The organism is Mycobacterium arosiense ATCC BAA-1401 = DSM 45069 (assembly GCF_002086125.1).
Taxonomy (GTDB): domain Bacteria; phylum Actinomycetota; class Actinomycetes; order Mycobacteriales; family Mycobacteriaceae; genus Mycobacterium; species Mycobacterium arosiense.
In genome coordinates this window covers 1-115,343 of the sequence record NZ_MVHG01000002.1, presented here as the reverse complement: position 1 = coordinate 115,343, position 115,343 = coordinate 1, and the positions used below count along the sequence as shown (strand labels likewise).

The 115,343-nt window shown below is 68.9% G+C and carries 85 protein-coding genes, 1 tRNA gene and 3 pseudogenes (1 of these 89 running past the window's edge); 51 read left to right on the top strand and 38 right to left on the bottom strand.

The window, feature by feature from the left end; all coding sequences use genetic code 11:
* The 5 genes from priA to BST14_RS01450 form a co-directional block, all read left to right on the top strand.
* On the top strand, positions 1-418 hold the 3' portion of the coding sequence (gene priA, locus BST14_RS01470; protein WP_083062819.1) for a bifunctional 1-(5-phosphoribosyl)-5-((5-phosphoribosylamino)methylideneamino)imidazole-4-carboxamide isomerase/phosphoribosylanthranilate isomerase PriA. Its footprint begins 314 nt before the window's first position; only the last 418 of its 732 coding nucleotides appear in the window; its start codon lies off the left edge, out of view; it ends in the stop codon at positions 416-418.
* A 4-nt stretch (positions 419-422) separates the two neighbouring features.
* Complete coding sequence (locus BST14_RS01465) at positions 423-1,223, top strand: inositol monophosphatase family protein (RefSeq protein WP_083062818.1); 801 nt, start codon at positions 423-425, stop codon at positions 1,221-1,223.
* 1 nt (position 1,224) lies between these two features.
* Positions 1,225-2,013 carry an imidazole glycerol phosphate synthase subunit HisF gene (gene hisF / locus BST14_RS01460; protein ID WP_083062817.1) on the top strand — a complete coding sequence of 263 codons (789 nt, stop codon included), beginning with the start codon at positions 1,225-1,227 and terminating at the stop codon, positions 2,011-2,013.
* Positions 2,010-2,357, top strand: coding sequence for a phosphoribosyl-AMP cyclohydrolase (gene hisI / locus BST14_RS01455; protein ID WP_083062816.1), 348 nt, complete (start codon positions 2,010-2,012; stop codon positions 2,355-2,357). The genes hisF and hisI overlap by 4 nt, the downstream gene beginning before the upstream one ends.
* A 99-nt stretch (positions 2,358-2,456) precedes the next feature.
* Positions 2,457-3,548 (top strand): calcium:cation antiporter, encoded by a 1,092-nt coding sequence (locus tag BST14_RS01450; protein ID WP_083062815.1) that lies wholly within the window; start codon positions 2,457-2,459, stop codon positions 3,546-3,548.
* Positions 3,549-3,552: 4 nt separating this feature from the next.
* Here BST14_RS01450 and BST14_RS01445 read toward each other — a convergent pair whose 3' ends face one another.
* Positions 3,553-4,011: a peroxiredoxin gene (locus BST14_RS01445; RefSeq protein ID WP_083062814.1), complete on the bottom strand. Its 459-nt coding sequence runs from the start codon at positions 4,009-4,011 to the stop codon at positions 3,553-3,555.
* Positions 4,012-4,076: 65 nt separating this feature from the next.
* On the opposite strand from BST14_RS01445, the gene BST14_RS01440 reads away from it, so the two are divergent.
* From BST14_RS01440 to BST14_RS30670, 10 genes are all read left to right on the top strand, one after another.
* Positions 4,077-5,609, top strand: coding sequence for an anthranilate synthase component I (locus tag BST14_RS01440; protein ID WP_083062813.1), 1,533 nt, complete (start codon positions 4,077-4,079; stop codon positions 5,607-5,609).
* 37 nt (positions 5,610-5,646) lie between these two features.
* Positions 5,647-6,288 (top strand): TIGR02234 family membrane protein, encoded by a 642-nt coding sequence (locus BST14_RS01435; protein WP_083062890.1) that lies wholly within the window; start codon positions 5,647-5,649, stop codon positions 6,286-6,288.
* A gap of 114 nt (positions 6,289-6,402) precedes the next feature.
* The gene (gene trpC, locus BST14_RS01430) at positions 6,403-7,221 is read left to right on the top strand and encodes an indole-3-glycerol phosphate synthase TrpC (RefSeq protein WP_083062812.1); all 819 of its coding nucleotides are present in this window, start codon (positions 6,403-6,405) and stop codon (positions 7,219-7,221) included.
* Positions 7,222-7,291: 70 nt separating this feature from the next.
* Entirely contained in the window at positions 7,292-8,554 is a 1,263-nt protein-coding gene (trpB, locus tag BST14_RS01425; RefSeq protein ID WP_211280633.1) for a tryptophan synthase subunit beta, read from the top strand.
* Positions 8,551-9,366 carry a tryptophan synthase subunit alpha gene (gene trpA / locus BST14_RS01420; RefSeq protein WP_083062810.1) on the top strand — a complete coding sequence of 272 codons (816 nt, stop codon included), beginning with the start codon at positions 8,551-8,553 and terminating at the stop codon, positions 9,364-9,366. The genes trpB and trpA overlap by 4 nt, the downstream gene beginning before the upstream one ends.
* Positions 9,363-10,832: a prolipoprotein diacylglyceryl transferase gene (locus BST14_RS01415; RefSeq protein WP_083062809.1), complete on the top strand. Its 1,470-nt coding sequence runs from the start codon at positions 9,363-9,365 to the stop codon at positions 10,830-10,832. The genes trpA and BST14_RS01415 overlap by 4 nt, the downstream gene beginning before the upstream one ends.
* A 165-nt stretch (positions 10,833-10,997) precedes the next feature.
* Positions 10,998-11,351 carry a DUF2752 domain-containing protein gene (locus tag BST14_RS01410; protein WP_306460711.1) on the top strand — a complete coding sequence of 118 codons (354 nt, stop codon included), beginning with the start codon at positions 10,998-11,000 and terminating at the stop codon, positions 11,349-11,351.
* Between the two features lie 65 nt (positions 11,352-11,416).
* Positions 11,417-12,835, top strand: coding sequence for a pyruvate kinase (gene pyk / locus BST14_RS01405; protein WP_083062807.1), 1,419 nt, complete (start codon positions 11,417-11,419; stop codon positions 12,833-12,835).
* 86 nt (positions 12,836-12,921) lie between these two features.
* Positions 12,922-13,776, top strand: a complete 855-nt coding sequence (locus BST14_RS01400; RefSeq protein WP_142279222.1) for an acyl-CoA thioesterase II — start codon at positions 12,922-12,924, stop codon at positions 13,774-13,776.
* A 144-nt stretch (positions 13,777-13,920) separates the two neighbouring features.
* Positions 13,921-15,321 (top strand): bifunctional lysylphosphatidylglycerol flippase/synthetase MprF, encoded by a 1,401-nt coding sequence (locus tag BST14_RS30670; protein ID WP_083062805.1) that lies wholly within the window; start codon positions 13,921-13,923, stop codon positions 15,319-15,321.
* Here BST14_RS30670 and cydC read toward each other — a convergent pair.
* The 7 genes and pseudogenes from cydC to BST14_RS01360 form a co-directional block, all read right to left on the bottom strand.
* A pseudogene (gene cydC, locus BST14_RS01390) lies at positions 15,267-16,968 on the bottom strand (thiol reductant ABC exporter subunit CydC); the annotation flags it as partial. The gene BST14_RS30670 and the pseudogene cydC sit on opposite strands and share 55 nt — an antisense overlap.
* Positions 16,955-18,568: a thiol reductant ABC exporter subunit CydD gene (cydD, locus tag BST14_RS01385; RefSeq protein ID WP_083062803.1), complete on the bottom strand. Its 1,614-nt coding sequence runs from the start codon at positions 18,566-18,568 to the stop codon at positions 16,955-16,957. The pseudogene cydC and the gene cydD, both read right to left, overlap by 14 nt.
* A gap of 62 nt (positions 18,569-18,630) precedes the next feature.
* The gene (gene cydB / locus BST14_RS01380; RefSeq protein ID WP_083062802.1) at positions 18,631-19,671 is read right to left on the bottom strand and encodes a cytochrome d ubiquinol oxidase subunit II; all 1,041 of its coding nucleotides are present in this window, start codon (positions 19,669-19,671) and stop codon (positions 18,631-18,633) included.
* A 34-nt stretch (positions 19,672-19,705) separates the two neighbouring features.
* Positions 19,706-21,178, bottom strand: a complete 1,473-nt coding sequence (locus BST14_RS01375; protein WP_083062801.1) for a cytochrome ubiquinol oxidase subunit I — start codon at positions 21,176-21,178, stop codon at positions 19,706-19,708.
* A gap of 90 nt (positions 21,179-21,268) precedes the next feature.
* Entirely contained in the window at positions 21,269-21,862 is a 594-nt protein-coding gene (locus tag BST14_RS01370; RefSeq protein ID WP_142279215.1) for an HdeD family acid-resistance protein, read from the bottom strand.
* A 45-nt stretch (positions 21,863-21,907) separates the two neighbouring features.
* Positions 21,908-23,239: an adenylate/guanylate cyclase domain-containing protein gene (locus BST14_RS01365; protein WP_083062799.1), complete on the bottom strand. Its 1,332-nt coding sequence runs from the start codon at positions 23,237-23,239 to the stop codon at positions 21,908-21,910.
* Positions 23,240-23,425: 186 nt separating this feature from the next.
* Positions 23,426-23,502, bottom strand: a tRNA-Leu gene (locus BST14_RS01360).
* A 113-nt stretch (positions 23,503-23,615) separates the two neighbouring features.
* On the opposite strand from BST14_RS01360, the gene BST14_RS01355 reads away from it, so the two are divergent.
* Entirely contained in the window at positions 23,616-24,239 is a 624-nt protein-coding gene (locus tag BST14_RS01355; RefSeq protein ID WP_083062798.1) for an ANTAR domain-containing response regulator, read from the top strand.
* A gap of 86 nt (positions 24,240-24,325) precedes the next feature.
* Here BST14_RS01355 and BST14_RS01350 read toward each other — a convergent pair whose 3' ends face one another.
* Both BST14_RS01350 and BST14_RS01345 read right to left on the bottom strand, forming a co-directional pair.
* Entirely contained in the window at positions 24,326-25,540 is a 1,215-nt protein-coding gene (locus BST14_RS01350; protein WP_211280632.1) for a lipid-transfer protein, read from the bottom strand.
* On the bottom strand, positions 25,537-26,019 hold the full coding sequence (locus BST14_RS01345) for a Zn-ribbon domain-containing OB-fold protein (protein ID WP_083062796.1): 483 nt from the start codon (positions 26,017-26,019) through the stop codon (positions 25,537-25,539). The genes BST14_RS01350 and BST14_RS01345 overlap by 4 nt, the downstream gene beginning before the upstream one ends.
* Positions 26,020-26,182: 163 nt before the next feature.
* Between BST14_RS01345 and polA the strand changes: the two genes are divergently transcribed.
* The 3 genes from polA to coaE all read left to right on the top strand — a co-directional run bounded on the left by polA (position 26,183) and on the right by coaE (position 31,771).
* Positions 26,183-28,843 carry a DNA polymerase I gene (gene polA, locus BST14_RS01340; protein WP_169926030.1) on the top strand — a complete coding sequence of 887 codons (2,661 nt, stop codon included), beginning with the start codon at positions 26,183-26,185 and terminating at the stop codon, positions 28,841-28,843.
* A 258-nt stretch (positions 28,844-29,101) separates the two neighbouring features.
* Complete coding sequence (rpsA, locus tag BST14_RS01335; RefSeq protein ID WP_066866923.1) at positions 29,102-30,538, top strand: 30S ribosomal protein S1; 1,437 nt, start codon at positions 29,102-29,104, stop codon at positions 30,536-30,538.
* Between the two features lie 18 nt (positions 30,539-30,556).
* Positions 30,557-31,771, top strand: a complete 1,215-nt coding sequence (gene coaE, locus BST14_RS01330) for a dephospho-CoA kinase (protein WP_083062794.1) — start codon at positions 30,557-30,559, stop codon at positions 31,769-31,771.
* Between the two features lie 7 nt (positions 31,772-31,778).
* Here coaE and BST14_RS01325 read toward each other — a convergent pair whose 3' ends face one another.
* The 6 genes from BST14_RS01325 to BST14_RS01300 form a co-directional block, all read right to left on the bottom strand.
* Positions 31,779-32,183 carry a hypothetical protein gene (locus BST14_RS01325; RefSeq protein WP_083062793.1) on the bottom strand — a complete coding sequence of 135 codons (405 nt, stop codon included), beginning with the start codon at positions 32,181-32,183 and terminating at the stop codon, positions 31,779-31,781.
* A gap of 48 nt (positions 32,184-32,231) precedes the next feature.
* Positions 32,232-33,017, bottom strand: a complete 786-nt coding sequence (locus BST14_RS01320) for an Fpg/Nei family DNA glycosylase (protein ID WP_083062792.1) — start codon at positions 33,015-33,017, stop codon at positions 32,232-32,234.
* On the bottom strand, positions 33,010-33,900 hold the full coding sequence (gene ligD / locus BST14_RS01315; protein ID WP_083062791.1) for a non-homologous end-joining DNA ligase: 891 nt from the start codon (positions 33,898-33,900) through the stop codon (positions 33,010-33,012). The genes BST14_RS01320 and ligD (BST14_RS01315) overlap by 8 nt, the downstream gene beginning before the upstream one ends.
* Complete coding sequence (ligD, locus tag BST14_RS01310; RefSeq protein WP_083062790.1) at positions 33,900-34,898, bottom strand: non-homologous end-joining DNA ligase; 999 nt, start codon at positions 34,896-34,898, stop codon at positions 33,900-33,902. Before ligD (BST14_RS01310) ends, ligD (BST14_RS01315) begins: the two co-directional genes overlap by 1 nt.
* A complete protein-coding gene (locus tag BST14_RS01305) occupies positions 34,895-35,359 on the bottom strand; it encodes a ribonuclease FAU-1 family protein (RefSeq protein ID WP_083062889.1) in 465 nt (154 codons plus the stop codon). The genes ligD (BST14_RS01310) and BST14_RS01305 overlap by 4 nt, the downstream gene beginning before the upstream one ends.
* 96 nt (positions 35,360-35,455) lie before the next feature.
* Positions 35,456-38,215, bottom strand: a complete 2,760-nt coding sequence (locus BST14_RS01300; RefSeq protein WP_211280631.1) for an FHA domain-containing protein — start codon at positions 38,213-38,215, stop codon at positions 35,456-35,458.
* 308 nt (positions 38,216-38,523) lie between these two features.
* Between BST14_RS01300 and BST14_RS01295 the strand changes: the two genes are divergently transcribed.
* From BST14_RS01295 to BST14_RS01285, 3 genes are all read left to right on the top strand, one after another.
* The gene (locus BST14_RS01295) at positions 38,524-40,593 is read left to right on the top strand and encodes a serine/threonine-protein kinase (protein ID WP_083062887.1); all 2,070 of its coding nucleotides are present in this window, start codon (positions 38,524-38,526) and stop codon (positions 40,591-40,593) included.
* A 70-nt stretch (positions 40,594-40,663) separates the two neighbouring features.
* On the top strand, positions 40,664-42,835 hold the full coding sequence (gene uvrB, locus BST14_RS01290) for an excinuclease ABC subunit UvrB (protein WP_083062789.1): 2,172 nt from the start codon (positions 40,664-40,666) through the stop codon (positions 42,833-42,835).
* 57 nt (positions 42,836-42,892) lie between these two features.
* A complete protein-coding gene (locus BST14_RS01285) occupies positions 42,893-44,311 on the top strand; it encodes an MFS transporter (protein ID WP_083062788.1) in 1,419 nt (472 codons plus the stop codon).
* Positions 44,312-44,346: 35 nt separating this feature from the next.
* Here BST14_RS01285 and BST14_RS01280 read toward each other — a convergent pair whose 3' ends face one another.
* The gene (locus BST14_RS01280) at positions 44,347-45,930 is read right to left on the bottom strand and encodes a mannosyltransferase (protein ID WP_083062787.1); all 1,584 of its coding nucleotides are present in this window, start codon (positions 45,928-45,930) and stop codon (positions 44,347-44,349) included.
* 282 nt (positions 45,931-46,212) lie between these two features.
* Here BST14_RS01280 and BST14_RS01270 point away from each other — a divergent pair, with 282 nt between their 5' ends.
* The gene (locus tag BST14_RS01270) at positions 46,213-46,656 is read left to right on the top strand and encodes a universal stress protein (protein ID WP_083062786.1); all 444 of its coding nucleotides are present in this window, start codon (positions 46,213-46,215) and stop codon (positions 46,654-46,656) included.
* Positions 46,657-46,675: 19 nt separating this feature from the next.
* On the opposite strand, the pseudogene BST14_RS01265 reads toward BST14_RS01270, so the two are convergent.
* The 3 genes and pseudogenes from BST14_RS01265 to BST14_RS01255 all read right to left on the bottom strand — a co-directional run.
* A pseudogene (locus BST14_RS01265) lies at positions 46,676-46,759 on the bottom strand (MBL fold metallo-hydrolase); the annotation flags it as partial.
* Positions 46,760-46,944: 185 nt separating this feature from the next.
* A complete protein-coding gene (locus BST14_RS01260) occupies positions 46,945-47,181 on the bottom strand; it encodes a hypothetical protein (protein WP_245845259.1) in 237 nt (78 codons plus the stop codon).
* 322 nt (positions 47,182-47,503) lie between these two features.
* Positions 47,504-48,181: an MBL fold metallo-hydrolase gene (locus BST14_RS01255; protein WP_083062785.1), complete on the bottom strand. Its 678-nt coding sequence runs from the start codon at positions 48,179-48,181 to the stop codon at positions 47,504-47,506.
* Between the two features lie 131 nt (positions 48,182-48,312).
* Between BST14_RS01255 and uvrA the strand changes: the two genes are divergently transcribed.
* Positions 48,313-51,225, top strand: coding sequence for an excinuclease ABC subunit UvrA (gene uvrA, locus BST14_RS01250; protein ID WP_083062784.1), 2,913 nt, complete (start codon positions 48,313-48,315; stop codon positions 51,223-51,225).
* A gap of 9 nt (positions 51,226-51,234) precedes the next feature.
* Here the strand turns inward: uvrA and BST14_RS01245 are convergent, their stop codons facing one another.
* Complete coding sequence (locus tag BST14_RS01245; protein ID WP_083062783.1) at positions 51,235-51,483, bottom strand: hypothetical protein; 249 nt, start codon at positions 51,481-51,483, stop codon at positions 51,235-51,237.
* Positions 51,484-51,760: 277 nt separating this feature from the next.
* Between BST14_RS01245 and BST14_RS01240 the strand changes: the two genes are divergently transcribed.
* The 3 genes from BST14_RS01240 to BST14_RS01230 are packed head-to-tail and all read left to right on the top strand — an operon-like array spanning position 51,761 to position 56,494.
* Positions 51,761-52,477 carry a hypothetical protein gene (locus tag BST14_RS01240; protein WP_083062782.1) on the top strand — a complete coding sequence of 239 codons (717 nt, stop codon included), beginning with the start codon at positions 51,761-51,763 and terminating at the stop codon, positions 52,475-52,477.
* 31 nt (positions 52,478-52,508) lie between these two features.
* Complete coding sequence (locus tag BST14_RS01235; RefSeq protein ID WP_083062781.1) at positions 52,509-54,626, top strand: Rv1355c family protein; 2,118 nt, start codon at positions 52,509-52,511, stop codon at positions 54,624-54,626.
* A gap of 8 nt (positions 54,627-54,634) precedes the next feature.
* Entirely contained in the window at positions 54,635-56,494 is a 1,860-nt protein-coding gene (locus BST14_RS01230) for a putative bifunctional diguanylate cyclase/phosphodiesterase (protein WP_438502118.1), read from the top strand.
* Between the two features lie 6 nt (positions 56,495-56,500).
* Here BST14_RS01230 and BST14_RS01225 read toward each other — a convergent pair whose 3' ends face one another.
* The 3 genes from BST14_RS01225 to lysX all read right to left on the bottom strand — a co-directional run bounded on the left by BST14_RS01225 (position 56,501) and on the right by lysX (position 61,838).
* Positions 56,501-56,920, bottom strand: coding sequence for a DUF6653 family protein (locus BST14_RS01225; RefSeq protein ID WP_245845258.1), 420 nt, complete (start codon positions 56,918-56,920; stop codon positions 56,501-56,503).
* A gap of 5 nt (positions 56,921-56,925) precedes the next feature.
* Positions 56,926-58,407, bottom strand: a complete 1,482-nt coding sequence (locus tag BST14_RS01220) for an alpha/beta hydrolase (RefSeq protein ID WP_211280630.1) — start codon at positions 58,405-58,407, stop codon at positions 56,926-56,928.
* Positions 58,408-58,484: 77 nt separating this feature from the next.
* Positions 58,485-61,838, bottom strand: coding sequence for a bifunctional lysylphosphatidylglycerol synthetase/lysine--tRNA ligase LysX (gene lysX / locus BST14_RS01215; RefSeq protein ID WP_083062779.1), 3,354 nt, complete (start codon positions 61,836-61,838; stop codon positions 58,485-58,487).
* A gap of 472 nt (positions 61,839-62,310) precedes the next feature.
* Between lysX and infC the strand changes: the two genes are divergently transcribed.
* The 4 genes from infC to BST14_RS01195 all read left to right on the top strand — a co-directional run bounded on the left by infC (position 62,311) and on the right by BST14_RS01195 (position 64,470).
* On the top strand, positions 62,311-62,919 hold the full coding sequence (gene infC / locus BST14_RS01210; RefSeq protein WP_083062884.1) for a translation initiation factor IF-3: 609 nt from the start codon (positions 62,311-62,313) through the stop codon (positions 62,917-62,919).
* 66 nt (positions 62,920-62,985) lie between these two features.
* Positions 62,986-63,180, top strand: coding sequence for a 50S ribosomal protein L35 (gene rpmI / locus BST14_RS01205; protein WP_066867152.1), 195 nt, complete (start codon positions 62,986-62,988; stop codon positions 63,178-63,180).
* 80 nt (positions 63,181-63,260) lie between these two features.
* A complete protein-coding gene (gene rplT, locus BST14_RS01200) occupies positions 63,261-63,656 on the top strand; it encodes a 50S ribosomal protein L20 (protein WP_007776071.1) in 396 nt (131 codons plus the stop codon).
* A 13-nt stretch (positions 63,657-63,669) separates the two neighbouring features.
* Complete coding sequence (locus tag BST14_RS01195) at positions 63,670-64,470, top strand: TrmH family RNA methyltransferase (protein ID WP_083062778.1); 801 nt, start codon at positions 63,670-63,672, stop codon at positions 64,468-64,470.
* On the opposite strand, the gene BST14_RS01190 is transcribed toward BST14_RS01195, so the two are convergent.
* A complete protein-coding gene (locus BST14_RS01190; RefSeq protein WP_083062777.1) occupies positions 64,457-65,536 on the bottom strand; it encodes an oxygenase MpaB family protein in 1,080 nt (359 codons plus the stop codon). The two genes, BST14_RS01195 and BST14_RS01190, sit on opposite strands and share 14 nt — an antisense overlap.
* A gap of 200 nt (positions 65,537-65,736) precedes the next feature.
* On the opposite strand from BST14_RS01190, the gene BST14_RS01185 reads away from it, so the two are divergent.
* The 17 genes and pseudogenes from BST14_RS01185 to BST14_RS01105 all read left to right on the top strand — a co-directional run bounded on the left by BST14_RS01185 (position 65,737) and on the right by BST14_RS01105 (position 98,131).
* The gene (locus BST14_RS01185; RefSeq protein ID WP_083062776.1) at positions 65,737-66,654 is read left to right on the top strand and encodes an adenylate/guanylate cyclase domain-containing protein; all 918 of its coding nucleotides are present in this window, start codon (positions 65,737-65,739) and stop codon (positions 66,652-66,654) included.
* Positions 66,655-66,663: 9 nt separating this feature from the next.
* Entirely contained in the window at positions 66,664-67,488 is an 825-nt protein-coding gene (locus BST14_RS01180; protein WP_083062775.1) for a rhomboid-like protein, read from the top strand.
* Between the two features lie 167 nt (positions 67,489-67,655).
* Entirely contained in the window at positions 67,656-68,699 is a 1,044-nt protein-coding gene (pheS, locus tag BST14_RS01175; RefSeq protein ID WP_083062774.1) for a phenylalanine--tRNA ligase subunit alpha, read from the top strand.
* Entirely contained in the window at positions 68,699-71,194 is a 2,496-nt protein-coding gene (gene pheT, locus BST14_RS01170; RefSeq protein ID WP_083062773.1) for a phenylalanine--tRNA ligase subunit beta, read from the top strand. Before pheS ends, pheT begins: the two co-directional genes overlap by 1 nt.
* A 30-nt stretch (positions 71,195-71,224) precedes the next feature.
* Positions 71,225-72,284, top strand: a pseudogene (gene argC, locus BST14_RS01165) (N-acetyl-gamma-glutamyl-phosphate reductase).
* A 53-nt stretch (positions 72,285-72,337) separates the two neighbouring features.
* On the top strand, positions 72,338-73,552 hold the full coding sequence (gene argJ / locus BST14_RS01160) for a bifunctional glutamate N-acetyltransferase/amino-acid acetyltransferase ArgJ (protein WP_083062883.1): 1,215 nt from the start codon (positions 72,338-72,340) through the stop codon (positions 73,550-73,552).
* A 49-nt stretch (positions 73,553-73,601) separates the two neighbouring features.
* Positions 73,602-74,489, top strand: coding sequence for an acetylglutamate kinase (gene argB, locus BST14_RS01155; RefSeq protein WP_083062771.1), 888 nt, complete (start codon positions 73,602-73,604; stop codon positions 74,487-74,489).
* 26 nt (positions 74,490-74,515) lie between these two features.
* Positions 74,516-75,658 carry an acetylornithine transaminase gene (locus tag BST14_RS01150; RefSeq protein WP_245845260.1) on the top strand — a complete coding sequence of 381 codons (1,143 nt, stop codon included), beginning with the start codon at positions 74,516-74,518 and terminating at the stop codon, positions 75,656-75,658.
* Positions 75,655-76,581: an ornithine carbamoyltransferase gene (gene argF, locus BST14_RS01145; RefSeq protein ID WP_083062770.1), complete on the top strand. Its 927-nt coding sequence runs from the start codon at positions 75,655-75,657 to the stop codon at positions 76,579-76,581. The genes BST14_RS01150 and argF overlap by 4 nt, the downstream gene beginning before the upstream one ends.
* Complete coding sequence (locus tag BST14_RS01140; protein WP_083062769.1) at positions 76,557-77,072, top strand: arginine repressor; 516 nt, start codon at positions 76,557-76,559, stop codon at positions 77,070-77,072. Before argF ends, BST14_RS01140 begins: the two co-directional genes overlap by 25 nt.
* 27 nt (positions 77,073-77,099) lie before the next feature.
* Entirely contained in the window at positions 77,100-78,296 is a 1,197-nt protein-coding gene (locus BST14_RS01135) for an argininosuccinate synthase (protein ID WP_083062768.1), read from the top strand.
* Between the two features lie 94 nt (positions 78,297-78,390).
* Positions 78,391-79,809 (top strand): argininosuccinate lyase, encoded by a 1,419-nt coding sequence (gene argH, locus BST14_RS01130; RefSeq protein WP_083062881.1) that lies wholly within the window; start codon positions 78,391-78,393, stop codon positions 79,807-79,809.
* Positions 79,810-79,920: 111 nt separating this feature from the next.
* Complete coding sequence (locus BST14_RS01125; protein WP_083062767.1) at positions 79,921-80,982, top strand: type III polyketide synthase; 1,062 nt, start codon at positions 79,921-79,923, stop codon at positions 80,980-80,982.
* Positions 80,983-81,052: 70 nt separating this feature from the next.
* A complete protein-coding gene (locus BST14_RS01120; RefSeq protein ID WP_083062766.1) occupies positions 81,053-87,433 on the top strand; it encodes a type I polyketide synthase in 6,381 nt (2,126 codons plus the stop codon).
* A gap of 19 nt (positions 87,434-87,452) precedes the next feature.
* Complete coding sequence (locus BST14_RS01115; protein WP_438502117.1) at positions 87,453-93,812, top strand: SDR family NAD(P)-dependent oxidoreductase; 6,360 nt, start codon at positions 87,453-87,455, stop codon at positions 93,810-93,812.
* A 1-nt stretch (position 93,813) separates the two neighbouring features.
* On the top strand, positions 93,814-96,909 hold the full coding sequence (locus BST14_RS01110; RefSeq protein ID WP_083062764.1) for a type I polyketide synthase: 3,096 nt from the start codon (positions 93,814-93,816) through the stop codon (positions 96,907-96,909).
* Positions 96,910-97,069: 160 nt separating this feature from the next.
* A complete protein-coding gene (locus BST14_RS01105) occupies positions 97,070-98,131 on the top strand; it encodes a type III polyketide synthase (protein WP_083062763.1) in 1,062 nt (353 codons plus the stop codon).
* Positions 98,132-98,136: 5 nt separating this feature from the next.
* Here the strand turns inward: BST14_RS01105 and BST14_RS01100 are convergent, their stop codons facing one another.
* The 10 genes from BST14_RS01100 to BST14_RS30005 form a co-directional block, all read right to left on the bottom strand.
* A complete protein-coding gene (locus tag BST14_RS01100) occupies positions 98,137-99,921 on the bottom strand; it encodes an ABC-F family ATP-binding cassette domain-containing protein (RefSeq protein WP_083062762.1) in 1,785 nt (594 codons plus the stop codon).
* A 24-nt stretch (positions 99,922-99,945) separates the two neighbouring features.
* Positions 99,946-100,626 (bottom strand): PAS and ANTAR domain-containing protein, encoded by a 681-nt coding sequence (locus BST14_RS01095; protein ID WP_083062761.1) that lies wholly within the window; start codon positions 100,624-100,626, stop codon positions 99,946-99,948.
* Positions 100,627-100,694: 68 nt separating this feature from the next.
* Entirely contained in the window at positions 100,695-101,810 is a 1,116-nt protein-coding gene (locus BST14_RS01090; RefSeq protein ID WP_211280634.1) for an enolase C-terminal domain-like protein, read from the bottom strand.
* Positions 101,798-102,814, bottom strand: coding sequence for an SDR family oxidoreductase (locus BST14_RS01085; protein WP_083062759.1), 1,017 nt, complete (start codon positions 102,812-102,814; stop codon positions 101,798-101,800). Before BST14_RS01085 ends, BST14_RS01090 begins: the two co-directional genes overlap by 13 nt.
* A 30-nt stretch (positions 102,815-102,844) precedes the next feature.
* Entirely contained in the window at positions 102,845-104,635 is a 1,791-nt protein-coding gene (locus tag BST14_RS01080) for a glycoside hydrolase family 15 protein (RefSeq protein WP_083062758.1), read from the bottom strand.
* Positions 104,628-106,325 carry a GMC family oxidoreductase gene (locus tag BST14_RS01075; protein ID WP_083062757.1) on the bottom strand — a complete coding sequence of 566 codons (1,698 nt, stop codon included), beginning with the start codon at positions 106,323-106,325 and terminating at the stop codon, positions 104,628-104,630. The genes BST14_RS01080 and BST14_RS01075 overlap by 8 nt, the downstream gene beginning before the upstream one ends.
* The gene (locus tag BST14_RS01070; RefSeq protein WP_083062756.1) at positions 106,325-107,071 is read right to left on the bottom strand and encodes a gluconate 2-dehydrogenase subunit 3 family protein; all 747 of its coding nucleotides are present in this window, start codon (positions 107,069-107,071) and stop codon (positions 106,325-106,327) included. Before BST14_RS01070 ends, BST14_RS01075 begins: the two co-directional genes overlap by 1 nt.
* Before the next feature lie 20 nt (positions 107,072-107,091).
* Positions 107,092-107,595, bottom strand: a complete 504-nt coding sequence (locus BST14_RS01065) for a hypothetical protein (protein WP_083062755.1) — start codon at positions 107,593-107,595, stop codon at positions 107,092-107,094.
* A gap of 39 nt (positions 107,596-107,634) precedes the next feature.
* A complete protein-coding gene (locus BST14_RS31345; RefSeq protein WP_281252788.1) occupies positions 107,635-107,769 on the bottom strand; it encodes a hypothetical protein in 135 nt (44 codons plus the stop codon).
* Between the two features lie 338 nt (positions 107,770-108,107).
* Complete coding sequence (locus tag BST14_RS30005; RefSeq protein ID WP_158085842.1) at positions 108,108-108,263, bottom strand: nuclear transport factor 2-like protein; 156 nt, start codon at positions 108,261-108,263, stop codon at positions 108,108-108,110.
* A 545-nt stretch (positions 108,264-108,808) separates the two neighbouring features.
* Between BST14_RS30005 and BST14_RS01055 the strand changes: the two genes are divergently transcribed.
* From BST14_RS01055 to BST14_RS01045, 3 genes are all read left to right on the top strand, one after another.
* On the top strand, positions 108,809-109,639 hold the full coding sequence (locus BST14_RS01055) for a hypothetical protein (RefSeq protein ID WP_142279214.1): 831 nt from the start codon (positions 108,809-108,811) through the stop codon (positions 109,637-109,639).
* A gap of 202 nt (positions 109,640-109,841) precedes the next feature.
* Positions 109,842-112,868, top strand: coding sequence for an acyl-CoA synthetase (locus BST14_RS01050; RefSeq protein WP_142279213.1), 3,027 nt, complete (start codon positions 109,842-109,844; stop codon positions 112,866-112,868).
* Positions 112,865-113,080 carry a Trm112 family protein gene (locus BST14_RS01045; protein WP_083062751.1) on the top strand — a complete coding sequence of 72 codons (216 nt, stop codon included), beginning with the start codon at positions 112,865-112,867 and terminating at the stop codon, positions 113,078-113,080. Before BST14_RS01050 ends, BST14_RS01045 begins: the two co-directional genes overlap by 4 nt.
* Here BST14_RS01045 and BST14_RS01040 read toward each other — a convergent pair.
* The 3 genes from BST14_RS01040 to BST14_RS01030 are packed head-to-tail and all read right to left on the bottom strand — an operon-like array spanning position 113,046 to position 115,185.
* Positions 113,046-113,669, bottom strand: coding sequence for a TetR/AcrR family transcriptional regulator (locus tag BST14_RS01040; protein ID WP_142279212.1), 624 nt, complete (start codon positions 113,667-113,669; stop codon positions 113,046-113,048). The genes BST14_RS01045 and BST14_RS01040 overlap by 35 nt on opposite strands.
* A complete protein-coding gene (locus BST14_RS01035) occupies positions 113,669-114,487 on the bottom strand; it encodes an ABC transporter permease (RefSeq protein WP_083062750.1) in 819 nt (272 codons plus the stop codon). The genes BST14_RS01040 and BST14_RS01035 overlap by 1 nt, the downstream gene beginning before the upstream one ends.
* Entirely contained in the window at positions 114,421-115,185 is a 765-nt protein-coding gene (locus BST14_RS01030) for an ABC transporter ATP-binding protein (RefSeq protein ID WP_083062749.1), read from the bottom strand. The genes BST14_RS01035 and BST14_RS01030 overlap by 67 nt, the downstream gene beginning before the upstream one ends.
* Positions 115,186-115,343 lie beyond the last annotated feature (158 nt).

Genomic DNA, 115,343 nt, shown 5'->3' with positions numbered 1-115,343 from the left:
GTGCGAGAACCCGCAGTGGTGTGCCCGCGCGATCGGCGAGCACGGCGACAAGGTGGCCGTCGGCCTAGACGTGCAGATCGTGGCGGGCGAGCACCGGCTGCGCGGGCGGGGCTGGGAGACCGACGGCGGTGACCTGTGGGAAGTGCTGGAACGCCTTGACGGGCAAGGCTGTTCGCGCTTCGTCGTTACCGATGTAACCAAGGACGGCACCCTGGGCGGGCCCAACCTGGACCTGCTGGCGTCCGTCGCCGAGCGCACCGACGCCCCGGTGATCGCCTCCGGCGGCGTGTCCAGCCTGGACGACCTGCGCGCGATCGCCACCCTCACCGGCCGCGGGGTCGAGGGCGCCATCGTGGGCAAGGCCCTCTATGCCGGGCGATTCACCCTGCCGCAGGCGCTGGCCGCGGTGGCGGAGTAGCCGCATGGACGTAGGCATGTTGGTGGCGCAGGCGTCGGCGATTCTCGACGACGCATCCGAGCCGTTTCTTTCCGGGCACCGCGCCGATTCCGCGGTCCGCAAGAAGGGCAACGACTTTGCCACCGACGTCGACCTCGCGATCGAGAAGCAGGTGGTGGCCGCGCTCGTCGAGGCCACCGGGATCGGGGTGCACGGCGAGGAATTCGGCGGCCCGGCCGTCGACTCGCCATGGGTGTGGGTGTTGGACCCCGTCGACGGCACCTTCAACTACGCGGCCGGATCACCGATGGCCGGGATCCTGCTGGGCCTGCTGCATCGCGGCGACCCGGTGGCCGGGCTGACCTGGTTGCCGTTCTTCGACCAGCGCTACACCGCGGTGGCGGGCGGCCCGCTGCGCAAGAACGGGGTGCCCCAGCCGCCGCTGAACTCCATCGACCTGGCCGACGCGCTGGTCGGGGCCGGGTCGTTCAGCGCGGACGCACGGGGCCGGTTCCCGGGACGCTACCGGATCGCGTTGCTGGAGAACCTCAGCCGCGTCTCGTCGCGGTTGCGCATGCACGGCTCCACCGGTCTGGACCTCGCGTTCGTCGCCGACGGAATATTAGGCGCGGCAATAAGTTTCGGTGGCCACGTGTGGGATCACGCCGCCGGGGTCGCGCTGGTGCGCGCCGCCGGCGGTGTCGTGACCGATCTTTCCGGTGAGCCGTGGACCCCCTCGTCGGATTCCGCGCTGGCGGCGGGTCCCGGCGCCCACGCCGAAATCCTCGAAATCCTGCGCGCCACGGGCCGACCGGAGGATTACTGAGATGCGCCCGACTCCCAACGGCCTCGCGGTGCGGGTGATCCCGTGCCTCGATGTCGACGGCGGCCGGGTGGTCAAAGGCGTCAACTTCGAAAACCTCCGGGACGCGGGCGATCCCGTCGAACTGGCGTCCGCCTATGACGCCGAAGGCGCCGACGAGCTCACCTTTCTCGACGTGACGGCGTCGTCGTCGGGACGGGCGACGATGCTCGATGTGGTGCGCTGCACGGCCGAGCAGGTCTTCATCCCGCTGACGGTCGGCGGTGGGGTGCGCACCGTGGCCGACGTCGACGTGTTGCTGCGCGCGGGCGCTGACAAGGTGTCCATCAACACCGCCGCGATCGCCCGGCCCGAGCTGCTGGCCGAGATGGCGCGGCAGTTCGGTTCCCAATGCATCGTGCTGTCCGTCGATGCCCGCACGGTGCCCCCGGGCGCCGTGCCGACGCCGTCGGGCTGGGAGGTCACCACCCATGGCGGGCGCCGGGGCACCGGACTCGATGCGGTCGAATGGGCTTCGCGCGGAGCCGATTTGGGGGTGGGGGAGATCCTGCTGAACTCCATGGACGCCGACGGCACCAAGGCGGGGTTCGACCTAAAGATGCTGCAGGCGGTGCGTTCGGCGGTCAGGGTGCCCGTCATCGCCAGCGGCGGCGCCGGGGCGGCCGAGCACTTCGCGCCGGCGATCGCGGCGGGCGCCGACGCGGTGTTGGCCGCCAGCGTGTTCCACTTCCGGGAGCTGACGATCGGTCAGGTGAAGGCGGCCATGGCCGCAGAAGGGATCACCGTGCGATGACCCTCGACCCGGAGATCGCGGCGCGGCTCAAGCGCAACGCCGACGGCCTGGTCGCCGCCGTCGTGCAGGAGCGCGGCAGCGGTGACGTGCTGATGGTCGCCTGGATGGACGACGCGGCGCTGGCCCGCACCCTACAAACCCGTGAGGCAACCTATTATTCGCGGTCCCGCGGCCAACAGTGGATCAAGGGAGCGACGTCCGGTCACACCCAGTACGTTCACTCGGTGCGGCTGGACTGCGACGGCGACACCGTGCTCCTGTCGGTCGACCAGGTCGGTGGGGCGTGCCACACCGGCGACCACAGCTGCTTCGACGCCGACGAGCTGCTGCCGCCGCAGCGCTGACCCGACGAAGTAGCCCGATGCCGGGCGGGCGGCGTGGCCGGACGTGTCTCGGGTCACCTTGCAGGCGCGGGGCCACGACATCGACAAGAATGGCAGCCAATGTCGAAATGGTTGTCCTGGAACATCGTTGTGCCGGTGCTTTCCGTCGTCGTGCTGGCACTGATCTGGGGCAAGACGCTCGGGCCGGTGCTGGTCGGGCTGGCGGCGCTGTTTCTCATCGGCGCGGTGGTCGCCGCCGTGCATCACGCGGAGGTGGTCGCGCACCGCGTCGGCGAGCCGTTCGGGTCGTTGGTGCTGGCGGCGGCGGTGACCGTCATCGAGGTGGCCCTGATCGTCGAGCTGATGGCCTCGGGCGGCAATGAGACGGCCACGCTGGCCCGCGACACCGCGTTCGCCGCGCTGATGATCACCACCAACGGAATCGCCGGGCTGTCGCTGCTGCTCGGTTCGCGGCGCTACGGCGTGACGTTGTTCAATGCCGAGGGCAGCGGCGCCGCGCTGGCCACGCTGACCACCCTGGCGACGCTGAGCCTCGTGTTGCCCGCGTTCACCACCACGACCGTGGGCAAGGAGTTCTCGCCCGGCCAGCTCGCCTTCGCCGCGGTCGCCTCGCTGCTGCTCTACCTGGTGTTCGTCTTCACGCAGACGGTTCGGCACCGCGACTTCTTCCTGCCGATCGCGCAGAAGGGCCAAAAGAGCCTGTTCGTCGACGAAAGCCACGCGGAACCGCCGACCACCCGCGCGGCGCTGACCAGCCTCGGGTTGATGCTCGGCGCCCTGGTGGCGGTGGTGGGCCTGGCCGAGGAGGAGTCACCGGCCGTCGAGAAAGCGGTGACCGCGGTCGGCTTCCCGCAGTCGTTCGTCGGGGTGATCATCGCGGCGCTGGTGCTGCTGCCCGAGACGCTGGCGGCGGTGCGCGCGGCGCGGCAGGGCCGCATCCAGATCAGCCTGAACCTGGCGTACGGCTCGGCGATGGCCAGCATCGGGCTCACCATCCCGGCGATCGCGCTGGCGTCGATATGGCTCAGAGGGCCGCTGGTGCTCGGCCTGGGCGCCATCCAGCTGGTGTTGCTCGCCCTGACCGTCGTGATCAGCGTGCTGACGGTGGTCCCCGGCCGGGCCACCCGACTGCAGGGCGAGGTGCATCTGGTGCTGCTGGCCGCCTACGTGTTCCTGGCGATCAGTCCCTGACCGGTCACGCCCGCGCGCGCAACGTCGCCAGCGCCTTGTCGGCGTGACTGTCCATGTTGAATTCGCTGGAGATCACCTCGAGCACCGTGCGATCGGTGTCGATGACGAACGTCGTGCGCTTGACCGGCATCAGCTTGCCGAGCAGGCCGCGCTTGACGCCGAACTGCGTGGCGACGGCGCCGTCGGTGTCCGACAGCAACGGGTAGTCGAACTTCTGCAGGTCGGCGAACTTGGCCTGCTTCTGCACCGCATCCGCGCTGATGCCCACCCGGTTGGCCCCGACCGCGGCGAACTCGGCGGCCAGGTCGCGGAAGTGGCACGCTTCCTTGGTGCAGCCGGGCGTCATCGCGGCCGGGTAGAAGAACAGCACGACGGGCCCGCCCGAGAGCAGTTCGCTGAGCTTGCGCGGCGTCCCGGTCTGATCGGGCAGTTCGAAGTCCGCGACGGTGTCACCAGGTTTCATGGCGGACACGCTACGCCCGAAGCTCTCCCGCCCGGGGGCTGCTCCGCGTCTGGGAGGATGGATCGGTGCACGCCCACCTCGCCGCGACGACCTCACGAGAGGACTTTCGCCAGCTGGCGGCCGAGCACCGCGTGGTCCCGGTGACCCGCAAGGTGCTCGCCGACAGCGAGACCCCGCTGTCGGCCTACCGCAAGCTCGCCGCCGACCGCCCGGGCACGTTTCTGCTGGAGTCGGCCGAGCACGGCCGCTCCTGGTCGCGGTGGTCGTTCATCGGCGCGGGATCGCCGTCGGCGCTGACCGTGCGCGACGGCGAAGCCGTATGGCTGGGCGTGGCGCCCCAGGACGCGCCGACCGGGGGCGACCCGCTGCAGGCCCTGCGCAGCACGCTGGAGCTCCTGGCCACCGGTCCGCTCGACGGGCTGCCGCCGCTGTCGGGCGGCATGGTCGGGTTCTTCGCCTACGACATGGTGCGGCGCCTGGAACGGCTGCCCGAACTGGCCGTCGACGACCTCAAGCTGCCCGACATGTTGCTGCTGCTGGCCACCGATGTCGCGGCGGTCGATCACCACGAGGGAACCATCACGCTGATCGCTAACGCCGTCAACTGGAACGGAACCGACGAGCGCGTCGACGAGGCCTACGACGACGCCATCGCCCGCCTGGACGTGATGACCGCGGCGCTGGGCCAGCCGTTGCGGTCCACGGTCGGCACGTTCACGCGGCCGCAGCCGCGCTACCGCGCGCAGCGCAGCGTCGAGGAGTACGGCAAGATCGTTGATTACCTCGTCGAACAGATCGCCGCGGGTGAAGCCTTCCAGGTGGTGCCCTCGCAACGGTTCGAAATGGACACCGATGTCGACCCGATCGACGTGTACCGGATGCTGCGGGTCACCAATCCCAGCCCCTACATGTACCTGATGCATGTGCCGAATAACACTGGGGGAGTTGACTTTTCGATCGTCGGCTCCAGCCCGGAGGCGCTCGTCACCGTCGCCGACGGCACCGCGACCACCCACCCGATCGCCGGAACCCGGTGGCGTGGGGACACCGACGAGGAGGATCAGCTGCTGGAAAAGGAGTTGTTGGCCGACGACAAGGAACGCGCCGAGCACCTGATGCTGGTCGACCTGGGCCGCAACGATCTGGGGCGGGTGTGCGCGCCGGGCACCGTGCGCGTGGAGGACTACAGCCACATCGAGCGCTACAGCCACGTCATGCACCTGGTGTCGACGGTGACCGGCACGCTCGACGAGGGCCGGACCGCGCTGGATGCGGTGACGGCCTGCTTCCCGGCCGGCACCCTGTCGGGCGCCCCGAAGGTCCGGGCCATGGAGCTGATCGAAGAGGTGGAGATGACGCGCCGCGGCCTGTACGGCGGCGTGGTGGGCTACCTGGACTTCGCCGGCGATGCCGACTTCGCGATCGCCATCCGGACCGCCCTGATGCGCAACGGCACCGCGTACGTGCAATCCGGCGGCGGGGTGGTGGCCGACTCCAACGGGCCCTACGAATACACCGAGGCGACCAATAAGGCGCGCGCGGTGCTCAACGCGATCGCCGCCGCCGAGACGCTCACCGAACCCGCGTGCGTTGAGTGAGGCCGGCGCGGACACCGGCCGGCCGGCCGGCCGCTGGCTGATCCGGATCGCCCAGATCGGCCTCGTGGTTGCCGCGGTGGCGTTGTGGGTGGCCTCGCGGTTGCCCTGGGTCGTCATCGGATCGTTCGACGGGCTCGGGCCGCCCAAGCGGGTGACCCTCGCCGGCGGCGCCTGGTCGACGGCGCTGTTGCCGCTGGCGCTGTTGCTGCTGGCCGGGGCCGTCGCCGCCATCGCCGTGCGGGGGTGGCTGCTGCGCGCGCTGGCGGGGCTGCTGGCGGTGATCAGCCTGGCGATCGGCTACCTCGGGATCAGCCTGTGGGCGCTGCCCGACGTGGCGGTTCGCGGCGCCGAGTTGGCCCACGTGTCGGTGATGTCGCTGGTCGGAAGCGAGCGGCGGTACTGGGGCGCGGGCGTCACGGTGGCGGCCGCGGCGTGCACGCTGATCGCGGCCGTCCTGCTCATGCGATCGGCGTCGGACTCGGGATCCACCCGCGCGAGCGCAAGAAAGTACGCGACACCGGCGACGCGCCGATCGATTGTGCAACGCGACGAGGCCGACGGGGCGATGCTGGAGCAGCCGGAAACGCCGGGAATGTCGGAGCGGATGATCTGGGACGCGCTTGACGAGGGGCGCGACCCGACCGATCGGGCGGGTGAGTCTGACACCGAGGGTCGGTGACGGACCATAAGCCGCGGGCCGCTACCCTTCATTCACAGTCGTCGCAATCGGCTGGGGACACCAGAGTGGTCGTGGGATGACAGCGGATGAACAGGGCGAAGGGAAACGACAGGCATGAGTCCGGCAACCGTGCTTGACTCCATCCTCGAGGGAGTCCGGGCCGACGTTGCCGCGCGCGAAGCGCTCATCAGCCTGTCCGAGATCAAAGCCGCCGCGGCGGCCGCGCCACAACCACGCGACGTGATGGCCGCGCTGCGCGAGCCCGGAATCGGCGTCATCGCGGAAGTCAAGCGTGCCAGCCCGTCGGCGGGCTCCCTGGCGACCATTGCCGATCCGGCCAAGCTGGCCCGCGCCTACGAAGACGGTGGCGCCCGCATCATCAGCGTCTTGACCGAGGAGCGACGTTTTCACGGCTCGCTCGACGATCTCGACGCGGTTCGCGCGGCGGTCTCGATACCGGTTCTGCGCAAAGACTTTGTCGTGCAGCCCTATCAGATTCACGAAGCGCGTGCGCACGGCGCCGACATGCTGCTGCTGATCGTCGCCGCGCTGGAGCAGTCGGCGCTGGTGTCGATGCTGGATCGCACCGAATCGCTGGGCATGACGGCGCTCGTCGAGGTGCACACCGAAGAAGAAGCCGACCGCGCGCTCAAGGCCGGCGCCACGGTAATCGGCGTCAATGCCCGCTTTCTGGCGACGCTGGAGGTGGACCGCGATTGCTTCGCGCGCATCGCTCCCGGCCTGCCCAGCAACGTGATCAGGATCGCCGAATCCGGCGTGCGTGGTACCGGAGACCTGCTGGCGTATGCCGGTGCGGGTGCCGACGCCGTGTTGGTCGGCGAAGGTCTGGTCAAAAGCGGTGATCCGCGCGCCGCGGTCGCCGACCTGGTCACCGCGGGCACCCATCCGTCCTGTCCAAAACCGGCTCGCTAGTCGCTACGTCACTGACAGAGCCCCGCGCTGATACGTTGAACCCCATGAGCCATCCCCGCGTAGAGCATTGGTGATGGTGGACCTGTCCCGCCCGGACCTTCCGCATCCGAGCGCAGCCATCGCCGAGCCCACCCGTCACGAACCCGATGCGGGTGGCCATTTCGGCGTCTATGGCGGCCGCTATGTCGCCGAGGCGTTGATGGCCGTGATCGAAGAGGTCACCGCCGCTTACGAGAAGGAGCGGGTCAACCAGGATTTTCTGGACACGCTCGATTACTTGCAGGCGCATTACGCCGGCCGGCCCTCGCCCCTCTACGAGGCGCCGCGGCTGTCCGAACAGGCCGGCGCGCGCATCTTCCTCAAGCGAGAAGACTTGAACCACACCGGTTCTCACAAGATCAACAACGTGCTCGGTCAGGCGTTGCTGGCGCAGCGCATGGGCAAGAAGCGGGTGATCGCCGAGACCGGGGCGGGGCAGCACGGCGTCGCGACCGCTACCGCGTGTGCCTTGCTGGGCCTGGAATGCGTGATCTACATGGGTGCCGTGGACACCGAGCGCCAGGCGCTCAACGTCGCGCGGATGCGCTTGCTGGGAGCAACGGTCGTCTCGGTCGAGAGCGGCTCGAAAACGCTCAAGGACGCCATCAATGAGGCGTTTCGGGATTGGGTTACCAATGCCGACAACACCTTCTACTGTTTCGGCACCGCGGCCGGCCCCCATCCCTTCCCCGCGATGGTGCGCGACTTTCAGCGAATCATCGGCCTCGAGGCGCGCGCGCAGATCCAGGCCCAGGCCGGACGCCTGCCCGACGCCGTGGTGGCCTGTATCGGCGGCGGATCCAACGCCATCGGCATCTTCCACCCGTTCATCGACGATCCGGGTGTGCGGCTGGTCGGATTCGAGGCGGCCGGCGACGGTGTCGAAACCGGTAGGCACGCCGCGACCTTCAGTGGCGGCTCGCCCGGCGCGTTTCAGGGCTCATTCTCGTATCTGCTGCAGGACTCCGACGGGCAGACCATCGAATCCCATTCCATCTCAGCGGGTCTCGACTATCCGGGGGTGGGTCCAGAACACGCGTACCTGCGCGAGATCGGGCGTGCCGAATACCGTCCGATCACCGACTCGGAGGCGATGGATGCGTTCCGCATCCTGTGCCGCACGGAAGGGATCATCCCGGCGATCGAATCCGCGCACGCCGTCGCCGGTGCGCTGAAGTTGGGCCCCGAAATGGGGCGGGGAGCGATCATCGTGGTGAACCTGTCCGGGCGCGGCGACAAGGACGTCGAGACGGCCGCGAAGTGGTTCGGGCTGTTGGGGTCCGGCGATCGATGACCGTCAAACAAAGCGAAGCGAGCAGGCTGCAGTCGATCTTCGACGGCTGCCGCAGCGACGATCGTGCGGCGCTGATCGGTTATCTGCCCACCGGTTACCCCGACGTGCCGACGTCCGTCAAGGGAATGACGACACTGGTCGAATCGGGTTGCGACATCGTCGAAGTCGGGATCCCGTATTCCGATCCCGGCATGGACGGCCCCACCATCGCGAAGGCGACCGAGGCCGCGCTGCACGCCGGCGTGCGCGTGCGCGACACCCTTGCCGCGGTCGAAGCGATCAGCGCGGCCGGTGGACATGCCGTGGTGATGACGTACTGGAATCCCGTGTTGCGCTACGGCGTTGACGCCTTCGCCCGGGACCTGGCATCGGCCGGCGGGTACGGGCTGATCACCCCCGACCTCATTCCCGACGAAGCAGCGCAGTGGCTGGCGGCATCGGACACGCACGGGCTGGACCGGATATTTCTGGTGGCGCCGTCCTCGACCCCGCAGCGGTTGGCGATGACGGTGGAGGCGTCGCGTGGATTCGTCTATGCCGCTTCGACGATGGGCGTGACGGGGGCGCGGGACGTCGTGTCCAACGCCGCGCCCGAGTTGGTGAGCAGGGTCAAAGAGCTATCCGACATACCCGTCGGTGTGGGCCTGGGGGTCCGGTCGGGAGAGCAAGCCGCCCAGATCGGCAGCTACGCCGACGGCGTCATCGTGGGGTCGGCGCTGGTGACGGCGTTGGGGGACGGGGGTTTGACTGCGTTGCTCACGCTGACCGAGGAACTCGCCGCCGGTGTTCGTCGGGGGGCGGCCGCCCCGTGACGAAGTTGCTGGCCTACTTCCCGAGCCCGCCGCAGGGTGTGTGGCACCTGGGGCCGGTGCCCATCCGGGCCTACGCGCTGTTCATCATCGCCGGCATCGTGGCCGCGCTGCTGATCGGTGACCGGCGCTGGGAGGCGCGCGGCGGCGAGCGCGGCGTGATCTATGACATCGCGCTGTGGACGGTGCCATTCGGATTGATCGGCGGTCGGCTCTACCACCTGGCCACCGACTGGCGAACCTATTGGGGCCCCGGCGGCGCGGGACTCGGGGCGGCCGTGCGCATCTGGGACGGCGGCCTGGGCATCTGGGGCGCGGTGGCGCTCGGCGGCGTCGGCGCCTGGATCGGCTGCCGCCGGCGCGGGATTCCCCTTCCGGCCTTCGCCGACGCGCTGGCCCCGGGAATCATTCTGGCGCAAGCGATCGGCCGGCTGGGTAATTACTTCAACCAGGAGCTCTACGGCCGTGAAACGACGCTGCCGTGGGGTCTGGAGGTCTTCTACCGGCGCGACCCCACGGGATACATCGACCCGCACTCGCTGGACGGCATCTCGACGGGCCAGATCGCTTTCGTGGTACAGCCGACGTTTCTCTACGAATTGCTCTGGAACCTCTTGATTTTCGTGGCCCTGATCTACGCCGACCGGCGCTTCACGCTGGGCCACGGCCGGTTGTTCGCGCTGTATGTGGCGGGTTATTGCGTCGGACGGTTCTGTGTCGAGCTGCTGCGCGACGACACCGCCACCCACATCGCGGGCATCCGGATCAACTCGTTCACATCGACTTTCGTGTTCATCGGGGCCGTGGTGTATCTGATGGCGGCGCCCAAGGGCCGCGAAGATCCCGAGAGCCTGCGCGGCAACGAATACCTCGAGGAGGAAGCGGCGGAGACCGAGTCCGACGCTGAGCCTGCGACCGTGGCGGCAGCGACGTCCGCGGCGGGCGGGGGAGCCGTCGCCGCCGCCGAGGCGCCGGCAGGCTTAGGGGAGACGGCGGACGACGACGAAACCCCCGCCGCCGAGCCGGAAGTCGAAGAACCGGCGGTCGACTCGGCGGAGGCGGTCACCGAGGAAAAACCCGCCGAGCCCGAGGCCGAAGAGCCGGAGGCCGAAGAGCCTGCGCCCGAGGCCGAAGAGCCCGAGGCCGAGCCGGAGGCCGAAGAGCCTGCGCCCGAGCCGAAACCCGAAGAGCCGGAGCCCGAGGCGGCGGCTGACGAGGAACCCGAAGGACTCGAAGCCGACGAGCCCGAAGCGAAAGACGAGGAGCCCGAAGGCGGAGCCGAGGAGCCCGAGGCCAAAACCGAGGAACCGGAACCCGAAGCCGAAACCGAGGAACCGGAACCCGAAGCCGAAACCGAGGAACCGGAGCCCGAGGCCGAAAAACCCGAACCGGCCACCGAAACGCCCCCGGGTCAACCGGAAACCCGCCGGCGGTGGGGCTCGCGGCTGCGGAACCGACTGCGCCGCTGACGCCGACGTCCCGCTCTTACGGACGGGGCGCAACGGATCTGGCATGCTGAAAAGCGTGACCATCGCAGGGTCAGCCGCCATATGACGCAAACCCCCGCACCCGCGGGCCAACCCCATCCGCACGGGTCGGGGCGTCATCGGCTCGCCATCGCGGCCGGAACCGGTGTGGCCCTGGGCGGCGCGCTCAGCTACGTCGCCCTGGCCGACCCGCACCGCCCGAGTTCGATCTATCCGCCGTGTCCGTTCCGGTTGCTCACCGGCTGGAATTGCCCGTTTTGCGGCGGGCTGCGCATGACGCATGACCTATTGCACGGTGACCTGCCCGCCGGCATCTACGACAACGTCTTCCTGCTGGTAGGCATCCCGCTGCTGGTCGTGTGGGCGCTGGTCCGCCGCGCCCGCGGCAGGGCTTTGTCGTCGCGGGCGGCGCTGCTGACGGTGGTGGTCGCGACGATCGCGTGGACGGTGCTGCGTAACCTGCCCGCTTTCCCGCTGATTCCCACCGTTATTGGTGGGTAAGAGCACACTGCGCGCGGCGGCTATCTGCGGGCCGTGGGGGTGTCACACGACTATGCTGGGTCGGCGTGAGTAGACGCGGAAAGATCGTCTGCACCCTTGGCCCTGCGACCAATTCGGATGAGTCGATCCAGGCCCTGGTTGAAGCCGGCATGGACGTCGCCCGGTTGAACTTCAGCCACGGCGACTATTCGGATCACAAAGCCGCCTATGAACGCGTCCGTTCGGCTTCGGACGCCACCGGCCGCGCCGTCGGCGTGCTCGCCGACCTGCAGGGCCCCAAGATCAGGCTGGGACGTTTCGCCACCGGGCCCACCTACTGGGCCGACGGTGAAACGGTGCGGATCACCGTCGCCGACTGCGAGGGCGACCACGACCGGGTGTCGACCACCTATAAGAAGCTGGCCGAGGACGCCGCCGTCGGCGACCGGATCCTGGTCGACGACGGCAAGGTCGGCCTGGTGATCGACGGCATCGAGGGCGACGACTTGATCTGCACCGTCGTCGAGGGCGGGCCGGTCAGCAACAACAAGGGCATCTCGCTGCCCGGCATGAACGTGTCCGCACCGGCCTTGTCGGAGAAGGACATCGAGGACCTCACCTTCGCGCTGGACCTCGGCGTCGACCTCGTCGCGCTCTCCTTTGTGCGTTCGCCATCCGACGTCGAGTTGGTGCACGAGGTGATGGACCGGGTGGGCCGGCGGGTACCGGTGATCGCGAAGCTGGAGAAGCCCGAGGCCGTCGACAACCTGGAGGCCATCGTTCTGGCCTTCGACGCGATCATGGTGGCCCGCGGCGACCTGGGCGTCGAGCTGCCCCTCGAAGAGGTTCCCCTGGTGCAGAAGCGGGCGATCCAGATGGCCCGGGAGAACGCCAAACCCGTCATCGTCGCCACCCAGATGCTCGATTCGATGATCGAGAACTCACGGCCGACCCGGGCCGAGGCCTCCGACGTCGCCAACGCCGTCCTCGACGGCGCCGACGCGGTGATGCTGTCCGGGGAAACGTCGGTGGGTAAGTACCCGCTTGCGGCGGTGCGGACCATGGCGCGCATCATCTGCGCGGTCGAGGACAATTCGACGGCCGCCCCGCCGCTGACGCACGTGCCCCGCACCAAACGCGGGGTGATCTCGTACGCGGCCCGCGACATCGGCGAGCGGCTCGACGCCAAGGCGCTCGTCGCGTTCACGCAGTCCGGCGACACGGTCAAGCGCCTCGCGCGCCTGCACACCCCGCTGCCGCTGCTGGCCTTCACCGCGTGGCCCGAAGTGCGCAGCCAACTGGCCATGACCTGGGGCACCGAAACGTTCATCGTCCCGATGATGACCTCGACCGACGGCATGATCCGCCAGGTCGACAAGTCGCTGCTGGAACTCGGTCGCTATAAGCGCGGCGACCTGGTGGTCATCGTCGCCGGCGCGCCACCTGGCACAGTAGGGTCAACCAACCTCATCCATGTGCACCGGATCGGGGAGGACGACGTCTAGCGCAAGGAGAGCGTGTGCCGGCAGGCTGTGAGCCCCAGGAGCCGAATGCGGCGGAAGCGGCCGCGACACCGACCCCTTCGGATTTCATCGAGCTGCTGGCGACGCTCGACCTCGAGCGCGTCGACGACGACCTGTTCATCGGCTCGCATCCGAGCAAGAACCCCATGCGGACCTTCGGCGGTCAGCTCATGTCGCAGTCGTACGTCGCGAGCAGCCGCAGCCTGGTTCGTGACGACCTGCCGCCGAGCGCGCTGTCGGTGCACTTCATCAACGGCGGGGACACCGCCAAGGACATCGAATTCCGCGTGACGAGGCTGCGTGACGAGCGCCGCTTCGCCAACCGCCGCGTCGATGCGGTGCAGGACGGCACGCTGCTGAGCTCGGCGCTGGTCTCCTACATGGCCGGGGGCCGCGGCCTCGAACACGGCATCGAGGCGCCACAGGTGGCCGAGCCGCACACGCAGCCGACGATCGGCGAACTGTTGCGTGGCTACGAAAAGACCGTTCCGCACTTCGTCAACGCCCTGCAGCCCATCGAATGGCGTTACACCAACGACCCGGCGTGGGTGATGCGCACGAAGGGCGAGCGGCTCGGCCACAATCGGGTCTGGGTCAAGGCCTTGGGGGAGATCCCCGACGACCCCGTATTGCACACGGCAACAATGGTGTATTCGTCGGACACCACCGTTTTGGACTCGGTTATCACCACGCACGGTCTTTCCTGGGGATTCGACCGCATATTCGCCGCGTCGGCCAATCATTCCATTTGGTTTCACCGGCAGGTCAACTTCAACGACTGGGTCTTGTACTCCACATCGTCGCCGGTGGCGGCCGATTCGCGGGGCCTGGGCAGCGGGCACTTCTTCGACCGGTCCGGGCTACCGCTGGCCACGGTGGTGCAAGAAGGCGTGCTGAAATACTTCCCTTCTTCCCGCCGCTAAACCGTGACCCAATAGCGGCGGAATCTCCGCGCGAATTCGGCCTTGTAGTGGCCGTGATGGGGCGTAGCTTTGACGTAGCCGGGTATTCGGTGCAGAGGCGGCGATCATGCCGCCCAGCTGTTGTCAGCGCATCGGGAGGTGAGGGTGAACGGGCCGGTAATGGACGTCGCGGTAGCAAGACCTCGCGCGCGCGAACGCGTTGTCGTCTCGGTCGATTCACTCGCGGCCCGTTTGCTGGGCGCTCTGGCGCTGTTCGGTGCGGCATGCTGGCTCATCGAGATCCTTGCGCGCCATCACAGCCAGCCGAATTGGCAGTACACCGACCGGTTGGCCTGGTCGCTGACGGTGCTGGTCGCGGTGGCCTGGATGGCCCGCGGCATCTTTTTGGGCCGGCCCGTGACCACTATGCACGCCGCCGCCGCGGCCTTGTTCTTGTTGGCGGGTTTGGGCCTGCATGTGTTGTCCTTCGACCTGCTCGGCGACGTGGTGATCGCCAGCTCGGGCATGGTGTTGATGTGGCCGACCACCTCCTATCCGCGGCCCAATGACCTGCCGCGGGTGTGGAAGTTGATCGACGCGACCAGCGGCGACGCGCTCGCGCCGTTCACCATGCAGACCGGCAAGAGCTACCACTTCACCGCCGATGGGACCGCCGCCCTGGCTTATCGGACGCGGATGGGAATCGCCGTGGTCGGCGGCGACCCGATCGGCGACGAGGCGCACTTCGGCGAACTGGTTGCCGATTTCGCCGCTTTCTGCCACGCCCACGGTTGGCGCATCGCCGTGGTGGGCTGCAGCGAGCGGCGGCTCGACCTGTGGAGCGATTCGGCGGTGCTGGGACAAACGTTGCGGCCCATACCGATTGGGCGCGATGTGGTCGTCGACGTGGCCGGCTTCGACATGGTGGGCCGCAAGTTCCGCAACCTGCGTCAGGCGGTGAAGCGCACCCACAATTGCGGCGTCACAACCGAAATCGTCTCCGAGCAGGAACTCGACGACCAGCTGCTGGCCGAGCTGACCGAGGTGGTGCGGGAGTCGTCGAAGGGCGCCCACGCGGATCGCGGATTCCACATGAACCTCGACGGGGTCCTGGAAGGCCGGTTCCCCGGAATACTCCTGATCATCGCCAGGGACAGGGCGGGCAAGGTGCAGGCGTTCCATCGGTACGCCACCGCCGGCGGCGGCAGCGACATCACCCTCGATGTGCCATGGCGCCGACGCGGCGCTCCGAACGGGCTCGACGAGCGGCTCAGCGTCGACATGATCATGGCAGGCAAACAGGCTGGGGCGCAGCGGGTTTCGCTCGCGTTCGCGGCATTCCCCGAAATTTTCGACGCCAAGAACCGGGGCTGGACCCAGGGCCTCTTCTACCGGTTGACCCACGTGCTCGACCCGCTGATCGCCCTCGAGTCGCTGTACCGGTATGTGCGTAAGTGGCATGCCCTCGACGTCCGGCGGTATGCGGTGATCTCCATGACGCAGATCGTCCCGTTACTGTTCGTGCTGCTGTCGCTGGAGTTCATGCCGCGCCGGCGACACCTCTGAGCGCGTCGCGTCACCGACGCACAGTTCGGGGCAACCAGAATCGCTGGGCAGGTGGTGAGTCGCCACCACCACCGTTCGCTGCGCGGACATCAGCCGCGAATCGGAGGCCAACAGGTCGTGCAGGACCCGTTCGGCGTCGACGGCATCGAGGTGTTCGGTGGGTTCGTCGAGCAGCACGATCCGCGCGGGGGAGATCACCGCGCGGGCCAGCAACAGCCTTCTGCGCTGGCCGGCCGAAAGCGCCTGCGCGCCGGCGGTGAGCACCGTGGACAAACCGTCGGGCAGAGCGGCGAGCCAGGGACCAAGGCCCACGACGTCCAGGGCCGCCGTCAGTTCGCCGTCGGGGCAGTCCCCGCGCGCGACCAACAGGTTGTCGCGGACGGTGGTGGCAAAAATGTGTGCGTCCTCGGCGAAAAATCCGACGGCGCCGCGCAAGTCGACCTCATCGAACTCGCCCAGGGCGGTGCCGTCCAGCGTGACCCGCCCGTCCAGCGGCGGCAACAGACCGGCGAGGGTCATCAACAAGGTCGTTTTCCCGCTACCGCTGGCGCCGGTGACGGCCAGCCTCGCACCGGGCGGCAGGTCGACCGCAATCCGGGCGGACCACGCCGCCCCGTTGTAACCGGAACGCACGTCGGCCGTCAACCGCCCGGTGCCGACCGGCGCCCGCGCGCCCGGCGTGGGGGTTGCGGGCGCCGAGGGGGTCAGATCGAGCAGGCGGCGCGCGGCGATCCGTGACCGCGTCAACTGGATCGCGGCGGCCGGCAGCGGCGTCATCGCCTCGAAGGCCGACAGCGGCAACAGCATCAAGACGGCCAGCGTGGTGGGTGCGACCGCATGCGCCAACCCGATCCCGCACACCACCGCGCCCAGCACGCTGGCTCCGATCGCCGCGGTGGACATCGCCTCGGCGATGGCGGCCGGTTTGGCGGCTGCGTCCCGGACGTCGCTCCACGCGCGTTGCCGGCGTTGCGATTCGGCGATGACCCCCGGAAGCAGGCCGGCGACCCGAAGCTCCGGGGCATGCTCCAGAGCCAGCATCGCCGACGTATCGCGCTGCGAATGATGCTGTCGCGCAACGTCTTCCTGACCCCTGGCGGCCCGGGCCGCGAGAAGGGGAGCGACAAGCCCGGCGATCAGCAGGCAGACGGCCAGCACGACGGCCGCCGCGGGTGAGATTGCGGCAATGACCGCCGTGGCCGCGAGGGCCAGCACCACCGCGACGCCGATCGGCACCAGGGCGCGCACCACGATGTTGGCCAGTTCGTCGACGTCAGCCCCGACACGGGCCACCAGTTCACCGCTGTGCAGCCGGACGGCGGCCGCCGCGGGCCCGCGCGCCAGCCGTCGATAGCTCTGCACCCGCGCGGCGCCGGCCGCACGCAGGGCCGTGTCGTGGGTGGCCAGTCGTTCGCAGTAGTGCAGCACGCCCCGGGAGATCGCGAACATGCGGACCGCCACCGCCGCGACGGACAGGTCCAGCACGGGCGGCATCTGCCAGGCGCGCGTGATCAGCCATGCCGAAACGCCGGCCAGCGCCAGTGCGCTGCCCAGCGAGAGCACCCCGAGCGTCATGGCCGCCAGGACGCGGGGCAGCCGCGGGCGCAGCAGTGTCGCGGCGTCGGCCAGCGGATCACGCCGGGGCATAACGCACCCCCCGCTCGGCGACCACCTCGACGATCCGGTCACCGATGGCCAGGACCGGCGCGCGGTGGCCGACGACGACCACGGTCGCACCGGCCCGGGCCCGTTCGACGATGGCCCGCAAGACGCGTTGCTCGGTGTGCGCGTCCAGGTGCGCGGTCGGCTCGTCGAGCAACAGCACGGCAGCCGTCGAGCCGAGCGCTCGGGCCAGACCCAGTCGTTGGCGCTGCCCCAGCGACAACCCGACACCACCCCGCCCGAGCACGGTGCCGCCCCCCTGGGGCAGCTCGGCCAGCACGGCATCGAATCCGGAATCGGAACAGGCCTTTTCGACGTCATCGAGCCCCCCGAGCAGCGCCAGGTTGTCGTCGACCGTGCCCGGGACGAGCACCGGCCGTTGCGGCAGCCAGGACAGCTGCGCCCACCAGTTCGCCGGCTCGAGATCGGCGACGTCGACGCCATCCACAATGACCCGGCCCGACGAGGGCACGCCGATGCCGGCGATCGCCTGCAGGGCGGTGCTCTTGCCGGCGCCGTTACGCCCGGTGAGTACGGTCACCGAGCCGGGCTCGATGACCGCGTTCAGATCGCGTGGCGCCTGGCCGTCGCGGCCGTCGACGCTCAGATGTTCGAGCCGAATCCGCGCGCCGCGTGCGGCGACCGTCCGGGTCCGGGCCGTCGACGCCGCGGGCTCGCCGATGAGGTCGAACGCCGCACCGGCGGCGGTCCTGCCGTCTTGCGCGGCATGGAATTCCACGCCGAGGCGGCGCAGCGGCCAGTACACGTCCGGCGCCAGCAACAGCACCGTCAGGCCGGTGGTCAGGGTCATCTCGCCGAACACCAGACGAAGGCCGATCCCGACCGCGATCAATGCCACCCCCAGCGTCGCCAGCAGCTCCAGCACCAGGGCCGACAGGAATGCGATCCGCAGGGTGGCCATGGCCGAGCGACGGTGTGCGGCGGCCAGTTCGGCGATCCGGTGTTCCGGCCCTCGGCTGCGCCCCAGTGCCCGCAGGGTCGGGATGCCCGCGATCAGATCGAGCAACCGGGCCTGCAGCGTCGTCATCGCGGCCAGCGCCGCGGCCGAGCGGTCGGCGGTTGCCAGCCCGATCAACACCATGAAGATCGGGATCAGGGGCAGTGTGATCGCCACGACGGCTGCCGATTTCAGGTCGTAGGCCGCGATCACGGCCACGGTGGCCGGGGTCAAGATGGCGGCGAGCAGCAACGTCGGCAGGTAACCGGTGAAGTAGGGGCGCAAACCATCGAGGCCGCGGGCGACCACGACGGCGGCGGCGTCGCGTTGCGTTGCGAGTTCCCGGGGTTGCCGCCCGGTGACCGCCGTGAGCACCTGGCCGGACAGGTCGGCGATGACCGCGCTGGCTCCCCGTTGTCCCAGGCGGGCCTGCAGCCAATGTGTCACCACACGGATTGCCCACAGTGTCAACAGGATTGACAACGGACCCAACCAGCCACGCAGGCTTCGGGCGGAGGTGCCGCCGATCACGCCGGCGACGATGGCCGCCAATACGATCGCCGAGCCGATCGCGCAGCCGGAGATCAGCACACCACAGCCCACCACCGCGACCAGGTAGCGGCGCAACGACGCCGACGCCCGCCACAGTCTCGGATCGAGCGGCGCCCGGCTGGTGCGGTCGGTACGGCTCAGGACGCGCGCCTTGCCAGACCGATGGGCGCCGGTATGCGGTCAGCCGAGATCCGTTGCCGGAAAATCCAATACGACCAGGCTTGGTACACCACCGTGAGGGGAGCCATGAAGGCCGTCACCCAGGTCATGACCTTGAGGGTGTAATGCGTGGAGGAGGCGTTGTAGATGGTCAAGCTCCACCGCGTGTCCAGTGTCGAGGGCACCAAATTCGGATACAACGAGCCGAAGAGCAGGATCACCACGGCCGCCACCACCACCGCGACGCAGGTGAACGCCCAGCCGTCGGACGCGCGTCTCCACACCAACAGCACCGCCGCCGATTGCGCGACCAGCGCCGCGGCGAGCGCCAACCAGGTCCAGTCCTTGCCGTGCGCCAGTTGAGTCCAAAGACCAAATGCCGCAACCAATCCCGTGGCAGGCAGCGACAACCAGACGCCGAACCGGTACGCGTCATCGCGGATGGCACCCGAGGTCTTCAAGGCGACGAATGTCGCCCCGTAGAACATGAACAACCCCGCGGTGGCCAACCCACCCAACAGCGTGTAGGCGTTCAGCACATCGGTGATCGACAGGTGGATGTGGCCGTCAGCGCCCACCGGCAGACCGCGCACCAGGATGGCGAACGCGACGCCCCACAAGACGGCCGGCAGCCACGACCCGGCCGCGATGCCGACGTCGGCCCAGCCGCGCCATTTCGTGTCGTCGATCTTGCCGCGCCATTCGATCGCCACGGCGCGCACGATCATGCCGAACAGGATCGCCAACAGCGGCAGGTACAGCGTGGAGAACACGGTGGCATACCAGCCGGGGAAGGCGGCGAACATCGCTGCGCCGCCGACGATCAGCCACACCTCGTTGCCGTCCCACACCGGCCCGATGGTATTGAGAGCCGTGCGGCGCAGCGGTTCCGGTTCACCGATGCCGACGCGCGCGAACGGCTCCATCAACATGCCGACGCCGAAGTCGAAGCCCTCCAGGACGAAGAAACCCAAAAACAGCATCCCGATGATGCCGAACCACACCTGCGGCAGTCCCATCGTCTCAACTCCTTTCGGCGCCGGGTAAGCCGCGTCAGTACGCGAAGGACAGAGGTGCGACCTCGTCGTCGGTGGGCGCCTGCGGGGGAGCGGGTTCCGCGTCGTGCTCCAGCGGCCCTTCCGCCACGTAGCGCTTGAGCAGGAAGAACCAGAGAACCGCGAGCACCGCGTAGACGAGGGTGAAAGTCACCAGCGAGGTGATGACCATGCCGGGCACGTGATTCGACACCCCCTGGCGGACCGTCATCCGAACCAATTGATCCCCAGTGGGATTGGGCGCCACCACCCATGGCTGGCGACCCATCTCGGTGAACACCCACCCCGAGATGTTGGCCAGAAACGGCGTGGGGATGGTGAGCAGGGCGAACCACGACATCCAGCGCGTGCGGGGCGTGCGCCCGCCGCGGGTGACCCATAACACGGCCAGGGCGAACAAGACCGGGATCGCCAGGAATCCGATCATCGCGCGGAAGGACCAGTAGGTGACGAACAGGTTCGGCCGGTAGTCGTCGGGTCCGAACCGCTGCTGATACTGCTGCTGCAGCTCGTCCACCCCGCGCAGCGTCACGCCGCTGAATTTGCCCTCGGCCAGAAACGGCAGGACATAATGCACCTTGATCACTTCGGCGACGCTGCCGCAGTTGTTGTGCGTTCCGATCGTCAACACCGAGAAGTCGGGGTCGGTCTGCGTGTGGCACAACGCTTCCGCAGACGCCATCTTCATCGGCTGCTGAACGAACATCAGCTTGCCCTGGCGGTCACCGGTGAAGAACAAGCCGAGCGTGGCGATCAGCACGACCCCACATCCGAGGATGGCCGCGGGGCGAAACATGGCGCGCGCGTCGATTTGTGCTTCGGTCGTGGTGGAACCCGGCTTGCGCGAACGGACCATCCACCATGCGCTCACCGCGGCGACGAACGTGCCCGCAACCAAGAGCGCCCCGGTCACGGTATGCGAAAACGCCGCCTGCGCAGTGTTGTTGGACAGCAAGGCAAAGATGTCGTCGAGTTCGGCGCGTCGCGTCGCCGGGTTGTAGTGCGCGCCGACCGGGTGCTGCATGAACGAATTGGCCGCGATGATGAAGAACGCGGACGCGTTGACGCCGAAGGCGACGATCCAGATGCAGGCTAGGTGGATCAGCTTGGGCAGCCGGCTCCAGCCGAAGATCCACAAGCCGATGAACGTGGACTCGAAGAAGAAGGCGAACAACCCCTCCATCGCCAGTGGCGCACCGAAGATGTCGCCGACGAACTTCGAGTACTCCGACCAGTTCATCCCGAACTGAAATTCTTGGACGATCCCGGTGGCCACGCCGATGGCGAAGTTGATCAGGAACAGCTTGCCGAAGAACTTGGTCAGCCGGTACCAGGCCGTGTTACCGGTGGCCACCCACGCCGTTTGCATGATGGCGATGAGCGGTGCCAGGCCGATGGTGAGCGGCACGAAGATGAAGTGGTAGACGGTGGTGATACCGAACTGCCACCGCGAAATATCGACGACATTCATCTGTCATCTCCCGAAACTGCGGAGGGCCGATCCGACGGCTACGACATAGTGTAGTAGACGAGTCGGCGCCTCCGCTACCGGCGGCCCTGCTCAGCTTGCGAGGGTCTTCGAGGCCTTGCGGATCCCGAACGACGAGACGATCTCGAACACGCCGATGACCACGAACCACGCGCCGACCACGTAGGCCAACGTGACGATCGACGCGAACGGCGACGCCAGGACCACGATGCCGGCGAGCAGGCTGATCACGCCCACGAAGATGTTCCAGCCCCGCCCCGGCAGGTGCGGGTCACTGACGGCCGAAACCGTCGTGCCGACCCCGCGGAAGATGAACCCGATGCCAATCCAGATGGCCAGCAACAGGATTGCGGTCAGCGGGTCCTTGCCGAAATGACGGAATGCCAACAACGCAAGGATCAACGACGCCGCGCCACTGATGAACAGCAGGATCCGGCTGCCCGCCGAGACATGAAGCGAGAACGCGAAGACGACCTGCGCGACACCGGTAATCAATAGATAAACACCGAAGGCGACGGCGGCAACGAGGATGGAAATTCCCGGCCACGCCAGCACCAGGACACCGAGGACAAGAGACAAAATTCCCGACAGCAGAGCGGATTTCCACAGATGCGGCAGCAAACTTGGAACGGGGTGGGTTCCAGGAGAGCCAGGGGCGATAGTCATGGCCGCAGTCTGGCATAAACGTGCGCCGCGGTACAGGGATTCGCCTCAGACGTGAACCGTGCGTGGATCCTCGGCGCGCAAGTCGGTGGGTTCTTCGCCCGCCTTGCGGCCGGTGAGATACCACGTGCGCATAACGCCCTTGCCCTTGATTTCGATTCGACCGCGCTCTTGCAGAACGAATTCATTTTTCAGGCGTTCGTACATCGCCTGGGGCACTTGGATGCGGCCCACCGAATCGGTGGATTCCATCCGCGACGCGACGTTGACGGCGTCGCCCCACACGTCGTAGAAGAATCGGCGCGCACCCACCACGCCGGCCACGACGGGCCCACAGGCCATGCCAATTCGCAGCGGTACGGCGTGGCCGTGTGGATCATGCAGTCCCGCAGCAGCATTGGCCATGTCGAGAGCGAAATCGGCCAGGGCGAAGGCGTGATCCGGCCGCGCCCTTGGGACCCCGCTGACCACCATGTAGGAGTCTCCGCTGACCTTGATCTTCTCCAGGCCGTGTTTGTCCACCAACTCGTCGAAGGCGCTGTAGAGCCGGTCCAAGAACTGCACCAGGTCCGCCGGGGCCGTGCTGCTGGCGCGTTCGGTGAAGCCGACGATGTCGGCGAACAGGACGGAGGCCTCGTCGTACTTGTCGGCGATGACGTTGCGGTCGGCGCTCTTGAGGCGCGCGGCGATGCTGCCCGGCAACATGTTGGCCAGCAGCGCTTCCGACCGCTGGTACTCGGATTCCATCACCGTCTCGGCGCGCTGCGTATCGCGCAGCGCGTACCACACGGTGATGAACACCATGACGCAGGCGGAGAGGATGGTGACGACGAACATCATCGACTGTGCCCAGGCCGGCACCAGACCGGTGTCGCGAGGAACGAGAAATTCCAGCCCGATGATCAGGCCGGCGGCGATCGCCGCCAGGAATGCGGCCAGCACGATGTGGTCCAACCCGAGCACCAGGACGACCAGGCAGGCGCCCACTACCAAGAAGAACTGGGCGCCCGAGGAGGTGCCCGAATCCCAACAGGTCACGGCGATTGTGACGTAGGCCGCGCCGATGAACGTCAGCGGCGCAACCAGGTCACCGAACCGGTGCAACCACGGCACGCCGCCGAAGATCAAGGCCGAGAGGACGTTGACGAGGACGATCTGCCAGATCCAGGCGCCGGTGACCATCTGCAGCACCACGAAAGTGGCGCAGACCGTGACGGCCAGCCAGGCCGCGATCGAGAGCACCCGGTATTCCCGGGCGGCGCTGTCGGCGTAGTGCTGATTGCGGGCGCGTGACTGGGCGCGCGCCGCGGCCACACAGTCCGGGCGCCCCGACGAGCCGTCTGGGCATGTTGGTGGGGCACCACACTTCTTGGCCGCCACGGTGCAAGCCTAACCGCTGAACAGCACCTTGGCGGGCCCGTCTCGCAGGAAAAATCGGCGCTTTCGCCCCCGTAAGTTTCTGAGGCTGACGACGGTTCGTGTTATCGGGTTGTGATCGGGTCCAAGGGGTCGGGGGCCGCAGAACTTCAAGTGGTACCGGAAAGCGGAAATTAGGGCGAACTCTCGTGGTGCCCTCGGTGAGATTCGAACTCACACTGTACGGGTTTTGAATCCGTTTCCTCTGCCAGTTGGGATACGAGGGCGTGCGGTCTCTTACCTTAGAGACAGCCTCCCACCATAGAGGATCGCCGAGTGCTCATCTGTCCCACCGCCCCCGAGGTCGTTGGTCTGAGGCGTTCACGCCACAATATTCGTCATGACAGGCCCCACGACCGACACCGACGCCGCTGTGCCGCGCCGGGTCCTGATCGCTGAAGACGAAGCGCTCATCCGCATGGATCTCGCCGAGATGCTCCGAGAGGAGGGTTACGAGATCGTCGGGGAGGCCGGCGACGGGCAGGAAGCCGTCGAGCTGGCCGAGCGCCACCATCCGGATCTGGTGATCATGGATGTGAAGATGCCGCGCCGCGACGGCATCGACGCCGCCTCGGAGATTGCCAGCAAGCGGATCGCCCCGATCGTCGTCTTGACCGCCTTCAGCCAGCGCGACCTGGTGGAGCGGGCGCGCGACGCGGGCGCGATGGCCTACCTGGTGAAGCCGTTCACCATCAGCGACCTCATCCCGGCCATCGAGCTGGCCGTCAGTCGCTTCGGTGAGATCGCCGAGCTCGAACGCGAGGTGGCCTCGCTGTCCGACCGGCTGGAGACCCGAAAGCTCGTCGAGCGCGCCAAGGGGCTCCTGCAGAGCGAACAGGGCATGACCGAGCCCGAGGCCTTCAAATGGATTCAACGCGCCGCCATGGACCGCAGGACCACGATGAAGCGGGTGGCCGAGGTCGTCCTGGAGACCCTCGACCCGCCCAAGGACGACTCGGCCTAGAGCCGCGAGCCTGCGTGTCGGTACGGCGACACGCCGCCGGACGCGTACAACTGTGCACGCTCGCGCGGAAAGGGCGCGGAAAGGGCTCAGCGCGCGACGATCACCGACGAGCCGTGGCCGAACAGCCCCTGATTCGCGGTCACCCCCACCTTGGCGTTCTCTACTTGCCGGCCGGTGGCCTGGCCACGCAGTTGCCAGGTCAACTCGCAGACTTGAGCGATCGCCTGGGCGGGAATCGCCTCACCGAAACACGCCAGCCCACCCGACGGGTTGACCGGGACCCTGCCGCCGATCGTGGTGGCGCCGCTGCGCAGCAGCTTCTCCGCCTCGCCCTTGGCGCACAGCCCCAGGTGCTCGTACCAATCGAGTTCTAAAGCCGTGGACAGGTCGTAGACCTCGGCCAGGCTCACGTCCTCGGGTCCGATGCCCGCCTCGGCGTAGGCCGCATCGAGAATCTGATCCTTGAACACCCGCTCCGGTGCGGCCACCGCGGCGGTGGAATCCGTTGCGATATCCGGCAATTCGGGAAGATGTTGGGGATACTGCGGGGTGACCGTGCTCACCGCGCGCACCGACGGCACGCCCTGCAGCGAGCCGAGGTGCTTGCGGGCGAACTCGGCGCTGGCCACGACCAGCGCCGCGGCACCGTCGGAGGTGGCGCAGATGTCGAGCTGCCGCAGCGGGTCGGACACCACCGGGCTGGCCAATACGTCCTCGACCGAAGATTCCTTGCGGTAGCGGGCATTCGGGTTTTGCAGGCCGTGCGCGGAGTTCTTCACCTTGACCGCGGCGAAGTCCTCGGACGTCGCGCCGTAGAGATCCATGCGGCGGCGCGCGAGCAGCGCGAAGTACACCGGGTTCATCGCGCCGATCAGGTGGAAGCGCTGCCAGTCGGGGTCGTTCTTGCGCTCACCGCCGACCGGGGCGAACGCGCCCTTGGGCGTGGTGTCGGCGCCGATCACCAGCGCGACATCGCAGAAGCCGGCCAGAATGTGGGCGCGGGCGCTCTGCAGCGCCTGCGAACCGCTGGCGCAGGCGGCGTAGCTGGAACTGACCGGCACGCCGTTCCAGCCGAGCTTCTGCGCGAACGTCGACCCGGCGATGAAGCCTGGGTAGCCGTTGCGGATGGTGTCGGCGCCGGCCACCAACTGAATCTGTTGCCAGTCCAGCCCGGCCTCGGCCAGCGCGGCGCGCGCGGCGACCACGCCGTATTCGGTGAAGTCGCGGCCCCATTTGCCCCAGGGGTGCATCCCGGCGCCCAGGATGTACAGCGGTTCGGGTGCACTCATTCGACCCGTCATTTGCGCCGCTCCTCCTCATCGCTGCGCTGCGCATCGTCGCCGGCGCGCCTCCAGGCGTGCACGATGCGCTCGATGCCATCGTCGTCGGTGAACAGGGTCATGGTGGTCAGCTCCATCTCCATGCCGACCTTCAGGTCGGCGGCCAGGGTGCCCTCGACGACCTTGCCCAACACAATGATTCCCTCGTCGGCCAGCTCCACCGCGGCGATGGCGAACGGCTCGAACGGCTCCGCCGCCGGGTAGGGCGCGGGCGGGGGATACCGGTTTTCGGTGTAGCTCCACAGCCTCCCGCGGGTGGACAGCGCGACGGACTCCAGGGTGTCGCTGGTACAGGCCGGGTTGGGGCAGTTGTTCTCCCGGGGCGGGAAGACATAGGTGCCGCACTCGGGGCACTTGCTGCCGATCAGATGCGGGTTTCCGGCGTCGTCGGTGGCGAACCACCCGTCGATCGCCGGTTGTTGACTGGTGACCTCTGGCACCCGGCCAGACTACCCAGCCCCCACGCAAAACTGAAACGTGTTGCAGTTCTGCGGGCGGCGCGGTCGGGACGGTTACCTCGTCACACCGGGTGCTTAGAGTGAGACCGTGCCCGCCACGAAAACCACCACCAAGGCCAGCGAGGAACAGACCACGCCGACGCTCATGCTGCTGGACGGCAATTCGCTGGCGTTCCGGGCGTTTTATGCGCTGCCCGCCGAGAACTTCAAAACCCGCGGCGGGCTGACCACCAACGCGGTCTACGGCTTCACCGCCATGCTGATCAACCTGCTGCGCGACGAAGCCCCGACGCATATCGCCGCGGCTTTCGACGTGTCGCGGCAGACCTTCCGCTCCGAGCGCTACCCGGAGTACAAGGCCAACCGGTCCGCGACACCCGACGAGTTTCACGGCCAGATCGACATCACCAAGGAAGTCCTCGCGGCATTGGGCATCACGGTGCTGGCCGAGGAGGGCTTCGAGGCCGACGACCTCATCGCGACACTGGCCACCCAGGCCGAGCGTGAGGGCTACCGGGTGCTGGTGGTCACCGGCGACCGGGACTCGTTGCAGTTGGTCAGCGACAACGTGACCGTCCTGTATCCGCGCAAGGGGGTCAGCGAGTTGACCCGCTTCACCCCGGATGCCGTCGTCGAGAAGTACGGGTTGACCCCGCAGCAATACCCGGACTTCGCCGCCCTGCGGGGTGATCCCAGTGACAACCTGCCCGGCATCCCCGGCGTGGGGGAGAAGACCGCCTCCAAATGGATCGGCGAGTATGGATCGCTGCAGGGTCTGGTGGACAACGTCGACTCGGTGGGTGGCAAGGTGGGCGACGCGCTGCGCGCACATCTGGCCAGCGTGATCCGCAATCGCGAGCTGACCGATCTCGTCAGAGACGTGCCGCTGGCCCAAACGCCGGACACGCTGCGGCTGCAACCGTGGGATCGCGACCAGATTCACCGGCTCTTCGACGACCTGGAGTTCCGGGTGCTGCGGGACCGGTTGTTCGAAACCCTGGCCGCGGTGGAGCCCGAGGTCGACGAGGGCTTCGATGTGCGCGGCGGCGCGCTGGAACCCGGTGAGCTGGCCGTGTGGCTGGCCGAGCACAGCTCGGGCAAGCGGTTCGGCCTGGCCGTCGCGGGCACTCATCTGGCCTACGACGCCGACGCCACCGCCCTGGCCATCGTGTCCGCCGATGGCGAGGGCCGCTACATCGACACCGCGACGCTGAATCCCGAAGACGAGGCGGCACTGGCGTCTTGGCTGGCCGACCCCGGTCCGCCCAAGGCGCTGCACGAAGCCAAGCTGGCGATGCACGACCTGTCCGGACGGGGCTGGACGCTGGCCGGCGTCACCTCCGACACCGCGCTGGCGGCCTACCTGGTGCGGCCCGGCCAGCGCAGCTTCTCCCTTGACGACCTCTCGTTGCGCTACCTGCGGCGCGAATTGCGAGCCGAAAACCCTGAGCAGCAACAACTTTCGCTGCTCGACGATGACGAGGGCGTCGACGACCAGGCGGTGCAGACGCTGATCCTGCGCGCCGTGGCGGTGCTGGATCTGGCCGACGCGCTCGACGAGGAGCTGGCCCGCATCAACTCCACCTCGCTGTTGAGCGGCATGGAGCTGCCGGTGCAGGCCGTGCTGGCCGGGATGGAAAACGCCGGCATCGCAGTCGATTTAGACCTGCTGAGCGAGCTGCAGAGCGATTTCGCTCACCAGATCAAAGATGCCGCCGAGGCGGCGTATGCGGTGATCGGCAAGCAGATCAACCTGGGCTCGCCCAAACAGTTGCAGACGGTGCTCTTCGACGAGCTGGAAATGCCGAAGACCAAGCGCACCAAAACCGGATACACCACCGATGCGGACGCGTTGCAATCGCTTTTCGACAAGACCGGCCATCCGTTCCTGCAACATCTGCTGGCCCACCGCGACGCCACCCGGCTCAAAGTCACCGTCGACGGGTTGCTGAACTCGGTCGCCTCGGACGGGCGCATCCACACCACGTTCAACCAGACCATCGCCGCGACGGGCAGGTTGTCGTCGACAGAGCCGAATCTGCAGAACATCCCGATCCGCACCGAGGCCGGTCGGCGGATCCGCGACGCGTTCGTCGTCGGCGAGGGCTACAGCGAGCTGATGACGGCCGACTACAGCCAGATCGAGATGCGGATCATGGCGCACCTGTCCAAGGACGCGGGGCTGATCGAGGCCTTCAATACGGGGGAGGACCTGCACTCGTTCGTCGCCTCACGGGCGTTCGGCGTGCCGATCGAGGAGGTCACCGGCGAGCTGCGCCGCCGGGTCAAGGCCATGTCCTACGGGCTGGCCTACGGGTTGAGCGCCTACGGGCTGTCCGCCCAGCTCAAGATCTCCACCGAAGAGGCCAAGGACCAGATGGAGCAGTACTTCGCCCGGTTCGGCGGCGTCCGCGACTACCTGATGGACGTCGTGGAGCAGGCCCGCAAGGACGGCTACACGTCGACGGTGTTCGGCCGCCGCCGCTATCTGCCCGAACTCGACAGCAGCAATCGCCAGGTGCGGGAGGCCGCCGAGCGGGCCGCGCTCAACGCGCCCATTCAGGGCAGCGCCGCCGACATCATCAAGGTGGCGATGATCGAAACCGACAAGGCGATCAAGGAGGCGGGCCTTTCCTCCCGGATCCTGCTGCAGGTGCACGACGAGCTGCTCTTCGAGGTCGCGCCCGGCGAGCGGGAGCAGCTCGAAGCGCTGGCGCGCGAGAAGATGGGTGGCGCCTACCCGCTGGACGTCCCGCTCGAGGTGTCGGTGGGTTACGGCCGTTCCTGGGACGCCGCCGCGCATTAGGGTGGCGATCCGAACGCCGCCGCGCCCACCGGGGCGCAACGGCTGCGCATCCGGTCCCCGAGCTGGGGGTACCGCCCGGTTGCGGTGGCTACGCCGCGGCGAAGAACGCCCGAAGTTTGCCGCGGCGTGACGTTCGTGGCAACCGTTCGAGCAGGTTCGACGGGTCTGCGTTTGGCCAGCATGTGCCCAGTCGAGTAGCCTCGATGAGTAAATCCCATTTGTCCCTACGACCAAACCTGTCCGGAGCAACCCAACAACATGCCGAGTCCCGCCGTCACCTCGCCGCAAGTAGCCGTCAACGACATTGGCTCGAGCGAGGATTTTCTCGCCGCAATAGACAAAACGATCAAGTACTTCAACGATGGCGACATCGTCGAGGGCACGATCGTCAAAGTGGACCGGGACGAGGTGCTCCTCGATATCGGCTACAAGACCGAAGGGGTCATCCCCGCCCGCGAACTCTCCATCAAGCACGATGTCGACCCCAATGAGGTCGTTTCCGTCGGTGATGAGGTCGAAGCCCTGGTCCTCACCAAGGAGGACAAAGAGGGTCGCCTGATCTTGTCCAAGAAGCGCGCGCAGTACGAGCGCGCCTGGGGCACCATCGAGGCGCTCAAGGAGAAGGACGAGGCCGTCAAGGGCACCGTCATCGAGGTGGTCAAGGGTGGTTTGATCCTCGACATCGGGCTGCGTGGCTTCCTGCCCGCCTCGCTGGTCGAGATGCGCCGCGTCCGCGATCTGCAGCCCTACATCGGCAAGGAGATCGAGGCCAAGATCATCGAGCTGGACAAGAACCGCAACAACGTGGTGCTTTCCCGCCGCGCCTGGCTGGAGCAGACGCAGTCCGAGGTGCGCAGCGAGTTCCTCAACCAGCTGCAGAAGGGCGCCATCCGCAAGGGTGTGGTCTCCTCGATCGTCAACTTCGGTGCGTTCGTCGACCTCGGCGGGGTGGACGGCCTGGTGCATGTCTCCGAGTTGAGTTGGAAGCACATCGACCATCCGTCCGAGGTCGTCCAGGTCGGCGACGAGGTCACCGTCGAGGTGCTCGACGTCGACATGGACCGTGAGCGGGTTTCGTTGTCGCTCAAGGCCACTCAGGAAGACCCGTGGCGGCACTTCGCCCGCACCCATGCCATCGGCCAGATCGTGCCGGGCAAGGTCACCAAGCTGGTCCCGTTCGGTGCGTTCGTGCGCGTCGAGGAGGGCATCGAGGGCCTGGTGCACATCTCCGAGCTGGCCGAGCGCCACGTGGAGGTGCCCGACCAGGTGGTCGCGGTGGGCGACGACGCGATGGTCAAGGTCATCGACATCGACCTGGAGCGCCGCCGAATCTCGTTGTCGCTCAAGCAGGCCAACGAGGACTACACCGAAGAGTTCGACCCGGCGAAGTACGGCATGGCCGACAGCTACGACGAGCAGGGCAACTACATCTTCCCCGAGGGCTTCGATTCCGAGACCAACGAATGGCTCGAGGGATTCGAGAAGCAGCGCGCCGAGTGGGAGGCCCGCTACGCCGAGGCCGAACGCCGGCACAAGATGCACACCGCGCAGATGGAGAAGTTCGCCGCGGCCGAGGCCGCTGGGCACGCCGAGCAGTCGCCGGGCAACGGCGCGCGTGAGGAGAAGGCGGGCGGATCGCTGGCGAGCGATGCCCAATTGGCCGCGCTGCGGGAGAAACTCGCCGGCAACGCGTGACGTCGTTCTGACCACGTCATGCTGCGGATCGGGCTGACCGGTGGCATCGGCGCCGGCAAGTCGGCGCTGTCGTCCGCCTTCGCGCGCTGCGGTGCCGTCATCGTCGACGGCGACGTCATCGCGCGTGAGGTGGTCCAGCCCGGAACCGAAGGCCTGGCCGCACTGGTCGAGGCGTTCGGCAGCGACATCCTGCTCGCCGATGGATCGCTGGATCGTCCGGCGTTGGCCGCCAAGGCTTTTCGCGACGACGAGGCACGCAAGACGCTGAACGGGATTGTCCACCCCCTGGTGGGCAATCGCCGTTCGGAGATCATCGCGTCGGTGCCCGAGGATTCCGTTGTGGTCGAGGACATTCCGCTACTGGTGGAATCCGGGATGGCTGCGCTGTTCCCGCTCGTCGTCATCGTGTACGCCGATGTCGAGGTGCGGCTGCGGCGGCTGGTCGACCAGCGCGGCATGGCCGAGGAAGACGCGCGCGCGAGGATCGCCGCGCAGGCCAGCGACGAGCAGCGCCGCGCGGTCGCCGACATCTGGCTGGACAACTCGGGCACTCCCGAAGAGTTGGCACGGCACGCCCAGGATGTGTGGGACCACCGCATCGTCCCATTCGCGCACAACCTGAGCGCGCACCGGATCGCCCGGGCCCCGGCCCGGTTGGTGCCGCCCGACCCGAATTGGTCCGACCAGGCGCAGCGAATCGTGAACCGCCTGAAGACCAGCTGCGGTCACCGGGCCGTGCGTGTCGATCACATCGGCTCGACCGCCGTGCCGGACTTCCCGGCCAAGGACGTCATCGACGTGCAGATCACCGTCGAATCCCTTGCCGTCGCCGACGAACTCGTCGAACCGTTGCTGGCCGCCGGGTACCCACGGATCGAGCGCATCGCCGAAGACGTCGCCAAGCCCGACGCCCGCAGCACCGTGGACCGCTACGACCGACAGGACGATCCGGCCCTGTGGGCCAAGCGAATTCACGCGTCGGCTGATCCCGGCCGGCCCACCAATGTGCATATCCGGGTGGACGGCTGGCCCAATCAGCAGTTCGCCCTGCTCTTCGTGGAGTGGCTGAGGGCCAATCCCGACGCCCGCGCCGACTATCTCGACGTCAAGCGGGCCGCCGAGCACGGCGGTGGCGAAGACACGGCCGCCTATGTCGAGTTCAAGGAGCCGTGGTTCCTCGACGCCTACCGGCGTTCCTGGGATTGGGCCGACTCGACGGACTGGAAACCCTGACGCGCGCCTAGGGCAGGGGTGCGCCGCACTGCAGCGCCCCGTTGTTGGGGTCGGCACTCCCTGCGACCGGCCTGACCATCTGGTCGGTCTGGACGAAAACGTTGTCGTCCACGTCGATTTCGCAGTGCACGTTCGCCGCATACGGGAAGCGCAGCACTATGCGCATGCCGGCTTGCTGCGGGTCGGGCAACACGGTGTCGGCCTCGAACGCGTTGCCGGGCATCGAGCTCAGCCCGGCCGTGTTCGTCTGACCGCCGTTGATCACGAAGGTGGCCTGGCTCCCGGTCGTGACGCCGTCGATCCTGGCCCGATAGGTGATGTTGTGCAGATCCGCCCGTGCCGTTGCCGGATTCAGAACGGCGATGGCGGTCACGGCGGCGATCGGCAACAGCCGGCGGCCTTTGCAGCTCATAGCCGCTGACATTACAGCCAGCCCGATCGGGCGGCCAGATCGTTTGCCCTAGGGCTGGCAGTGCGGACACCACAGCGTCGCGCGGCCACCTACCCGGGCGCGTTTGAGCCGGGTGCCACAGCGTGGGCAGTGCGGGTCCGGTTCGTCACGCACGCCGGTCAGCCAGCGGGGCAGGCCCGGCACCCGGCCATGCCGCACCGCGGTCCGCAGCACCTGCGTCATCGCGCGGTGCAGGGCCTTCACGTCATCGCCGTCCAGCTCCGTAATCGGAAGGGTGGGCCGGACTTTGGCCCGCCAACAGATCTCGTCGGTCAGCAGATTGCCGAGCCCGGCGATCACCGACTGGTCCATCAGCGCGGGCTTCAGCTGCCGTGATCGTGCCGATCGCGAGGCCAGCGCGTCGCGGAACTCGCGCAGTGCCAGCCCCAGCGCATCGGGGCCCTGTGCACCGGTGACGTGCGCAATGTCGTCAGGATCGTCGGCCAGCCACACCCCGCGCAGCTTGCGCAGGTCGGCATAGCGCAGTTCGCCTCGATCGAGCGACACCACCAGCCGCTCATACTTTTCCGGCTCGGCGCCGGACTCGGCGTAGTACGGGCGTCCGGTCATGCCACTGTGGATCAGCAGCGTCGGGCCGTCGGTCGGCAGTATCAGCCATTTGCCCTGCCGGCGCGGCGCACCGAAGCGGTGCCCGGCCAGTCGCCGGGCGAGCGCGGCGGCGGGGGCGTTACGCAAGACGCCGGGGTCGCGGACGTCTACGCGTTCGATCCTGCGGCGGGGCAGAGTTTTGGCGAGCTCGCGCCGGAAACCTTCGACATCCGGCAGTTCAGGCACGAAGTTTCGCCAATCGTTCGAGGGGGCCGGTCAGCGAGCGCGCGTGGCGGAACATGCCTGCCCACGGGTCACCGTGTGCGGCGAGGCGTCGGGGAACATCGCGGATGCTGAACCGATCCGCCCGCAGACCGCGCGCGTCCAGTTCGTCCCACCGCAGCGGGGTGGCCACCGGCGCCCCGGCGCGGGCCCGCACCGAGTACGGCGCGACGGCGGTCTGCGCGTAGGCGTTGCGCATGACGTCCAGGTAGATGCGACCATCGCGCTTGTCTTTGCGGGCCTGGACGGTGCGGTGCGCGTCGTCCTCGGCGGCGACGACTTCGGCGACGTCCCGGGCGAATTGCCGCACCGTATCGAAGTCGGCCTCGGCGCGTAAGGGCACCACCACGTGCAGCCCGCGAGATCCGGTGGTCTGCAGGTAGCGCGCCAGCCCCAGGTCATCGAGCACGTCGGCCACCGTGCGAGCGGTCGCCCGCACCACCGCGAAATCGGCGTCAGACGGGTCGAGATCGAAGACCAACCGGTCGGGATTGTGCAAGTTGGATTGCCGCGACTGCCAAACATGTAGGGTTATGCAATTTTGGTTGGCCAACCAGCGCAGCGCTTCCGGGCGTTCGGCCAGCGGATGCACCAGTGTGCCGCCCTCTTTTCCGACCTCGACCGCGCTCATCCAATCGGGGAGCGTATCGGCGAAATCCTGCTGCACGAAACCCTTTTCGCCGATGCCGCGCGGGAACCGCTGCACGGTCAGCGCCCGGCCCTTCAGGTGCGACAGCATAACGTCGGCGACCTGGCCGTAGTAGTCGGCCAGGTCCTGCTTGGTGATCCCGTCGTCGGGGAACATCACGCGGTCCGGGTGGGTGATCTCCACCTCAACGCGGGGCATCAGCGTGTCTCCCTGACCACTTCGGTGGCATCCTTATCGGTGCGCATACCGAGATAGCGTGGGTGGCGGAGCTTTCCGTCGCGGGTCCACTCGGTGAATCCGATCTCGACCACCATCTCGGGGCGAACCCAATGGGCGCCGGCTTCGCGCACCGAGCCCCGTACGAACGGCGATGCGTCTTGCGCGAGCGCGGACAGCCGCTCGTGCAAGCGGTGCAGCGTGGCGTCGTCGAAACCGGTGCCCACCTTGCCGGCATAGCGCAAGTCATCGCCCTGGTAGTACCCCAGCAGCAACGCGCCTAACTCCACTCGGCTGCCCTTCGGGCCGGTGTAGCCACCCACCACGAATTCCTGGTCGCGCACGCATTTGAACTTCAGCCAAGCCCGCGAGCGCCCGCTCTCGTAGGTCGAGCCGGCCAGTTTGGCGATCACCCCTTCGTCGCCGCGCCCACACGCCGCCTGGTAGGCGGCGATACCGTCCTCGACCCGGTGCTGGGCGTAGCGCAGCGGGTCAGCGAAATCGATTGCCTTGCGCAGCAACCTCTTACGCCACAGCAGTGGCACCTCCACGGTGGATTTTCCGTCAAGATGCAGCAGGTCGAAAACATAGTAGAAAACACGCACCGGGGACGCGCGGGCCAGCTCGGGGTCGGTGATGCCCAGCCGGCCCTGCAACCGGGCGAAGCTGGTCCGGCGGCCCTGGAACGCCACCACCTCGCCGTCCAGGACGAAGCGAGTGGCGCGCTGGGCCGCGAGCGCATCGACCAACTCCGGGTAGGTTCCGTTGAGCGGCTGACGATTTCGCGACAACAGCCGTATCCGATCGCCGTCGCGAAACGCCAGGCAACGCATGCCGTCGAACTTGCGCTCGAATATCCAGTGCGGATCGCAGAACCGATCCTCGGTGAGGGTGGCCAGGGTCGGCGCCCGCCAGTCCGGCACGGGCTCGTCGTGCAGGGCCGCGCGCACCGCGGCAGGCAGTCCGGCGAAGTCCGTCACGACAGCTCCTCCGGCGAGCCGGCGCGCCCGCGCCAGGTCAACTCCATGCCATGCTGTCCCAGCCAGCGGGATAGGTCATAGCCGTGGCGGGCCAGCCCGTCGATGCCGGCCACCGCGCGCCGCACCGCGCGGGCGGCGACCTCGGGGGTCAGCAACCCGTGGCGGACGGCGTCCAGCAGCTCGTCGACGTCGGTGAGTTCCGCCCTGACGCCGGTGCGGACCTCGATGTCCAGGTAGTGATCTTCGGAACGCCACGCCGTGGGGCCGGGAAGATATTCGCCCACATCCAGGTAGTAATCGAGGTCGCGTTCATGCCCGGGATTGAAGTGAAACACCGTGGCGCGCAATCCCAACGACGGCAGCAGCCACGACTCGAGGTAATGAAACTGCGCGCGGCCCGGAGTGGGCCGGGCGATGTAGAGGCCCCACGGGTGCACGGCATACTCGTCGACGGTCCGCACGATGCCCTTGGGGTCGGTGTTCGTGCGGGCCACCAAGTCGAACGTCTCGTGCTTCGGCGGGTGAATGGTGTCACCCTACCGCCGCGGGGCGATCGGCTACCGTCGCAACCGGATTTTCCATCGCACGAAGCCGGCGTAGAAGATCGACAGCGCGGCCAGCATGCCCATGTCGAGCAGCCAGACCTTCGGCGTGTGCTGCCAGAACCGGTCCTGGGACAGCAGGGTGTCGGGCACCAGGTGACGCAGATCCACCGTCGACGAGGCCGCGGCGTAGCCCCAGCGTGCCGGCATGGCCCACGACAGCTGGTTCAAACCGGGGCGGCCGGTCACCGGCACCATTCCGCCGCACAGCACCAACTGCGCCATCACCGCCACCACGAACAGCGGCATGATCTGCTCGCTGGAGCGCACCAGCGACGAAATCGCCAGGCCCAGAATGGCCGAGGCGACGCACGTCGCCGCGACGGTGGCGAACAATTCGACGGTGGCCCCGACGGTCGAGTGGCCGAACAGCACCGTGCCGCGCGTCGGGGCGCTCTTGCCGATCACCACGATCGCGGTGACGATCGCCGACTGCAGTATCGCGAACCCGCAGAACACCGCGCTCTTGGCAAGCAGGTAGGCGGTGGTCGACAAACCCACCGCCTGCTCGCGCTGGAAGATGGCGCGTTCGCCCACCAGGTCGCGAATTGTCAGAGCGGTGCCCATGAATGCCGCCGCCGGCATCAGCAGGGCCAGTATCTGCGCGGCTTCGTCGGGTGTCCCCGCGTTCGGCGCGGGAAGGTGAAATCCGTTGCTGCCCGGCACCGTCAGCGACAGCGAGCCCAAAATGAACGGCAGCAGGGCCAGGAAGACGAAGTAGGCGCGGTCGGCGATCACCAGGCGGACCTGACGCCGGGCGATCGTCGAAATTTGGCGGCGCACGCTGGTGTGAACCGGCTCCCCGAGGCTGCTCGGCTCGTCAGTCTTGTCCGGCAGGTACCGCTGCGGCCGTTTCTGGGCCTCGCTGCGCTCCACGAATCGACGGTTGGCTTCTTCGGGGTCGGCGCCGACCTGGGTGAAGATTTTCGCCCAGTTGGTGGTGCCCATCGCCCCACCGATCTGGTCGGGCGCGCCGCAGTAGGCCGTCTTGCCGCCCGGGGCCATCAGCAGCACCTGGTCGCAGACGTCGAGGTAGGACAGCGAGTGCGTCACCACCAGCACCACCCGGCCGGCATCGGCCAACTGGCGCAGCATGGTCATGACCTGCAAGTCCAGCGCGGGATCCAGCCCCGAGGTCGGCTCGTCGAGGATCAGCAGTGACGGCCCGGTCAGCAGCTCGAGCGCCACCGAGGCGCGTTTGCGCTGCCCGCCCGATAGCTTCTCGACGCGGGTGTCGGCGTGCTTGGTCAGGTCGAGTTCCTCGAGTACCTGGGCGACGACCTTCGCGCGGTCCGCCTTGCTGGTGTCGGGCGGCAGCCGCAGCTCGGCGGCGTAGCCCAGCGCCTGGTTGATGGTCAGCTGGCGATGCACCACGTCGTCTTGCGGAACAATGCCGATCCTGCTGCGCAGGGATGCGTACTCGGCGTGAATGTTGTGTCCCTCGAACGTAACCGAGCCCGACGTCGGGGTGGTGTAACCGGCGATCAGCCTTGCCAGCGTGCTCTTCCCGGCGCCCGAACCGCCGATCACGGCGGTCAGCGTCCCGGGTCGCGCGGTCAGCGAGATGTCGTCCAGCAACTGCTTGCCGTTGTCGACGGCGTAGGTGACGTCGCGCACCTCGAGGCCGCCGGTGCGGGTGCCGGCGTCACCGCGTTCGGTCAGGGTGCCGTCGCGGAACACCAGGTCGACGTTGCCGATGGTGACGATGTCGTCCTCGGACAGGATGGCCGAGCCGACCCGGGTGCCGTTGACGAACGTTCCGTTGACGCTGTTGTCGCGGATCTCGGTGCCCAGCTGGGTGGGCACCAGGGTGGCGTGCTGACGGGACACCAACACATCGGAGACGACGATGTCGTTCTCGGCGGCGCGGCCGATCGTCATGGCGCCGACGGTGCCCGCGGCCGAGGACGCGCGCGGCGAGAGCAGTTTCACAAAACGCGTCGCCAGGTTCGACACGTCGGCCGTCTTGGCGTCGATCACGGTGAATTCCGCTGCGGGCGTTACGGATGGCTGTCGTGGAGCCTCGGTTTCGCCCGCCGCGGGCGGCGCGACCTGCAGCCTTGCCGGTGAGCCCGGGTCGATGACGGTCCGCTCCTCGGGCGGGACGCCGCGCGGCGCCGGTGGCGGTAATACGCGGGGCGGTGGCGCCTGGCGGGGCGGCACCGTCGGCTGATGCGGGGGTGCGCTCGGCGGCCTCGCCGGCTGCCGGGGTGGGACCGGGCGCGACGGCGCACCCGGCGGCCCGCCGCGGGCCGAGCCCCTGTTCTGGCCGCCGGGCCGGCCTTGCGGGGGCCGCGGCGGATGCGTCGGATTCGTTTGCTCGGCAAGCGCATTCCACCCCAGCGTCGGCGGCCCGGAGTCGTGACTCGGCCTGGTCCGTGGCGGCAGGCCGGCATGGCCCTGCTGTGGCCCGATGGCAAAGGTCAGGCGCGGCCCCTGCGGGTTTCCGATGTGAATGCTCTGCCCGTCGTGGATGTCGACCACCGGCATCCGGTAGCCATTGAGGTAGGTCCCGTTCAGCGAGCCGTTGTCGATTGCCAGCCACCGGCCCTGATCGAACCGCAGGATCAGATGCGCGCGGGAAATCCGCGGATCGGCGATGCGCACGTCGGCCTGCGCGTCGCGCCCGACGACCACTTCGTGGCCGGCCGCGAAGGATCGTTGGGACCCGTCATGCCGGATTGTCAGGATGGGCGGGGCGGGTCGAGTCACCACTCAAGTATCGACCAGCATCGGCAGTGCGCTCTATTGGAGCCAGCTGTGACTTCCCTTTGTCTCGATTCGGCCACTCATAGCCCTTTCATAGCTTGCTGAGACGAATCGCCTACTGGCGTGCGGCATTATTCGAACAACAGAGGCGAAAGGGAGCGTTGCGTGGGAGCGCGTCGAGCACACCGTTGTGCCGGTACGCAACGAGACCAAGTGGAGGGCCCATTCGCGGTGCGTACGCCCGGAAGGCAGCGACCCGCATCACAGTGCGGCGACACCGGGGGCGGTGCCGGAAAACGGGGGGCATGGCATTGATGAACGAGCACAGGGGAACTACCCGGCGCATCGGCGCCGGGCGACGGCTGGGCCCGCGACAGGCCCGGGAGGCATTGCGCGCGGGCTTTCGCTCGTTGCCCGCCATGCCGATCGGGCAGCTGTTCCGTCGGATACCACCGGTCGATTCCGCCCCCAACGTGGAACCCGCCGTCGCGCAACAGCTCAACGAGTCCAGCGGGCAGCGCCGTGCGGTGGGCAACGGTGCAGCATTCGCCGGCTACACGATTTTGCGGCAGCTCGGTGCCGGCGGCATGGCCGAGGTTTACCTGGCGTTGCATCCCCGGCTGCCGCGCCGCGACGTGATCAAGGTCCTGGCCGAGGCGGTGACCGCCGACCCCGAGTTTCGCGAAAGGTTCAACCGCGAAGCCGATCTCGCCGCGACGCTGTGGCACCCGCACATCGTGGGCGTGCACGACCGGGGTGAATTCAACGGGCACCTGTGGATTTCGATGGACTACGTCGAGGGCACCGACGCCTCCCGGCTGGTCAAGGAGAACCACGCTGAGGGGATGGGAATCCACGAGGTGTGCGCCATCGTGCAAGCGGTGGCGGGCGCGCTCGACTACGCCCACGACCGTGGCCTGCTGCACCGCGACGTCAAGCCGGCCAACATCCTGCTCACCCATCCCGAAGAGGGGGTGCGGCGAATCCTGTTGGCGGACTTCGGCGTCGCGCGCCACCTGGGCGACATCAGCGGGATCACCGAGACCAACGTCGCCGTCGGAACGGTTGCGTACGCCGCACCCGAGCAGCTGACGGGTTCGCCCATCGACGGCCGCGCCGATCAATACGCTTTGGCCGCAACGGCTTTCCACCTTCTCACCGGGGCGCCGCCGTTTCAGCATTCCAACCCGATCGCGGTGATCAGCCAGCATCTGCACGAAAAACCGCCGCGGCTCAGCGATTTCCGCCCCGATCTGGCCCAGCTCGACGACGTGTTCGACCGGGCGCTGGCCAAGCGGCCCGAGGACAGGTTCGAGCGGTGCCGCGCGTTCGCCGCCGCCGTCAGCGAGTCGTTCGGTGCCGTCTCCGGGGCGGGTCGCGGCGTCGCGCCCCGCGCCGACGTAGCCACGGAGCATCAGCGGCGCGGGCCCGGCGGCGTCATTGCCGTTCTGGGGCATCGCTTTTCGGCGAAAACCCGATGGGCGACCGCGCTGGTGTGTGCGGTGCTCATCGCCGTCGCGGCGACCTGGTCGATCCTCTATTCCTTCTCCCCCGACACGCCGCCGAGCAATCCGGCGCTCGCCTCCAAACCCTCCGCGCCCGCCGCCGGCGCCGCACCCACCGCGGGCGGGCCGGCGCTCAACGGGACGTACCGGCTGGCCTACGACCAGGCCAAGCGCACCACCAACGGCATCTCGATCCGGCACGGCGGGGCCGCCACCAGCTGGTGGGCCTTCCGGTCGGTGTGCACCACCAACGGATGCGCGGCCACCGGCACCCAGCTGGACGACGCCAGCCACCAGGTGGCCAACACCACCGATGGCGGACAGACCGACACCCTGCGCTTCGTGGCCGGCTACTGGCAGGGTGCGCCCGTGCAGCAGCGGGTGGGCTGCACTCAGCCCAACGGGCAGGTGCTGGCCACCCAGCAGGAGACCATCGCCTGGTCGCTGGCGCCGCAGGCGGACGGCACGCTGCGCGGCACGGAGACCGAGACCGTGCTGACCAACGAGTGCGGCGCCCAGGGGGCGGTGGTGCGGGTGCCGGTGGTGGCCACCCGGGCGGGCGTTGCGCCCGCGAACGTCGCGCTGGGCGATCCAACCCAGGTCATCAACGCCTCGACCACCGCGTCCGCCCCGGCGCCGCCGGTGCTCGGCGGGCTGTGCAGCGACGTCGGCAAGGTGGCCTACGACCCGACCAACAACGAGCAGATCGTCTGCGAGGGCAGCAGCTGGGCCAAAGCGCCGATCACGATGGGCGTGCACGCCGCGGGCAGCTCCTGCGACCGGCCGGGCACCTCGGTGTTCGCCATGAGCACCTCCAGCGACGGCTACCTGCTGCAATGCGATCCGGTAACCCGGACGTGGACACGTCCGGCCGGGTAGCCAGCGGATGCGCCCGCACGTCTGACAAAGCGCTGCGACACTTGTCGGCGATCGGTTCTACCCTGGTGGCATGGCATTCGCCACGGAACATCCCGTAGTAGCGCATTCGGAATACCGGCCGGCCGAAGAGGCCGTGGAAGGGCTGGTGCGCGTCGGCGGCCACTTCGAGGTGGTCAGCCCGCACGATCCGGCCGGGGACCAGCCGGCCGCCATCGACGAGCTGGAACGCCGGATCAGGGCGGGGGAACGCGACGTCGTGCTGCTCGGCGCTACCGGTACCGGCAAGTCGGCGACCACGGCCTGGCTCATCGAGCGGTTGCAGCGGCCCACCCTGGTGATGGCGCCCAACAAGACGCTGGCCGCGCAGCTGGCCAACGAGCTGCGAGAGATGTTGCCGCACAACGCGGTCGAGTACTTCGTCTCGTACTACGACTACTACCAGCCCGAGGCGTACATCGCGCAGACCGACACCTACATCGAGAAGGACAGCTCCATCAACGACGACGTGGAGCGGCTACGGCACTCTGCGACGTCATCGCTGCTGTCGCGCCGCGACGTGGTCGTGGTCGCCTCGGTGTCCTGCATCTACGGCCTGGGCACCCCGCAGTCATACCTGGACCGCTCGGTGGAGTTGCGCGTGGGCAACGAGGTACCCCGCGACGCGCTGCTGCGGCTGCTGGTCGACGTCCAGTACACCCGCAACGACCTGTCCTTCACCCGCGGCTCGTTCCGGGTGCGCGGCGACACGGTGGAGATCATCCCGTCGTACGAAGAGCTGGCGGTGCGCATCGAGTTCTTCGGCGACGAGATCGAGGCGCTGTACTACCTGCACCCCCTGACGGGCGACGTCATCCGGCAGGTCGACTCCCTGCGGATCTTCCCGGCCACCCACTACGTGGCCGGCCCGGAGCGGATGGCGATGGCGATCTCGACGATCGAAGCGGAGCTGGCCGAGCGGCTGGCCGAGCTGGAGGGCCAGGGCAAGCTGCTCGAGGCGCAGCGGTTGCGGATGCGCACCAACTACGACATCGAGATGATGCGCCAGGTCGGCTTCTGCTCGGGCATCGAGAACTATTCGCGCCACATCGACGGCCGGGGCCCGGGCTCACCGCCGGCCACCCTGCTCGACTACTTCCCGGAAGACTTCCTGCTGGTCATCGACGAATCGCACGTCACCGTGCCGCAGATCGGTGGGATGTACGAGGGCGACATGTCGCGCAAACGCAACCTGGTCGAGTACGGGTTCCGGCTGCCGTCGGCGTGCGACAACCGCCCGCTGACCTGGGAGGAGTTCGCCGACCGGATCGGGCAGACGGTGTATCTGTCGGCCACCCCCGGCCCCTACGAGCTCAGCCAGTCCGGCGGGGAGTTCGTCGAGCAGGTGATCCGGCCCACCGGCCTGGTCGATCCCAAGGTGGTGGTCAAGCCGACCAAGGGCCAGATCGACGACCTGATCGGCGAAATCCGCAAGCGCACCGAGGCGGACCAGCGGGTGCTCGTCACCACGCTCACCAAGAAGATGGCCGAGGACCTCACCGACTACCTGCTCGAAATGGGCATCCGGGTGCGCTACCTGCACTCCGAGGTCGACACGTTGCGCCGCGTGGAGCTGTTGCGTCAGCTGCGGCTGGGCGAGTACGACGTGCTGGTCGGCATCAACCTGCTGCGGGAAGGCCTGGACCTGCCGGAGGTGTCGCTGGTGGCGATCCTGGACGCCGACAAAGAGGGCTTCCTGCGGTCGTCGCGCAGCCTGATTCAGACCATCGGCCGCGCCGCCCGCAACGTCTCCGGCGAGGTGCACATGTACGCCGACACCATCACCGACTCGATGAAAGAGGCCATCGACGAGACCGAACGGCGTCGGGCCAAGCAGATCGCGTACAACGAGGAGCACGGCATCGACCCGCAGCCGCTGCGCAAGAAGATCGCCGACATCCTCGACCAGGTCTACCGCGAGGCCGACGACAGTGAGACCGTGGAGATCGGTGGGTCGGGCCGCAACGCGTCCCGCGGCCGGCGCGCGCAGGGTGAGCCCGGTCGCGCCGTCAGCGCGGGGGTGTTCGAGGGCCGCGACGCGGCCAGCATGCCGCGCGCCGAACTGGCCGACCTGATCAAGGACCTCACCGCGCAGATGATGGCCGCGGCGCGCGACCTGCAATTCGAGCTGGCGGCGCGGTTCCGCGACGAGATCGCCGACCTGAAAAAGGAACTTCGTGGCATGGACGCCGCCGGCCTGAAATGAGTTTGCTGGCAACCGATCTCCGGCTCTTATCGTCGCGCGACCCCATACGGTAGAGGAGTGACCGACGCGGCGACTATCACCGGCGGCTGGCGCGAGCTGCTGGGGCCGAGGTATCTGAGGACTTCTGTCCTGCTGGCCGGTGGGGTAGCGCTCTACGCCACCAATGAGTTCCTGACCACCAGCTTATTGCCCAACACCATCGCAGAAATCGGCGGCAGCAGGCTCTACGCGTGGGTGACGACCCTGTATCTGGTCGGGTCGGTGGTCGCGGCGACGATGGTCAATCCGATGCTGCTGCGCGTCGGCGCGCGGTCGTCATATCTGCTGGGGCTCGTCGTGTTCGGCGCCGCCAGCCTGGCTTGCGCTGCCGCCCCGACGATGCATGTTTTGATTGCTGGGCGGGCCATGCAGGGGGTGGCCGGGGGCTTGCTGGCCGGCCTGGGCTACGCGGTCATCAATTCCGCCCTGCCGCGCCGCTTGTGGACGCGGGGCTCGGCGCTGGTGTCGGCGATGTGGGGGGTCGCGACCGTGGTCGGGCCCACGACGGGCGGCCTGTTCGCGCAGTTCGGCATCTGGCGCTGGGCTTTTGTCGTCATGGCCGTCCTGACCGTGCTGATGGCCCTGCTGGTGCCGGTCGCGCTGGCCCGGGTCAGCCCGCCGACCGGCATCCCGAGGATCAAGGTGCCGGTGTGGTCGCTGCTGATCATCGGCGTGGCCGCACTGGCGGTCAGCGTCGCACAGATTCCGCACGACACCGTCGCGACGTACGGGCTGCTCGCGGCCGGCATCGTGCTGGTCGGCGCGTTCGTGATCGTCGATTGGCGCATGCACGCGGCCATCTTGCCGCCCAGCGTGTTCTCGCCCGGGCCGCTGAAGTGGATCTACCTGACCATGGGCGTGCTGATGGGCGCCGCGATGGTGAACACCTACATGCCGCTGTTCGGGCAGCGGCTGGCCCACCTGACGCCGATCGCTGCCGGATTCCTGGGCGCGGCGCTCGCCCTCGGCTGGACGGTCAGCGAAATCGTCAGCGCATCGCTGGAGAACCCGCGGACCATCGGGTGGGTGGTCATGGTGGCGCCGATGGTGGCCGCGTCCGGACTGGCGTTGGGTGCGGTGGCCCGGCGCGGCGACGGGTCGGCCGGCACCGCCACGCTATGGGCGGTCGCGCTGCTGGTCGCCGGCGTCGGGATCGGGATGGCCTGGCCGCACTTGTCGGCGCGCGCGATGGCGTCCGTCGCTGACCCGGCCGAAGGCGGCGCGGCTTCCGCGGCGATCAACACCGTCCAGCTGACCTCGGCGGCGATCGGTGCCGGGCTGGCGGGCGTCGTCGTCAACACCGCGACCGGCGGCGAGGGGGTGGCCGCACACCTGCTGTTCACGGTGTTCACCGCGTTGAGCGCCGCCGGGGTGGCGGTGTCGTACGCGGCGACGCGCGCGACGCGTCAAGCCCAGCCGGTCGGCACGGGGGGTTGAGCTCGTCCGGGTCGTCGCCGGGGTGAGCGGCGAAATCACCGCGTGGACTTGACAACCTGCGAGTAGTGGAATTGCCACCGCTCGACGATGTGGAAGCCCAGATAACCGGGGAAGCGGTATGCCGGGGCGCGCCCGAATGCGGATCCGGGCGGTAGCGACGGCCCCGCTTGATGGTCCGGCAGCGACTTGTCCTTATTGGTGATCGTCCAGATCGCCGGGCATTTGTTGATTTTGGCGGTCGTCAGCCATACGGCGACGTGCCCGTCCCACAGCGATCCGACCTTCGGCCCGTACACCCCGCGTTCGACGTCGATCAACGACCGGAAGGCCGCCGGGCGGGTGGCCAGCAGCGCACGAATCGGCCCGGGCTTCCACGGCACGGTGTTGTCCACCATCAGACAGTCGCCCGGGGCCGCGTGCGAGCTGATCAGATCGGCCACCTGGCTGTAGTCCCAGCCCTCCTTGGCGTACGGCCAGCGTTGCACGAACAGGTAATTCGGCACGGCGGCGACGGCGAACAACAGCACCGCCCCGGCGATCGGCCAGGGCCGGCGGGCGAGGGTGACGATACAGACGGCCAGGACGACGGCCATCGCGGGCGCGGTGAAGATCAGGTAGCGCGGGTAGTAGATCGGCTCGACGACGGCCGAGTACACGACGACCAGCGCGGTGGGAATCACCATCCACGCCGTTGCGATGATCAGCAACCGGCGCGGTTCGCCGGCCGGGCCCGGCACGCCGGCCAGCCGGGTCGCGATCGCCGCGACGATCAAGACCGCGCTGGCGATGGCGAAGGCCACGCTGTGGTCGAAGTACTGGCGCAGGATGATGTCGAACGCGTAATGCCAGCTGACGGGGTAGATCCAGTTGACCTGCCACACCTGCTTGTGCGCGAACACGATGAATGGCGTCATGGCCGCCACCGCGACGACGCAACAGCCGGTCCACCAGAGCGCCGGAGACCTGCGGGCGCCCTCCGGTGCGAGCAGCGGCAGCATGGCGCCGAACACCGGCACCATCAGCAGCAGGTTGAGGTTGAGCAAGATCGCCAGCATCAACCCCAGCGCATACCAAACCCATCCGCGTGGCCTGTCGCGCCGAACGGCGGCGACGAACAACACCGTCAGCCAGACCGTCGCGGCCACCACGAAGGCGTACGGACGCGCCTCCATGCCCGCCCAGGTGGTGCGCGGCAGGATGCCGAAAACCGCCCCCGCGCATACTGCGACGGGCCGGGTCGAGAACTGTTTGGTGAAGACCGTGACCCCGGCGGCGGCGGCCCCGACGGCCAGCGAGCTTGGGAAACGCGACCAGAACTCGGTGGGCGGGAAGAGGGCGAACCAGCCGTGCATCACCAGGTAGTAGGCCCCGTGGACGGCGTCGATGTGGCTGAGCAACCGCCACAGCTCCGGCAGTGTCCGGCTGGCCGAGGCCGATATCGTCGCCCCCTCGTCGAACCAGAGCGACGGCCGACAGGCCCAGGCGGCGCTGACAACGGTGGCGAACAGGGCGATCGCCCATGGATCCAGCAACCTGCCGCGAGTGCCCCCGGGCCGGGGCTCGGCGCCGACATCCCCGGCGCGCGGCTCGAGGGTGGGCTCGAGGGTGGGCATGGACATGATGCCTGTTACTTTAAGTCGCGGTCGGGCGAACTGGTCGCAAACCGCTTCCGGCGCATTCTTTGTTCGTGCCGACATTGGCGAAAAGGCGCTTAATGCAATGTTTTCGGCGTCGGCCGCGCGCTTTTGATTGTTTTGGCATTGCCGTCATGTCCGTAGGCCCAGCCAGGACCCGCAAATTGCGCCGCGCCGCGCCGCGCGGTGTGGTTAATCCTCCTCCTGCTCATCGGGCAAACGCGCTACTGTCTTGGGTTGGCTGACCAACCAAAACTGGGAGGGTAAATGGGCGCCTATCGGACGGTGGTGGTAGGAACCGATGGCTCGGATTCGTCGATGCGCGCGGTAGAGAAGGCGGCGCAAATTGCCGGGTCGGACGCAAAGCTGATCGTGGCGTCGGCGTATTTGCCCCAACACGAGGACGCCCGGGCGGCCGACGTCCTGCGGGACGAGAGCTACAAGGTTTCGGGGACCGCGCCGATTTACGCGATTCTGCGCGACGCCAAGGACCGCGCCCACGCCGCAGGTGCGACGAACATCGATGAGCGACCCATTGTCGGCGCCCCGGTTGACGCGCTGGTGCACCTCGCCGAGGAGGAGCAGGCCGATCTGCTCGTGGTCGGCAACGTCGGCCTGAGCACCATCGCCGGCCGGCTGCTGGGATCGGTACCGGCCAACGTCTCGCGCCGGGCCAAGACCGACGTGCTGATCGTGCACACCACGTCCTAGCGCCTCAGCGCTGCGCGGGCTACCAGCCGCGCTCGCGCCATTCGGCCAAGTGGGGACGTTCGGCGCCCAGCGCCGTGTCGTCACCGTGACCGGGGTAGATGACGGGCGGCCGCGCTGGGCGGCGACTACAGGGCCACGCTGACGTGCATGCGGGTCATGGACCAGCAGGCCCGCTTCTACGGCCTGTATGGGCGGCATCAGGAATTACTGCATCTTTTTGAGAAATCCCCCGAGTCAGCTTCCAACGCCCCCTAGGACGGCCGCAGGTCGGTCCCGCCTGGCGCGCGATCACAGGTCGGCCAGCAGGGTGGCGGCCGTGCGCAGCGCCTGCGCCACCGCCACCTGGTCGACCGTCGCGGGCCAGCCGTCGAGGACGCAATCGGACCGGGCCCGCAGCGACCGGGCGGGCCTGGGCGAGTTCACGGCCTCGAAGCTGATCGCGGCGGCGACCAGGCGGGCATCTGGCCAGGTCAGCCCGGCTAGGACGCCTTCGATCTGCAGGGCGCCGGCCAGGCCCTGCAGCACGCCCCGGAACGCGGAGCTGCCGGTGGCGGCCTCGCGGCCTCAACGATCAGGTTCAGGGCAGCGGCCTCGGGATCGGCGGGGTTGGCGGGCGGCGTGTACGTGGTGTTCGTCATGCCCATAGTTAACTCGCGCTGACGCGAATCGCCGAGGGGCACAGTATATTTCGCAACCACGCACAGTTTCGCGCATATGCGTCATAGTGTGCGTACGCACAGTTGCGTGGTCACATTGCGTACGGCGCCGCCGCCGCTCAATTCCCCTCAGTTAGTACCGAATTCGGTACTAACGCCGAGCGGCAGACCCTCCCAGATCCTGGGAAATTTCACCACCCGCGTTCGCGCCACTCCGCCAAATGCGGTCTCTCGGCCCCCAGTGTCGTGTCGTCGCCGTGGCCGGGATAGATAATGGTGTCGTCGCCGTACCGGCTGAAGACCCTGGCCTCAAGGTCGCCCATCAGCGATTCGAAATCGCTGGGTTGTGTTGTCCGCCCTGGCCCACCCGGGAACAGGCAATCGCCGGTGAACAACTGGGTGACACCGCCGGTCGCGGGGCCGCCCAGGGCCAGGGCGATCGACCCCGGGGTATGCCCGCGCAGATGGATGACGTCGAAGGTCAGCTCACCGACCTCGACGGTGTCACCGCCCGACAGCAAACGGTCCGGTTTGACCGGCAGCGGCCCCGCGTCGATCTCGTTGGCCGCCGTCGGCGCGCCGGTGGCGGCGGCCACCGCCTCCAGCGCCTGCCAGTGATCGAAGTGCTGGTGGCTGGTCACGATCAGCGACACCTTCGGCGCGTGCTGCCGGATCAGGTCGATCAGGACGTCCGCGTCGTTGGCGGCGTCGATCAACAATGTTTCGCCGGTAGCGGAACAGGTGATCAGATACGCATTGTTGTCCATGGGGCCGACCGAGACCTTTAGGATCGTGGCGCCGGGTAGGGTCCGGCGGGCCGCGGTGCCGGGGTCGACGTGTCCGGTGTAGTTGTCGTCCACTGCAGTCATACCGGTCACGCTACTGGCCAGAACTTGCTTGTCGGTATGGGCACATAGCATGGAATGCGCCGTGCGCAATTCCGGTTCGGATTCCGCACAGCGGCCACGAGAAGTTGCCGAAAGTTTTGAGAGGGGCAGCGTTGGCTGACCGTCTGATCATCAAGGGCGCCCGCGAACACAACCTGCGCGGCGTCGATCTCGACCTGCCCCGCGACGCGCTGATCGTCTTCACCGGCCTGTCGGGTTCGGGGAAATCGTCGCTGGCCTTCGACACGATTTTCGCCGAGGGGCAGCGCCGCTACGTGGAGTCCCTGTCCGCCTACGCCCGCCAGTTCCTGGGCCAGATGGACAAGCCCGACGTCGACTTCATCGAGGGGCTGTCCCCGGCGGTCTCCATCGACCAGAAGTCCACCAACCGCAACCCGCGATCGACCGTCGGCACCATCACCGAGGTGTACGACTACCTGCGGCTGCTCTACGCGCGGGCCGGCACGCCGCACTGCCCGATCTGCGGCGAGCGGATCGCCCGGCAGACTCCCCAGCAAATCGTCGACCAGGTCCTGGCGATGCCCGAGGGCACCCGATTCCTGGTGCTCGCCCCGGTGGTGCGCACCCGCAAGGGCGAATTCGCCGACCTCTTCGAGAAGCTCAACGCGCAGGGTTACAGCCGAGTCCGGGTCGACGGCGTCGTGCACCCGTTGACCGATCCGCCAAAGCTGAAGAAGCAGGAAAAGCACGACATCGAGGTGGTGGTGGACCGCCTTACCGTCAAGGCGTCCGCCAAGCAGCGGCTCACCGATTCGGTGGAGACCGCGCTGAACCTGGCCGACGGCATCGTGGTGCTCGAGTTCGTCGACCACGACCACGACGCGCACAACCGGGAGCAGCGGTTCTCCGAGAAGCTGGCCTGCCCCAACGGGCACGCGCTGGCGGTCGACGACCTGGAACCGCGGTCGTTCTCGTTCAACTCGCCCTACGGCGCCTGCCCCGAGTGCAGCGGCCTGGGCATCCGCAAGGAGGTCGACCCCGACCTGGTGGTGCCCGACCCCGAACGCACCCTGGCCGAGGGCGCCGTGGCGCCGTGGTCCAACGGCCACACCGCGGAGTACTTCACCAGGATGATGGCCGGGCTCGGCGACGAGCTGGGCTTCGACGTCGACACCCCATGGCGCAAGCTGCCGGCCAAGGCGCGCAAGGCGATCCTCGAGGGCTCCGACCACCAGGTGCACGTGCGGTACCGCAACCGGTACGGGCGCACCCGGTCCTACTACGCCGATTTCGAAGGCGTGCTCGCCTTTCTGCAGCGCAAGATGGCGCAGACCGAATCCGAGCAGATGAAGGAACGCTACGAAGGCTTCATGCGTGACGTCCCCTGCCCGGTGTGTGAGGGCACCCGGCTCAAGCCGGAGATCCTGGCCGTGACGCTGGCCGCGGGGGACCGGGGCGCGAAGTCCATCGCCGAGGTCTGCGAACTGTCGATCTCGGACTGCGCGGACTTCCTCCAGCGCCTCACCCTCGGCGTCCGGGAGAAGGCGATCGCCGGGCAGGTGCTCAAGGAAATCCAGTCGCGGCTGGGCTTTTTGCTCGACGTCGGGCTGGAGTATCTGTCGCTGTCGCGCGCCGCGGCCACGCTGTCCGGCGGTGAGGCGCAACGCATTCGGCTGGCCACCCAGATCGGGTCCGGCCTGGTCGGCGTGCTCTACGTGCTCGACGAACCGTCCATCGGGCTGCATCAGCGCGACAACCGCCGGCTCATCGAAACCCTCACCCGGTTAAGGGGTTTGGGCAACACGCTGATCGTCGTCGAGCACGACGAGGACACCATCGCGCACGCCGACTGGATCGTCGACATCGGCCCGCGCGCCGGTGAGCACGGCGGCGAGATCGTGCACAGCGGCACCTACAGCGAGCTTTTGGCGAACAAGGACTCGATCACCGGCGCCTACCTGTCGGGCAGGGAACGCATCGAGATGCCCGCGAAGCGGCGCCCGGTGGACAAGCGGCGGCTCACCGTCGTCGGCGCCCGCGAGCACAACCTGCGCGGCATCGACGTCTCGTTCCCGCTCGGCGTGCTCACCTCGGTGACGGGGGTGTCGGGTTCCGGCAAATCGACTTTGGTCAACGACATCCTGGCGGCGGTGCTGGCCAACCGGCTCAACGGCGCCCGGCAGGTTCCCGGCCGGCACACCCGGGTCACCGGGCTGGACCACCTGGACAAGCTGGTACGGGTGGACCAGTCACCGATCGGCCGCACGCCGCGGTCCAATCCGGCGACCTATACCGGGGTGTTCGACAAGATCCGCAACCTGTTCGCCGCCACCACCGAGGCCAAAGTCCGTGGCTATCAACCGGGCCGGTTCTCGTTCAACGTCAAGGGCGGCCGCTGCGAGGCGTGCACCGGCGACGGCACCATCAAGATCGAGATGAACTTCCTGCCCGACGTGTACGTGCCCTGCGAGGTTTGCCACGGCGCCCGCTACAACCGGGAAACCCTCGAGGTGCATTACAAGGGCAAAACCATCTCCGAAGTGTTGGACATGTCCATCGAGGAAGCGGCGGAGTTCTTCGAGCCCATCACCGGCATCCACCGCTACCTGCACACCCTGGTCGACGTCGGGCTGGGCTACGTGCGGCTCGGCCAGCCGGCGCCGACGCTGTCCGGCGGCGAGGCGCAGCGCGTCAAGCTGGCCGCGGAACTGCAGAAGCGCTCGACCGGGCGCACCGTCTACATCCTCGACGAGCCCACCACGGGCCTGCATTTCGACGACATCCGCAAGCTGCTGAAGGTCATCAACGGCCTTGTCGACAAAGGCAATACGGTCATCGTCATCGAACACAACCTGGACGTGATCAAAACCTCGGACTGGATCGTCGACATGGGGCCGGAAGGCGGCGCCGAGGGCGGAACCGTTGTCGCGGAAGGCACTCCGGAGGATGTCGCGGCGGTGCCGGAAAGCTATACCGGCAAGTTCCTCGCCGAGGTGATCGGTCGTAGCCCGGCGGCAACCAGCGCCCCGCAGCGATCGAACCGCCGTCGCAAAGTCACCGCCTGAGCCCGCGCCTCAACCTTTCTCGGGCTTCACCCCGTCGCGGATCTGGGCCAGCCGCTCGGCCGCGGCGCGCCGTCGCTCCTCGTACTGTTCGGTGACCGTGCGGCCCTCGGGTGATTCCGCGTCCAGTTCCGCGGCGCCTTGCGCCGTGGCGTACCGGGCCTCGATCCGATCGCGCACCGACTCGAAGGTCGGCACACCGGAGTCGTCGTACTTCGGGCCGGGTCCGCCGTCGCCCGAAGTGGTTGGTTCGTCGGCCATGTCGCCACGGTACCGCCGCGAGAGGTCGACATATCGCGTCCGTCGCTCGGAGCGCTGCGGCGGCGAAATCGGGCCGGGGACACGGTGGCAACCCCGCTGTGTCAAACGAATGCAGACAAGTCCGATTTCGCGACTTGATTGGCCGCGGAACGCAACCGTATTCGGCCGTTTATGTCACAATCCCCTTGGTTAATTTGTCGTAAGTCGAATTAACAAACGGCTCAAGACGCGTGCCAAGAATTACTCGGTAGTAAACGCGAATAAGTGGAGGTCACGGATGGAAGCGGCACAACTGGCGAAGATCGCGATTGACTCCCCGCGGTCAAAAACCGGGTTCGGTTGGCGCGACCGTGCGACGGGATGCCGGGTCACCGCGGCCAACCCGCAGGCAGAGCCCGTGTTGTGGAATCAGTACCTGGAAGGCGCATTGGACAGTTATCGGCGGCACGGCCTGGATTGGGTGCTCGACCTGGACCACATTCGGGACGGCGCCGACACGGCATTGTTTTTTGTCGTGCTCGATCCACAAGGACGGGTCGTCGGAGGTACGCGCGTGGTGGGGCCCCTGCGCTCACCGGAAGACTCCCACGCGCTCGAGGAATGGAAAGGCAATCCGGGACTTCCCTTGCTGTGCCATATGATTTCCAACCGGCTTCCGTTTGGCGTCGTGGAGGTGAAAAGCGCGTGGACCAATTCTCGCGAATATGGCAATCGGGCGCTCTCCACGGTGCTGGCCCGTACTGCGCTGCCGATGATGACGCTGATGGGTGTTCAGTTCGTGATGGCCACCGCGGCGGCGCACGTGCTCGAGCAGTGGCAGTCCTCCGGGGGCGTCGTCGCCAACCGCGTAACAGCGGCGGTCTATCCCACCGACGACTACCGAACCAAGGTGATGTGGTGGGATCGCCGCACCGTATCCACACATGCCGAGCCCGGACAATTTAAGCTGATGTGCGCCGAGAACGCCGAAATCCTTAACCGCATCTCGGCGTAGGTTTGCGCGGGTCTACGCCGTTGGGAGTCGGATGGGTCATAGCTACGAGCGCCACGAGGCCGGCGGTGCGGTAATTCTCGCTGACCATCTCACCGCGGATTGCGAAGTACTGGAACGGCTCAGAGCGACCCAGGGTATCGACTTCATCGACGAGTTCGGCCCCGAATCCGCGGGGATCGACTCCGGCGGGCGTTGGGCCTACTATCCCTGGCGCAACGCGGTCGTGCGCATCGCCGGCCCCGACGCGTTCCGTGCTGCCCGGCTCGACCGCAATCGCCACCTCATCACCTCCGCCGAGCAGGAGCGGCTGCAACGCCTGCGCGTGGGCATCGTGGGCCTCAGTTCCGGGCACGCCATCGCGTATTGCTTGGCGGCGCAAGGCCTTTGCGGCGCATTGCGGCTGGCCGACGGTGACACGCTCGAGCTATCCAATCTGAATCGCGTCCCGGCCACGGTGCTCGATCTCGGTCTCAACAAAGCCACCGTGGCCGCACGGCGAATCGCGGAACTCGATCCGTATGTGAGCCTGGAGGTGTTCACTTCCGAGGTGACCGCCGAGCTGGTCGATGAGTTCCTTGACGGCTTGGATGTGCTGGTTGACCAAGCCGATTCGCTGGACATCAAGATGTTGCTGCGCGAGGCGGCCCGCGACCGTGCTATCCCGGTGCTCATGGCCACCAGCGATCGAGGTCTACTCGATGTCGAGCGCTTCGACCTGCAACCGCGGCCAGCGGTGATGCACGGGCTGCTCGGGGAGATGGACACGACGGCCCTGAGCGGGTTGTCGACCCGGGACAAGCTTCCATACCTGTTGCGTCTGCTGGACGCTCGGCAGCTCTCCGCGCGGGGGGCGGCATCGCTGGTCGAGGTCGGACAGACATTGGGCGGGTGGCCCCAGCTCGCCGGCGACATCTGGGTGGGTGCCGCCGCGGTGGCCGAAGCGGTGCGCCGGATCGGGCTGGGCGAGCCGCTGAAGTCCGGACGGGTGCAGATCGACATCGCGGGCGCCCTCGACGGTTTGGCCCAGCCGGTCCCGCGGGACGCCGAGTTCCCGGCAGCGACCGACGGCTTGGCCGACGCCGCCGGCAAGGAGGCAACGTTCCGGATCGCCGAAGTCGTTGCCAGTGCCGCCATTCGCGCGCCGTCCGGCGGCAACGCCCAGCCCTGGCGAATCATCATGGACGACAACTCGTTTCAGCTGCTGCTGGCCGCCGAGGATTCCGCCACTATGGACGTCGAATTTCGGGCCAGCGCGGTTGCTTTGGGCGCGGCAATGTTCAACGCCCGCGTCGCGGCGGCCACGCACGCCGCGCTGGGCCCGGTCGGCTTCCGCGAAGACCACTCGCACACGGCGCTGCACGGCGAGCTGAGGTGGGGCGATGGTGACGACCCCGAACTGGCGCAACACTACCCGGCGGTGCTGGCGCGGCAGACCAATCGCCACCCGGGCCGTGCCGCGCCGGTCCCACCGGCCACAGCCGCCCGGTTGACGGCCGCCGCCGCCGGTGAGGGCGCGCGGCTGCACCTCATCACGGATCGCGACCAGATCACGGCCATTTCAGGCATACTGGCCGAAGCCGACCGCATCCGTTATCTCACCCCCCGGCTGCACGCGGAGATGGTGTCGGAGCTACGTTTTCCGGCTCACCCGTCACCGGAGACAGGAATCGATGTCCGTTGCCTGGAACTGGATGCCAGTGAGCTGGCCGCCCTGGAACTCGTTCGGCGTCCCGACGTCATGGTCGAGTTGGCGCGCTGGGATGCCGGTGGGGTGCTCGGTGATGTCACTCGGCAACGGGTCATGGCCAGCGCCGCATTGGCGGTGGTCGTCGTGACGGGTTCCGCGCTCACCGATTACGCCCGTGGGGGCGCTGCGCTTCAGGCCTTCTGGGTCGCCGCCGAACAGAGCGGCTTCGGCGTGCACCCGGTGTCACCGGTGTTCCTGTACGCCCACGACGACAACGACTTTCAAACGTTGTCGCCCGCCTTCGCCGCTGAGCTGAAGACGCTGCGCGAGGACTTTCGGGCCCGCGCCGGGCTCGCCGATGACGAACACGAAATCCTCGTGCTGCGCCTGGTTTCCGGTCCGCCGCCGTCGGTGCCGGCCAGGCGTCGTTCGCTGAGCGCCAGTTTGCACGCACCAGGATAGCCCGGAACGTGGAAAACAGCGCTGCCCCAAAGAGTCTGGCAACCATCGTCACCTCCGTCGCGACGAAGCTGATGGGGGCAACCGCCGCCACTGCCGCGGACATCAGCACCGAGATACTTGCCGAACTGGTAGCGATCCTCGGCGTGGACGTGAGCTTTTTGCGCCATAACGATCACACGATCCGCGCCACGGTGTTGGTGGCCGAATGGCCGCCGCGCCCGCACGTCCCCGACCCCGACCCGCTGCACACGATCTATTTCGCGGACGCCGACCCCATCTTCGCCATGTGCGAAAATGCCAAAGAGCCGATCGTCTTGCGTCCCGAAACCGCGAACGAGGACTACCAGCGCACCATCTCGGAGGCCAGCGGCGTTCCGGCCATTTCCCTGTCATCCGTCCCGCTGCTCTCCGGTGACGTCACCACCGGCGCGCTGGGTTTCGTCAAGTACGGCGACCGGGCGTGGACCGAGGACGAGCTCAATACGCTCACCGTGGTTGCCACCATGTTCGCCCAGGTGCAGGCCCGTTTGATCGTCGAGGAACGGCTGCACTATCAGGCCGAGCACGACGACCTGACGGCATTGCCCAACCGCCGAACCCTGTTGAGCCATCTGGATTCTCGCTTCCTCGCGGGGCAACCTGGCCCGGTGGCGGTGCTGGTGTTCAATCTGGACCGGCTCAAAGCGATCAACGACTATCTGGGCCACGCCGCCGGTGACCAGTTCATCTGTGACTTCGCCGCTCGGACCACCGAAGCCATGGCGGGCAACGGAATGATCGCCCGGCCGGGTGGCGACACATTCGTCGTCGTTCCCGCGGCGGCGATGGATTTGGACGCCGCGCGCCGGCTGGCCGAGACGTTGCGAACTCAGGTCAAGGACCACGTGACCATAGACGGTGTGGTCCTCAACCGCACCGTAAGCGTCGGCGTCGCAACGGGTTTACCCGGGACGGATTCGAGCTTGGATCTGCTCCGGCGCGCCGATGAGGCGCTCATCGCCGCCAAGGGAAGCGGGGGAGACAGCATCGGGGTGTTTTCCGCCGAGATGCTCACCCGTCGCGAACTGCGCAACGACATCGAGCTGCATTTGCAGGCCGGCATCGAATCCGACGCGCTCACCATCGCATACCTGCCCGAGGTCGACATGCGGTCGGGAAAGATCCTGGCGGTCGAGGCGTTGGTGCGCTGGCAGCATCCCACCCGGGGGTTGTTGCATCCCGACGAATTCGTCCCCGTGGCCGAATCCATCAATCTCGCCGCGGAGCTTGGCAACTGGATGCTCAATGCGGCGTGTGCGCATTTGGCGCAGTGGCGGGCCCAGGGCGTGGGGCGCGACATCATGCTGCGCGTCAACGTCTCACCGGCCCAACTCGTCGCGCACGACTTGGTCAACACCGTCGCGAGCACCCTGAAACGGTGTGGGCTCGACGGTTCGTCGATCGGACTGGAGGTCACCGAAAGCCTGCTTATTCAGGACCTGGTGAACACGCGCACCACCTTGCTGGGGCTCACCGAGCTCGGGATCAACATCGCCATCGACGATTTCGGTACCGGGTTCAGCGGCATGGGCCTGCTACGGACCCTGCCGGTGGGGACGCTGAAGATCGATCGCGGTTTCGTCTTGGAGCTCGGTGCCTCCGCGGACGACCTCGCCATCGTGCGGGCGATCATCGGCCTGGCCCAGGCGCTCGACCTCGACGTCGTCGCCGAAGGCGTGGAATCCGAGACCGCGGCGCGCGTCCTGCTCCACGAGGGATGTTCGCGCGCGCAGGGGTTTTTGTTCTGCCGGCCCATCTCCGCCGAGGCGACCCAGCGGCTGCTGGCCGAAGGCTCCGTGTCGGTCCGGATCGATCCCCCGCAGCAATGAGCACGGTCAGCGAGACCGGCGCTCGAGGTGGCGAACCATCTGTTCCCAATACACCAGCGTCAACGCCATCTGCAGGGTGACCGCGATCAGCGCCGGCCGCAGCCGATGCCGGCGTGCGGCCAGCAGCGCGCCCACCGCCGCCGCCGACGACGCGACACTGGTGACCATCGCCGCATCGCGGGGCCGGCCGGTGATCCACAGCTCCTCGCCCAGCATCGCCCGCGTCGACCATGCGTGATGATGCGCGGGCTTGCCGAACACCACCGGATTCACGGCCAGCCACAGCGCGATCCAGGCCGCATGGCGCCGTCGTCGGGTCCATACCGGGACCAGGATCAGCGGCGTGCTCGCCCACCGGGTCCATGCGCTCCGCGGATGGCAGTGCCGCGCGAACACCGCACGTCGAACCCGCGCAACCGAACGCACCGGCGCTATCGCCTGGCGGTGTTGGATCGCTCGGCCGTGACAACCACCGGGGTGCCCGCGGCGGGCGGGGATGCGACGGGCAACGGGGTCCGCGGAATTCCCGGCGTGCCCAGTTCCCCGGCCAGCCAGGGCAGTGCGGCCGCGAACACGCGGTCCGCGAAGGGCCAGTCGTGCTTGCCGGGCTGCGGAACCACCGCGCAGTCGATTCCGTTGGAGCGGCCGATCGCGCACAGCGAATAGGCGGCCGCCGTCTGATTGCCGGGGTTGGCGGCCGCCTCGCGTCCGGCGAGGCGGATGGCGCCGCTGTCGGCCAGCTGCAGGTCACGGCGCGGCGGCGAGCCGTCGGACGAAATCGCGAACCAGCCGGCCACCTCGCGGTACGGCCCGTGCCGGCTGATCACCGTGGTCGGGTCGAAAGCCGCCCAAGCGTCGGCGTTTCCACCGAAAAGCCTGGCGATGGTCTGGGCCTTATTGCCGGCATTGGGGAAGAAATCACCGGCGACGTCGACGAATGCGCTGAACAGGTCCGGGTGCATGACGGTCAGATCGACGGCGCAGGTGCCGCCCATGGACCAGCCCGCGACGCCCCAGTTGGACCGGTGCGGGCTGACCCCGAAGGTCGAGATCATGAACGGCACAACGTCTTTGGTCAGGTGATCGGCCGCATTGCCGCGGACCCCGTTGACGCACTCGGTGTCGTTGTTGAACGCGCCGCCGGAATCCACGAACACCAGCACCGGCGCCTTGCCGTCGTGGGCGGCCGCGAAGTCGTCGATCGTCTTGACCGCGTTGCCCGCGCGCGTCCAGTCCGCGGGCGTGTTGAACTGGCCGCCGATCATCATCACCGTCGGCAACGCCGGCGGCGGGGTGCTCGCGAACCACTCGGGCGGCAGGTAGACCAGCTCGCCGCGGTGTTTGAAGTGCGACCCGTCGGAAGGGATTGCCACCGGCACGACGGTGCCTTGCGGCGGCCGGATCCGGTTGGCGGCCATCGCGGTGACGGTGGCCTGATCGGTCTGATCGGGCAGCGGGCCCGACGTCAGCTGGCTCCACGCCGACTGCACGGTGGGGAAGTAGCCGACCCACAGGTTGAGCACCAGCGCCGCGCTGAGCAAGCACAGCGGCACGGCCAGCACCGCGGCGCCGCGCCGCCAGCGGCGCGCGGTGCTCCAGCCGAGCACCAAGACGGCCGCCGCCATGCCCGTCAGCGTGATCCACAGCCACAGCGCCGCCGGGGCGGGGTCATCGGAGAGCCCGCGGTCGACGACGTACCAATGCGTGAGGTAGGCCGCGACCCCGCCGGTCAGCGCCGCGGCCGGCAGCCACACCGTGCGCCAGCGCCGCGATCGCCAGCCGACCGCCAACAGCAGCACAGTCGCGGCGAGCACCTGGACCGTCGCCGGCACCCAGCCATGCATCAGCGACGTGTGGCTACTTGCCAGGATCTGTGTCGCAGCGCTGTCCGTCGGTGCTGTCACGTGAGTCATTGTGATCCAAAGTTAACCGGCCTGGAATAAATTCACGCAATGTTCGCCCTGGGCTCCACGGACGTTCGGGCCGGCCGCTAATGCGGCTTGGCCAGCGGAAATGGCAACGTCTCCCGGATGCTGCGGCCCGTTATGAGCATGACGAGCCGATCGATACCCATCCCGAGCCCGCCGGTGGGCGGCATCGCGTACTCCATCGCCTGCAGGAAGTCCTCGTCGAGCTCCATCGCCTCGGGATCCCCGCCGGCAGCTAATAGCGACTGCGCCTGCAGGCGGCGCCGCTGCTCGACCGGATCGGTGAGCTCACTGTAGGCGGTGGCCAGCTCGACGCCCCACGCCACCAGGTCCCACCGCTCGGCGACGCCCGGTTCGGTGCGGTGCGGCCGGGTCAGCGGCGACACCGACGTCGGAAAATCGATATAGAACGTCGGCTCCTCGGTCCGGTCCTCGACCAGGTGCTCGTAGAGTTCCAGCACCACCGCGCCGGCGTCCCAGTGCGCCCGATAGGGGATGTGCGCGGCATCGGACAGCTTGCGCAGCGCGGGCAGCGACGTGGCGGCATCGATGTGCTCGCCGAGCGCTTCGGACACTGCGTCATAGACGGTCTTGACCGTCCAGATCCCGGAGATGTCAACCGGCTCGAGCCGGCGGTCGCCCCGATCGGCGCCGTGCCGCAGCACCACCTGCTCGCCGTGCGCGGCCTCGGCGGCGTTCTGAATGAGCTCCCGGCAGCCGTCGATCCACACCTTGTAGTCGGCGTGGGCCTGGTAAGCCTCCAAGAGGGTGAACTCCGGGTTGTGGCTGAAGTCGACGCCTTCGTTGCGGAAGGCGCGGCCCAATTCGAAGACGCGCTCCACGCCGCCGACGCACAACCGCTTCAGGTAGAGCTCGGGCGCAATGCGCAGGAACAGGTCCAGGTCGTAGGTGTTGATGTGCGTGACGAAGGGCCGGGCGGTCGCTCCGCCGTGGATCTGCTGCAGGATCGGGGTCTCGACCTCGATGAAATCCTTGGCGAACAGCGTCTGCCTGACCGAACGCAACACGTCGCCGCGCGCCTTGATCAGCTCGCGCGACTCGGGATTGACAGCCAGGTCGACGTAGCGGGTCCGCACCCGCGCCTCCGGGTCGGTCAGCCCCTTCCACTTGTTCGGCAGGGGCCGCAGGCACTTACCGATCATTCGCCAGTCGGCGACGATCAGCGAGCGCGTTCCCTTCTTGGAAAAGCCCATGTGCCCGGACACCTCGACTAGATCGCCCAGGTCGATGGCCGCGGTGAAGTCGGCGGTTCGCCCGCGCTGCAATTGCGAATTGTCCAGCAGCACTTGCATTTCCCCCGACCAGTCGCGCAGCTGGGCGAACAGCACGCCGCCGTAGTCGCGGATCCGCAGGATCCTGCCCGAGACGGTGATGTCGTCGCGATCGTCCGCGTCGAGCGCCCTCGCGACGGTGTGGCTGGGCGGGGACCCGACCGGATAAGCGTCGGTGCCGTTGCGCTGCAGGCTCTCCAGCTTGGCCAGGCGCACCCGAACCTGTTCGGGGAGCCGGCCGTTCGACTTTTCGGTGCCGATGGTGTCGCCGGGTCGCAGCCCGCTGACGTCCGGCGCCGACCCGTCGTGATGCAGCAGGCCCGACTCCGCCAGCCTGGCCGGCACGGCCGGGTGGTGGCCGGTATGCACCTTCTCGCGCCGGCTGAACGGCAGGACCAAAAAGCCCTCGGCGATCACCGACGCGACCCCGACCTTGGGGATCAGCCGGGCATCCTCGTAGCACGCGTAGCGGGGCACCCAATCGGGTTGGTACTTCATGTTCGAGCGGTACAGGGTCTCCAGCTGCCACCACCGCGAGAAGAACAGCAACAGCCCCCGCCACAGCCGGGCCACCGGGCCGGCGCCCAATTGGGCGCCCTGTTCGAACGCCGAGCGGAACATCGCGAAGTTCAGCGAAATACGGGTGACGCCAAGGGGTTCGGCGTTGAGCGCCAGTTCGCTGACCATCAGCTCGATGGTGCCGTTGGGCGATTGCGGCGAACGGCGCATCAGGTCCAGTGAGACACCGGTGGTTCCCCACGGCACCAGCGACAGCATCGCCACGACGCTGCCGTCGCGGTCGAGCGCCTCCACCAGCAGGCAGTCCCCGTCGGCGGGGTCGCCGAGACGGCCCAGCGCCATGGAGAAGCCGCGCTCGGTCTGAGTGTCGCGCCAGGCGTCGGCGCGGGTGATGGTCTCGGTCATCGCTTCGGGGCTGATGTCGCGGTGGCGGCGGATCCGCACGGTCAGGCCCGCCCGCCGCGCCCGGGTCACGGCCTGACGGACCCCGCGCATGTCGGGTCCGGACAGCTTGAACTCGGCGGTCCGCAGGATGGCTTCGTCGCCGAGTTCGAGCGCGTTGAGTCCGGCTTCGCGATAGGTTCGCGCTCCCTGGGTGCTGGCGCCCATCACCCCTGGAGCCCAGCCGTAGGTCTGGCACAGACCCAGCCAGGCGTCCACGGCCTGCGGCCACGCCCTCGGATCCCCGATCGGGTCACCGCTGGCCAGACAGACGCCGATCTCGACCCGATAGGTGACGGCGGCGCGTCCGCTTGGGGCGAAGACCACCGACTTGTCGCGGCGGGTGGCGAAGTAGCCCAGGGAGTCGTTCTTGCCGTACAGCTCGAGCAGCCCGCGGATCGCCGATTCGTCCTCGCCGGTGAGCGCGTTCTCGGCGCGCTGGGACTGAAAGAGCACGATCGTCGCCAAGATCAGCGCCAGCGCGCCGAACAACCCGAAGATCGCGTTGAGGAAGACGTGCGGCCGGCCGGTGAAGAAGTCCGGGTCCGCGAGCGCGAATCCGACCACCCGATTGGCCACATACGGCAGGCGGTCCGGGCGGGCCAGCGTCCCCGGGAACAACTCGACCAGGCCCCAGGACACCAAGATTCCCACCACGTCGCCGGCGATGAGCACCGCGGCCGCCTTGACCAGCGCGCCCCTGCGGACCTTGGCCCAGAATTCCCGATAGGCCAGCACCAGCAGGACGATCGCCACGATGTGAACGGCGAAGCCGAGGTTCTCGCCGAAGATCTCCGCGGCGGTGTTGTCGCCCGCGGCGATGTCCGCGGCGTTCAACGCCGCGGCCAGAATCATGTTGGCCAGCAACAGCACCCAGGCGATGCGCTTGCGTGCGGTCAGGGCCGCGGCCAGCAGGGCCAAGATGAACGACCACGCGATGCTGGTGTCCGGGAAGTTGAACAGATAGTCGTTGATGAACTCGCGCGGGACCCTGATCAGGTACCGGATCAGCGGGGACACGCTGCCGAGCAGCGACACGGTCGCGATGACGCCCACGGTCCACCCGGCCGCCGCCGGCACCCAGCGATACCGCGAGTTCGACCTGCCGCGAGGCCCCGAACGAGTGCCCGAACCGGGCCTCGAACTTGGAGATGCGAGGGTCACAGACCGCGAGGATATGCCCTCAATCCGTGAAAAGCTTGTCGAAGCGCTAAGAGCGACGGCCACTAGTTTGGACGTGATTTCGGGGCCACCTCGAGGCCCGCTGCAGCGCGGTCGACCGGCCGAAATGCTAAAAGCCACCTCAAGGCTGCTAAACTGGCGCCTGCGACCATCCCGGCGAATGCCAGGAACAGTTAAGTGGAGTCCCACTCCCACCGCGAGCCGACGAAATCCCGTTGCGGATCTTCCAAGGTTCAGCGGTCCGGTCACAGGCATCGCGGATGCCTGTTCCGCGGGCGACGCGGGCGGCTCGAGTATTTCCCAGCCGTGATCGGTCGGCATTGGGCCCTGCTTATGCAGGGCTTTTTGCTAGTGGTGTGGTGTCTGCGCCGCTGATTCCCGGACCGACCCAGGCGGTCGCCGCGTCAGGACATTGGCGCGGCAGGACATAGAGAAGCCCAACAAGGGAGGCCCCATCAGCACTGAGACCCGCGTCAACGAGCGCATTCGCGTACCTGAAGTCCGATTGATCGGCCCAGGGGGAGAGCAGGTAGGCATAGTGCGCATCGAAGACGCACTGCGCGTCGCTGCGGACGCCGATCTCGACCTTGTCGAAGTTGCCCCGAACGCCAGACCGCCGGTCTGCAAGATCATGGACTACGGCAAGTTCAAATACGAAGCGGCGCAAAAGGCGCGCGAATCCCGCCGGAACCAGCAGCAGACCGTCGTCAAAGAACAGAAGCTGCGACCGAAGATCGACGATCACGACTACGAGACCAAAAAGGGTCACGTCATCCGCTTCCTGGAGGCGGGATCGAAGGTGAAGGTCACCATCATGTTCCGCGGACGTGAGCAGTCGCGGCCCGAGTTGGGCTATCGGTTGCTTCAGCGCCTGGGAGCGGACGTCGCCGAATACGGTTTCGTCGAAACGTCCGCTAAGCAGGACGGCCGCAACATGACGATGGTGCTGGCACCGCACCGCGGCGCGAAGACTCGCGCCAAGGCGCGCCATCCGGAAGGGCCCGGGGGCGGCGCGGCATCGGGCTCCGATGCGGCCGCCGAAGCCGAACCTTCGTCGACCTGACCCAGCGCGAGACCTTTTTGCAGCGCCCGAGTATCAGCGCTCGAGCACTTATAGAACAGAGGAAACATGCCCAAGGCCAAGACCCACAGCGGGGCGTCAAAGCGGTTCCGGCGCACCGGAACCGGCAAGATCGTGCGCCAGCAGACCAACCGCCGGCATCTGCTCGAGCACAAGCCGACCAAGCGAACCCGGCGCCTCGACGGCCGCACCACGGTGTCGGCCAACGACACCAAGCGCGTCAACAGCCTGCTGAACGGCTGACCACCGCGCCGGCCAGACCCGCATCGCGAGCTGGCACGGCGACCCGACCAACCAATTGTGAACGAGAGTAGGAACATCCAATGGCACGCGTGAAGCGGGCGGTCAACGCCCACAAGAAGAGGCGCAGCATCCTGAAGGCCTCGAAGGGCTATCGCGGCCAGCGATCCCGGCTCTACCGCAAGGCCAAAGAGCAGCAACTACATTCACTCAACTACGCCTACCGCGACCGGCGTGCGCGCAAGGGCGAGTTCCGCAAGCTGTGGATCTCGCGGATCAACGCGGCGGCGCGCGCCAACGACATCACCTACAACAGGCTGATCCAGGGCCTCAAGGCCGCCGGTGTGGAAGTGGACCGAAAGAACCTGTCCGACATCGCCATTGCCGACCCGGCAGCCTTCACGGCGCTGGTCGACATCGCACGGGCGGCCCTGCCCGAGGATGTCAACGCTCCCTCGGACTCGGGAGAAGCGGCCTAACAAGCGACGGCAGGTGCTGACCGAACGTTCGGCCAGGGTCGCCGCGGCGGTCAAACTGCACCGCCACGTCGGCCGCCGGCGGGCGGGCCGATTCCTCGCCGAAGGCCCGAATCTCGTCGAGGCCGCCGCCCGCCGCGGCTTGGTTCGCGACGTCTTCGTCACCGAAGTCGCCCAGCAGCGCCATGCGCCGCTGCTGGCGACTTTGGCCTCCGCGCGATGCCCGGTTCACCCGGTCACCGAGCGCGCGGCGAAAGCGTTGTCCGACACCGTCACTCCGGCCGGGCTGGTCGCCGTGTGCGAAACGCCCGCGACCCAACTTCCCGACGTGCTGGCCGGCCCGCCCGCGCTGGTCGCGGTCGCCGTCGAAATCAGCGAGCCGGGCAACGCCGGAACCCTGATCCGCCTCGCCGACGCCCTGGGCGCCGCCGGCGTGATCTTGGGCGGCCACAGCGTCGACCCGTACAACGGCAAGTGCCTGCGCGCGTCGGCCGGCAGCATCTTCTCGGTCCCGGTCGTCGTCGCGCCCGACACGCTCGCCGCCGTCGAGGCGTTGCGCGCCGCGGGCCTGCAGCTGCTCGCCACCACCGTCGACGGTGAGACGCGGCTCGACGAGGCCGGCGAACTGCTCGGCACGCCGACGGCGTGGCTGTTCGGGCCCGAATCACACGGTCTGCCGATCGACATCGCCGCTACGGCCGACCGCCGGATGCGGATCCCGATGGTCGGTGGGGCGGAAAGCCTGAACGTGGCGTCCGCGGCGGCTATCTGCCTGTATCAGAGCTCGCGGGCGCTGAACCTGCCTAGGCGGCCTTGACGGACCGCTTCGGCCGGCCCCGCACGGCGCGCAGGCCGGCCAGTGACAGCGTCGTATGCACCAGGGAGCCGGCGCGTTCCATCAGGGCCCGCGCGGGTTGGAGCGCGGGGTCCAACGGCGACTTGGCCGGCGGGGGGAAGTAATGCATCGGCAGCCCGCGCCGGTCACGCGGCGGCGCCATGAACGGCGGGGCCTCCACCAGCGGCGCGTCGCTGGGCAGCCGGCCCTCGGCGCGGCGGTAGGCGGCCAGCGCGCGCGGGTGCAGCCGGATCTCGTCGGGCACTGCGAGGAACGCCAGTTCGACGAGCTTGCCGAACAAGCGCAGCAACACCTCGTCGCCCGGGGTCCAGTGCAGTCCGGCCTTCTCCCGCACCGCGGGCTCGAACAGCCCCGCCGCGATCCAGCGCTGACCGGCGACGAGCGGCTTGAAGATCTGGTCCCAGATCGGTGTGGGCATGAGCACGAATTTCGGCTTGGGAATGTGCATTTGGAAGATGTCCAGCGTCGCCCGGTTGATCTCCAGCGTCTCGCGGCAGGTGCGCTCCCAGTACTCCTGGAATTCCTCCCAGGTTTCGGGCACCGGCCGCATGCTCATGCCGTACATCCGGTACCACTGCACGTGCTCGGCGAACAGTTGCCGCTTTTCGGCCTCGGTCAGACCGCCGCAGAAGTACTCGGCCACCTTGACGATCAGCATGAAAAACGTCGCGTGCGCCCAGTAGAACGTCTCCGGGTTCAGCGCGTGATAGCGCCGCCCGGCGGCGTCGGTTCCCTTGATGGTGTGGTGATAGCTGGTGATCTGCCGGCCGGTCTGGGGTGCCCGGTCCCCGTCGTAGACCACCCCCATGATCGGGTAGACCGACCTGGCCACCCGCTGCAGCGGCTCGCGCAGCAGGATCGAATGCTCCTCGACGGCCGCGCCGAGTTCGGGGTACATGTTCTGGATCGCCCCGATCCACACGCCCATCATCCCCGTGCGCAGGTCGCCAAAATACTTCCAGGTCAAAGAATCTGGTCCGAGCGGATCAGCGGGTCCGGTCCCGCCCACATGCACAGTGCCAGTCATCGCGGCCTCCTGCTCCGATTGGGCTCACGATAACTTTGACAACGGGCGTTGTCTACGCTTTCGGCGATGTGTCCGCCCGCGCGTTATCGAGCTTCCACGCCGGTGTGGTACCACCGTGATCAGGCGGTTTGGTGAGGCGTGTGACACATCCGGCGCGGCCGTCGTTGCCTGCCTCGAAGAAAACCAAATAACCTGGCCAGGTGGAACTCGCGCGTAGCGATCTGGACTCGGGCGAGCCCGAACAGTCCCCGGCGCGATCCGCTCCGTCGCGCTCTTTGCTGTCGGTGCACAGCGCGACTCAGTGGCTGCACAGCCGTAACCGCAGTCCGGGGGCGGTTGCCCTCGTCCGGCGTGCGCGCCGACTGCTGCCCGGCGACCCCGAGTTCGGCGATCCGCTGTCCACGGCGGGCGAGGGTGGTCCGCGGGCGGCGGCGCGCGCCGCAGACCGGCTGCTGGGCGACCGGGACGCGGTGTCGCGCGAGGTCAGCCTCGGGGTGCTGCAGCTGTGGCAGGCGCTGACCGAAGGGGTTTCGCGCCGGCCGGCCAACCCGGAGGTGACGCTGGTCTTCACCGATCTGGTCGGCTTCTCGACGTGGTCCCTGCAAGCCGGCGACGACGCGGCGCTGGCGCTGTTGCGGCAGGTGGCGCGGGCCCTCGAGCCGCCCCTGCTGGACGCCGGCGGGCACATCGTCAAACGGATGGGCGACGGCATCATGGCGGTATTCGGCGATCCGACGGTCGCCGTGCGCGCCGTGCTGGCGGCCAAGGACGCGCTCAAATCGGTCGACGTGGACGGCTATACGCCCAGGGTGCGGGTCGGAATCCACACCGGGCGCCCGCAGCGGCTGGCCGCCGACTGGCTCGGCGTCGATGTGAATATCGCCGCGCGAGTTATGGAAAGAGCCAGCAAGGGTGGAATCATGGTGTCGAGTTCAACGTTGGATCTCATACCGCAAAGCGAGTTGGACGCGTTGGGCGTCGAGGCCAAACGCGCGAGGAAGCCGGTCTTCGGGCCGAAGCCCGCCGGCATTCCCGACGATTTGGCGATTTATCGCCTCAAGACTCTTAAGGAGTTGTCAGGCCCTGATGACACAGTCGAGACAAAACCACAGCCATAATGGATGCCAATGTTAGGGGGCATCCTGTCCCGGCTCGCCCGGGTCCAATTCACTGTGGGGTACGCGGCACTGCTTCTCGCCATCAGCTGCGCCATCCTGGCCCTCGGCCCGCACGCGCATGACGTCATCGTGGCGCGCGCCAGCACCAACGTGCACAACCTGGCCCACGGCCACCTGGGCACGCTGCTGGGCAGCGCGCTGGTGGTCGACGCCGGCCCGCTCTACTTCTGGCTGCCCTTCCTGACCTGCCTGCTGGCGCTGGCCGAGCTGCATCTGCGCACCATCCGGCTGGTGGCGGCGTTCCTCGTCGGCCACATCGGCGCGACGCTGCTGGTGGCCGCCGCCCTGGCCGCGTCGGTCGAGTTCGGCTGGCTGCCCTTGTCGATCACCCGGGCCAGCGACGTCGGCATGAGCTACGGCGCGCTGGCCGTGCTCGGCGCGATGACGGCGGTGATCCCGTCGCGCTGGCGCGCCGCCTGGGTCGGCTGGTGGGTGTCGGCCGGCATCGCCTCGGCGATCATCGGCGGCGACTTCACCGACGCCGGCCACACCGTCGCCGTGATCCTTGGCGTGCTGGTGTCCGCCCGGTTCCGGCAGCCGATCCACTGGACGCCGGCGCGCTACCTGATGCTGGCGGCGTCCTCGGGCTTCGGCTTCTTGATGCTGGCCCACCACTGGGGAACCATGGCGGCGACGCCGGTCTTCGGTGCCGTGGGCGCGTTCGTCGCCTACCGGCTGGCGAGGCTCGCCCGCGGTCGGGGCGTGGCCACGCCAGCCGCCCCCGCGCTGGGTGACGAGACGCTGGGCGGGCCGCAGCCGGCCGTCGCCGGCTAAGCCACACCGCCGTCGGTGGCCTGCCACGGCCACCCGCGGGCCACCCGCCGAGCGCCCGCCGGGTACCACGCGTCGAATCACTATGATCAGCACTCGACCCGTGCCGCGCGGAAGCACATCGATGCGGGCGGCCCGAACAGCCTCGTCAGCAAGGAGAGTGTCGCCGCGTGGGTGATCAACCCGTCGACCTGTCGCCGGAAGCCCTGACCGCAGCGGTCAGCGCCGCCCGGGAGGCCTTCGCGCGGGCCGGCGATCTCGACACACTGGCGCGCGCCAAGACCGAACACCTCGGTGACCGCGCACCGCTGGCGCTGGCGCGCCAGGCGCTCGGCGCCGTCCCCAAGGACCAGCGCGCCGACGCCGGCAAGCGGGTGAACGCCGCCCGGACGGAAGCCCAGCGCGGCTACGACCAGCGGCTCGGGGTCCTGCGGGCCGAGCGCGACGCCGCGGTGCTGGTCGCCGAGGGCATCGACGTCACGCTGCCGTCGACGCGGCAGCCGGCCGGCGCGCGGCACCCGATCACCATCCTGGCCGAGCACATCGCCGACACCTTCGTCGCGATGGGCTGGGAGCTGGTGGAGGGGCCGGAGGTGGAGGCCGAGCAGTTCAACTTCGACGCGCTGAACTTTCCGGCCGACCACCCCGCGCGCAGCGAGCAGGACACCTTCTACATCGCGCCCGACGGTTCGCGGCAGCTGCTGCGCACCCACACGTCGCCGGTGCAGGTGCGCACCCTGCTCGCCCGCGAGTTGCCCGTCTACATCGTTTCGATTGGCCGCACGTTTCGCACCGACGAACTCGACGCCACCCACACTCCGGTGTTCCACCAGGTCGAAGGTCTGGCGGTGGACCGAGGCTTGACCATGGCGCACCTGCGGGGAACGCTGGACGCGTTCGCGCGCGCCGAGTTCGGTCCCGAGGCGCGCACCCGGATCCGGCCGCATTTCTTCCCGTTCACCGAGCCGTCGGCCGAGGTCGACGTCTGGTTCGTCGGCAAGAAGGGTGGCCCCGGCTGGGTGGAGTGGGGCGGCTGCGGGATGGTGCACCCAAACGTGTTGCGCGCCGCGGGGATTGACCCGGGGGTGTACTCCGGATTCGCGTTCGGCATGGGGCTGGAACGAACCCTGCAGTTCCGCAATGGGATTCCCGACATGCGCGACATGGTCGAGGGCGACGTGCGGTTCTCGCTTCCGTTCGGGGTGGGTGCCTGATGCGCGTTCCCTACAGCTGGCTGCGCGAGATCGTCGCGGCCGGAGCGCCGGACTTCGACGTCGCCCCCGCCGAGCTGGAGCAGACGCTGGTGCGCATCGGCCACGAGGTCGAGGAGGTCGCCACCCTGGGCCCGGTCGACGGCCCGCTGACGGTGGGCCGGGTCACCGGCATCGAAGAACTCACCGGTTTCAAGAAGCCGATCCGGTTCTGTCACGTCGACGTCGGTGGCGGCAAGGATCGCGAGATTGTTTGCGGCGCAACCAATTTCGCTGTCGGCGACCTCATCGTGGCGGCGTTGCCCGGCACCACGCTGCCCGGTGACTTCACCATCGCCGCCCGCAAGACCTACGGCCGCACCTCCGACGGAATGATTTGCTCGGCGGCCGAACTCGGCCTGGGCGTCGACCATTCCGGGATCCTGGTGCTGCCGCCGGGCGCCGCCGACCCCGGCGCCGACGCCGCCGTCGTGCTGGGGCTCGACGACGTGATCTTCCACCTGGCGATCACACCGGATCGCGGTTACTGCATGTCGTTGCGGGGCCTGGCCCGCGAGGTCGCCTGCGCCTACGGGCTGGACTTCGTCGACCCCGCCGGCAGCGAGGTGATCAAGCCGCTCCCGGTCAACGGCGAGGCCTGGCCACTGACCTTACAACCCGGCACCGGGGTGCGGCGGTTCGCGCTGCGCCCGGTCACCGGCATCGACCCCGCCGCGGTGTCGCCGTGGTGGCTGCAGCGCCGGCTGCTGCTGTCCGGCATCCGCGCGAGCGCCCCGGCCGTCGACGTGACGAACTACGTGATGCTCGAGCTCGGTCACCCGATGCACGCTCACGACCGCAACCGCATCACCGGCGGCTTCGGCGTGCGATTCGCCCGGCCCGGCGAGACCGTGGTGACCCTCGACGACATCGAGCGCAAACTCGAGCCGGCCGACGTGCTCATCGTCGACGACGCGGCGACCACCGCGATCGGCGGCGTGATGGGCACGGCGAGCACCGAGGTGCGCGCCGACTCGACCGACGTGCTGCTCGAGGCCGCGGTGTGGGACCCGGCCGCGGTGTCGCGCACCCAGCGCAGGCTGCACCTGCCCAGCGAAGCCGCCCGCCGCTACGAGCGGGGGGTGGATCCGGCCATCTCGGTGGCCGCGCTGGACCGTTGTGCCGCCCTGCTCGCCGACATCGCCGGCGGCGTCGTGGGTGAGGGACTGACCGATTGGCGCGGCGACCCACCGCGCGACGACTGGTCGCTCCCGCCCATCGATATCGCCGTCGACCTGCCGGATCGCCTCGCCGGGGTCGGCTATGCGCCGGGCACCACCGCCCGGCGGCTCGCCCAGATCGGTGCAGAGGTCGCAGCGAGCGGCGACAAGCTGACGGTGACACCACCCAGCTGGCGTCCGGACCTGCTGCAGCCCGCCGACCTCGTCGAGGAGGTGCTGCGGCTGGAGGGGCTCGAGGTCATTCCGTCGGTGTTGCCGTCGGCGCCCGCCGGTCGTGGCCTCACCGCCGTGCAGAAGCGACGCCGCGCCATCGGCCGGTCGCTGGCCGAGTCCGGCTACATCGAGATCCTGCCGATCCCGTTCCTGCCCGCGGGCGTGTTCGACCTGTGGGGCCTGCCGGCCGACGACCCGCGACGCAGCACGACCGAGGTGCTCAACCCGCTGGAGGCCGACCGCCCGCACCTGGCCACCACGCTGCTGCCCGCACTGCTGGAAACCCTGGCGCGCAACGTCTCTCGCGGGCTGGTCGACATCGGCCTGTACGCCCTGGCGCAGGTGGTCCAGCCGACCGCGAACACCCGCGCGGCCGACCTCATCCCCGTCGACCGCCGGCCCACCGACGCCGAGATCGCCGCGCTCGACGCGTCGTTGCCGCGGCAACCCCAGCACGTCGCCGCGGTGCTGACCGGCCTGCGTGAACAGCGCGGACCCTGGGGTCCCGGCCGCCGCGCCGAAGCCGCCGACGCGTTCGAGGCGGTGCGCATCATCGCCCGCGCCAGCGGAATCGACGTGCGGTTGCGGGCGGCGCAATACCTGCCGTGGCATCCGGGGCGCTGCGCCGAGGTGCTCGTCGGGGACACCCCGGTGGGGCACGCGGGCCAGCTGCATCCCGCGGTGATCGAGCGCGCCGGACTGCCCAAAGGCACCTGCGCCCTCGAGCTCGACCTCGACGCGATTCCCATCCCGCTGGCGCTGCCCGCGCCCCGGGTCTCGCCGTTCCCGGCCGTCTTCCAGGACCTCAGCCTGGTGGTGCCCGCGCAGGTGCCGGCCCAGGCGGTGGCCGACGCGGTCCGCGAAGGCGCGGGGGAGCTGCTCGAGGACCTGCAGCTGTTCGACGTGTTCACCGGCCCGCAGATCGGCGAGGACCGCAAATCGCTGACCTTCGCGCTGCGGTTCCGCGCGCCCGACCGCACGCTCACCGAGGACGACGCCACCGCGGCTCGCGACGCCGCGGTGCGCCGGGCCGCCGAGGTGGTTGGCGCGGAGCTACGCGCCTAGTGGAATGGATTTGCAAAGCACTGCATAGCCATGCAGAATCGGCGGAATGGCCGACAGGATGAAGGTGGCGGTCGCCGGTGCCAGCGGCTACGCGGGCGGTGAAATATTACGCCTGCTGCTCGGGCACCCGGCCCACGCGCACGGGCGCCTGACGATCGGCGCGGTGACGGCCGCCGCCAGCGCCGGCAGCACGCTCGGTGAGCACCACCCGCACCTCACCCCGCTGGCCCAGCGCGTGGTCGAGCCGACGGAGCTCGACGTGCTCGCCGGCCACGACGTGGTGTTCCTGGCCTTGCCGCACGGTCATTCGGCCGCGCTGGCCGAACGGCTCGGCCCGGACACCTTGATCGTCGACTGCGGCGCCGACTTCCGGCTCACCGACGCCGACGCGTGGGAACGGTTCTACGGCTCCCCCCACGCCGGCAGCTGGCCCTACGGGCTGCCCGAGCTGCCCGGCGCCCGTGAGCGGCTGCGCGGCGCGCGCCGCATTGCGGTGCCGGGCTGCTACCCGACCGCGGCGTTACTGGCGTTGCTGCCCGCGGTGGCCTCCGACCTCATCGAGCCCGCCGTCACCGTGGTCGCGGTCAGCGGCACGTCCGGTGCCGGCCGCGCCGCCAAGACCGACCTGCTGGGCGCGGAGGTCATCGGGTCGGCGCGGGCCTACAACATCGGCGGGGCGCACCGGCACACCCCCGAGATCGCCCAGGGCCTGGGGGCGGTCGCCGGCCGTGACGTCACGGTGTCATTCACCCCGGTGCTCATCCCGACCTCCCGCGGCATCCTGGCCACCTGCACCGCGCGCACCAGCGCGCCGCTGCCAGGGCTGCGCGAGGCCTACGAAAAGGCTTACCATGCAGAGCCTTTCATCTACCTGATGCCCGAGGGGCAGCTGCCCCGCACCGGGGCGGTGATCGGCAGCAACGCGGCGCACATCGCCGTCGCGGTGGACGAGGCGGCGCACACCTTCGTCGCGATCGCCGCGATCGACAACCTGGTCAAGGGGACCGCCGGCGCCGCCGTGCAGTCGATGAACCTGGCGCTGGGTTGGCCGGAGACCGAAGGACTTTCGGTGATCGGGGTCGCGCCATGACGCGCGCCGGCGACGATGATGCCGGCGTAGCCGGGATCGGAGGAGTGGCGCACATGACGCGGGCGGCCGCGCACGCGCGGTTGCTGCGCGAGCAGGGCGTCACCGCGCCGGCCGGATTCCGGGCCGCCGGCATCGCCGCCGGGATCAAGGCCTCGGGCAACCGCGATCTGGCCCTGGTGTTCAACGAAGGCCCCGACTACGCCGCCGCCGGGGTGTTCACCCGCAACAAAATCAAGGCCGCACCGGTGCTGTGGAGCCAGCAGGTGCTGACCACCGGCGAGCTGCGCGCGGTGATCCTCAACTCCGGCGGCGCCAACGCCTGCACCGGACCCGGCGGATTCTCCGACACCCACGCCACCGCCGAGGCGGTCGCGGCCGCGCTGTCGGACTGGGGAACCGAGACCGGGGCGATCGAGGTCGCGGTGTGCTCCACCGGGCTGATCGGTGACCGGTTGCCCATGGACAAGGTGCTCGCCGGCGTGCGCACGATCGTGCAGGACATGGCCGGCGGCCTGTCCGGGGGTGACGAGGCGGCCCAGGCGATCATGACCACCGACACCGTGCCCAAACAGGTTGCGCTGCACCATCCGGACAACTGGACGGTCGGCGGGATGGCCAAGGGTGCCGGCATGCTGGCGCCGTCGCTGGCGACGATGCTCTGCGTGCTCACCACCGACGCGGCCGTCGATGCGGCGGCGCTGGACCACGCGCTGCGCGGCGCCACCTCCCGCACCTTCGACCGGCTCGACATCGATGGCGCGTGCTCGACCAACGACACGGTGCTGCTGCTGACGTCGGGAGCCAGCGAAATCGCACCCGGCCAGGCCGAACTCGACGACGCCGTGTGGCGGGTGTGCGACGACCTGTGCGCACAGGTGCAAGCCGACGCCGAGGGCGTCACCAAGCGGATCAACGTCACCGTGGCAGGGGCGGCCTCCGAGGCCGACGCCCTGGTCGCCGCCCGCACGATCGCCCGCGACAGCCTGGTCAAGACGGCGGTGTTCGGTTCGGACCCCAACTGGGGAAGGGTGCTGGCGGCCGTCGGGATGGCGCCCATCGACCTGGACCCCGACCGGATCACGGTGTCGTTCAATGGCTTTGCGGTGTTCTCCGGCGGAGCCCCGGTACCGGGTGCGCGCGAGGTGGACCTGTCGGGACCCGACATCGACATCACCGTCGACCTGCGGCTCGGCGAGCAGCGGGCCACCATCCGGACCACCGACCTGTCGCACGGGTACGTCGAAGAGAATTCGGCCTACAGCTCATGATGCGCGCCGGCGACGATGCGGAACGAAGTGATGAGGAGGAGCGGCGCTGGTGAGCTCAGCGACTCAAGCGTTGTCCACCGTGGTCAAGGCGCAGGTGCTCGCCGAAGCCCTGCCCTGGCTCAAGCAGCTGCACGGCAAGATCGTCGTCATCAAGTACGGCGGCAACGCCATGACCGACGACACGCTGCGGCACGCCTTCGCCGCCGACATGGCGTTCCTGCGCAACTGCGGGGTTCATCCCGTTGTCGTGCACGGCGGCGGCCCGCAGATCACCGCGATGCTGCGCCGGCTCGGCATCCCGGGCGATTTCAAGGGCGGATTCCGGGTCACCACACCGGAAGTGCTCGACGTGGCGCGGATGGTGTTGTTCGGCCAGGTCGGCCGCGAACTGGTCAACCTGATCAACGCGCACGGACCGTACGCCGTCGGCATCACCGGCGAGGACGCCCAGTTGTTCACCGCCGTGCGGCGCAGGGTCACCGTCGACGGCGTGGCCACCGACATCGGCCTGGTCGGTGACGTCGAGACGGTCAACACCGCGGCCGTGCTGGATCTGATTGCGGCGCGGCGCATTCCGGTGGTCTCGACGCTGGCGCCGGACGCCGAGGGCGTGGTGCACAACATCAACGCCGACACCGCCGCGGCGGCGCTGGCCGAGGCGCTGGGCGCCGAGAAGCTGCTGATGCTCACCGATGTTGACGGCCTGTACACCAGCTGGCCGGACCGCGGCTCGTTGGTCACCGAAATCGACACCGCCACACTGTCACGACTGCTACCCACGCTGGAGGCGGGCATGATTCCCAAGGTCGAGGCGTGTCTGCGCGCCGTCACCGCGGGCGTGCCCAGTGCGCACGTCATCGACGGGCGGGTCGAACACTGTGTGCTGGTGGAGCTTTTCACCGATGCGGGCACCGGCACCAAGGTGGTGAGCGCGTGACCCTGCAACAGCGGTGGGAAGCCGTGATGATGAACAACTACGGCACCCCGGCGATGGCCCTGGCCAGCGGCGACGGCGCCGTCGTCACCGACGTGGACGGCAAGATCTACCTCGACCTGCTCGGCGGCATCGCGGTCAACGTGCTGGGCCACCGGCACCCGGCGGTGATCGAGGCGGTCAGCACCCAGCTCAACACGCTGGGCCACACGTCCAACCTGTATGCCACCGAGCCGGGCATTGCGCTCGCCGAAGCGTTGGTCGAGCACCTCGGGGCGCCGGCGCGGGCGTTCTTCTGCAACTCCGGGACCGAGGCCAACGAGGTGGCATTCAAGCTGTCACGGCTCACCGGGCGCACCAAACTGGTTGCCGCACAAGACGCTTTCCACGGCCGTACCATGGGATCGCTGGCGCTGACCGGTCAACCCAGCAAGCAGGCGCCGTTCGCACCACTGCCCGGCGATATCACGCACGTGCCCTACGGCGACGCCGAGGCGCTGGCCGGCGCCGTCGACGACGCCACCGCCGCCGTGTTCCTGGAACCGATCATGGGGGAGAGCGGCGTCGTCGTGCCGCCCGAGGGATACCTGGCCGCCGCCCGCGACATCACCGCGCGGCACGGGGCGCTGCTGGTGCTCGACGAGGTGCAGACCGGGATGGGCCGCACCGGAACGTTTTTCGCCCACCAGCACGACGGCATCGCGCCGGACGTGGTGACGCTGGCCAAGGGGCTCGGCGGCGGCCTGCCGATCGGCGCCTGCCTGGCCATCGGGCCGGCCGCCGACCTGATGACGCCCGGCCTGCACGGCAGCACCTTCGGCGGCAACCCGATCTGCGCCGCGGCCGCGCTCGCGGTGCTGCGGGTGCTGGCCGAGGACAATTTGATCCGCCACGCCGAGGTGCTGGGCAAGTCGTTGCGCCACGGCATCGAGGCGCTGGCCCACCCGCTGGTCGACCACGTGCGCGGCCGCGGTCTGCTTTGCGGGGTGGCGCTCACCGCGCCGCGCGCCAAGGACGCCGAGGCGGCGGCGCGCCGGGCCGGGTTCCTGGTGAACGCGGCCGCGCCCGACGTCATCCGGCTGGCGCCGCCGCTGATCATCACCGAAGCCCAGATCGACGCGTTCATCACCGCACTGCCGGGCATTCTCGACATGGCAGGGGAGCCGACATGATTCGCCACTTCCTGCGCGACGACGACCTGTCGCCCGCCGAGCAGGCCGAGGTGCTGGCGCTGGCCGCCGAACTCAAGAAGGACCCGCTGCTCGCCCGCCCGCTCGACGGCCCGCGCGGGGTCGCGGTGCTGTTCGACAAAAGCTCCACCCGCACCCGGTTCTCGTTCGAGGTTGGCATCGCCCAACTGGGCGGCCACGCCGTGGTCGTCGACGCCCGCAGCACCCAGCTGGGCCGAGACGAAACGCTGCAGGACACCGCCCGGGTGCTGTCGCGCTACGTCGAAGCCATCGTGTGGCGGACGTTCGGGCAGGAGCGCCTCGAGGCGATGGCCGCGACCGCGACGGTGCCGGTGGTCAATGCGCTCTCCGACGAGTTCCATCCCTGCCAGGTGCTCGCCGACCTGCAGACCATCACCGAGCGCAAGGGGTCGCTGCGCGGCCTGAAGATGACCTACCTGGGCGACGGCGCCAACAACATGGCGCACTCGCTGATGCTGGGCGGAGTCACGGCCGGCATTCACGTCACGATCGCCGCGCCGGACGGCTTCACTCCCGGCCCGGCGTTCGTGGCGGCGGCCCGCCGGCGGGCCGAGGACACCGGCGCCTCGGTCACCCTCACCGCCGACGCCGACGCGGCCGCGCGCGGCGCGGACGTCCTGGTCACCGACACCTGGACGTCGATGGGGCAGGAGGACGACGGGCTGGACCGGCGCACACCGTTTTGGCCCTACCAGATCAACGCCCGCCTGCTGTCTTTGGCCGACCCGGAAGCCGTTGTGCTGCACTGCCTTCCGGCGCACCGCGGCGAGGAGATCACGGACGAGGTGATGGACGGGCCGGCCAGCGCGGTGTGGGACGAGGCCGAGAACCGATTGCACGCCCAAAAGGCTTTGCTTGCATGGCTTTTGGAGCGACGGCCGTGACCCGCTCGAAGAGCGCTCCCGAAACCACCCGGGCCGGCCGGCAGGACCGCATCGTGGCGATCCTGTCGTCGGCGTCGATCAGCAGCCAAGGTGAGCTGGCGGCCCGGCTGGCCGACGAGGGCATCGAGGTCACTCAGGCCACCCTGTCGCGGGACCTGGAGGAACTGGGCGCGGTCAAGCTGCGCGGCGCCGACGGCGGCGTCGGGGTTTACATCGTCCCCGAGGACGGCAGCCCGGTGCGGGGCGTGTCCGGCGGCACCGCGCGACTGTCGCGGCTGCTCGGCGAGCTGCTGGTGTCCGCGGATGCCAGTGCCAACCTGGCGGTGCTGCGCACGCCGCCCGGCGGCGCCAACTATCTGGCGAGCGCGATCGACCGCGCGGCGCTACCGTACGTCGTCGGCACCATCGCCGGCGACGACACCGTCTTCGTGGCCGCTCGCGAGCCGATGACCGGCGCCGAGCTGGCCACCACGTTGGAAAAACTCACCTAAGCGCTTCAATTCAAAGGAGATTGGTTCATGTCAGAACGCGTCATCCTGGCGTATTCCGGCGGCCTGGACACCTCGGTGGCCATCAGCTGGATCGGCAAGGAGACCGGCCGCGAGGTCGTAGCGGTGGCAATCGACCTCGGCCAGGGCGGCGAAGACATGGAGGTCATTCGGCAGCGTGCCCTGGACTGCGGCGCGGTGGAAGCCGTCGTGGTCGATGCCCGCGACGAGTTCGCCGACGGCTATTGCCTGCCCACCATCCTGTCCAACGCCCTCTACATGGACCGCTACCCGCTGGTGTCGGCGATCAGCCGGCCGCTGATCGTCAAGCACCTGGTGGCGGCGGCCCGCGAGCACCGCGGCAGCATCGTCGCGCACGGCTGTACCGGCAAGGGCAACGACCAGGTCCGATTCGAGGTCGGATTCGGTTCGCTGGCACCGGATCTCGAGGTGCTGGCGCCGGTCCGTGACTACGCCTGGACACGCGAGAAGGCCATCGCGTTCGCCGAGGAAAACGCCATCCCCATCAACGTCACCAAGCGCTCACCGTTCTCCATCGACCAGAACGTGTGGGGCCGGGCGGTGGAAACCGGCTTCCTGGAACACCTTTGGAACGCCCCCACCAAGGACGTCTACGCCTACACCGAAGACCCCACGCTGAACTGGAGCACGCCCGACGAGGTGACCGTGGGATTCGAGCGCGGCGTGCCGGTGACGATCGACGGCAAGAAGGTGTCGGTGCTGGGCGCCATCGAGGAGCTCAACAGCCGCGCCGGCGCCCAGGGCGTCGGCCGGCTCGACGTCGTCGAGGACCGGCTGGTGGGCATCAAGAGCCGCGAGATCTACGAGGCGCCCGGCGCCATGGTGCTCATCACCGCCCACACCGAGCTCGAGCACGTCACGCTGGAACGCGAGCTGGGCCGGTTCAAGCGGCACACCGATCAGCGTTGGGCCGAGCTGGTTTACGACGGGCTGTGGTACTCACCGCTGAAGGAGGCGCTGGAGAGCTTCGTCGCCAAGACCCAGGAACACGTGACGGGCGAGGTGCGAATGGTGTTGCACGGCGGCCACATTGCGGTCAACGGCCGGCGCAGCGCCGAATCCCTTTACGACTTCAACCTGGCCACCTACGACGAGGGCGACAGCTTCGACCAGTCGGCCGCAAAGGGTTTCGTCTACGTGCACGGGCTGTCGTCGAAGCTCGCGGCGCGCCGGGACCAGCAGTGAGCCTCTTGCGGCGAGCAGACGCAAAAACCCCCGACACGCCGGGCGGAAAGGGCCTTTTGCGTCTGCTCGCGGGGAAAAGGTGAGCGGGGAAATCGTGAGCACTCGCGAAGGGTCACTGTGGGGTGGGCGGTTCGCCGACGGCCCGTCGGATGCGCTGACCGCGCTGAGCCGCTCCACGCACTTCGACTGGGTGCTGGCGCCCTACGACATCGTCGCCTCGCGGGCCCACACCGTGATCCTGTTTCGCGCCGGGCTGCTCAATGAAGAGCAGCGCGATGGGCTGCTGGCCGGCCTCGACCAGCTCGCCCAGGACGTCGCCGACGGCAGCTTCACGCCCCTGGTCACCGACGAGGACGTGCACGGGGCGCTGGAACGCGGACTGATCGACCGGGTCGGGCCCGACCTGGGCGGGCGGCTGCGGGCCGGCCGGTCACGCAACGACCAGGTGGCCACCCTGTTCCGGATGTGGCTGCGCGACGCGGTGCGCCGGGTCGCCGCCGGGGCGCTCGACGTCGTCGGGGCGCTGGCCGCCCAGGCCGCCGCGCACCCCGGCGCCATCATGCCGGGCAAGACCCACCTGCAGTCCGCCCAACCGGTGCTGCTGGCCCACCACCTGCTGGCCCACGCCCACCCCCTGCTGCGCGACGTCGACCGGATCATCGACTTCGACCGGCGCGCCGGGGTGTCGCCATACGGCTCGGGCGCGCTGGCGGGGTCGTCGCTGGGTCTGGACCCCGACGCGATCGCCGCGGAGCTGGGTTTCGCCGCCGCCGCCGACAACTCCATCGACGCCACCGCGGCCCGGGATTTCGCCGCGGAGGCCGCCTTCGTGTTCGCCATGATCGGGGTGGACCTGTCCCGGCTGGCCGAAGACATCATCCTGTGGAGCTCGACGGAATTCGGCTATGTCACGCTGCACGATTCGTGGTCGACCGGCAGCTCGATCATGCCGCAGAAGAAGAATCCCGACATCGCCGAGCTGACGCGCGGCAAGTCCGGCCGGCTGATCGGGAACCTGACCGGCCTGCTGGCCACGCTGAAGGCCCAGCCGCTCGCCTACAACCGTGACCTGCAGGAAGACAAGGAGCCGGTGTTCGATTCGGTCGCCCAGCTGGAGCTGGTGGCACCGGCGATGGCCGGGCTGGTGGCCAGCCTGACCTTCGACGTCGAGCGGATGGCCGCCCTGGCTCCGGCCGGCTACACGCTGGCCACCGATATCGCCGAATGGCTGGTGCGTCAGGGGGTGCCGTTCCGGTCGGCCCACGAGGCCGCCGGGGCCGCTGTGCGCGCCGCCGAGCAGCGGGCCGTCGGGCTCGACGAGCTGACCGACGACGAATTGGCGGCCATCAGCCCGGCTCTCACGCCGCAGGTACGCGAGGTCCTGACGATCGAGGGCTCGGTGTCGTCGCGCGACGCGCGCGGCGGCACCGCGCCGGCGCGGGTCGCCGAGCAGATCGAAACCGTCCTGGCCAGCGCCGATCGGCTCAAAAGCCGGCTGGGCGGCGGCGGATGAGATGAGCTTGTTTTCCCTGACGGCCGGGGACATACCGACTAGACTTCGGGCTCAAAGCGATCCGGTTGAACGCTACGGGCCGGGTCCTCGTCTCCAAGGGGTGGGGAAACAATGAGCGTCGTCGCTGGCGTCTTCGGTGCGTTACCGCCGCACCGATACTCCCAGCGCGAGCTCACCGATTTTTTTCTGAGCATCCCGCAGTTCGGCGGCTACGAGGACATCGTCCGGCAGCTGCACGCCAGCGCCAAAGTTGGCAGCCGCCACCTGGTGCTGCCGCTCGAGCAGTATCCCGCACTGACCGACTTCGGCCTGGCCAACCGGATCTTCACCGAACACGCCGTGAAGCTGGGCTGCGAAGCGCTGTCCGGCGCGCTCGACGAAGCGGGCCTGCGGCCCGAGGACGTCGACATGCTCATCACCACCACCGTCACCGGCCTGGCGGTGCCTTCCGTGGACGCCCGGATCGCCGCGCAGCTCGGCCTGCGCGACGACGTGCGACGGGTGCCGCTGTTCGGGCTGGGCTGCGTGGCCGGCGCCGCGGGTGTGGCCCGCGTCAACGACTACCTGCGGGGCGCACCCGACGCCGTCGCCGCCCTGATCTCCGTCGAGCTCTGCTCGCTGACCTATCCCGGGTACACGCCGTCGCTGGCCGGCATGGTCGGCAGCGCCCTGTTCGCCGACGGCGCCGCGGCGGTGGTGGCCGTCGGCGAGCGTCGCGCCGAACAAGTGGTCGCCGGCGGGCCCAGCATCGTCGACTCACGCAGCCACCTGTATCCCGATTCCCTGCGCACCATGGGCTTCGACGTGCGCGCAGGAGGCTTCGAGCTGGTGCTGTCCAAGGATGTCGCCGCCGTCGTGGAGCAATACATCGCAGACGACGTCACCGGGTTTTTGGGGGCGCACGGGTTGACCACCGCCGACATCGGCGCGTTCGTGAGCCACCCCGGCGGCCCCAAGGTCATCGAGGCGATCAACGCGGCGCTCGACCTGCCGCCCGAAGCCCTCGAACTCACCTGGCGCTCGCTTGGCGAGATCGGCAACCTGTCGTCGGCGTCGGTGTTGCACGTGCTGCGCGACACCATGGCCAAGCCGCCGCCGAGCGACAGCCCCGGGTTGATGCTCGCGATGGGGCCTGGATTCTGTTCCGAGCTGGTGTTGTTGCGTTGGCACTGATCGTCGTCCGGGGCTTTTGCGGTGCGACGGCAGGAAGTATCGCCATGAGTGACTTGAGGGGCCGCCTGCCATGAACGGCAACACCGAAGAGCTCGTCCGGGCCCTTCGCCAGTCGCTCAAGGAGAACGAGCGGCTCAAGCGCGAAAACCGCCAATACCTGGCGGCGGCAACCGAACCGGTGGCCGTGGTGGGCATGGGCTGCCGGTATCCGGGTGGGCTGAATTCACCAGAAGCTCTGTGGCAGATGGTCGTTGACGGCCGCGATGTGGTCTCGGAGTTCCCCACCGACCGCGGCTGGAACCTGGCGGGCCTGTTCGACGACGACCCCGACGCCGTGGGCAAGTCGTATGCCCGGTGTGGTGGATTCCTCTCGGACGTCGGCGATTTCGATGCCGCGTTCTTCGGGATCGCGCCCAGCGAGGCGCTGGCGATGGACCCGCAACAGCGCTTGCTGCTCGAGGTGTCCTGGGAGGCGTTGGAGCGGGCCGGGATTGACCCCGCGACGCTGCGGGGCTCGGCGACCGGCGTGTTCGCCGGGATATTCCACGGCTCCTACGGGGGCCAGGGACGGGTGCCCGGCCACCTGGAGCGATACGGCCTGCGCGGGTCGACGCTGAGTGTGGCCTCCGGCCGCGTGGCCTATTCGCTTGGGTTCGAGGGCCCGGCCGTCTCGGTGGATACGGCGTGCTCGTCGTCGTTGGTGGCCCTGCACCTGGCGGCGCAGTCGTTGCGTTCCGGCGAGTGCGATCTGGCGCTGGCCGGCGGCGTGACGGTGATGGCCACACCGGCGATGTTCGTCGAGTTCAGCCGCCAGCGCGCGCTGGCCGCCGACGGCCGGTGCAAGGCGTATGCGGGTGCCGCCGACGGCACCGGGTTCTCCGAAGGCGTCGGGGTGCTGGTGCTGGAGCGGCTGGCCGATGCCCGGCGGCACGGGCATCCGGTGCTCGCCGTCGTGCGCGGGTCCGCCGTCAATCAGGACGGCGCGTCCAACGGCCTGGCGACGCCCAACGGGCCGTCGCAGCAACGGGTGATCCGGGCGGCGCTGGCCAACGCGCGGCTGGACACGGCCGACGTCGATCTGGTCGAGGGCCACGGGACGGGCACCACGCTCGGCGATCCCATTGAGGCCCAGGCGGTTCTGGCCACCTACGGCCAGGACCGGCCGGCCGATCGGCCGCTGTGGCTCGGCTCGATCAAATCGAACATGGGCCACACCTCGGCCGCCGCGGGCGCCGGCGGGGTGATCAAGATGGTGCAGGCGATCCGCCACGGGGTGATGCCCAAGACATTGCACGTGGATGAGCCGACGCCGCACGTGGATTGGGCCGCCGGGGCCGTGTCGTTGCTGACCGAGCAGCGGCCCTGGCCGGCCGTGGACAGGCCGCGGCGCGCGGGCGTCTCGTCCTTCGGCATCAGCGGCACCAACGCGCACGTCATCCTGGAGCAGTACGGCCCGGAGCCGGAAAACGCCCCGGTCCCAGGCGATGACGTCATCGTCCCGTGGGTGCTGTCGGCCCGTTCGGCTGAGGCGCTGGCGAACCAGGGCGCGCGGCTATTGGCCCACGTGAAGGCCGATCCCCGGGTGCGGGTGCTGGACGTGGGCTGGTCGCTGATCGCGACGCGGTCACGCTTCGAGCACCGGGCGGTGATCGTGGGCGCCGACGGCGCGCAGTTGCTGCGCGCGCTGACGGCCCTGGCGGCCGGCGAGCAGGGCGCGGGCCTGGTGGTGGGCCGGGCCCGGCCGATGGGCAAGACGGTGTTCGTATTCCCCGGCCAGGGCTCGCAATGGGTCGGCATGGGCGCCCAATTGCTGGACAGTTCAAGGATATTCGCCGACCACCTGCAGTTGTGCGACAAGGCGCTCGCCGAGCACGTCGACTGGTCGCTGATCGACGTCATCCGCGGGGTGCCGGGCGCACCCGGCTTGGACCGGGTGGACGTTGTGCAGCCGGCGCTGTGGGCGGTAATGGTGTCGCTGGCCGAACTGTGGCGCTCGGTGGGCGTGACGCCCGACGCGGTGATCGGCCATTCGCAGGGCGAAATCGCGGCGGCCTACGTGGCTGGCGCGCTGTCGCTGGAGGATGCCGCCCGGGTGGTCGCGCTGCGCAGCCGGTTGCTGGTGCGGTTGTCGGGCTCCGGCGGCATGGTCTCGCTGGCGTGCAGCCTGCCGCGCGCCGAGCAACTGATCGCCGCGTGGGGCGAACGGCTCAATATCGCCACCGTCAACGGCGTTGCGGCGGTGGTGGTCTCGGGTGAGGTGGACGCGCTGGCCGAGCTGATGCAACGGTGCGAGGCCGACAACGTCCGGGCCCGCAAGATCGACGTCGACTACGCATCGCACTCGGCACAGGTAGATGCGATTCGCGAGCCCCTCGCCGCGGCGCTGGAAGGCCTGGCGCAGCGATCGTCCGCCGTCGCCTTCTTCTCCACGGTCACCGGCGAGCAGCTGGACACCGCGGGGCTGAACGCCGACTACTGGTTCCAAAGCATCCGCCACACCGTGCAATTCGAGAAGGCGGTGCGCAGCGCGTGCGATGCGGGCTACCAGGTGTTCATCGAATCCAGTCCGCACCCGGTGCTGATGGCCGCCATCGAGGAATCCATGCCCGACGGCGACCGGGCGTGCGTCATCCCGTCGCTGGGCCGCGATGACGGTGGCCTGGACCGCTTCTGGCTCTCGGCGGCGGCGGCCCATGTCGCCGGCGTGGGGGTGGACTGGCGAGCGGCGCTGTCCGGCCTCGGCGGCCGCCGCATCGATCTACCGACATATGGCTTTGTCCGGCAACACTTTTGGCTACCGGGCGGCGCGACCGGGTCGCAGGACGTGGCCACCCTGGGCCTGGCGGCCGCCGAGCACGGCCTGCTGGGCGCGGTGGTGCCGCGCCCCGACTCCGGCGGCGTGGTGCTGACGGGCCGGTTGTCGACGGCGGCGCACCCGTGGCTGGCCGATCACGCGGTCGGCGACACGGTGTTGTTCCCGGGTGCCGGGTTCGTCGAGTTGGCCATCCGCGCGGGCGACGAGGTCGGGTGCGGGGTGCTCGACGAGCTGACCCTGTCGGCGCCGCTGCTGCTGCCCGGGTCCGCCGGGGTGCGGGTGCAGCTGGTGGTCGGCGCACCCGACGAGTCGGGCCGCCGTCGGCTGAGGGTGTATTCGATTGACACGCAGCCGGGTTCGGAGTGGGTGCAGCATGCCGAGGGGCTGCTGCGGCCGGGCACGGCGACGCCGGCCGCGGACCTCTCGAGCTGGCCGCCCGCGGGGGCGACCGCGGTGGACGTCACCGGCGCGTATGCGCGACTGGCGCGGCGCGGCTACGAGTACGGCGACGCCTTCCGGGGCCTGCGGGCGATGTGGCAACGCGGGGACGAGATCTTCGCCGAGATCGCCGTGCCCGAAGCCGCCGCCGACGCCGACGGCGGCTTCGGGATACACCCCGTGCTTCTGGATGCCGCGCTGCACGCGATCGGCGTCGCCGCCGGGAGCGACGAGACCGTGCTGCCGTTCTCCTGGCAGGGCGTGTCGCTACACGCGTCGGGCGCGTCGCGAGCGCGGGTCCGGATCGTGCCGGCCGGCGCCGGCGCGGTCTCGGTCGAATTGTCCGACGGGGCGGGGCTGCCGGTGCTCTCGGTGCGGTCGCTGGCCATGCGCCCGGTCACCCCCGGGCAGCTCACGGCGGCGGCCCCCGCCCGCCGATCGCTCGGTGAGGGACTGCTCGACGTCACCTGGTCGCCGGTCGCGCTGGGCGACGGTCGCGCCGCTGCCACGCTGTGGGAGCCGGGCGATCACGGTGGCGACGTGGTGGCGTCCGTGCACGCCGCGACCACCGAGATCTTGGGGGCGCTGCAGTCTTGGCTGCGCGACGAAAGCGACGCGGTGCTGGCCGTGCAGACCCGTGGGGCCGTCGCCCTTGCCGGCGAGGACGTTTCGGACCTCGCCGGGGCGGCGGTGTGGGGGCTGGTGCGCTCGGCGCAGGCGGAGCACCCCGGCCGGGTGGTGCTGATCGATTCCGACGGCTCCGTCGACGCCAATGCGGTAATCGGTTGCGGCGAGCCGCAAGTGGTGGTTCGCCAGGGTGTGGCGTATGCGGCGCGGTTGCGGCCGGTGCACACGGGTTCGATCGCCGCGTTGCCCGCGGCGGGCTGGCGGTTGCACGCCGGCGGCGCGGGCACCCTGGAGGATCTGGTCGTAACCCGTTGCCCGCGTCCGGAATTGGTTGCGGGGCAGGTGCGGGTGGCGGTGGCCGCGGTCGGGGTCAACTTCCGCGACGTCCTGGTGGCCCTGGGGATGTATCCCGGCGGAGGCCGGCTGGGTGCCGAGGGCTCCGGTGTCATCGTCGAGGTGGGGCCCGACGTGACCGGCCTGGCCGTCGGCGACGCGGTGATGGGGTTGCTCGGGGTCGTCGGCTCCGAAGCGGTGGTGGATCAGCGCGTGGTGACGCCGGTGCCGCCGGGCTTGCCGCTGGTGACGGCCGCGGGCATGCCGGTGGTGTTCCTGACCGCGCTGTACGGCCTGTCGGTGCTGGGCGGGCTGCGCGCCGGCGAGCGGGTCCTGGTGCACACCGCCACCGGTGGGGTGGGCATGGCCGCGGTGCAGTTGGCGCGGCACTGGGGTGCCGAGGTGTTCGCCACCGCCAGCCGCGGCAAGTGGGACACCCTGCGCGCGATGGGATTCGACGACGACCACATCGGCGATTCGCGCACGACGGAGTTTGAGAACAAGTTCGCGTCGTCAACCGGCGGCGCCGGCTTCGACGTCGTGCTCAATTCGTTGGCCGGTGAGTTCACCGACGCGTCGTTGCGGCTACTGGCTCCCGGCGGTCGGTTCATCGAGATGGGCAAGACCGACGTGCGGGATCCGCGCGTCGTCGCCGAACGGCATCGGGGCGCGGTGTACCGGGCGTTCGACCTGATGGAGGCCGGACCGGACCGCACCGCGGCCATGCTGGCCGAGATCAAGGGACTGCTGGCGGACGGAGTCGTGAAACCATTGCCGCTGAATACTTTTGACGTCCGCTGCGCGGCGACGGCCTATCGGTACGTCAGCCAGGCACGCCACATCGGCAAAGTCGCGCTGACCGTCCCGTCGGGCCCCGGTGAGGTGCTCAGCGGCTGCGGCGGTGGCCTGGCCGGGGCCAGCGTGGTGATCACCGGTGGCACCGGAATGGCGGGTTCCGCGCTGGCGCGCCACCTCGTCGACCGCTACCGGGTGGCCCACGCGGTGCTGGTCAGCCGGACCGGCGGCCGGGGGCCGGGGGTCGCCGAGCTCGTGTCCGACCTGCGGCGCTGCGGCGCGCAGGTGTCGGTGGTGGCCTGCGACGTCGCCGACCGCGAGGCGGCCGCGGCGATGCTGGCCGGGATACCGGCGCAATATCCGCTGCGTGGAATCGTCCATGCCGCGGGCATTCTCGACGACGGGCTGATCTCATCGCTGACCCCGGACCGGGTGGACGCGGTGCTGCGCGCCAAGGTGGACGGGGCGTGGAATTTGCACGAGCTCACCCGGCACCTGGATCTCTCGGCGTTCGTGGTGTTTTCGTCGATGGCCGGGATCGTGGGGACCCCGGGTCAGGCGAACTACGCGGCGGCCAACAGCTTCCTCGACGGGCTGGCCGCCTACCGGCGGGCCCACGGGCTGGCCGGCCTGTCGCTGGCCTGGGGCCTGTGGGAGCAGGCGTCGGCGATGACGGCGCACCTCGGCGATCGCGACAAGGCCCGGATGAGCAGGATCGGGCTGGCGCCGCTGTCCACCGAGCAGGCGCTGGCCGCCTTCGACGCCGCCATGCTGGTGGACGCTCCGGTGCTGGTGGCCGCGCGGGTGGACCGGGCCGCCCTGTCCGACAACATCGCCGCGCTGCCCCCGCTGCTGTCCGAACTCGTCGCCGGTCCGGCCCGGCGCGTCGTCGCCGACACGGACGTCACCGCGTCGGCGACGGGGTTGTCGGCACGCCTGCACGGGCTGAGCCCCGAGGCGCGACAGCGCGAGCTGGTCGACCTGGTGTGCGGTAACGCGGCGATGGTGCTGGGGGTGCCCAATCCGGCGGACATCAACACCGGCAGCGCGTTTGGCGAGCTCGGCTTCGATTCGCTGACCGCCGTAGAATTGCGTAACCGGCTCAAAAACGCTACCGGACTTACTCTTTCGCCGACGCTGATCTTCGACTACCCGACACCCACCGTGCTGGCCGCGCATCTCGACACCCAACTGGCCGCCGCCCCGGGCGACGACGAACCGCCGAACCTGATGGGTCGCTTCAACGACATCACCCGCGAACTGCAGGCGCTGCTCGGCGCGCCCAACTGGAATGCCGACGACAGGTCCGCGCTGCGGGCGCGCATTCACAACCTGCTGGCCGCGCTACCGCCGGGCGAGCATGCCGACCACCTCGACGAGGATCTCGACGCCGCCACCGAAAGCCAACTCTTTGCGATCCTCGATGAAGAACTCGGCCGCTGACACCCCGCAAGGAGCAACGATGCCGGGCACCTCGCAGCACGTCGACTACCTGAAACGCCTCACGGCGGATCTCAGGCGGACCCGGCGGCGCGTCGCGGAGCTCGAGGGCCGGCTTTCCGAGCCGGTCGCGGTGGTCGGCATGGCGTGTCGCTACGCCGGTGGCGTCGAATCACCGGAAGACCTGTGGGAACTGGTGATCCAGGGCCGCGACACGGTGTCCGACTTCCCGGCGGACCGCGGCTGGGACGTCGAGGGGCTGTACGACCCCGACCCGGACACCCAAGGGAAGATGTACACCCGGCAGGGCAGCTTCTTGGCCAACGCGGGTGACTTCGACGCCGGCTTCTTCGGCATCGGGCCCAGCGAGGCGCTGGCCATGGATCCCCAGCAGCGGATGATGCTGGAGATCTGCTGGGAGGCGTTGGAGCGGGCCGGCATTGACCCCTTCGCGCTGCGCGGCTCGGCGACCGGCGTCTTCGCCGGGGTCATCCACGCCGGTTATGGCGGAGAGGTCAAGGGCGAGCTCGAGGGCTACGGGCTCACCGGGTCGACGCTGAGCGTGACCTCGGGCCGGGTGTCCTACGTGTTGGGGCTGGAAGGCCCCGCGGTGTCGGTGGATACCGCGTGCTCGTCGTCGTTGGTCTCGATGCATCTGGCCGCGCAGTCGCTGCGGTCCGGGGAGTGCGATCTGGCGCTGGCCGGTGGCGTGACCGTGATGGCGACCCCCGCGGCCTTCGTCGAGTTCAGCCGCCAGCGCGCGCTGGCCCCCGACGGACGCTGCAAGGTGTACGCCGGTGCGGCGGATGGGACTTCGTGGTCGGAGGGCGCCGGTGTCCTGGTGCTGGAGCGGTTGGCCGACGCCCGGCGCCTGGGACATCCCGTGTTGGCGGTGCTGCGCGGCACCGCGGTGAATCAGGACGGCGCGTCGAACGGTCTGACCGCGCCCAACGGGCCGTCGCAGCAACGGGTCATCCGGGCGGCGCTGGCCAACGCCGGGCTGACGGCCGCGGACGTGGATGTGGTCGAGGGCCACGGGACCGGGACGGTGCTCGGGGACCCCATCGAAGCCCAGGCCCTGCTGGCGACGTACGGGCAGGATCGCCCCGCGGATCGCCCGCTCTGGCTGGGATCGATCAAATCGAACATCGGCCACACCTCGGCCGCGGCGGGGGTGGCCGGGGTGATCAAGATGATTCAGGCGATCCGGCACGGGGTGCTGCCCAAGACGTTGCACGTGGACGTCCCGTCGCCGCACGTGGATTGGTCGGTCGGCGCGGTGTCGCTGCTGACCGATCCGCGGCCGTGGCCGGACCACGGCGGGATCCGGCGGGCGGGCGTCTCGTCGTTCGGGATCAGCGGCACCAACGCGCACGTCATCGTCGAGCAGGCCCCCGCGGCACTCGAAAGCGAGGCCGAACCGGTCGCGTCCGCACCCGATTCGGTTGTCCCGTGGGTGATTTCGGCCCGCTCGCCCGAGGCGCTGGCCGGCCAGGCGCAACGGTTGCTGGACCGGCTGGACCGCGACGCGGGGCCGCGGGCGGTGGACGTGGGCTGGTCGTTGGCGACCACCCGGGCGGCCTTCGAGCATCGTGCGGTGCTGGCCGGTGCCGACCGCGCCAACCTGACGGCGGGGTTGGCGGGGCTGGCCGCCGGGCGCCCGGATCCCGCCGTGCTGGTCGGCCGGTCCCGGTCGGTGGGCAAGCGGGTGTTCGTCTTTCCCGGCCAGGGGTCGCAGTCGCTCGGCATGGGCGCCGAGCTGTATGAGCGGTTTGGAGTGTTCGCGCGGGCCTTCGATGAGGCGATCGCGGCGGTGGACACTCACACGCGACTGCCGCTGCGCGAGGTGATGTGGGGCACCGACCCGGAGTTGTTGCAGAGCACCGAATTCGCCCAGCCGGCGCTGTTCGTGCTGGAGGTCGCGTTGGCCGCGCTGTGGCAGTCCTTCGGGGTGACACCGGATGTGGTGATCGGCCACTCGGTGGGCGAGGTCGCCGCGGCGTGGGTGGCCGGGGTGCTGTCGCTGCCCGACGCGGCCCGGCTGGTGGCGGCGCGCGGCCGCCTGATGGCTGCGCTGCCGGCCGGCGGGGTGATGATCGCCGTGGCCGCGACCGAGGCCGAGGTGGCTCCCATGCTGAACGGCGCCGTGAGCATCGCGGCGGTCAACGGCCCGCAATCGCTGGTGCTCTCCGGTGAGCGGGCCGCGGTGGGGTTGGTCGCCGACCGGTTGGCCGCAGGCGGCGCGCGGGTGCACCGGCTGGCGGTCTCGCACGCGTTTCACTCGCCGTTGATGGAACCTATGATCGACGACTTCGCGGCGGTGGCGGCGGGCATCTCGGCGGCCGAGCCGCGAATTGCCTTGATGTCCAACCTGACCGGGCAACTGGCCGGCCCCGGCTATGGCTCGGTCGCGTACTGGGTGGACCACGTGCGCCGGCCGGTGCGGTTCGTCGACGGTGTGCAGCTGGCCGAATCCCTGGGTGCCGGCGTGTTCCTCGAGGTGGGACCGGGCGCGGCGTTGACGTCCGCGGTGGCACAGTCCCTGACCACCGACCGGGCGTCCACGGTGGTCACGATGGCCAAGGGCCACCCCGAGGTCGACTCGCTGCTGCGGGCGGCCGGAGAGCTGTTCACCGCCGGCGCTGACGTGCAATGGGCCGCGGCCTTCGCCGATCTGCCTGCCCGGCGTGTCGAGCTGCCCACGTACGCCTTTGTGCGGCGCCGGTTTTGGCTGTCCGGCGATTCGGTGGGTTCGGCCAACATCGCCAGCCTCGGTTTGGCCGAGGCCGAGCACGCGTTGCTGGGTGCGGTGGTCGACCGGCCGGATTCCGGTGGGGTGGTGTTGACGGGCCGGCTTTCGGTGGCCGCCCAGCCGTGGCTCGCCGACCACGCGGTCGCCGGCACGGTGCTGTTTCCCGGGGCCGGTTTCGTGGAGCTGGCGTTGCGGGCCGGTGACGAGGTCGGCTGCTCGGTGGTCGAGGAGTTGACGCTGTCGGCGCCGCTGTCGGTGCCCGCGGTCGGCGTGGTGCACCTCCAGGTCTTGGTGACCGCGGCCGCCGAGGCGGGCACCCGGTCGGTCGCCGTGTATTCGCGTGCCCCGCAAGCTGATTGGGTGCTGCACGCCGAAGGGGTGCTGAGCGAGGGTGCGCCGCCCGAACCGGCGATCGACCTGTCGGTGTGGCCGCCGCTGGGCGCGGACGCGGTGGACGTCACCGGCGCGTATGACGGTCTGGCCGCCCGCGGCTATGGATACGGACCGGCGTTCCGGGGGCTGCGGGCCGTATGGCGAAGGGGCGCCGAGACTTTCGCCGAGGTCGAACTCCCGCAGCAGGCCGGCGTCTCGACCGCCGGCTTCGGCATCCAGCCGGTGATCCTGGATGCGGCGCTGCACGCGCTGGGGGTGGCCCACGAGCGGATCGAGACCGTCTTGCCGTTCTCGTGGCAGGGCGTGAGCCTGTACGCGGCGGGTGCGTCGCGGGTGCGGGTCAGGCTGGCGCCGGCCGGTCCCGGCGCCGTCTCGGTCGAGCTGGCCGATTCGTCGGGCCTACCGGTGCTGTCGGTGCGCGAGCTGATCACGCGCGCCGTCTCGGCCGACCAACTGACCGCGGCGGTGGCGGCCCGCGCCGGAAGTGGCGAGTTGCTCGACGTGGTGTGGTCGCCGGTAACGTTGCCCGGCAACGGCATTGGCGCTGACTTCACTGTCTGGGAGTCACCGGCGGCGGGCACCGACGCGGTGACGTCGGCGTATGCGGCGACGCACGAGGCCCTGGGTGTGCTGCAAAACTGGCTGGCCGGCGCGGCCAACGGGGTCCTGGTGGTGCAGACCCGCGGCGCGGTGGGGCCGGCCACACACGGCGTCGAGGACCTGGCCGGGGCGGCGGTGTGGGGGTTGACGCGGTCGGCGCAGGCCGAGCACCCCGGTCGCGTGGTGTTGCTCGACACCGACGGAACGCTCGGTGTCGCCGCCGCGATCGGTTGCGGTGAGCCGCAACTGGTGGTGCGCGACGGGGTGGCCTACAGCGCCCGGCTGAAGCCGGCCGACCGGCGACCCCCGCTGCGGCTGCTCGACCCGCCGGCGGTGTGGCGGCTGGCCGCCGGCGGCGCCGGGACGCTGGAAGACCTTGCCGTGCAGGAGTATCCGCAGGCGCAGCTGGAGGCCGGTCGGGTGCGGGTGGCGGTGGCCGCGGCCGGGGTGAACTTCCGCGACGTGCTGGTGGCGCTGGGCATGTACCCGGGTGCGGCCCAGCTGGGCGCCGAGGGCGCCGGGATCGTCATCGAACTCGGCCCCGGTGTCACCGATCTGGCCGTCGGGGACGCGGTCATGGGAATCTTCGGGCTGGCCGGCTCGGAGGCGGCCGTGGATCGCCGATTGGTGACCCGCGTGCCGCAGGGCTGGTCGATGGCCCAGGCCGCGGCCGTGCCGGTGGTGTTCTTGACGGCCTATTACGGGCTGTCGGTGCTGGCCGGCCTGCGCTCCGGGCAGCGGGTGCTCGTGCACGCCGCCACCGGCGGGGTCGGCATGGCCGCGGTGCAACTGGCCCGCCATTGGGGGGCGGAGGTTTACGCGACCGCCAGCCGCGGCAAGTGGAACATTCTGCGCGGCATGGGATTCGACGACGCGCACATCGCGGATTCCCGCGCCCTGGACTTCGAGCAGAAATTCGGCGCCGGGGGCGTCGACGTGGTGCTCAACTCGCTGGCGGGGGAGTTCAACGATGCGTCGCTGCGGCTGCTGGCCCCCGGCGGTCGCTTCATCGAAATGGGCAAGACCGATCTGCGCGACCCGGATGACATCGCCCGGTCCCATCCCGGCGTGACGTATCGCGCATTCGATCTGATGGAGGCCGGCCCCGACCGCATCGCCGAGATGCTGACGGAGTTGATGGGGTTGTTCGCGGCCGGCGCGCTGGCGCTGTTGCCCGTCAAGGCGTTCGACGTGCGCAGCGCCGCCGAGGCCTACCGGTTCGTCAGCCAGGCCCGCCACATCGGCAAGGTCGTGCTCACCATGCCGGGCGGGCCCGCCGGGCTGGCCGGCGGCACCGCACTGATCACCGGCGGGACCGGCATGGCCGGTTCGGCGGTGGCACGGCACCTCGTCGAGCGGCACCGGGTGCCGCACGTGATGCTGGTCAGCCGCCGCGGTGAACGCGCCGACGGCATGGCCGAGCTGGCCGTCGAACTGCGTGGCGCGGGGGCATCGGTGGCGGTGGTGGCGTGCGACGTCGGCGATCGGGAGGCCGTCGCGGCGCTGCTGGCGCAGGTGCCCGCGCGGTACCCGCTGCGTTCGGTGTTCCACGCCGCGGGCGTGCTCGACGACGCAGTGATCGCCTCGCTGACGCCGGCGCGCATGGACACGGTGCTGCGGGCCAAGGTCGACGGGGCTTGGCACCTGCACGAGCTGACCCGGGACCTGGATCTGTCGGCGTTCGTGGCGTTCTCGTCGATGGCGGGCATCGTGGGCGCCCCCGGCCAGGGGAATTACGCGGCGGCCAACAGCTTCCTCGACGCGCTGGCGGCGCATCGCCACGCGCACGGGCTGCCCGGACTCTCGGTCGCCTGGGGGATGTGGGAAGAGTCCTCGACGATGACCCAACACCTCGGCGAGCGTGACAGGGCCAGGATGAGCCGCGCCGGGCTGAGCGCGTTGACGACTCGGCAAGCGCTGGAACTGCTGGACGCCGCGCTGCTCGGCGAACAGCCCATTGTGGTGGGCACCCGACTCGATCGGGGCGCGCTGGCACACCACGGCGCCACGCTGCCGCCGCTGCTGAGCCAGTTGGCCACCCGTCCGGCCCGCCGGATGCTGGAGCACACCGACATGGTGTCCCTGACGGGCCTGCGGGCCCGGCTGGACGGCATGTCGCCCGGGCAGCGGCACGGCGAACTGGTGGAACTGGTCTGCAGCAACGCGGCCACGGTATTGGGTCATAGCGCCGCGGACGTCAATGCCGACGATGCGTTCGGCGATCTCGGGTTCGATTCGCTGACCGCCGTGGAGCTACGCAACCGGCTCAAAATCGCCACCGGCCTGACCCTTTCGCCCACGCTGATCTTCGATCACCCCACGCCGAACGCGCTTGCCGAACACCTCGGCACCCAGCTGGCCACCAGCGGCCCCGCCGCGGTGGCTACCACGCCGCCCGATCGGACCGCCCGCTTCGACGAGATCGCCGGTGAACTGCAGGCACTGCTCAAGGCGCCCGATTTGAGTCCCGGCGACCAGGCGCAGCTGGTCACCCGGCTGGAGGGCTTGCTGGGCACGGTGACGGGCCCCACGGTGGCCCCGCTCCTGGAACACCCCGAGCAGGCGTTCGACGACGACATCTCCACCGCCACCGAGAGTCAGCTGTTCGCCATTCTCGACGACGAAGTCGGCCCCTGACTTGCCTCCGACAGACGTCGCGATCATCGGGCTGGCCTGCAGGTTTCCTGCCGCGCCCGACCCGCCCGCGTTCTGGCGCCTGATCCGTGACGGGCGTGAGGCCACCCAGCTCGGCGCGGACGCCGGCGAATTCGACGCGGACTTCTTCAACCTGTCGCCACGCGAGGCATCGGCGATGGATCCGCGGCAGCGCCTGGCCCTCGAATTGACCTGGGAATTACTCGAAGACGCGTTCGTGGTACCGGAAACAATACGGGGACAAGAGGTTTCGGTGTTCGTCGGGGCGATGACGGACGATTACGCGGCACTGACGCTGCGCGACCTCGCCGACAACTCCGACCACCACACCTTCACCGGCATCAGCCGGGCGATGATCGCCAACCGGGTCTCGTACGCCTTCGGGTTGCGTGGGCCCAGCATGACCGTCGACTCCGGCCAGTCGTCCTCTTTGGTGGCGGTGCACCTCGGCTGCGAAAGCGTGCGCACCGGGCGGTCGGCGCTGGCCGTCGCGGGCGGTGTCCACCTCAACCTGTCCGACGAAATCGCCATGCTGGAACAGGAATTCGGTGCGGTATCGGTCTCGGGCCGCACGTACGCATTCGATCGTCGAGCCGACGGCTACGTGCGGGGCGAGGGCGGGGGACTGGTCCTGCTCAAGCCGTTGCCGGCCGCCCTGGACGACGGCGACCGCATCCACGCCGTCATTCGCGGCAGTGCCGTCGGCAACGCCGGGCACAGCGGAGCCGCCCAGACCGTCCCGTCGGCCCGCGGCGAAGCGGACGTGATCCGGCGCGCGCTCGCCGATGCCGCCCTGGACGTCGGCGACATCGACTACGTCGAGGCGCACGGCACCGGGACCAAGGTCGGCGACGCTGTCGAAGCGCGGGCGCTGGGCGAGGTCTTCGCCGAGCGCGCGGCCGATCCGGTGCGGGTGGGATCGGTGAAGACCAACATCGGTCACGCCGGAAGCGCCGCGGGAATCGCGGGACTGCTCAAGGCCGTCCTGGCCGTCGAACACGCCGCGATCCCGCCCAGCCTCAACCACGCCGACCCCGAGGTCGAGCTGAATCACCTTGGGCTGCAAGTCAACACCGCCCTGACGCCATGGCCGTCCGCGGATCGGCCGCGGCGGGCGGGGGTGTCCTCGTTCGGCATGGGCGGCACCAACGCGCACGTCATCATCGAGCAGCCCCCGGCCCCAGGGGAAACCCCGGCGTCGGAATCGCCCGCGGCCACGGACGAGGTTGTGCCGTGGGTGCTGTCGGCCCGCTCCGAACGGGCGCTGGCCAACCAGGCCCAGCGGTTGTCGGCCTACCTGGCCGACCGCGACGTACGGCCCCTCGACGTGGCCTGGTCGCTGGTCAGCACCCGGACGCTCTTCGAGCACCGCGCGGTCGTGGTGGGCGGCGACCGTGCGGCGCTGACAACCGGGCTGGCGGCCGTCGCCGCGGGGGAATCGCCGCCGGGTGTCGCGGTGGGCCGGGCCAGGCCATCGGGGTCGTTCGGCGCGACGGTCTTTGTGTTCCCGGGTCAGGGCTCGCAGTGGCCGGGCATGGGGCGGCAACTGTACGACCGGTTCGACGCGTTCGCCCGCGCATTCGACGAGGCCGCCGCGGCGGTGGACGCGCACGTCCGGCTGCCGCTGCGCGATGCGATGTGGGGCACCGACCCGGAGTTGATGCGCAGCACCGAGTTTGCCCAGCCGGCCCTGTTCGTGTTGGGCCTCGCGCTGACCGCGTGGTGGGAATCCCTCGGGGTGACACCGGATGTGGTGATGGGGCACTCGGTCGGTGAGATCGCCGCGGCGTGTGTGGCCGGGGTGCTGTCGCTCGCGGATGCGTCGCGCATGGTGGCGGCGCGGGGCCGGCTGATGGCGCGACTGCCGGCCGACGGGGTGATGGTGGCCGTCGGCGCCGGCGAAGCCGAGGTGGCCGGGCTGCTGACCGACGGGGTGAGCCTCGCGGCGGTCAACGGCCCCCACGCGGTGGTGTTGTCCGGCGCGCAGGCCCCGGTGGAGGCGCTGGCGGACCGGCTGGCCCGGATGGGCCGGCGCGTGCATCGGCTGGCGGTGTCGCACGCGTTTCATTCGTCGCTCATGCAGCCCATGGTGGCGGAGTTCGCCGCGTCGGTGGCCGACATCGAGGTGAGAGAGCCGCGAATCGGGTTGGTGTCGAACCTGACCGGCCGGCCGGCCGGGGCCGGGTACGGCTCGCCGCGGTACTGGGCGGCGCATATCGGCCAACCGGTGCGCTTCTTCGAGGGGGTGCGCGCCGCCGAGTCGGCCGGCGCCGAGATCTTCCTGGAGCTGGGTCCGGGCGCGGCGCTGACCTCGGCGGTGGACCAATCGCTGAGCACGCCGCGGGCCGTGGCGGTGCCCACCATGGTCAAGGACCGCCCCGAAACGCAATCGCTGCTGGGCGCGGCCGGCCAGGTGTTCACCCGGGGCCTCGACCCGGACTGGGTCGGCGTGTTCGCCGGGCTCAACGCCCGGCGCATCGAGCTGCCCACGTACGGCTTTGCGCGGCAACGGTTTTGGTTGGGATCCGGCGGAGCCGGGGCCGCGCCGCCCGCCACGGCCACTCGAACACCCGACCTGGCGCAGCGGTTACACGGGTTGGCCCCCGACGAGCAACACCGCGTGCTACTCGAACTGGTCTGCGAGCACGCGGCGGCGGTGTCGGGGCATCCGGGCGGCCACGCCATCGACCACGACCGCGCGTTCGGCGACCTCGGGTTCGACTCGATGATCGGGGTCGAACTGCGCAACCGCCTCACCAGCCATACCGGCCTGGCTCTGTCGCGAACGCTGATCTTCGATTATCCGACGCCGGCCGCGTTGGCCGATCATCTTCGGCGGCAACTGCTCCATGACGAGCCCACCGAATCCGACGACGAAAAGGTTTGGTCGACGCTGCGCAAGATTCCGGTGCGCGAGCTTCGAAGAACGGGGTTGCTGGAAAAACTCTTATTGCTCGCGGGCACACCGGAAACGCCCGCCGCGGACACAACTCCCGATGCTCGCGACATCGACTCTTTAAGCCCGGACGCGTTGATTGCGATGGCGCTGAGCTCGGCGGATGAGGAAGACACCGAATAATGAATTTCCCACTGGCGGATATGATTACGCGAACACAAAGACGCCCTAGTAGTGCATGTGTTGAATACGAGAAACTTTTGCACGACCAAACGGGACCGCATAAGCTTCCGGCAATAAGGGGAGTCGTGTTTACGCTGGTCGGCAATCAAGAGAGCAGAGCATGAGCGCCATCGCGGGTGTGTTCGGCGCGTTGCCGCCGCATCGCTATAGCCAAAGCGAGATCACCGACCAGGTGGTCAAATTCCCCGCGCTGGCCGAACACGAACAGATCGTCCGGCGCCTGCACGCCGCCGCCAAGGTCAACAGCCGCCACTTGGTGCTGCCCCTTGAGCGGTACCACGAGCTCACCGATTTCGGTGCCACCAACGAGATCTTCGTCGACAAGGCCGTGGAGTTGGGCTGCGACGCGCTGCTGGGCGCGCTCGACGAGGCCGGGCTGCAACCGCAAGAAATCGACTTGATCGCCACGACGACGGTGACCGGCGTCGCGGTGCCGTCGCTCGACGCGCGGATCGTCGGGCGCCTGGACTTGCGCCCGGACGTGCGGCGGATGCCGCTGTTCGGCCTGGGTTGCGCGGCCGGGGCGGCCGGCGTGGGCCGGCTGCACGATTACCTGCGCGGTGCCCCGGACGGCGTCGCGGCGCTGCTGTCGGTCGAGCTGTGTTCGCTCACCTTTCCGACGGTCCGGCCGACCGTGTCGGGGTTGGTCGGGACGGCGATGTTCGGCGACGGCGCCGCCGCCGTGGTCGCCATCGGCGACCGTCGGGCCCAGCAACTGGATTCCGCCGGGCCCGACATCGTGGATTCGCGCAGCCGCCTGTACCCCGAATCGCTGCACATCATGAGCTGGAACATCGGCTCGGACGGCGTGCAGCCGGCGATGTCGCCGGAATTGCCGAACGTCATCGGCCGTTACCTGCCCGGCGACGTGGGCAGTTTCCTCGCCGCGCACGGGCTGACCAAGAACGACATCGGCGCCTGGGTCACCCACCCCGGCGGTCCCAAAGTGATCGACGCGATCGCCAAGAGCCTCGAACTGCCGCCGGAGGCGCAGGAACTGACCTGGCGCTCGCTCGGGGAAGTCGCCAACTTGTCCTCGGCCTCGGTGCTGCACATCCTGCGCGACACCATCGCCAAACCGCCGCCCAGCACCAGTCCCGGCCTGCTGCTCGCGATGGGGCCCGGCTTCGGTTCCGAACTGGTGCTGCTGCGCTGGCACTGAGCGTGTCACTCGAGCAGCTCGGATAGTTCCAGCCAGCGCCCCTCCGTCGCGGCGACCTCGTCCTCGAGCGCGCGCAACTCCTGGGTAAGCCGGGTGATGCCGACATGGTCGGACTGGTCGTGCGCGGCCAGTTCGTCGTGCTTGTCGGCGATCCGGTCCGCCAACCGCGCGAGCTGGCGATCCAGGGAGGCCACCTCTTTTTCCGCGGCGCGGCGTTGCGCGCCGGACATCGCTTGGGCCTCGGGCGGGGGAGACGGCCGCGACGATTGCGGGGCCGGCCGGGTGGTCCGTTCGCCGGCGAGCCGCAGATACTCGTCGACCCCGCCGGGGAGGTGCCGCAGCCGGCCGTCGAGCAGCGCGTACTGCTGATCGGTGACCCGCCCCAGCAGGTAGCGGTCATGCGAGACGACGATCAGGGTGCCGGCCCACGAGTCCAGCAGATCCTCCATCGCGGCCAGGGTGTCGGTGTCGACGTCGTTGGTCGGCTCGTCGAGGAGCAACACGTTGGGCTCGGAGAGCAGGGTGAGCATCAGCTGCAGTCGGCGCCGCTCACCGCCGGAAAGATCCTCGACCCGCGCCGACAGCTGGCCGCGGGCGAAGCCGAGCCGCTCCAGCAGCTGCGCCGGGGTGGCCTCGCGACCGTCGACCTGATAGCCACCCTGTAGGCGGCCCAGCACATCGGCGATCCGGTCGCCGCCCACCGCGGCCAGCGCGTCGCCCTGCTGGTCGAGCACCGCCAGGCGGACGGTCTTGCCGCGCTTGACGCGGCCCGCGTCCGGCTCGATGGTGCCGTCGATCAACCGCAGCAGGGTCGACTTGCCGGCGCCGTTGGCCCCGACGATGCCGGTGCGCTCGCCGGGGGCGATCCGCCACTCGACATCGCGCAGCACCGGACGGCCGCCGAGCGAGACCGACACGTCGAGCAGGTCGACGACGTCCTTGCCCAGCCGGGCGGTGGCCAACTTGGCCAGTTCGACGGTGTTGCGCAGCGGCGGCACGTCGGCGATCAGCTGATTGGCCGCCTCGATCCGGAACTTGGGTTTGGAGGTCCGCGCCGGCGCGCCGCGGCGCAACCACGCCAGCTCTTTGCGCATCAGGTTCTGCCGCTTGGCCTCGGCGACCGCGGCCATCCGGTCCCGCTCGACGCGCTGCAGCACGTAGGCGGCGTAACCGCCGTCGAACGGTTCGACGATCCCGTCGTGCACCTCCCACGTCGTGGTGGCGACTTCGTCGAGAAACCAGCGGTCGTGCGTCACCAGCAGCAGCCCGCCGGCGTTGCGCGCCCAGCGTTGCCGCAGATGGCCGGCCAGCCAGGTGATGCCTTCGATGTCGAGATGGTTGGTCGGCTCGTCGAGCGCGATGACGTCCCATTCGCCGATCAGCAATTGGGCCAGCTGCACGCGGCGGCGCTGGCCACCGGACAGCGTGGAAACCGTTGCCTCCCAAGCGATGTCGGACACCAGCCCGGCGACCACATCGCGGACCCGCGCGTCACCGGCCCACTGGTGTTCGGCCGCCTCGCCGACGAGCGTGTAGCCCACGCCGCGGTCCGGGTCCAGGGTGTCGGCCTGGCTGAGCGCGCCGACCCGCAACCCGCTGCGGCGGGTCACCCGCCCGGCGTCGGGCTGTTGCCGGCCGGTCAGCAGCCGCAGCAGGCTGGATTTGCCGTCGCCGTTTCGCCCGACGATGCCGATGCGGGCGCCGTCGTTGACCCCGAGCGTGATCGAGTCGAAGACCACTTGAGTCGGATATTCGAGGTGTACGGCCTCGGCCCCAAGGAGGTGCGCCACCGGGCCGACCCTAGCGCCCCGCCGCTAGCCGAGAGTCAGCAGCGCCTGGTCCACCTGGCTCTGCGTTTCCGCCGACGCCTTATTGGCCACGGCATCCAGGAAGCGGCTCGCGACGTCGCGCAGCTTGAGGTTCGTCTCCTGGGAACGCCACACCAAAATGTCGAACGCGCGCTCGGCCGAGACGCCGTACGCGGCGATCAGCACGCCCTTGGCCTGCTCGATGCGCGCGCGGGCGTCGGCCACCGCCGACAGCACGTTGGTGATATCGGTGTGCAGCGAGTCGGTGACGTCGACGTAGAACCCGGTCGCGCCGGTCAGCGCACCGGTGCCGTCGACCATCCGATCTCCGGCGACCACCACGCAGCGGGTGCGGCCGGCGGTGTCGATGATGCGGTGCCGGCTGCTGAACGGCTTTCCGTTGATCACGCGGCTGAGCACGGCCGCCGCGCGCTCCCGGTCGTCTGGATGCTTGTGTTCCAGCAGCAGTTCCGTGGTGGGCTTGACCTGTCCGGGCTGGTAGCCGTGCATCCGCGCGATCGCATCCGACCACTCCCAACGATGGCCGTCGATGTAGAACCAGAACCTGCCGACGCGCTGCGGCTCGCCGAGGCCCAACACCAGGTCGACCGCACTCAGGTCGCCACCCTCAACGACGTCAAACGCCTGGCGGCGCTCGACGGTCTCGTCGTTGGAGTTCACCGTCATCGCCCGTTTCCCCAATCTTCTTTGTGAAAACCTGGCATGGCAGTTCCCGTTTTTGCGCGGGTTCATGCTTAGGCCACCCGGTACCGCTCCGCGTCTTGGTGTTTGAACTCGCACCCGAAGCCCGGCCGGTGCTGATCGGGCCGCAAAACGCCGCCCTCGGGGGACAGGGCGCCCGCGAAAAGCATGTGTTCGATGCGGTGGTGGTCGTGGAAGTATTCCAGGTGTCGCAGGTTGGGAATGGTGGTGGCGACGTGGGCGTGCAGGGTGGGAGCGCAGTGCCCGGACACGTCGACGTTGTAGGAGGCGGCCACGGCCGCGGCGCGCACCCAGTCGGTGATGCCGCCGCAGCGGGTGACGTCGATCTGCAGGCAGTCCACGGCACCCGCCGCGAGCATCCGGTTGAAGTAGGCCAGGTCGTAGCCGTACTCGCCGGCGGTGACGTCCGGGCTCACCTGGTCGCGCACCTCCCGCAATCCGGCCAGGTCGTCGGAGGAGACGGGTTCTTCGAACCAGGTGACATCGTGCTCGGCCATGGCGTGTGCCACCCGGACGGCCTGCTTGCGGCGGTAGCCCCCGTTGGCGTCGACATACAATTCGGTATCGGGGCCAATTACTTTGCGGGCCAATGCGATTCGATCGAGGTCGCGGCCCACGTCGGAGCCCCACGACTCGCCGATCTTGATCTTCACCCGCGGGATCTTCCACTCGCCGACCCAGCGTTCGAGTTGGGCGCGGGTGGTGCGCTCGTCGTAGGTGGTGAAGCCGCCGCTGCCGTAGATCGGCACGTCGGGGTGCGCCATGCCGAGCAGCCGGCACACCGGTAGCTCGAGCAGCTTGCCCTTGAGGTCCCACAGCGCGGTGTCGAGCGCGGAGATCGCGCACGATGCCAACCCGGGCCGCCCGTTGTTGCGCATCGCCACGACCATCGATTGCCATCGGGCCGGGACGTCCATGGCGTCCTGGCCGGCGAGCGTGCCGGCGAGCTTGCCGCCGATCAACTTGGTGCACGCGCCGTCGGCGTAGGTGTAGCCGATGCCGCGCTGGCCGCCGGCCGCAACCTCGGCGAGTACCAGCGTGGTCGACGACCAGGACAGGGTGCCGTCGGCTTCCGGTGCGTCGGTGGGGATTTCATAGGCCTGGGCGGTGACCTCATCGATCCGCGCCTCGGGCGTCATCGCGCCCACCGGCGGCCCGCCCGCGCCGCGAGCCATGCGCCCAGCCCCGCGGCGCCGAGCGCGCCGGTACCGCTGATGGCCGGATGCTGGGACGCCCACAGTTGCGGGCTGCTCGAATGCGACTTGTCATCGAACTGGCCGTGTGCCCCGTGGTCGGTTCCCGGTTCGGAGTCCAGCGGCTGCCACAGGTTGTGGGGCCGGCCGGGACCGACGTGTTCGTCGGTCTGCTGGGAGTCGTAGCCGGTGCGGCCGAGGTAGCGGTCCAGCAGTGGCGCGACGAACTTCTGCCCCAGCAGCGTCACCATGGTGGAGTCGCCGACCCAATATTGCTTTCGCCCCGGATGATCGGCGGCATACAGGACGCCGCGGGCGGCGACCTCGGGCTGGTAGATCGGCGGCACCGGCTGCGGGTGGCGGGGTAGCCGGGACAGCACCCAGGAGAATTGCGGGGTGTTGACGGCCGGCATCTGCACGACGGTGATCCGCACCTTCGAGCCCTCGTGGAACAGTTCGCAGCGCACCGATTCGGTGAACCCGTTGACCGCGTGCCTGGCGCCGCAATAGGCCGACTGCAACGGGATTGACCGCTGGCTGAGCGCCGAGCCGACCTGCACGATGGTGCCGCGGTTGCGGGGCCGCATCTTGGCCAGCGCCGCCATGGTGCCGTGCACGTACCCGAGGTAGGACACCTCGGTCACGCGTTTGAACTCCTCGGCGCTGATCTCGCTGAACGGTGCGAACACCGAGGTGAACGCGACGTTGACCCAGACGTCGATGGGGCCGAAGGCGGATTCGGCCTCGTCGGCGGCGGCGACGACGGCCGCGTGGTCGGCCACGTCGGNCGGGATGGCCAGCGCCTTACCGCCACCGGCTTCGACGTCGCGGGCGGCGCCGTCGAGCCCGGCCGCGCCCCTGGCGAGCAGGGCGACGTTGGCGCCGCGCCGCCCGAACTCCTTTGCGGTGGCGCGGCCGATGCCGGCGCTGGCTCCGGTGATCACCACTGTCTGTGTCATCGCAGAACTGCCTTTCGCTCGGTCCGGTAGTCACTCAGGGTGGGCGTCGTCGTCGGTGAGGATGGCCGTGCATTCGAGCATCAGCGCGTGCGCGAACGCCTGAGGCAGGTTCCCGCGCAGCTGGCGCTGCCGCACGTCGTATTCCTCGCAGAACAGCCCGGGCGGGCCGCAGGCCGCGCGGTTGCGTTCGAACCAGCGCATCGCGCAATGGCCGTGGCCCAGTTGGTCTTCGGCCAGCGCCATCATGAATCCGCAGAGCAGGAAGGCGCCCTCGGCCTCGCCGAGATCACGCTCGTCGTGCCGGAAGCGGTAGACGAACCCGTCCTCGGTGAGCTCGCGGCGCACGGCGTCCAGGGTGGCGCGGGTGCGGGGGTCGTCGGCGGGCACCGCGCCGCGCACCGGTGGCAGCAACAGCGACGCGTCCACCCCCGTCAGCCGCGGGCTGCGTTGCCAGTAGCCGTGCGGGTGCAGGCTGCTCGACGCGGTGTCGGCCAGGATCGCGTCGGCCAGGGCAGCGCAGGTGCTGACCTCCGGCCCGGCGCCGGCCAGCTTGGCGATGGCGCGCAGCCCGGCCACACACGCCAGCCGGGACTGCGTCCAGTGCTCGTCCTCGATTTCCCACACCCCGGCATCCGGTTCACGCCAACGCTTTTCGATGACCCCGATGGCGGTCTGCGCCGCGCGCCACCCCTCGGCATCGAGCCGATCGGCTTCACCCGCCTTGGCCAGCAGTTGCAGCGCCTCACCGAAGACATCGAGCTGGAACTGCTGGTTGACCCAGTTGCCGACCTTGTCGGAGCCGCCGGGATAGCCGGGCAGGTACAGCGTTTCCTCACCGGGCACCGCGCCTCCGGTGACCGTGTAAGCGGGCTTGAGGTCAGGGCCGTCGTCGAGCAGCCGGGCGCCGACGAATTCGACCGCCCGGTCCAGCAGTTCGGTCGTGCCTACGGCCGCGGCGGCCATGCCGGCGTACACCTGGTCGCGGATCCATGCGTAGCGGTAGTCGTAGTTCTGGTTGGTGTGCGCGCGTTCGGGCAGGCTCATGGTGGCGGCGGCCACCATGCCGCCCCCGCTGCTGGTCAGCCCGCGCAGCACCGCGTAGGAGTGGCTCCCGTCGCGGGGGGCGATGGTGCAGTTCAGCCGGGGCACGCTGCGCCGCCAGGCGGCCGCGGTGGCGTCCCAGGCGGGGTCGGGGTCGGGCGGCCGGTTGGGCAGCGCGCGTTCGGACAGCTCCAGCACCAGATCGTGGCGCCCGCCCTCCTCGAGGGTGATCTCACAGGTGAGCAGCTCGCTATCGTCGTGCGCGGCTTTGTTGGTGCGGGCCTGGCAGTTCGCCGACCACCGCCAGCGCAACCGGCCCGAGCGGCCGCTCCACACCCCGCCCTCGCAGGACGGCCGGCCGAGGCCGTGCTTGCCGAACCCCGCGCCCGGCGCCAGCAGCACCCGCACCCTCGCGGTCCCGCGGCACACCGCGAGCCGGCGCAACAGCACCACCCGGTCGGGGTCGCCCGGAAAGGCCAGCGCCTCACGGCATTCCACGGTGCCGTCGCGGGTGATCCAGCGGTTGCGCCAGATCAGGGTGCCCGGCTCGTAATAGCCGCCCCACACGTGCCGGACGTCGGTCGGGGTGATCGCGTAAACACCGCCGCCGCCAATGAGATTGGAGAAGACGGCGTCGGAATCCCAATGCGGCGCGCACATCCACGCGATGTCGCCCTGCGGCCCGATCAGCGCGCCCCGTTCGCCGTCGGCGAGCAGCGCGTATTCACGCAGCACCCGGGGCGCATAGGCCGTCTTGACGTCGATCGTCTTCTCAGCCACGGGCTCCCGCCTTTGACCTCCGTCCCGCGGTGGTATCGATCTTCCCGCCGGCCAGCCGTTCGGCGAGCCGCGAGGCCAGCGCCATGATGGTCAGCGCCGGGTTCGCCGAGCCCTGCGTGGGGCACACCGAGCCGTCGGCCAGGAACAGGTTCGGGACGCCCCACACGCGCTGATCGGAGTCGACGACCGAATTGTGCGGGCTGGTGCCCATCCGGGCGCCGCCGATGAGGTGGGCGAACCGCTCGATGGTGAGCACGTCCTGGGCGTCGGCGGCGTGCAGGATGTCGCCGATGACCTTGGTGGAGTAGGCCATGTTGGCCTTGTCGTTGTCACTCAGCGTGTAGTCGAACCGGGCCACCGGGATGCCGTACGGATCCTTCTCGTCGGCCAGCGTGACACGATTGTTTCGCAGCGGCAGCAGCTCATTGAGCACGCCGACCGTCGCCCAGTGGTTGTAGTCGCGCATGTACTCGCGCAGCGCGCGGCCCCAGTGGCCGTCGGCCAGCACGTGTTCGGCCCAGCCGATGGGCATCGGTGACACGGTCTGGATGGCGAAGCCGCGAGCGAATCCACGGGATTGGTCGGTCTCGTAGAACTGTTCGGAGGTCACCTCCGGGGGCGGCGCCTTGTACATCCGAACCTCCTCGGACCACCGGCCCGCGGACTGGGTGGCGCCCTGCACCATGACGTAGCGGCCGACCTGATCGTCGTTGTTGCCCAGACCGTTCGGGAAGCGGTCGCTGGTCGAGTTCAACAGCAGCCGGGGCGTCTCGATCGAATACCCTGCGATGGCAACGACTTTGGCGCGTTGCAGCCGCTCCTTGCCGCCCACCTCGTCGTAGTAGACCACCCCGCGGGCGGCGCCGTTCTCGTCGAGCTCGACGCGGCAGGCCATGCAGTTGGCGCGGATCTCCACGGCGTGGGCCAGCGCGTCGGGTAGGTGCGTGACGTACGGGCTCGCCTTGGCGTTGACCTTGCAGCCCTGCAGGCAGTAGCCGCGGTAGATGCAGTGCGGGCGATTGCCGAAGGTTCCGTTGACGATCCCGACGGGTCCCACCCGCATCTCGATGCCGAGCTTGAGCGCGCCCCGCCAGATCTTGGCCGCGGCGCCCGAAATAGGGTGGGGGGCAAAGGGATAGCGATGCGGGTCGCCCCACGGCCAGTTCTGGCCGGCCACCGGCAGCTCGAGCTCGACCTGCTCGTAATGGCGGCGGATGTCCTCGTAGCGGATGGGCCAGTCCGCCCCGACCCCGTCGCGGGTGTAGGTCTCGAAATCGCTGGGATGGAACCGCGGGGTGTATCCGGCGTAGTGCACCATCGAGCCGCCCACGCCGCGCCCGGAGTTGTTCTTGCCCAACTCGATCGGGTCGTCGCCGCCGATGATGCGTTTCTGCGTCCAGTACAGCGCATGCGATCCGGCCTCGTCGGACACCCAGTCCTCGTCGGGATGCCAGAACGGGCCGGCCTCGAGGATCACCACCCGCCAGCCCTCGCGGGCCAGCCGCTGCGCCAGCACCGAGCCGCCGGCCCCGGCGCCGACGACCACCAGATCGACCTCGTCGTCGTCGGCGTAGCGCCGCATCGTCTTTTCGCCGGGCAGATCGCGGGTGTGCACATCGAGCAGGAACCGCGAATCGTTGTCCTTCGGCCCGACCGCGCCCTTGAACAGGCCCCGCAAAAAGTCGCCCATCACAACTCCCCGTTGTTCACGACTTGCACCGGGTCCTCGTCGGTGGCGCCGCGGGTCTCGTAGGGTTCGCGCGCGGCGGCCGGTCCGGTGGCACCGCCCAGGCGCATGAACCCGCGCGGGTAGGCCGGGCCGCCGAACCCGATCTCGTTCCACGCCCATGGGTGGGAGTAGAAGCCCGACAACGTCATCCGCATGCACACCGACCACGCCCGCTTGACGTTCAGGCTCTCCCAGGCACCGCCCTGCAACTCGCCCTGCGAGAACTTGTCGACGATCGCCTCGCGGGCGGTGATATCGGCGTCGGCGAACGAGATTCCGCCGTAGTGGGCGGCCGCCGTCTCGTCGAGCCCGCGCAGCACCAGCCGCCAGGTGTCGCGGTCGTCGGGCATGTCGGCGTACTGGTAGCCGTCGAGGCGCCCGTCGGCCAGCTTGGAGTCCACCGATTCGGCCGCCGGCACCCGCGGTTCGACGTCTTGCGCCAGCACCGTGTCGCAGAACGCGCGCAGGCACGGCTCCTCTTCCGGCGTGAAAAACCGCAGCGGCCCGGGTGGTTCCAGCCGGGCCAGCACCACCTTGCGGGTGGCCTCGTCCCACTTGTCGGCGGTCTCGAGCACGTCGTAGTCGGGGTAGCGCCCGATCATCTGCGGCGTGACGCCGCGGCGCTGCCTTGGCAGCCAGGACGGGTGCGGCGGTTTGCCGTCGGGGCGCAGGTTGGGCAGGTGGTCGGGGCGTGAGGTGTCGGCCATCTGAGGAATCCCAGCGGCCCCTAATCCCGGAACCGTTCGCGGCGCAGGATCGACGCCAACAGCCCCATCCCGCCGACCATGCACATCAATCCCGGCGCCGCGATCGGCGGCCCCATCGGCACGTTGTAGGAGGCGTTCTTCCAGCCGCCCGGTTTGCGCGCGACCCCGCGCGCGTGCAGGTATTCGCCCATCAGCCCGTTGGCCGTGTAGATGCCCGCGGTGATGGGCAGCCAGAGCTTGGCCCAGCGCCGGGAGAACACCCCGCCGATTCCCGCGACGACCACCGGTGGCGTGACCACGATCGGGCTCCACATCCATTTGTTGCCGAAGCTGGCCTTATAGTGCTCGAAGTAGATTTCGACGGTCGTGACCACTGCCGCTATGGCGGTCAGACCGGACAGCGAGCGTTCGAAACGGCCGTGCGCGACGTCGTACAGCGCTCGCCCGGCCAAATGTTGGACCTCGCCGAGTCCGTCGCCGGCGGCGCGGCCTTTTTGCCGTCCGCCGTTGTCCAGCAACAACATTTGTCTCCCTTTCTCGCGCGCGTCTGTCCGGGCCGGCGGTCACCGGCCCGGCCTGGCTTCGTCGGTGGCTTGTCGCGCGCCGGGCGCAACGTCGGTCGGTGACCGCAGAAGTGCGGTGGTGATTGCGGTGTCGGTGGTGGCGCGCCCGCCGAGCGGTTCCGTCGTCGTATCCATAAGCGACCTCGCCTTCGGGCTGGAAGGAAACACGGTCCGGCGGGCTCCGGCCCCGGTACTGTCAGTGCAGTAACGGTCGCCAAAGCCCCCAGCTGTGGCTTTCAACCGGGCAGGTCCCGACGACGCGTCGCGCCCGCGCATCCGCTGTGTACCCCGCGTCATGCTGCGCAAACGGGTTCGCAGCCGGTTCTCAGCGTGCTTTAAGGAGCGCTGGTCGCGACGACGAATCGATTCGACGCCGCCCGGCGGATCACGATGCGCCAGAACCCAATTCGCGTATGCGTTTGAGCAGGGGTCGTCGCACCTGCATCGAAAGTCGGCGACAGGGGAACCGGCCGCTACGCCGCTAGCAGAGTTGTTAGCGCCGATGGGTTTTTATAGAACACATCGAGTTCCACTATCAGGCCGTCGCGAACCGATACGACCTCGGCCACCTTCATCTCGACGCTCTCGCCGGATGCGTGCGCGGTGAATGTCAGGAGGTAGTAGAGCACTACTATTTCTTGGTCGTCGTCAACGAGATACTGCATTTCTGGGGTCGGTGTCGGCTCAAGCAGATCTTAATGAGAAGCTCGAAAAATTATGCTGGGCCATGGTAATCGCCGCTATAAGGTACGCTCCCCGCTGCATGAATGACGAATTCGTCGTGCAATAGGTTTCGCGCGTCGTCGAGCCTTCCATTGCCGATCGCGTCGACGAACTTCACCACGATTTCCTTGAAACCCGAACCCTACGCACCGCCGTGCAAGGTGTTCGATGTTTCGTCCAACCAATACAAAGCCGACCGTGGCGCTGCGCCCGACTTCAAAAAACCGCATAGCTGCACACCGCTAGACGAATATCCCTAAACTTTTTTGAAGCCATATCCACGACACCGTCTACAAAAGGTACCGGACATGCTTGAAGCGATCCAAAGGGCGAAAGCGCCAGAAGTGTGGTTAGCGTGAGTCAGCCAAGCGGCACGGGAGGCCAAGGCCCGAGTCGCACTCCCGTCACGCTTGCTATTTACCGTGACTTACGCGTCGGCATGGTCGTGCTAATGGTGATGGTCGCTGCGGGCGTGATCATCGAAAAGATATCGGCACCCTGCTGGCAATCGGCCCTCAGCACGTACTACTACACCTCCGCGCACGGCATCGTCATCGCCGCGCTCCTGGCGCTCGGCACGCTGTTCATCATCTATAAGGGCAGCACCGACACCGAGGATGTCTTGTTGACTCTGGCCGGGGTCAGCGCATTGACCGCCGCGATTGTGCCGCAGTCTCGACCCGACGACCTGTGCCCCGGGCGAGCCAATCTCCCGCTCGACTTCGACGGCACGGCCAAGGCCGCCGTGCTGCCCAATGTTTGGGCGGTCGCCATCGCATTGGGTCTGGGCTATTTGGTGATCTGGGCGGTGATGCTCTACCAGTGGAGCCGCGGCCGCCCCCCGCGGAAACGAAGGCCGGGCGGAATAGCGTCGCTGTGCATTTTCTGGCTGATTATGGTGTTCGGCCTGATTGCGCTGATCTTCTTTCGGGACGCGTTCAAGGAGTATGCCCACGGCGCAGCCGCGATACTGATGCTCTCGTCCTTCATCGCCACCACGTTCTGCACCGCATACGTCGTCGGGCGAGAGGACCCGTCGCAGTCCGCGCATCAGCGCTCTTATCAGCGCGTGTACTGGGCGATCGCCTGGCTGATGCTGGTGACGTTGATTGCAGTTCTCTGGGTTGAATTCTCCAGAGGGTTGGGGGGCCATTGGGGCCTTGTGGCCGAGGCGGCGCTGATCCTTGAGTTCGCCGCATACTGGGTGGTTCAAACGATCGACCTTTGGAGAACACCTGACCGAACTATGCGGTTTGCCAAAGGTCCTCCGCCGTGTCTGTAGTGCGGGCTGGTCGCGGTCGCAAAGCTCGGCGGCGCTGACGCAAGGTGACCCGCGTCGGTGGTGTCTTTCCCCATCGGCGACGCGCGCGTGGCGCCCAGGCCCGATCCGACCCCGTCCTCACGGGATTCGAAAGGTGGCTGACTCCTACCTGCGAGCCGCGGCCGGTGATACCCGTTAAACCACCGCCCTTCTAGCTGCCCTGATGTGCCATGATGGCCAAGCTGTCACGACGCAGGGAGCAGCAGTGGATTTCAATTTTTCGATGGTCACACGACCGGTCGAGCGGCTGATCGCTACCGCGCAGAACGGGCTGGAGGTCTTGCGACTGGGGGGCCTGGAAACCGGTAGCGTGCCGTCGCCGTCGCAGATCGTCGAGAGCGTGCCGATGTACAAGCTGCGACGCTATTTCCCGCCGGACAGCCGCCCCGGCCAGTCGCCCGCCGGGCCGCCGGTGCTGATGGTGCACCCGATGATGATGTCGGCGGACATGTGGGACGTCACGCGCGAGGAAGGCGCGGTCGGCATCCTGCACGCCCAGGGCATCGACCCCTGGGTCATCGACTTCGGCGAGCCGGACAAGGTCGAAGGCGGCATGCGGCGCACCCTGACCGACCACATCGTCGCGCTGGGCCAGGCCATCGACACCGTCAAGGACGTGACCGGCAGCGATGTGCACCTGGTCGGCTACTCCCAGGGCGGCATGTGGTGTTACCAGGTCGCGGCCTACCGGCGTTCGAAGGCCGTCGCCAGCATCGTCACCTTCGGTTCGCCGGTGGACACGCTGGCCGCGTTGCCCATGGGCATCCCGGCGAATTTCGCGGCGCCCGCCGCCAATTTCATGGCCGACCACGTCTTCAGCCGGCTGGCGATCCCCAGCTGGATGGCGCGCACCGGCTTCCAGATGCTCGACCCGCTCAAGACCGCCAAGGCGCGAGTGGACTTCGTGCGCCAACTGCACGACCGCGAGGCGCTGCTGCCGCGCGAGCAGCAGCGCCGATTCCTCGAGCGCGAAGGCTGGATCGCGTGGTCGGGTCCGGCGATCTCCGAGCTGCTCAAACAGTTCATCGCCCACAACCGGATGATGACGGGCGGCTTCGCCGTCAACGGTCAGATGGTGACGCTCACCGACATCACCTGTCCCGTGCTGGCGTTCGTCGGCGAGGTCGACGACATCGGGCAGCCGGCCTCGGTGCGCGGCATCCGGCGGGCGGCCCCGAATGCCGAAGTGTACGAATACACCATTCGCACAGGGCATTTCGGACTGGTCGTGGGATCCAAAGCGGCACAACAGAGTTGGCCGACGGTTGCCGAATGGGTGAAGTGGCTGTCCACCGGCGGTGACAAACCCACCAGCATCGACCTGATGGCCGACCAGCCCGCGGAGCACACCGACAGCGGGGTGGCGCTCAGCTCCCGGATCGCGCACGGACTCGGGGAGGCCTCCGAGGCGGCGCTGGGCATCGCGCGCGGCGCGGCCAACACCGTCGTCGCCGCCAACAAGTCCGTGCGCACCCTAGCCGTCGAGACGGCCCGGACCCTGCCCCGCCTGGTCCGCCTGGGCCAGATCAACGACCACACCCGGATCTCGCTGGGCCGCATCATCGAAGAACAGGCCCATGACGCCCCGCAGGGCGAGTTCCTTCTGTTCGACGGCCGCGTGCACACCTACGAGGCCGTGAACCGGCGCGTCAACAACGTCGTCCGCGGCCTGATCGACGTCGGGGTGCGCCAGGGTGACCGGGTCGGCGTGCTGATGGAGACCCGGCCCAGCGCGTTGGTGGCCATCGCCGCGTTGTCCCGGCTCGGCGCCACCGCGGTGGTGATGCGGCCCGACGCGGATCTGGCCGCCTCGGTGCGGCTCGGGGGAGTGACCGAGCTGCTGACCGACCCCACCAACCTCGACGCGGTGCTGAGTTCCGACCGCCAAGGGTTGCGCCAGGTGCTGGTGCTCGGTGGCGGCGAGTCGCGGGATCTGCACCTGCCCAAGGACTCCGACGTCATCGACATGGAACAGATCGATCCGGACGCCGTCGAGCTGCCCGGCTGGTATCGCCCCAACCCGGGACTGGCCCGGGATCTGGCGTTCATCGCCTTCACCGCGGCCGGCGGGGAGCTGGTGGCCAGGCAGATCACCAACTACCGCTGGGCGGTGTCGGCCTTCGGCACCGCCTCGACGGCCGCGCTGGACCGTCGCGACACCGTCTACTGTTTGACGCCGCTGCACCACGAGTCGGCGCTGCTGGTCAGCCTTGGCGGCGCAGTGGTCGGCGGCACCCGCATCGCCCTGTCCCGCGGCCTGGACCGGGACCGATTCGTCCAGGAGGTGCGCCAGTACGGCGTCACCGTGGTGTCTTACACCTGGGCCATGCTCCGCGAGATCGTCGACGACCCGGCGTTCGTGCTGCAGGGCAATCACCCGGTGCGGCTGTTCATCGGCTCGGGCATGCCCACCGGACTGTGGGGACGCGTCGTCGAGGCGTTCGCGCCGGCCCACGTCGTCGAGTTCTTCGCCACCACCGACGGGCAGGCGGTGCTGGCCAACGTGTCCGGCGCCAAGGTCGGCAGCAAGGGCCGGCCGCTGCCGGGCGCCGGGCGCATCGAGCTGGGCGCGTACGACGCCGAGCATGACCTGATCCTGGAGAACGAGCGCGGCTTCGTGCAGATCGCCGCGCCCGGGGAGGTCGGGGTCCTGCTGGCGGCCTCCAACGGCCCGATCGATCCGAGCGCCTCGGTCAAACGCGGCGTCTTCGCCGCCGGCGACACCTGGATATCGACCGATTACCTGTTTTATCGCGACGATGACGGCGACTACTGGTTGGCGGGCCGGCGCGGCTCGGTGGTGCGCACCGTGCGCGGTCTGGTCTATGCCGAGCCGGTCACCGACGCGCTGGGGTGCATCAATGGCGTCGACCTCGCGGTCACCTACCACGTGCCGGTGGGCGACCATCAGGTGGCGGTCTCGGCGTTGACGCTGTTGCCGGGGGCCTCGATCACCGCGGCCGACCTGACCGAAGCGTTCGCCAAGCTTCCTATCGGCCTCGGACCCGATATCGTGTGCGTGGTGTCGGAGATGAACCTGAGCGCGACCTTCCGCCCGACCGTCAGCGCCCTGCGGGCCGCCGGGATCCCGAAGGCCGGACGCCACGTCTGGTATTTCGATGCCGACACCGACCAGTACCGCCGCCTGACTCCCGGGGTTCGTTCCCAACTGAGCGGGGCCCGGTCATGATCGACGATGCCCTGCTGAACATCCTGGTGTGCCCCCAGGACCGGGGTCCGCTGGTGTTGGTGGGGTCCGAATTGCTCTACAACCCGAGGCTGCGGCGCGCCTACCGCATCGAAGACGGCATCCCGGTGCTGCTGATCGACGAGGCCCGCGACGTCGGCGACGACGAGCACGCCCGCCTCATGGCAGCAGGCCGTCCGGCAGATCCCCGGTGAGATAGCGCTGCAGGTTCGGCGCGATGGTTCGGGCGACCTGCTCGGGCGGCAGCGACGCGAAGGGCTCCAATTGCAGGATGTAGCGCGCCATCACCACGCCCACCAGCTGCGAGGCCACGAATTGGATGCGGATGGTTCCGCTGCCCGGCGGATCGTCCACGCGGGCACCGACTTCGACGGCGATCACGTCCTCGATGAACGTGCGAAACAGGTTGCTTTCCGAACCGGCCAGGATCGATCGCAGCGTGGCGATGAACGCCGCACCGATCTCGGAGTCCCACAGCGGCAACAACATCGCGGGCAGCTGGTGGCCGAGCTCCTCGACGGGCACTTCGCGCAGGGGGCCGATGACCTCCATCGGGTCGATCAGGATGTGCACGGCCGCGGCGAACAGCTGCTCCTTAGTGCCGAAGTAGTGGTGCACCAGCGCCGAGTCCACCCCCGCCGCTGCGGCCACCGCCCGTATGGAAGTGTTGCGAATTCCCTTACTGGCGAACAATTCTCGGGCACTGGCCAGAATGCGGTCGCGGCTGTCGGATACCCCGGCCGGCCGCCCCCGCCGCCGGCGCCCGGCGCTTGCGATCGCCACTATGGCGTCCGTCGCCGCAGCGTCGCCGCGGCCAGGCACAGCGCCGCCAGGGCGAAGCCCAGCACCACGACGATGTCGCGCACCGCGATGAACGTCAGGTCCGGGTGCGCACCCACCTGCTGTAAGGCCTCCAGCGCGTAACTGGCCGGCAGCACATTGCTGATCCATTGCAGCCAGTGTGGCATCAGTGCGCGGGGCACGATGATGCCGGCCAGCAACAGCTGCGGCACCATCACCAGGGGAATGAACTGCACGGCCTGAAACTCGGTGCGGGCGAACGCACTACACAGTAGGCCCAGCCCGACTCCCAGCACCGCGTTGACGATCGCGATGGCGAACACCCAGACCGGGCTGCCCGCCGTGTCGAAACCCAACAGCCAGAACGAGACGATGCACGCCAGAATCGCTTGCGCCGCAGCGGCGATGGAGAAGGCGGTGCCATAAGCGATCAGCAGATCGAGGCGCCGCAGCGGCGTGGTCAGAATGCGCTCCAGCGTCCCGGAGGCCCGTTCGCGCTGCATGGTGATCGCGGTGATGATGAACATCACGAACAACGGGAAGAGGCCCAGCAGGATCAGGCAGGCATTGTTGAACGGGGTCGGACCGCCCGGGCGGTGCGGGGCGTTCTGAAACATGAAATACATCAGGCTGATCACCAGGACCGGCACCAGCAGAATCATCGCGACGCTGCGGTGATCGGAGGCCAGCTGGCGCAGGATTCGTGCCGTGGTCGCGGTGTAGCCGCGCAGGGTCAGCCCGCTTCGCGCATGGTGCTGCGCTTGATGATGGACAGAAACGCGTCCTCCAGTGACGTGCATCCGGTGTCCTCTCGCAGTTGAGTGGGGGTGGTATGGGCGACCAGCCTGCCGTCGCGCATCAACAGCAGGTCGCCGCAGTGGTCGGCCTCGTCCATCACGTGGCTGGAAACCAGCAGCGTGGTCCCGGTGCGGGCCAGTTCGGCGAACTGCTCCCACAGATCCGCGCGCAGCACCGGGTCCAGGCCCACCGTGGGCTCGTCGAGCACCAGCAGGTCGGGCTGGCAGACCAGCGCGCAGGCCAGCGACACCCGGGTGCGCTGACCGCCGGAGAGGTTGGCGCACAGGGCAATTCGGTGATCGCTCAGCCCCACCCGGTCGATCGCGGTGTCGGCGGCCTGGCCGTCGAAGCCGTACAGCGCCGCGAAATAGCGTACGTTGTCCACGACCCGCAGGTCGTTGTAGATCGTCGGATCTTGCGGTAGGTAGCCGACGCGGTGGCGCAGTTCGGCGCTGCCGGCGGTTTTCCCGAGCACGGTGACGGTGCCCTTGGTGAGGATCTGGGTGCCGACGATGCAGCGGATCAGCGTGGTTTTGCCGCAGCCGGACGGTCCGAGCAGGCCGGTGATGCTGCCCCGTGCGATCTGTGTGGAGAAATCGTGCAGGGCCGGGCGTTTGCCGCGGACGACGCGCAGGTGATCGATGCGCACCGCCGGCTCCGGGGAGCCCGCGAATAATTCATCACGAGATGAACTCATCATGCGATGAATAATCGTCCCGTCGCGCGGGGTTGTCAAGGTCTGCGAACAGGGCGCGACTGACGCGGGCCCGCGCCGACGGGCCTAGGGCGTGTCTGACAAATGGGGTAGCCAGAGGGTGATGGCGCGTAGGACTGCTGCGCCGCGGTAGACGACGGCGA

Excerpts from the sequence above, each read along its gene's own strand:
- BST14_RS01465 (WP_083062818.1), top strand. The coding sequence starts at position 423 with ATGGACGTAGGCATGTTGGTGGCGCAGGCGTCGGCGATTCTCGACGAC.
- hisF (WP_083062817.1), top strand. The coding sequence starts at position 1,225 with ATGCGCCCGACTCCCAACGGCCTCGCGGTGCGGGTGATCCCGTGCCTC.
- hisI (WP_083062816.1), top strand. The coding sequence starts at position 2,010 with ATGACCCTCGACCCGGAGATCGCGGCGCGGCTCAAGCGCAACGCCGAC.
- BST14_RS01450 (WP_083062815.1), top strand. The coding sequence starts at position 2,457 with ATGTCGAAATGGTTGTCCTGGAACATCGTTGTGCCGGTGCTTTCCGTC.
- BST14_RS01445 (WP_083062814.1), bottom strand. The coding sequence starts at position 4,011 with ATGAAACCTGGTGACACCGTCGCGGACTTCGAACTGCCCGATCAGACC.
- trpC (WP_083062812.1), top strand. The coding sequence starts at position 6,403 with ATGAGTCCGGCAACCGTGCTTGACTCCATCCTCGAGGGAGTCCGGGCC.
- trpA (WP_083062810.1), top strand. The coding sequence starts at position 8,551 with ATGACCGTCAAACAAAGCGAAGCGAGCAGGCTGCAGTCGATCTTCGAC.
- cydB (WP_083062802.1), bottom strand. The coding sequence starts at position 19,671 with ATGGGACTGCCGCAGGTGTGGTTCGGCATCATCGGGATGCTGTTTTTG.
- BST14_RS01375 (WP_083062801.1), bottom strand. The coding sequence starts at position 21,178 with ATGAATGTCGTCGATATTTCGCGGTGGCAGTTCGGTATCACCACCGTC.
- BST14_RS01370 (WP_142279215.1), bottom strand. The coding sequence starts at position 21,862 with ATGACTATCGCCCCTGGCTCTCCTGGAACCCACCCCGTTCCAAGTTTG.
- BST14_RS01355 (WP_083062798.1), top strand. The coding sequence starts at position 23,616 with ATGACAGGCCCCACGACCGACACCGACGCCGCTGTGCCGCGCCGGGTC.
- BST14_RS01350 (WP_211280632.1), bottom strand. The coding sequence starts at position 25,540 with ATGACGGGTCGAATGAGTGCACCCGAACCGCTGTACATCCTGGGCGCC.
- polA (WP_169926030.1), top strand. The coding sequence starts at position 26,183 with ATGCTGCTGGACGGCAATTCGCTGGCGTTCCGGGCGTTTTATGCGCTG.
- rpsA (WP_066866923.1), top strand. The coding sequence starts at position 29,102 with ATGCCGAGTCCCGCCGTCACCTCGCCGCAAGTAGCCGTCAACGACATT.
- coaE (WP_083062794.1), top strand. The coding sequence starts at position 30,557 with ATGCTGCGGATCGGGCTGACCGGTGGCATCGGCGCCGGCAAGTCGGCG.
- BST14_RS01325 (WP_083062793.1), bottom strand. The coding sequence starts at position 32,183 with ATGAGCTGCAAAGGCCGCCGGCTGTTGCCGATCGCCGCCGTGACCGCC.
- ligD (WP_083062791.1), bottom strand. The coding sequence starts at position 33,900 with ATGCCCCGCGTTGAGGTGGAGATCACCCACCCGGACCGCGTGATGTTC.
- BST14_RS01295 (WP_083062887.1), top strand. The coding sequence starts at position 38,524 with ATGAACGAGCACAGGGGAACTACCCGGCGCATCGGCGCCGGGCGACGG.
- uvrB (WP_083062789.1), top strand. The coding sequence starts at position 40,664 with ATGGCATTCGCCACGGAACATCCCGTAGTAGCGCATTCGGAATACCGG.
- BST14_RS01280 (WP_083062787.1), bottom strand. The coding sequence starts at position 45,930 with ATGTCCATGCCCACCCTCGAGCCCACCCTCGAGCCGCGCGCCGGGGAT.
- BST14_RS01270 (WP_083062786.1), top strand. The coding sequence starts at position 46,213 with ATGGGCGCCTATCGGACGGTGGTGGTAGGAACCGATGGCTCGGATTCG.
- BST14_RS01255 (WP_083062785.1), bottom strand. The coding sequence starts at position 48,181 with ATGACTGCAGTGGACGACAACTACACCGGACACGTCGACCCCGGCACC.
- BST14_RS01245 (WP_083062783.1), bottom strand. The coding sequence starts at position 51,483 with ATGGCCGACGAACCAACCACTTCGGGCGACGGCGGACCCGGCCCGAAG.
- BST14_RS01240 (WP_083062782.1), top strand. The coding sequence starts at position 51,761 with ATGGAAGCGGCACAACTGGCGAAGATCGCGATTGACTCCCCGCGGTCA.
- BST14_RS01235 (WP_083062781.1), top strand. The coding sequence starts at position 52,509 with ATGGGTCATAGCTACGAGCGCCACGAGGCCGGCGGTGCGGTAATTCTC.
- BST14_RS01220 (WP_211280630.1), bottom strand. The coding sequence starts at position 58,407 with ATGACTCACGTGACAGCACCGACGGACAGCGCTGCGACACAGATCCTG.
- rpmI (WP_066867152.1), top strand. The coding sequence starts at position 62,986 with ATGCCCAAGGCCAAGACCCACAGCGGGGCGTCAAAGCGGTTCCGGCGC.
- rplT (WP_007776071.1), top strand. The coding sequence starts at position 63,261 with ATGGCACGCGTGAAGCGGGCGGTCAACGCCCACAAGAAGAGGCGCAGC.
- BST14_RS01190 (WP_083062777.1), bottom strand. The coding sequence starts at position 65,536 with ATGACTGGCACTGTGCATGTGGGCGGGACCGGACCCGCTGATCCGCTC.
- BST14_RS01180 (WP_083062775.1), top strand. The coding sequence starts at position 66,664 with ATGTTAGGGGGCATCCTGTCCCGGCTCGCCCGGGTCCAATTCACTGTG.
- pheT (WP_083062773.1), top strand. The coding sequence starts at position 68,699 with ATGCGCGTTCCCTACAGCTGGCTGCGCGAGATCGTCGCGGCCGGAGCG.
- argJ (WP_083062883.1), top strand. The coding sequence starts at position 72,338 with ATGACGCGGGCGGCCGCGCACGCGCGGTTGCTGCGCGAGCAGGGCGTC.
- BST14_RS01150 (WP_245845260.1), top strand. The coding sequence starts at position 74,516 with ATGATGAACAACTACGGCACCCCGGCGATGGCCCTGGCCAGCGGCGAC.
- argF (WP_083062770.1), top strand. The coding sequence starts at position 75,655 with ATGATTCGCCACTTCCTGCGCGACGACGACCTGTCGCCCGCCGAGCAG.
- BST14_RS01140 (WP_083062769.1), top strand. The coding sequence starts at position 76,557 with ATGGCTTTTGGAGCGACGGCCGTGACCCGCTCGAAGAGCGCTCCCGAA.
- BST14_RS01135 (WP_083062768.1), top strand. The coding sequence starts at position 77,100 with ATGTCAGAACGCGTCATCCTGGCGTATTCCGGCGGCCTGGACACCTCG.
- BST14_RS01125 (WP_083062767.1), top strand. The coding sequence starts at position 79,921 with ATGAGCGTCGTCGCTGGCGTCTTCGGTGCGTTACCGCCGCACCGATAC.
- BST14_RS01120 (WP_083062766.1), top strand. The coding sequence starts at position 81,053 with ATGAACGGCAACACCGAAGAGCTCGTCCGGGCCCTTCGCCAGTCGCTC.
- BST14_RS01115 (WP_438502117.1), top strand. The coding sequence starts at position 87,453 with ATGCCGGGCACCTCGCAGCACGTCGACTACCTGAAACGCCTCACGGCG.
- BST14_RS01105 (WP_083062763.1), top strand. The coding sequence starts at position 97,070 with ATGAGCGCCATCGCGGGTGTGTTCGGCGCGTTGCCGCCGCATCGCTAT.
- BST14_RS01095 (WP_083062761.1), bottom strand. The coding sequence starts at position 100,626 with ATGACGGTGAACTCCAACGACGAGACCGTCGAGCGCCGCCAGGCGTTT.
- BST14_RS01075 (WP_083062757.1), bottom strand. The coding sequence starts at position 106,325 with ATGGGCGACTTTTTGCGGGGCCTGTTCAAGGGCGCGGTCGGGCCGAAG.
- BST14_RS01070 (WP_083062756.1), bottom strand. The coding sequence starts at position 107,071 with ATGGCCGACACCTCACGCCCCGACCACCTGCCCAACCTGCGCCCCGAC.
- BST14_RS01065 (WP_083062755.1), bottom strand. The coding sequence starts at position 107,595 with ATGTTGTTGCTGGACAACGGCGGACGGCAAAAAGGCCGCGCCGCCGGC.
- BST14_RS31345 (WP_281252788.1), bottom strand. The coding sequence starts at position 107,769 with ATGGATACGACGACGGAACCGCTCGGCGGGCGCGCCACCACCGACACC.
- BST14_RS01055 (WP_142279214.1), top strand. The coding sequence starts at position 108,809 with ATGGTGATGGTCGCTGCGGGCGTGATCATCGAAAAGATATCGGCACCC.
- BST14_RS01050 (WP_142279213.1), top strand. The coding sequence starts at position 109,842 with ATGTGCCATGATGGCCAAGCTGTCACGACGCAGGGAGCAGCAGTGGAT.
- BST14_RS01045 (WP_083062751.1), top strand. The coding sequence starts at position 112,865 with ATGATCGACGATGCCCTGCTGAACATCCTGGTGTGCCCCCAGGACCGG.
- BST14_RS01035 (WP_083062750.1), bottom strand. The coding sequence starts at position 114,487 with ATGCACGTCACTGGAGGACGCGTTTCTGTCCATCATCAAGCGCAGCAC.
- BST14_RS01030 (WP_083062749.1), bottom strand. The coding sequence starts at position 115,185 with ATGATGAGTTCATCTCGTGATGAATTATTCGCGGGCTCCCCGGAGCCG.